A 110,047-nucleotide genomic window follows, 5' to 3' on the forward strand; every position below is an offset into this window, starting at 1 on the left:
TCCTTAGGTGAGGTTCGTTCAGAGCTCGAGCAGGTCGGCGGTCTCCTCGCCGAGCGCGGGGCCCAGCGTCATGCCGCGTCCGCCCGGACCGGTGATGACCCACACGCCGTCCGCGGCCTGCGCGCGGGTGACGATGGCGCCCGGATCGATGGACTGGCTGTACACGCCCGCCCAGCGCCGCACTATCGGCGGCAGCTTGCGGCCCAGCAGCTCCTCCATCACGCCGGTGAGGTGCTCGTAGGGAGCCTCGTCCACGTCGAAGGTGAACGGCTCGTCGTATTCGTGGGTGTCGCCGATGGTGAGCCCGCCGTGCAGGCGCTGCACGGCCAGTAGCTGCATCTTGTGCTGGGCGGCCGTGAACGGCTGCGCCTGTTCGCGATTGAGGCGATCCAGTTCCGGTCCGGCGAAGGCCGGGTAGTAGCGGAAGCTGTCGCCGTCGGCGATGGCGGTGGTGAGCGGTTCGCCCAGGGGAGCGGTCTGCATCATCTGCAGGCGCACCCGGCGCACCGGGAGGTCGCCGACCAGTTCGCGGGTCAGGCCGGTGTGCGCCGCGCCCGGGCAGACCAGGACCAGGTCGCCCTCGTGGCGGCGGCCGCGGTCGTCGATCACGGTGGTGCCGGTGACGGTGCGGGCCTCGGTGCCGGCGAAGAAGCTGTAGCGGCCACAGGCCTCCATATAGCGGCGCAGCGCGGGCAGCGCCTGCCGGGACTCGACGGCGGCATCGGTCGAACAGTGCAGGCCCGCGAGGAATTTGCCGCGCAGCGCGGGGTTGAGCGCGCGCACCCGCTCCGGGTCGAGCAGTTCGAAACCGCGTTCGGCGGCCGAGGGGTGCGCCACGGCGGCCTCGGCGACCGCGAGCTCGTTCTCGCCGCGGACCAGGGTGATGGAGCCCGCGGGCCGGAAGCCCACGCCCGGCACCTTGCCGCCGATCTCCTCCCACAGCTGCCGGGATCGCAGCGTGAGTTCCAGTTCGCTCGCGCTGCGCCCGGACACCCACACCAGACCGAAGTTGCGCACGGTCGCGCCGCGCGCCTCCACCTCGCGTTCGAGGTGGACTACGTGGTGGCCGCGCCCGATGGCGGCGAGAGCGTGGGCGGTACCGAGGATCCCTCCGCCGATGATGACCAATCGCATGGTTGTCATCGTGGGCAATGGTCTAGACCTACGGGTGTTTCGTGTGGAAACGGTAGGTTAATAATTGGTATAGACCAATCCTGTGTACGCTGGGGGCATGGAGACGAGGGAGGCCGCCGGGGTGGAAGACCAGGCGGGGCCGGGCCGTCCGGCGGCCGGAACAGCCGGCACGGGAACCGATTCCGCGTCCGCCGGGCGCATGCCCAAGTCGTACCGGGTGCGCGCCGAACTGGAGGCGCTGCTCGGTGAGCTCTCCGAGGGCGACCCGGTGCCGTCCGAGCGCGAACTCGCGCTGCGCTGTGGCGTCGCCCGCGAGACCGTGCGTCAGGCGGTGCGGGAACTGCTGGTGGAGGGGCGGATTCGCCGGCAGGGCCGCGGCACCGTGGTCTCGCGCCCGAAGATGGTGCAGCCCTTGTCCTTACGCTCCTACACCGAGGGCGCGATCAAGTTCGGCCGCAAACCGGGCCGTCTGCTCGTCGACTGGTCCGACGTCCCCGCCGACCCCGACACCGCCCACGATCTCGCCGTGAAACCGGGCACCCCGGTCATGCACCTGGAACGCATCCTGCTCGCCGACGGGGAACGCATCGGCCTGGAGAGCACCTGGATGCCGTTGCACCGCTTCGCCGTCCTGCGCGAGTTCTACGACCCGCAGACCTCGCTCTACGTCGCCACCCGCGGCATGGGCGTGGTGTACGCGGTCGCCACCGAACGCATCGAGACGGTGCTGGCCTCCCCGCGCGAGGCCGCGCTGCTGGAATGCACGACGGCCCTGCCCATGCTGCTGCTGCACCGCCGCAGCGTGGACGGGGAAGGCGTGCCGATCGAACGCGTGCGCTCGCTGTACCGCGGCGACCGGATCGCCTTCCAGGCCAAGCTCACCGACTACTGAGCCCGCGATCGGCCGGTGCCGAGCTCGCGGTCAGCCCAGCTGCGGAGCCACTTTCGCGCCCAGCAGCTCGATGCTGTGCAGCACCTTCTCGTGCGGCAGCGTGCCGACGCTGGTGTGCAGCATGAACCGGTCCAGCCCGAGGGTGTCGCGCACCTCGGCGATCTTCTCGGCGACGTAGTCGGGCGTGCCCACGAACAGCGACCCGCTCTGCGAGCGCAGCGCGTCGAACTGCTGACGGGTCATCGGACCCCAGCCGCGCTCACGTCCGATGCCGGTCATCGCCCGCGCGTACGAGCCGTAGAAGTCCTCCACCGCCTGCTTGTCGGTGTCGGCGATGTACCCGTGCGCGTGCACCGCCACCGGCTGCGGCTCGTGCCCGCCCTCGGCCAGCGCCCGGTGGTACAGGTCCACCAGCGGCTTGAACCGCGCCGGCTGCCCGCCGATGATGGCGATGGCCAGTGGCAGGCCCAGGAGTCCCGCGCGCACAACGGATTCGGGGCTGCCGCCGACGGCGATCCACACCGGCAGCGGCCGGTTCTCGGTGCGCGGATAGACGATGGCGTGGTCCAGCGGCGCGCGGAACTTGCCGGACCAGGTGACCGGTTCGTCCTCGCGGATCTTCAGCAGCAGCGCGAGCTTCTCCTCGAAGAGGTCGTCGTAGTCGGTGAGGTCGTAGCCGAACAGTGGGAACGATTCGATGAACGAGCCACGCCCGGCCATCAATTCGGCGCGGCCGTTCGACAGGCCGTCCAGGGTCGCGAAGTCCTGGTAGGCGCGGACCGGGTCGGCGGAGCTGAGCACGGTGACCGCGCTGGTGAGCTGGATGCGCTCGGTCCGCGAGGCGATGGCGGCCAGCACGACCGCGGGGGAGGAGGCGGCGAAGTCCTTGCGGTGATGCTCGCCGACGCCGTACACGTGCAGCCCGGCCCGCTCGGTGGCCACGGCCTCCTCGACCACCTGCCGCAGGCGTTCGCCTGCGGTCGGCACCGGCCCGTCGCCGCCGACAGGATGCGTTTCGGCGAATGTCGTCAGTCCCAGTTCCACGGCCGTTGCCCTTCTCGAGCCTTGTTGCCAAGTCAACCGACAGGATAAACGGACCGTGGTCCGGAAGAATTCCCGCGTGCCCCGGACCTGGGAATCCCACCATTCGGACCGGCAGATAGTCTGGTACCCATGTCTGTGCGCACCCGCAAGCCCCTCGCACCCGGCACGCAGTCGCCCATTCGCGAGGTCCCCAAGAACATCGAACGGCCGGAGTACGTCTGGAAGAAGACGGTCAACGAAGGTAGCGAGCCCTGGGTGCAGACCGCGGAGACCATCGACAAGATGCGGATCGCGGGCAAGATCGCCGCGCAGGCCCTGGAAGAGGCGGGCAAGGCCGTCGCGCCGGGCGTCACCACCGACGAGCTCGACCGGATCGCCCACGAGTACATGCTCGACCACGGCGCGTACCCGTCGACCCTGGGCTACAAGGGATTTCCCAAATCCTGCTGCACCTCGCTGAACGAGGTCATCTGCCACGGCATCCCCGACTCGACCGTGATCGAGGACGGCGACATCGTCAATATCGACGTCACCGCCTACATCCACGGCGTGCACGGCGACACCAACAAGACCTTCCTCGCCGGTGACGTGGACGAGGAGGTGCGCCTGCTGGTCGAGCGCACCGAGGAGGCCACCAAGCGGGCCATCAAGGCGGTCAAGCCGGGTCGCGCGCTCAATGTGATCGGCCGCGTCATCGAGGCGTACGCCAACCGCTTCGGCTACGGCGTGGTCCGCGACTTCACCGGCCACGGCGTCGGACCCACCTTCCACTCCGGCCTGGTCATCCTGCACTACGACCAGCCCGCCGTGGAGTCGGTCATCGAACCGGGCATGACCTTCACCATCGAGCCCATGATCAATCTGGGCGGTATCGACTACGAGATCTGGGACGACGGCTGGACCGTGGTCACCAAGGACCGCAAGTGGACCGCCCAGTTCGAGCACACTCTCGTCGTCACCGACGAGGGCGCAGAGATCCTGACGCTGCCGTGAAGATCGCCATGCCCCAGCGGGGCGTCACCACGCGCGGCATCGGCTCCCGCGGCCCCCGGCGCAAGCCCTCCCGTTTCCTTCCCCCGAACCCCCGGGACGAGGGTCAGGGGGCCCTGCGCGCCACCATGCGCCGCCACGTCGAACTCTCCGCCGGTCGGCCGGTGGACGACGCCGACAAGCAGGACGTCGTCGCCGACACCCGCGGCGATTACGACAATCGGGACGCCTACACCAGCAGCGGCCGCGACCACTATGTCTACCGCCCGCGGGCGGAGTACAGCACCCGGTGAGTCGACGCGAGTGAAGGGTGCGCTGCTGGTCGCCGGAACCACCTCCGACGCGGGCAAAAGCGTTGTGGTGGCGGGGCTTTGCCGGATGCTGGCGCGGCGCGGGGTGCGGGTCGCGCCGTTCAAGGCGCAGAACATGTCCAACAACTCCGTCGTCACCCTCGACGGCGGGGAGATCGGGCGGGCGCAGGCCTTGCAGGCGCGGGCCTGTGGGCTCGAACCCAGCGTGCGGTTCAATCCGATCCTGCTGAAGCCCGGCAGTGATCGACGGTCGCAGCTCGTGGTGCGGGGCAAGGCCGTCGACACCGTCGGGGCCAAGGACTATTTCCGGCATCGGCGAGAACTGCGAACCGTGGTCGCCGAGGAATTGGCTTCGCTGCGCGACGAATTCGATGTGGTGATCTGTGAAGGCGCGGGTTCACCAGCCGAGATCAATTTGCGGGCAACCGATCTCGCGAATATGGGATTGGCGCGCGCCGCCGGGCTTCCGGTGGTGGTGGTCGGCGACATCGATCGCGGCGGCGTGCTGGCCCACCTGTTCGGCACCGTCGCGATTCTGGAACCCGAAGACCAGCAACTGATCTCGGGCTTCATCATCAACAAGTTCCGTGGCGATGTGGACCTGCTGCGGCCCGGCCTGGATCAGCTCACCGCACTCACCGGCCGTCCCACGCTCGGCGTCATCCCCTTCGCCGAGGACCTGTGGATCGACGCCGAGGACTCCCTCGGCACCGTCGCCGACGCCCCCGTGGGCCGCTCCCGGCCGCCGCTGGGCCGCGACTGGCTGACCGTGGCCGCCATCCGCTTGCCGCGCATCTCCAACTCCACCGATGTCGAGGCCCTGGCCTGCGAGCCCGGCGTCTCGGTGCGCTGGGCCGGTGACCCGTCCCGCCTCGCCGGGGCCGATCTGGTGGTGATCCCCGGCAGCAAATCCACCGTCAGCGACCTGGAGTGGTTGCGCCGCACCGGAATCGCCGACGCCCTCACCGCCCGCGCGGCCGCGGGCGGCCCCATTCTCGGCATCTGCGGCGGCTATCAGATGCTGGCCCGCACCATCGTCGACCGCGTCGAGTCCGGCGCGGGGACCGTCGCGGGCCTGGGTCTGCTGGACCTGGACATCGAGTTCGCGGATCCGAAGGTGCTGCGCCGCTCCGGCGGCCGGGTCCTGGATCGCGCCGGTGACACCGATCTCCCCGTGCACGGCTATGAGATCCACCACGGCCGCGTCACCCGCACCGCCGACCGGCCCTGGTTCGAGCTCGGCGGCGCCCCGGAAGGCAGTGTGCGCGAATCGGTGTGGGGCACGCACCTGCACGGGGCCCTGGCGGCGGACGAGTTTCGCCGGACCTGGCTGCACCAGGTCGCCCAGCGCGCGGGTCGCACCGATTTCGTTGTCGCCGAGGACGTCTCGGTCGATGAGGTGCGCGCCTCCCAGCTCGACCTGCTCGCGGATCTGATGGAGAAGCACCTCGATCCGGACGCGCTCGAGCGTCTGATCGACGCGGGCGCACCCCTGGATCTCCCGACCCTGACCGTGGGAAAGTGACCCCGGTCACAGTTATCCGACCGACTGGCGGTCGGCCTCCACACCCCTGCTGTAGCGTGATCGACCATGGAATCTCGGCGGATCACGGTCGGTGACCGCGAGTGGGCGGTGCGAGTCGGCGGGCCCGACACCCGGCACCACGTCCTGCTGCTCCCCGATGCGGGTGATCCGGCCGATGTTTACGACCAGGTCTGCGAACGACTGCAGACCTCGGACCTGCACACCATCGCCTTCGAGTCGATCGACGGTCTCGACGCCGCGACGGTTGTCGACATCCTGGGCCGGCTGAAGGTCCCGTACGTCAACCTCGTCGGCATCGGTGCGGGCGCGGAACTGGCCTGGGAACTGGCCGCCCGCCACTTCAGCCATTTCATGAGCCTCATCGTGGCCGGTGGCGGCCACCCGGCGGTGCCCGGCGTGGACGGCACCGTCCGCGACGCCTCCTGCCCGCCGGTGGAGATCCCCACCACCCTGCTGGCCACCAAGCCCTTCCCGCGCGAGGTGGCCGAGGGCTCGGCCAGGTTCGTCTACGGCGAATTCCGGCTGGTCCCCATGGATGTCACCGCCGTGGCCGCCGAAGCGGGCCACGAACTGGCCACCGAGGTCGTGCTACGCACCAGCTTCTGGTGAGCCGGCGGCCGCGACGGGCCTGGACGCGGCAGCCTGCGTGACCACGGCAGGCGCCGCGGCCGCCGCCGGTGTTTCAGCCTGCCACTTCAGCCAGGAGTCCAGTTCCCGCAACGCCTCGGTGCGCGGCTTCTCCGACGACAGGAACACGTCGTGCCGCGCACCCTCGATCGGCACGATATTGGTGCGGGTGCCCAGGCAGCCCGACCAGCGCTGGATCTGCCGCACATCGAGCACCACGTCCGACACATCGGCGGCGGGTCCGTAGTTGCGCATGAACTTGGTGACCTTGGAGCGCAGGATCAGCGCGGGCACCCCGATGTCGAGCCCCTTGTGCAGCCGCAGGTGCCCGCGCCGGATGGCGCGTAGCCAGCCCGCGTGAACGGGGAAGCCGCTCAACGGTTTCCAGTCCAGGTTGTAGTCCCACTCACCGGCCTGGGTCTGGTGCAGGCTGTCGCCGTAGCTGGTGGACACGCCCAGCGGGATCCGGGCGAAAGCCCGCAACCGGCCCAGGCCCTCCAGCACCGGCGTACCCACCGAGCGGTAGTAGCCGGGCCCCTGCAGGTCGAACCATGGGCTGTTGAGCACCAGTCCGGTGATGCCCTGCGCGCGCACGCCGCCCGCGGCTTCGAGCCGGTTGAGCCACAGCGAGGTCACCAGACCGCCGGTGGAGTGGGCCATGATCAGTACCGGCAGCTCGGTCTCGGCGCGGATGACCTCGAGCGAGCGGTTGAGCTCCTCGTCGTAGAGGGCCAGGTCGCTGACATAGTGCGGGGTCTGCCCGGCCCGCGTGGAACGCCCGCATTTGCGCAGGTCCAGCGCGTAGAAGGCGTAGCCCTGGGCGGCCAGGTGCTGGGCCAGGTGTTCCTGGAAGAAGTAGTCGGTGAAGCCGTGCACGTACAGCACGGCTCCGGTCGCGGCGGGGGCGTCGGCGGGGGTGTAGCGGACCAGGGTGGCGACGGCGTCGCCCTGACCGTCGGGGTCGGGGCCCATCGACAGCGTCAGCTGCTGGTAGTCGGCGCCCAGGACGTCGGGCTGCCAGGCGGTGGTCGAAGACGTGGTGGAGGACGTTTCGCGGGTCACCAACTCAACATAGACCGCGGCGCGTAGATGTCTATTTGGGAGGGATCTCTCACATTCGGGGATTTCGAAGCGGGATTCGGGAATGGTCAGGGGCAGAATTGAGTCCAAGTGAACGACGGGTAACCTAACCCCCACCTGGTGACCCAAAAAAGACAAGGAAGTCGATCCCCGCCGTGTCGAACGCTGCCACGATTGAAAAGACCGATGTAGTACTCATCGGTGCCGGCATCATGAGTGCCACCCTCGGTGCCCTTCTTCGCCAGGTGCAGCCGGATTGGTCGATCACCATCTTCGAGCGCCTCGAGGCCGCGGCCGCCGAGAGCAGCGACCCGTGGAACAACGCGGGCACCGGCCACTCGGCCCTGTGCGAGCTGAACTACACGCCGCAGAACGCCGACGGCTCGGTGGAGATCGCCAAGGCCATCGACATCAACGAGCGCTTCCAGGTCTCGCGCCAGTTCTGGTCCTACTCGGTCGAGAACGGCGTGCTGGCCAACCCGTCGAACTTCATCAACCCCATCCCGCACGTGAGCTTCACTCACGGCGCGGACGGCGTCGAATACCTGCGCAAGCGTCACGAGGCGCTGTCGCGGCATCCGCTGTTCGAAGGCATGGAGTTCATCGACGACGCCGACGAGTTCGCGCGGCGACTACCGCTGATGTCCAAGGGCCGTGACTTCTCCGACCCGGTCGGCCTGAACTGGACCGACTACGGCACCGACATCGACTTCGGTGAGCTCACCAAGGAACTGCTGGCCTACCTGGGCGCGTCCGGCGCGGACATCGCGTTCGGCCACGAGGTGACCAACCTGACCAAGCAGTCCGACGGCTCCTGGCTGGTGAAGGTGCGCAACCTGCGCAGCAACAAGGTGCGCGTCATCAACGCCAAGTTCGTGTTCGTGGGCGCGGGCGGCGGCGCGCTGCCGCTGCTGCAGAAGTCGGGCATCAAGGAGATCCGCGGTTTCGGCGGCTTCCCGGTGTCGGGCCTGTTCCTGCGCTGCACCAACCCGGCGCTGGTGGCCCAGCACGAGGCCAAGGTGTACGGCCAGGCCTCGGTCGGCGCGCCGCCGATGTCGGTGCCGCACTTGGACACTCGCGTCATCAACGGTGAGAAGGGCCTGCTGTTCGGCCCGTACGCCGGCTGGACGCCGAAGTTCCTCAAGGACGGCAAGCTGACCGACCTGATCAAGTCGGTGAAGCCGAACAACCTGTTCTCCATGCTGGGTGTCGGCGTCACCGAGATGGGCCTGGTCAACTACCTCGTCGGTGAGCTGCTCAACTCGCAGAACGACCGGATCGGCTCGATGGAGGAGTTCATCCCGCGCGCCGACGGCGACGACTGGGAGCTGATCGTCGCCGGTCAGCGCGTGCAGGTCATCCGCCGCAAGGGCGCGGGCGGCGTGCTGGAGCTGGGCACCGCGGTCGTGGCGGCCGAGGACGGCACCATCGCCGGTCTGCTCGGCGCCTCGCCGGGCGCGTCCACCTGTGTGAGCGCCATGCTCGACGTGATGAAGAAGTGCTTCCCGCGCGAATTCTCCACGTGGGAGCCGAAACTCAAGGAAATGGTGCCGTCGCTGGGCGTGAAGCTCTCCGAGAACCAGGCCCTGTTCCGCGATGTGTGGGACTGGTCCACCAAGGCCCTGCAGCTGGACGCCGACAACACGCCGAAGCCCGCGGGTATCGCTTCTCACGCGTAGATGTGATAGCAAGACGCGATGATGTCAACGGTTGCTCTCAAACGGTCGTGGTCCCAAGACCTGGACACCGCGACGCTGTACAAGCTGTTGAAACTTCGCGTGGAGGTTTTCGTCGTCGAGCAGAAGTGCGCCTACCCGGAACTGGACGGGTTCGATCTATTGCCGGAGACCCGTCACTTCTGGCTCGACGACGAGGGTGAGACCATCTGCACCCTCCGTCTCATGGAGGAGCACGAGGACGGCGTCAAGTCCTTCCGGATCGGCCGCCTCTGCACCACCCCTGAGGCCCGCGGACACGGCTACACCACCCGCCTGCTGCAGGCCGCCCTGGCCGAAGCGGGTTCGGCGACGGTCCGCCTGAACGCCCAGACCTACCTGCTCGACATGTACACCAAGCACGGCTTCAAGGTCGACGGCCCGGAGTACATCGAAGACGGCATCCCGCACATCCCCATGCGCCGCGGCTGACCCCGCCCCCCGCAACGTCCCGCGCCCGCTGTGAAACCCACAGCGGGCGCGGCTGTTTCATGCGTATGCGGCGTGCGCGGTGCGCGGCGCCAGTCGGCGGTGCGGGGCCGTGCTCACGTACCACCCGGGGCAGCGCGCCCGATGTCGTGGCGGCCGCGACGGCCCGGGTCGGAGCGAGTGCTGGGTCGCGGGAGCGTGTGGTTCGACCGTACTGCGGGAGCGTGGGCTCGGCCGGAGTGATTGCGGGCCGGTGGGCGGCCGTTCGGGGGAGCGGGCGTCGAGCCGTGAGCGCGGGGGCGCGGTTCGGTCATGCATGACGCGGGGGCGGGCGCAGGTGCGGTGCCGAGGGGTAGCCGGGGTGGAGAAATGCGCCGCGCATAGAGTTGGCGGCGTGTCTGTTCCTTCTGTGGCGTACTCCGAGAGTGTTCGTGCGGCCGGTGACGAGGCCGGGTTTCCGTTCTCCGCGGTGGTGGGGCAGGAGCGGCTGCAGCTGGCGTTGATCCTGTGCGCGGTGCATCCCGGCATCGGCGGGGTGCTGGTGCGCGGGGAGAAGGGGACCGCCAAGTCGACCGTGGTGCGCGCGCTCGCGCAGCTGCTGCCCCCGGTCGTGGACGAGTCCGGCGCGCGGCCCGCGCGGCTGGTGGAGCTGCCGGTCGGCGCGACCGAGGACCGCGTGGTCGGGTCTTTGGACCTGGAGCGGGTGCTGCGGGACGGGGAGCAGGCGTTCAAGCCGGGTCTGCTGGCCGCCGCCCATCACGGCGTGCTCTACGTCGACGAAGTGAATCTGCTGCACGACCACCTGGTGGACGTCCTGCTCGACGCGGCCGCCATGGGCCGGGTGCACATCGAGCGTGACGGCGTCTCGCACACCCACCCGGCGCGATTCGTGTTGGTGGGCACCATGAATCCCGAGGAGGGCGAGCTGCGGCCGCAGCTGCTGGACCGCTTCGGCCTCACCGTGGACGTCGTCGCCTCCCGCGTCGTGGACACGCGCATGGCCGTGGTCCGCCGCCGCCTCGACTACGAGGCCGACCCCGCCGCCTTCGCCGACCGCTACGCGGCCGCGGATCGTGAGGTGGCCGAACGCATTCTGACCGCCCGCGACCACCTCGCCGAGGTCAGCCTCGACAATGTCGAGCTGCGCCGCATCGCCGCCCTGTGCGCCGCCTTCGACGTCGACGGCATGCGCGCCGACCTGGTGGTGGCCCGCACCGCCACCGCCCACGCCGCCTGGCGCGGCGCCACCGAGGTCACCGAGTCCGACGTCCGCGTCGCCGCCGAACTCGCGCTGCCGCACCGCCGCCGCCGCGACCCCTTCGACGAACCCGGCATCAGCGAGGAACAACTCGACGACGCCATGCGGCACGCCGCCGACGAAGCCGCCCGCGCCGAGCAGGATGGAGCTGACGGCCTGGGAAAAGGTGAAGCGGTCCCGCCGAACGGCGCGGGACCGCGGAATCCGGCGGAGGGCGAGGGGCGCGACGCCGATTCGCCTGACGCGGAACAGAACTCACCCGCGGGCCGGAATCCCGCCGACTCGGCCTCGGTGGACCGTCCCGACGGTCCGGACGTGCCTGATGATGGCCGGGACTCGCCTGGTGGTGGCCCGGACTCGCCGGACGGCGGCCCGGATTTCCCCGGCGGTGGCCCGAATCCCCCTGGGGGAGACCGGAATCCCTCCGACGACCGCGCCGAGCGCAACCCGTCCGCCGATCGCCCCGCCCGGGAGGGCAGCGTCGCCGCCCCTGCCGCCACCCTCCCCAAGCCACCGCGCTGGGAGGTGCCCGGCGTCGGTGAAGGCGCCCCCGGTCGCCGCTCCCGCGCCCACACCCGCCAGGGCCGCATCGTCCGCGCCACCGACGACACCTCCACGGGCCTGCACCTGCTGGGCACCATCTTCGCCGCGGCTCCTCGCCAGTTCGAGCGTGGGCGCCTGACCGGCCCTCTCGCCTTCGCCCCCGACGACCTGCGCGGCGCGTATCGCGAAGGCCGCGAGGGCAACCTGGTCGTCTTCGTCGTGGACACCTCCGGCTCGATGGCCGCCCGCGACCGCCTCTCGGCCGTCACCAACGCGGTCGTGGCCCTGCTCCGCGACGCCTACCAGCGTCGCGACAAGGTCGCCGTCATCACCATGCGCGGCCAGGAAGCCGACCTGGTCCTGCCCCCGACGTCCTCGGTCGACATCGCCGTCCGCCGCCTGGCCGACCTGCGCACCGGCGGCAAAACCCCACTCGCCCAAGGCTTGTTGCGGGCCCGCGACCTGATCCGCCGCGAGCGCACCCGCGACCCCCACCGCCGCCCCCTGCTGGTTCTGCTCACCGACGGCCGCGCCACCGGCGGCACCGACCCGGTCCCGCGCGCCCGCGCCGCCGCCCGCATGCTGGCCAACGATTCCGTCACCGCCATGGTCGTCGACTGCGAACGCGGCATGATCCGCCTCGGCCTGGCCCGCGACATCGCCGCCGAATTGCGCGGCGGCTACCTGCATTTGGGTGAACTCACCGGTGACGCCGTGGCGCACGTGGTGCGCGCGACCCGCGCCGCATAGGCCCGCCCCTGCGGCGACCGCCACATCCGGTTCCGGTAGTGGGCACAGCTCTGTCCGAATCGCACACCGCGATGCCGTGCCCAGGGTGCGATGACCGGCCGCCGGATCGCGAACACGGTGAGCGGCAGCAACGGGATCGGCCACCGGCTGTCGGCGAGCACCCCCGAATCCGAGCACCACGGCAGCGCGGCTGGAGCTCACCGCGATTCGAGGTCTGATACGTGGACTCGGTAGCGGCCTCGATTCTGTCCGCCCCGTGGCGACTCCGGCCGGGCCGCCGTGCGGGGCCGGGGCCGCCGTATGGCACGGTGAACGTCGACAGCGGTGTGCCTTGCCGCAGCGAAAGGAGCTTCCAGCGATGCCGAAGGGTGTTCCCCTCCCGGAATCCATTCCCGATGACGGTCTGACCACCCGGCAGCGGCGCAACCAGCCGGTGCTGGCGGTGCACACCGGACCCGGCAAGGGGAAGTCGACGGCCGCGTTCGGGATGGCGTTGCGGGCGTGGAACCAGGGCTTCGACATCGCGGTGTTCCAGTTCGTGAAGAGCGCGAAGTGGAAGGTGGGCGAGGAGGCGGCGTTCCGCACCCTCGGGCAGCTGCACGACGAGACCGGCGCGGGCGGCGCGGTGGAGTGGCACAAGATGGGCGAGGGCTGGTCCTGGACCCGCAAGCAGGGCTCAGACGACGACCACGCGGCCGCCGCCGCAGCGGGCTGGAAGGAGATCCGGCGACGCCTGGAGACCGAACAGCATCGCTTCTATGTGCTCGACGAATTCACCTACCCGCTCAAGTGGGGCTGGGTCGATGTCGACGAGGTCGTCGAGACGCTCCGCGAGCGGCCGGGCAATCAGCACGTGGTGATCACCGGCCGCGACGCCCCGCAGGCCCTGATCGACGCCGCCGACCTGGTCACCGAGATGACCAAGGTCAAGCATCCGATGGACGCCGGCCGCAAGGGCCAACGCGGCATCGAGTGGTGAGCGGGCCCGCCATGGTGAGCCCGGCGAGCACCCCCGCCGTCGTCATCGCCGCGCCCGCCTCGGGCAGCGGGAAGACCACGGTGGCCACCGGATTGATCGGCGCGCTGCGCCGTGCCGGGCACCGGGTCGCGCCGTTCAAGGTCGGCCCGGACTACATCGACCCCGGCTATCACGGCCTGGCCGCCGGTCGCCCGGGCCGCAATCTGGACCCGGTCCTGGTCGGCGCGGACCGCATCGCACCCCTGTACCTGCACGGCAGCCGCGACAGCGATCTCGCGGTGGTGGAGGGCGTCATGGGCCTGTTCGACGGCCGCATCGACGAACACCATACCGAACCTATCGCCGAGGGCTCGACCGCCCAGATCGCGGCCATGCTCGGCGCACCCGTGATCCTGGTGGTGGACGCGCGCGGCCACAGCCAGAGCCTGGCCGCCCTGCTGCACGGTTTCGCCACCTACGACAGCGGAATCCGGCTCGGCGGAGTGATTCTCAACCGCGTGGGCAGCGAACGCCACGAACAGGTCCTGCGCGCCGCCTGCGCCCGCGTGGGCCTGCCGGTGCTGGGCGCCCTGCCCCGGCTCGCCGAACTGGCCGTGCCCTCACGGCATCTCGGCCTGATCCCGGCGGTCGAACACGGCAATGCCGCCCAGGCGGCCGTGGACGCCATGACGGATCTCGTCGCGGCGCACATCGATCTGGCCGCGGTGGCCGCCCTGGCCGCCTCCGATGTGCGGGGCCGGGCGTGGGATCCGGCCGCGGAAGTGGCGGTCCAGGAATCCGGACCGGTGGTGGCCATCGCCGGGGGACCGGCCTTCACCTTCGGCTACGCCGAGCACCGCGAGCTGCTCGCGGCGGCCGGGGCCCAGGTCCGCGTCTTCGACCCGCTGCGCGACGAAATGCCCTCCGGCACAGCCGGATTGGTCATCCCCGGCGGCTTCCCCGAGGAACATGCCGCCGACCTCGCGGCCAACACCGGACTGCTGGCGGCCATCGCCGACCAGGCCCGCCGCGGCCTCCCGATCCACGCCGAGTGCGCCGGTCTGCTGTACCTGACCCGCACCCTCGACGGCCACCGCATGGCCGGTGTCCTCGACGCCGACGCCGAGTTCGGCCCGCGTCTCACCCTCGGCTACCGAGACGCGGTGGCGCTCACCGACTCTCCGCTCTGGAACGCGGGCGACCGCGTCCGCGGCCACGAATTCCACCGCACCCGGCTGACCTCCGCGGGGTCGTCGGAACCGGGCTGGGCCTGGCGCTCACCCGCCGGCGAGACGGTCCGCGAGGGCGCGGTGCTGCACCGTGTGCACGCGTCCTACCTGCACACGCACCCGGCCGGGAACCCGGCGGCCGTCGGACGGTTCGTCGCCGCGGCGGCCGACTTCGCCCGGACCGATGTCACGGTCTGACCTGGCGGTCGGCGTCGGGCTGCGCCCCGGGACGACAGCCGAGGTCATCGTGGCGGCGGTGCGGGAAGCCTTGGGGGACAGGGCGGTCGGCCGATTGGCGACCCTCGACCGGCGCGCCGGTGAACCAGGGTTTCTAGAGGCGGCGTTGCGGCTGCACGCGGTGGCCATGGGGTTCTCGGCTCTGGAATTGGCAGCCGTGGCCGTTCCCAATCCGTCAAGCCGGGTTTCGGAGGCTGTCGGCGCCACGAGCGTCGCGGAGGCCGCTGCCGTGCTGGCCGGTGGGGGTGGGGATTTGACGCTCCCCAAGACCGTTGTATCCGGAATTGTGGTTGCTGCTGTGGAATTCGATTTGTTGGGACCGCTAGACCTGGGTTCATGATGCCGCCCCTTCCGGGACTCGACTGAAACGGGAAGACGACTCAGCGCTTCGATTCCCAGCGATGGACTGAGCTTCGGAACTTCGACGAGAATTATGAAAATCGTTGCGATACTGGACATTTCGGGTTCTCTGGGTGATCATGCGGGCGTAAAATAGGGGCATGGATTCGAATGGGGTGACACTCGACGACTGCGGTATCGCTGAACTGGCGGCCGCGGTCTCGACCCTTTCGGAATCCTTGCAGGGTGGGAAGATGACCGACTTCTCTGATGAGGATGTCGTGTTGTTGATGCGGCAGCTCGAAACCTGCAAGCGTCAGCTCGCCGCACTCGATACCCGTTTGATCATCGAAGCCGGAGAACGGTCGCTGCATTCACGCAGTGGCGCGGGGAAGATGGTGCCGTTCCTGCGCCACACCCTCGGCTTGTCGCGGTATGACGCGTCGGTGCGGGTGAAGATCACTCACCACTGCGGCGAATTCGTGCAGCAGACCGGCCACGTCGCGCCGCCGGTGCTGCCGGTGACGGCCGAAGCGTTTGCGGCCGGGGACATTTCCCGCGATCACGTGCGCCACATCATGGACGTGATGAACCACCTGCCCGTCGATGTCCCTGCCGAGGCACGGGCCGAGGCTGAACAGATCCTCGTCGACTACTCGCGTCATGGGTGGCCCGATGATCTGTTGAAGATCGGCCGCGACATCCTCGCCAGCCTCGATCCCGACGGGAAAGTGGTGTCGGACGCTGATCGTCGTCGCCGTCGCGGGATCACCCTGTGCCGTCCCGGTGTGGACGGTATGACGCGCATCGAGGGGTGGATCACCCCCGAACTGCGTGCCTGCCTGGATGCGGTGTTCGCCAAGCTCGCTCGTCCCGGCATGTGCAACGTCGAGGACCCCGAAAGCCCTTCCGCTACAGGTGGGTTCATCGCGGACAGCATCCTCGATGCTGCCGCGCGTCGTGACCGTCGTGACGCGGGGCAGCGGACTCACGACGCGTTGCTGGCGTTGGTGCAGCCGGGTGTGAACATGCGGACCCTGGGCATGCACCGTGGGCTGCCGGTCGAGGTCGTGCTGACCATGAGTCTGACCGACCTGGAGAACGGGACCGGGGTTGCGACCACCGCGTCGGGCACCCAGATCTCGATCAACGAGGCCCTGAAGATGGCCGAGGGAACCCGCCCGGTGATCGCGGTCCTCGACGGCGACGGGATGCCGCTCTACCTGCGGCGCTCCCGCCGTACCGCGAACCGCGCCCAACGATTGGCGCTTCTGGCTCGGGACAAGGGTTGTACTCGCCCGGGTTGTGAACAACCCGCCAACATGTGCGCCGCCCACCACATCAATGATTGGGCCAAGGGCGGCCCCACCGACATCACCAACCTGACCCTGGCGTGCGATCACTGCCACGCGCTGATCAATGACGGCCAGGATGGTTGGAAAACCGTTGTGATGGGTAAAGATTCACCGTTCCCCGGCCGGACGGGGTGGATTGCACCGAAGAGTCTTGATCCCACCGGCACGCCGCGCGTGAACGATCGTCATCACGTGGGGCAGGCGATCGCCGCTGCCATCGATTCCAGTTGCCGAACGTGGCGCTCGCGGGCAGCGTGATTCCCGGCTGCTCGTGCCCTGCTGGCGTGCGCAAAGCGACGGGGAGCGTGGTCGCCTCGCCTGCCCTGCCGGACTGGGGCTGTCGCCGGGCTGAGATCCGCTTCCCGCCGATCCCAGCCCACGGACCGCACGCATCACCTGCTCGAGCCCGAACCCCAACCCCTCACCCCTTCTTGCTCCGGGATGCTGGACGGTCTTGCTCCGGGATGCTGCACGGCCGAGCCGTGCGGGGGCTGGTAGGCGAGGGGCCTCGCAAGCTCGGCCACCTCTCTTCCTTCTCCAGGCGTCTTTTGATCTTTGCCGCTTTCGGTCTTTGGCCTCAGACCTTTTCTTCTCTATCTTTTGCCATGTGGCCGACCCCACCCTGACCCTCACCCCGGACCGCTGGCGCACCTTCCTGACCTGGTGGCGCTTCTGGGGCATCCTGGGTTTCTGCGGCTCGGCCTTCCTGACGTTCTTGATCATCAGCGATCTGGACGGCGTCCCCGCCTACTGCGGCTGGCGGCACCCCTGCCCGCCGTGGATCACCCTGACCATCGGCGCGTTCCCGATGTACGTGTGGGCGGCGGGCGGAGCCGTCACCTGGCAGTTGGGGCGAATGGCCCGCAGACGCGGCTGGCGGCCGTCCCTGAGCATCCCGATCGGGGCGCTGATCTTCTTCCCCGGCCTGCTCCTGAGCCTCTACGTCGTCTACCACTACTGGTGGCCGAACGGCTGACACGCCGCAGCCCCCGCCGACTGGTTGGGTATCGGCGAGGGCTGCGACTTCACGCGATCAGGGCGCGACAGAACCCCAATCGGCGAATCCGGTCGGATCGTGCCGGCCCATGGTGCCGTGCTCGAACAAACCCCAGCCCTCGTCGTCGCCGCAGCGCGCCTTGCCGACGTGGTCGATGACGCCGAACGGAATCCGCCCGGCCACAGCGGGATCGGTCAGGTCGTAGAGCTTGCTCTCGGACCAGTCGCGGCCCTTCCACTGTCCGTGCAGCCAGTCGGGGTCGCCGCCGTAGCCGCAGCCGGCGTTGAGCGCGATGAAGGTTCCGGCCTCGACCTCGACTTCCAGGGGCTTGCCGTCGGGCGTGGAGAGTTCCAGGCGCAGCGCGGTCGGGATGCGGGTGCCGGACTTGTAGGTGAGATGCACACGCGGCCAGCCCAGCTGCTCGACGCGCCCGTCGTGCCAGACGCGGGTGGCGTCGTTGAGCGTGCGGAAGCCGTTGGGCTCCTCCTGCACGATGACGATGATCGAGTAGTCGTCGAACTTCAGCGGCACGTACAGCCACCAGAAGCCCTCGGACGGCTCGTCGGCGACCCGCCCGGCCGGATCGGCGTCACCGACGGGCCGGATGCCCCAGGAGCGGTCGCGGGTGCCGCACCACACGGCGGGATCGATGGCGAAGTCGTCACCGTCGACATTCAGTGTGCCCGACCAGGTTCCGACCTGGGCGAAACGCTGGGCGTCGATGATGGGCCGGTGCAGCTTGGTGATGATGGTGTGCGGCTGCTCGGCGACCGCGGGGTGCGCGCCCTCCCAGGTGAGGTCGAACGACAGGTCGTCGTGCTCGCAGATCACGCGCAGCTTCTGCAGCGGCTCGATCACCTCGATGCGGTAGCCGCCGACCGCGAGGTCCAGGCCGCGCTGTTCGAGCGCGTCGGAGAACCGCACCGCACGCTGGGTGTCGCCGCGGCGCACGGTCGCGAAGGCGTCGGTCACGCCCAGGTTCGGGTAGACGCCGAACCCGGTGATGAGCATGGTGTCGCCGCCGGTCTGGATGGCGTTGTAGTAGCTGCGGTCGTAGAAGTTCCGATCACTGCTCACCACCCGCGCCATCGGCAGCGGGGTCTGGTGGATGGGGTATTCGTCCAGCGGACCGATCATGTCCTCGTCTCTCAATCCCAGTTGTACGTGCCGTCGAGCAGTGTTTCGATCAGATCCGCGTGCATGACGAATTCGTCGCGGTTCTCGGGTTCGGTGGTCTCGCCGAAGTGGATCATCCGCCGCCAGATGCGGGCCATCACGACGCCGTGGCGCAGGGCGGCGTAGGTGAGGTACCAGTCCAGGTCCCGCAGGGTGTGGCCGGTGGCCTCGGTGTAGAGCTTCTCGACGTCGGAGCGCCGCATGTAGTCGGGCACGCCGGGCTGGCCGTACTTGGTGGCCATGTCCTGGAAGAAGCGGTGGATGAGCAGGGTCCAGGCGACGTCGAGCTCGCGCGGGCCGATGGCGGCCATCTCCCAGTCGAGCACGGCGTTGGGGGTGAGGCCCTCGAACATGATGTTGCCGGGGCGGGCGTCGCCCCAGCTGAGCACGTCGGCGCTCGGGTGCTCGGGGAAGTTGTCCTCGAGCCACTGGAAGGCGCGGTCCAGGATGGGAATGTTGTAGCCGTCGTCGGTGAGAGCCCAGGCATACCAGCGCTTCTGGGCGTCGAGATGGCGGCGCAGCGCGGGGCCGTCGCCGTCGAGGTGCGGGAACCGCTCGGCGGGCTTGTCGATGGCGTGGATGCGCGCGATCACGTCCACGGTGTTGCGGGTGATCTCCATGCGCTGTTCGGGGGTGGCGTCGAAGAGCCAGCCGGTGAACACATAGGGCGGGTTGTCGGCCGGCGCCTGGCCGCCGACGCGGCGCATCACCAGGAACGGCGAGCCGAGGATGCTCTCGTCGGCCTCGTACCAGCACAGCGGCGGGATCGGCAGGTCGGTGGCCTCGGTGACGCCCGCCATGGTGGCGAACTGGCCGCCGAGATCGTATTTCTCGAAGACCGGGAAGGAATCGGCCTCGGGGGCGAGCCGGGCGACGAAGGAGCCGCCCGCGGGCTGACCGTTCTCGGTCCATTCGGCGTCGAACAGCAGTGTGGCGCTGGACATGCCGCCGGCCTGGGGATGGGTCAGCGAGGTGACCCGCGGCGGGGTGTCCGATTCGACCTTGGTGGACAGCCATTGGGTCAATCTGGTCGCGAGCTCGTCGTCATCGCGGTCGGAGACCGTCAATTCCCATTTCTCATTGAGGTCGTCGGCGGACATTGCCGTCCCTTCTAGCGCACCAGCATCGGCGGCGGCCGTGTGGTCTGAGTAACACGTGCCCAAAATGTAACCGGTTCTAGTGGGGGGTGGGAAGCGCTCTCGGCGATTGGTGTAAGCAGTACCGCTGACCGGGATGACGGCTGGTCGGGGGTGTTGACTCGTGCTGTCCCGTAATCCCTTGGGAGGACTTCCGATTAGGCATATTCCGGGTCGGCTCAGGGTCTTCACGGAGGCGCCGGGCGGGGTCCGGAACCTAGCGTCGAAGGTCCGGATCGACGACGAGGGGATGTGGGATGAGCCTGCTGACGGCCGAGGACGGAACCGATCTGGCGGCGCGGCCGCCGGGGGAGCGCGCCGGCTGGAAACCGGCCACCCGGATTCTCTTCCGATTCGGCTTTCTCTATTTCGGACTGTTCTGCGTTTTCTATCCGCAGCCGATCTTCGCTTTTCTCGGCGTCATCGCGGAATGGCTGCCGGAGAATACCCAGATCACGATGGTGAACTGGTATCACGCGCCGATCGAATGGGTCGGGCGGACCGTATTCGGCGCCGAGGTCGCCCTGAATCCGCAATCGGGCAGCGGCGATCAAGGCTATTTGTGGGTGCTGGTCTTCTGTGTGCTGGTGGTCGCCGTCGCCGGCACCCTGGTCTGGACTGTGCTGGACCGCCGCCGCACCGAATACCGCCGCCTCGCGGGCTGGTTCCTGCTGTTCATCCGGCTCTGCCTGGCCGGGCAGATGCTGGGTTACGGCTTCGCCAAACTCGTTCCGACGCAAATGCCGGTGCCGCCGCTGGACGCGTTGGTCCAGCCGCTGGGCAACGTCACCCACTCGTCCATGCTGTGGCTGCAGGTCGGCACCTCGCCGGTCTACGAAATGCTGCTGGGCGGGGCCGAGGTGCTGGGCGGCGTCCTGTTGCTGCTGCCGCGCACCACGCTGGCGGGCGTGCTGCTGAGTCTGGTGAGCATGGCGCAGGTGTGGGTGCTGAACATGACGTTCGACATCCCGGTCAAGCTGCTGTCGTTCCATCTCGTGCTGCTGTGCCTGATGCTGCTGGTCCCGGAGGCGCGGCGCCTGACCGCGGTGCTCACCGGCCGGGCGGCGGGACCCGCGGACACCCCGGAGCCGGTATCGAGCGCCAGGGGCCGCCGGATCCTCGCGATCGGGCAGGTGGCGCTGCTCGCCTGGTTCCTGATCGCGCAGGTGGTGCAGCAGACCCGGGCCTACCACGAGTGGGGTCCGGGGCGGCCGCAGTCGGAGCTGTACGGCATCTGGACGGTCACCGAGTTCACTCGCGACGGCCAGACCGTGCCGCCGCTGGTGACCGACGAAACGCGGTGGCGGCGACTGGTGTTCGACAACCCCGAGGCGGCCTCCTATCAGTCGATGGACGACACGCTGACCACGGTCGGCGCGAAGATCGACGCGTCCGCGCACACGCTGGCGCTGCTCGCGCCCGGCGGCGCGGGCTCGGACGGGCCGCGGCCGCTGGCCACCTTCACTTTCGAGCGCCCGCAATTCGAGCGGCTGGTGCTGACCGGTGATGTGTCCGGGCATCCGGTGACGGTCACCCTGCAACGGGTCGACGAGAGCGATATCCGATTGCGGCAAGGCGGGATTCACTTGGTCCAGGACGTGCCGCGGTTCAGTTGACACCGACGGTGCTGCACTGGTTGTCCCACAGTGGATTCGGCGCGAGGAACTCGCCGCTGCCCCGTACGAAGGCCTGCTGGGCGTCGGTCCGGCCCAGCAGGTGGGCCGCCAGCCAGGCCGTCGGATACCCGAGGTACCCGTGCACCCCGATCGCGCACGGCCAGGCCGCGCGGGCGCAATCCGGTTGGCCTTGCACGTCATTGTGATTCGGGGTGACCAGGGTGCCCCACGCCTTCGGGATGCCGGCGGGCACCGCGTCGTAGTAGGCCCGCACGGACTCCAGCCCGATGGCCTGCGACGGCAGCATCTGGTCCGAGGGCGAGATGACGGTGTCGGCCGCGCCGTTGACGAAGAACACCGAGCCCGCCGTCAGCGCCCGGATATCGGGGCACGACACGCCGAAGACGCACAGCAGTTGGATCGGCAGTTCGATCGGCACCGCGGTCGTGATCCGGCCGCCGGAATGCGCCATGGCATTGAGGACTCCGGTCGCGCCCTGCGAATGTCCCACGGCCCCGACCGCATCCGGGTCGAGGTTGCCGTGGAACACGCTGCCCGGGTCGGCGGCCAGGCTCAGCAGCTTGTCCACCGCGCCCGCGATGTCCACGCCGGAGCCGGTGGCGGCGTTCTCGGTGGCGATCACCACGAACCCCCACGAGGCGAAATGCCGCAGCAGGTAGGCGTATTGGCCCGGGTGCGCGTCGGTGCCGTCGCCCCAGGTGATGATGGGATGCCGGAACCCCTTGGCCCCCAGGTCGGTCGGATACCAGATGTCGTAGGCCGCTCCGGTGGAATCGCAGCAGGTGAAGGCCGTGCGCTCGGTCACCTGCCAGGGGCCCGGTTGCGAATACGCGCTCTCCACAGGCGGATCCGCGTGGCCGGTGCCCGGGGTGAGGCCGAGCGCCAGGAGCGCGGCGAGCAGGAGACTGCGAACGACCACGACGACCCTGCGTGTCATAGCTATTCAGCATAAGAACTGTCGGGCCGGTTCCGTCGCAAGTTACGCGGACCGCCGCGTGCTGTCCGCGCGGATCGTGAACTTCCTATCGATTGCTGCACGGACGCCAGGCGATTGTCGTGCGCGGCCTCGCACGCCGTACCCTGAATCCTTGTGCAGAACCCCGCAGCCACCCCCGATGACCAGCCGGTTCCCGCGTCCCGGGCCGAGACCGGTGACCCGAACTACCTGGTCGGCCTCGATCTGAACGGCCGTCGCGTGGTCGTGGTCGGCGGCGGCACGGTCGCGCAGCGGCGGCTCGGACTGCTCATCGCCTCCGGCGCGGACGTGCACGTGATCAGCCGCGAGGTCACTCCGGCGGTCGAGGGCATGGGCACCATGGGGCAGCTGACCATCGAGCTGCGCGCCTACGCCGACGGCGACTTGGACGGCGCCTGGTACGCCATGGCCTGCACCGACGAACCGGACACCAATGCCGCCGTCGTCGCGGAGGCGACCCGCCGCCGCATCTTCTGCGTGCGCGCCGACACCGCCCGCCTGGGCACCGCGGTCACCCCGGCGACCGCCCGCTACGACGGCATGACCCTGGGTGTGCTGGCGGGCGGGCAGCACCGCCGTTCCGCCGCGGTCCGCAACGCGCTGCTCGAGGCCCTGCAATCCGGTGTGGTGACCGATGATTCGGCCCCCGTCACCCCGGGCGTGGCCCTGGTCGGCGGCGGCCCCGGCGACCCGGATCTGATCACCGTGCGCGGCCGCCGCCTGCTGGCCCGCGCGAATCTCGTTGTCGCCGACCGGCTCGCGCCGCCGGAGCTGCTGGCCGAGCTGGGCCCCGATGTCGAGGTCATCGACGCCGCCAAGATCCCCTACGGCCGGGCCATGGCGCAGGAGCACATCAATGCCGCGCTCATCGAGGGCGCGAAGGCGGGCAAGTTCGTGGTCCGGCTCAAGGGCGGCGACAACTATGTTTTCGGTCGCGGCTACGAGGAACTCGAGGCGTGCGTCGACGCGGGCATCCCGGTGACGGTGGTTCCCGGCGTCACCTCCGCCATCTCGGTTCCGGCGCTGGCCGGTATCCCGGTCACCCACCGCGGCGTCACCCACGAGTTCGTGGTGGTCAGCGGCCACGTCGCCCCCGACCACCCGGACTCCCTGGTCGACTGGCCCGCCCTGGCTCGGCTGCGCGGCACCATCGTGCTGCTCATGGCGGTCGAGCGGATCGAGAAGTTCGCCGACGCCCTGATCTCCGGCGGCCGCGCGACCGACACCCCGGTCACCGTCATCCAGGAGGGCAGCCTGCGCACCCAGCGCATCCTGCGCGCCGACCTGGCCACGGTCGCCGAACGGGTCCGGACCCAGGGCATTCGTCCGCCGGCCATCATCGTGATCGGCCCCACCGCGGGGTTCACCGCCGGAGCTCCGGACCTGGCCGACTCCTGACGCGCGTGATGAGGACGGTTGCCCCGGTCACTGCATCCTCTAGAGTGGGCCCGTGCTCGATAACCCCGCTGCGACGATGCAGTATCCGGTGACCAAGCGGGCGTTCGGGCTCGCGATTCTCGTCCTCAGCGGGCTGCAGCTGATGGTCGTGCTCGACGGCACGGTCATGATCCTGGCGCTGCCCCGACTACAGGAGCAGCTGGGTCTGTCCAACGCGGGCAGCGCGTGGACGGTGACCGCGTACGGTCTGCCCTTCGCCGGGCTCATGCTGCTGGGCGGGCGGCTCGGTGACTCGTTCGGGCGCAAGCGCATGCTCATCACGGGTGTCGCGCTGTTCACGGTGGCCTCGGCGCTGTGCGGCACCGCGCAGAACGAGGCGTGGCTGATCGCGGCTCGCGCGCTGCAGGGCACGGGTGCGGCCATCGCCGCGCCGACGGCGTTCGCGTTGGTGGCGAGCACCTACGCGCCCGGTCCGGCCCGCAACCAGGCGGTGGCCATCTTCGGTTCCATGGTCGGTGTCGGGTCGGTCGGCGGTCTGGTGATCGGCGGCGCGCTGACCCAGGTGGACTGGCGCTGGATCTTCTGGATCAATGTGCCGATCGGTCTGCTCATCGTGTGGGGCGCGGTCACCCAGCTGCGTGACACCGTGCACCAGCGCATGTCCATGGATGTGCGTGGCGCGGTGTTGGGCACGCTGGCGTGTGTGGCGATCGTGTTCGGCGCGACCGAGGGGCCCGAGCTGGGCTGGACCAGTCCGGTGATCCTGGGCTCGGTGATCGGCGGTCTGGTGCTGCTGGTGGTGTTCGTGCTGGCCGAGCGTGATGTCGAGAACCCGCTGCTGCCGTGGTCGCTGTTCGACAGCCGCGACCGCGTGATCACGTTCATCGCTATCTTCCTGACCTCCGGCGTGCTCGGCGCGACCACCTTCTTCGTGGCGCAGTTCCTGCAGAACGTGCTGCGCTACAGCCCGTTGCAGGCCGGTCTGGCCAGCATCCCGTTCACCCTGGGCGCGGGTATCGGCACCGCGGTGGCGTCGAAGGCGTGCATGTACGTGAAGGCGCGCTGGCTGCTGCTGGCGGCGGCCGTGGTGCTCTCGGGCGCGCTGTATTTCGGTTCCACCCTGGACAGTTCGGCCGACTACTTCCCGACACTGCTGGTCATGATGTCGATCGTCGGCTTCTGCATCGGTATCGGCATCGTGATCCTGCCGCTGTGTGTGCTGGTCGGGGTGGACATGGCCCACATCGGGCCGCTGTCGGCGGTGGGGCAGATGTTCATGAACATGGGCACGCCGTTCGCGGTCGGCATCCTGAGCCCGGTCGCCCTGTCCCGCACGCTGTCGCTGGACAAGGGCGCGACCGGCAAGGTGAGCGCGATGACCCACCATCAGATCGACGCGCTGGGCAGCGGCTACACCCTGGTGCTGCTGGTGTGCGCCATCGGCACCGCGGTCATGGGCCTGCTGGCGTTGACGCTGCGGTACACGCCCGCCCAGCTGGCGCAGGCGCAGCACGCGCAGGACGAGGCGCAGAAGAACTGAGCCGGGCGTCCGGGGCCGCTTGGGTGTCAACGCGTGTTGGCCTACACTTGTGGGCATGACTGTGGAGACGGGTCCCCGGCGCTCGGACGCCACCCGCGCGGCGATTCTCGAGGCGGCGCGCAAACGGTTCGCCGAGGACGGCTTCCGCAAGGCGACCATCCGGGCCATCGCCGCCGACGCGGGCATCGATCCGTCGATGGTGATGCGGTACTACGGCAACAAGGACGGATTGTTCGACGCCGCGCTCGATGTCGACCTGGCCCTGCCGGATCTCGGTGCGGCCGAGCCGGATTCGGTGGGCGGCCTGCTGGCGGCGCGCTTCCTGGAACTGTGGGAGCAGCCGCCGACCAGCGAGATCCTGCTGACCCTGCTGCGGTCCGCGCTCACCGATGAGGCGGTGGCCGAACGCACCCGGCGCATCTTCGCCCAGCAGTTGATGCCCGCGGTGCTGGGCTTCGGCGACCCGGCTGACGCACCGCACCGCGCGGGCCTGATCGCCGCGCAGATGCTGGGACTCGCGTTGTGCCGCTACATCTTGCGGCTGCCGCCGGTGGTGGCGCTCACCCAGGAGCAGATCGTGGCCGAGATCGGCCCCACCATCCAGCGCTACCTGTCCCCGACCTGACCCGCCGAGTGGTGAAAGCCACCGTTCTCGAGGGGTTTTCACCGGCCCGGGTTTTCGGCACACTGCCCGGATGGGGATGAGCCTGGACACGGAACTGCTGGACCGCTGGACGACATTGGCCGGGCCGCAGGCGCGGGCGGTGGGGGAGGACTTGGTCCGCCGCTATCGCGAGCCGCACCGCCGCTATCACACCGTCGAACACCTGGCCGCCATGCTCGCGGTCATCGACGACCTGGCCGCGGACGCCGACGACCTGGACGCTGTCCGCTACGCCGCGTTCTTCCACGACGCGGTGTACGCCATGGACGGCACCGACAACGAGGAGGCCAGCGCCCGTCTGGCCGAAACCACCCTGCCCGCACTGGGAGTCGCGCCCGGCCGGGTCGCCGAGGTCGCCCGCCTGGTCCGCCTCACCGGCGGCCACCACCCGGCCCCGGCGGACCGCAATGGCGCGGTCCTCTGCGACGCCGACCTGGCCATCCTCGCCGCCGACCCGGCCGGATACGCCGCCTACACCGCGGCCGTCCGCGCCGAATACGCCCACGTCCCCGATGATCTGTTCCGCCAGGGCCGCGCCGCGGTCCTGGCCGCTCTGGCGGAAGGCCCCGCCCTGTTCCGCACCCCGACCGCACTGCGGCGCTACGAGGCCGCGGCCCGCGCCAACCTCGCCGCCGAAATGGCCTCGCTCACAGTCGAATAGCGGCGTTCGCGGATCGGCCGCCCGAGCCGATGGGTGGACGGGCCGCGCCCGCGGGTCGCGGCGAGGCCCACGAGTCGGCCGGCCGGGTGCGTCCATCGGCTGTGCCAGGCGCGCAGATTCGGGTCGGCCGGCCATGCTGACGGCCCGGCTTGTCGGCAGTCGGGCTCAGCGGGTGCCCCACCTGTAGGTCTGTTTGCGGAGTTTCAGGTAGACCATGATCTCCGCGTGGCGGACGCCTGCCAGCGCGCGGATGCGGTGGGAGACCAGGTCGAGCAGTGCTTCGTCGTCGGAGCAGACGGCCTCGCAGAGGATGTCGTAGCGTCCGGCGCAGATCACCACGTAGTTGATCTCGTCGATCAGGGCGAGCGCGTCGGCGACCGGCTGTACCGACCCGTCGACGGTGATGGCGAGCATGGCCTGCCGGAACAGTCCGACCTGCAGCGGGTCGGTGACGGCCACGATCTGGATGACGCCGGCGTCGGCGAGCTTGGTCACCCGCTGCCGCACCGCCGCCTCGGACAGCCCGACCACCTTGCCGATGGTGGCGTAGGCCCGCCGCCCGTCCTCCTGCAGTTCGGTGATGATGCGTTTGGAGATGTCGTCGAGGTGCGGGGCGCCGCGTCCGGAGGTCTGGTCGGTCACGTGTGATCATCCTTCCCGAGAAACCCGGTACGTTGGAGAGCACGCCTTCTCCGGCGGCATTCGGTCCGACAAGGATGATCTCCCGTGAAGTACGTTCCCCGCGCGGTTCTGTTCCTCTGCGTACCCGCGCTGTTGTTCCTGCTCCCGTGGTGGCTGCTGGTCTACACCACCCTCTCCGGTGCGGCGTTCTGGCTCGGCACCGCGGTCTTCCTGCTCGGATACCTGGCGCTGCCCGCGGGCATGCTGCTCGGGCACGGGCCCCGGCAGTCGGATGCGGCGGCCCTGGTGGGCGACACCCTGCTGGGTGTGATGTGGGTGGTGTTCAGCTGGTCGGCGATCGGCGCGGTGGTGCGCGGCGGCCTGGCGGTGGCCGGGGTGGACGATCCGGCCCGCTCCCGGATCGTGGCCGCGGGCGTGCTCGCGGTCGCGGTGGTGCTGACCGCGTACGCGATCTACAGCGCCCGCAAGGTGCCGACGGTGCGGACCGTCGAGGTCGAGATTCCGCGCCTGGGAGCCGGATTGGACGGCTTCCGGCTGGCCGTGGTCACCGACACCCATTTCGCCGCGACGGACCGGCTGCGCTGGTCGGAGAAGGTGGTGGCCGAGGTCAACGCCCTGCGCCCCGACATCGCCTGCCACGCGGGCGATCTCGCGGACGGTTCGGTGGCCAAGCGTGGCGCGCAGGTGGATCCGCTGGGCAAGGTCGAGGCCGAGTACGGGCGCTTCTACATCACCGGCAATCACGAGTACTTCGGTGACGCTCCCGGCTGGATCGAGCACATGGCGGGCCTGGGCTGGCGGCCCATGCGCAATGAGCACGAGGTCATCACCCGCGATGGCGACAGCCTGGTGATCGCGGGCATCGACGACCCGACCGGCACCAGCCTGAGCGGCCACGGCCCCGATCTGCCCGCCGCCCTCGCCGGCGCGGACCCGAATCTGCCGGTGATCCTGCTGGCGCATCAGCCCCGCCAGGTCGCCGACGCGGTGGCTTCGGATGTGGCCCTCCAGATCTCGGGCCACACCCACGGCGGTCAGATCTGGCCGTTCCACTACCTGGTCCGCTTGGAGCAGCCGGTGGTGGCGGGCCTGAGCCGCCACGGCGAACGCACCCAGCTCTACACCAGCCGCGGCACCGGCTTCTGGGGTCCGCAGCTGCGCCTGTTCGCCCCGAGCGAGATCACCCTGCTGATCCTGCGCGCTCCGCGCTGAGCTACCGATCCGCCAGTCGCCGAACGGTTTCGGCGTAGGCGGCCGGGTGGGTCAGGTTGCCGTTGTGGCCGCCGGGGAATTCGGTGGCCTCGACGCCCATCAGTTCGGCCAGTTCGAACGCGCACAGGCGGTCGAAGACCTGCGCCGGGGTGCGGCGTCCGATGGCGGGCAGGATGCGGGTGCTGGTCCGCGCCAGCCGGTCGACATCGAGGCGGTCCTCGCGGATGGCCGTGAAGTCCTGCTCGATGAAATAGGTGAAGTTCGCGGCCCTTTCGGGCGTGATGGGCGGCAGCCGCACACCCTCCTCGATCTCCTGATCGGCGGGGTTGATGCCGAGTGTGCGGGCCATCGGGGCCAGCGCGGCCCGCCACCCCTCGGCGCGGCACACCTGCTGGCATTCCTCGAGTTCGCGCTGGTGGTGTGCGCGCTGGGTGGCCGCGAGCAGCCATGGCGAGACCGGTTCGTGCGCGATGAGGGTGTGCACCTGCTCGGGATGCGTTGCGGCCAGGTGCAATCCGAGGGACGCGCCCATGCTGCACCCGAGCATCAGTACGGGCTGGTCGGTAATGGCGGTCAGCAGCCGGTGCACGTCGTCGGCGTGGGCGGCGACGCTCGGCCGTGGGCTCGGCTCGTGAATCCGGCTGCGTGACAGCCCCCGTCGGTCGTAGGTGACGACGGTGAACTCGTTCTCCAGGTTCCGCACCAGGCCCTCGCTGCGGCGCGCGTCGCCTTCGCCGCTCTGGGAGATGAGCAGCATCGGCCCGGTGCCGCGGATTTCGTAGTACAGCTCGGCGCCGTCGACGGGGAGGGTGGCGGTCTCGATCGTGGTCATGCCATCACCATAATACATCTTTTTTGATGTATCAAGAGTGATGTATCGGAATTGATGTATCGTCGCCGTATGAATGGAGTCGAGCTGTTCCTGCTGGGTCGCGCCCTGATGAAGATGGGGGAGCAGGCCCTGCCCGGCGCGGGCGAGCGCACGGGAAACCGGGCGGTCCTGGTCGTCATCGGTGACGTGCTCGAACACCCGGGCACCACCATCAGCGAGGTGACCGCCCGCACCGGGCTCCCGCAGAGCGCGGTCTCGGGTGCGGTGGCCCGGCTGCGGGAGACGGGTTCACTGGTGGCCCGGACCGATCCGCACGACCGCCGCCGCTCGCTGCTCGAGCCCGCCCGCGAGTTGTCCGAGCGGGTGTCGCAGGTCCGGGCGACCAGCATCGACGACACCGTCGCCGCGGCCCTGGGCGACGCCGATCCGGCCGCCCTCGCCGACGTGCTCGCGGCCCTGGAACTGCTGTCGACTCGCCTGGGCATCCGCGCGGGCGCCACCGCCGGCTAACTGTCGAACCCCAGCCCCGTGTAGTCGAGGGTCTTCAGCCACAGATTGCGCCGCCCCTGCCGCGCGTCCGCGCGGGCCAGGGACCAGCGGGTGAGGTGAATTCCCGCGGAGCGCAACGGTTCCGGCGGCAGCGGCAACGGTCGCGAACGCACCATCCGCAGCCGGGTGCGTTCGGTGTCGAGGCCCCACAACTGATCGAGCATGACCTCCGCGCCGAAGCGGGTCGCGCCGACGCCGAGCCCGGTGTACCCGGCCGCGTACACCAACCGGCCCTTGTGGGCCGAGCCGAAGAAGGCGCAGAACCGGCCGCAGGTGTCGATGACCCCGCCCCAGCGATGGGTGAACCGCACCCGCTCGAGCTGCGGAAAGGTCTGGAAGAAGTGCCGGGCCAGCGTCTCGAAGGTGGCCTCGTTGTACTCCAGTCCGGGCGCGATGCGGTTGCCGAAGTGGTAGATCGCGTCGTAGCCGCCGAACAGGATGCGGTTGTCGCTGGTCAGCCGGTAGTAGTGGAAGCGGTAGGAGGCGTCGCCGACGCCGGTGCGGGTGCCCCAGCCGATGCTGTCGAGCTGGTCGGCGGTGAGCGGCTCGGTCATCAGCGCGTAGTCGTAGACCGGCACCACGTGCCGGGTCACCTTGGGCAGCGGTCCCGCGAATGCGCTGGTGCACAGGGCGACCCGTGGGGCGCGCACCTCGCCGTGCGGTGTGTGCAGGGTCAGTCCGCCGCATGACTTCGACAGGCGTTGCACGGGAGTGCCTTCGAAGATCCGCACCCCCGATTCCAGGCAGGCGCGCCGTAATCCCCACGCCAGCCGCGCGGGATCGAGCATGGCGACGCCGTCGCGGTCCCACCATCCGCCGAGATAGGTGGGGGAGTGCACCATGCCCCGGACCTGTCCGGCGTCGAGGAGCTGGGTGCGGTGGCCGAGCGCCTCGGTGGCGTCGTGGCTCTCGCGCAGCCATGCGAGTTCGTGTGGCGCGGTGGCGACTTCGAGTTCCCCGGTGCGTTCGAAGTCGCAGTCGATGCCGTACTGGACGAGGGCTTTCTCGATGTCGTCGAGGTTGGCGCGTCCCAGTCGTTCCAGCTGCCCGATCTCGTCGGGGAAGCGTTCGAGCCCGTTGGCCAGGCCGTGGGTGAGGCTGGCGGAGCAGAAGCCGCCGTTGCGCCCGGAGGCCGCGTGTCCGCACAGCCCCGACTCCACCAGCACCACATCGGTTTCCGGATCGCGTTCCTTGGCCAGCAGTGCCGTCCACAACCCGCTGTAGCCGCCGCCGATGACGGCCAGCCCCGCGTCGACGGCGGTGGTGAGGGGATCGGTGGGGGCCGGCCGTTCGGGCCGGTCGGTCCAGTACGGCGTCGGCGCCGCATCCGCCAGCGCCGACGCCCACGGTTTGCTCTCCTTGGCCGACATGGCCGATCAACTCCTTCTCTCCTACCGCGCGGCACGCATCGGGGTACGTGAAAGGCCACCGATGGTCCCGGACGGGACCAGTCGGCGGCTTGCGGGAGAGTCAGCTGGTGGCGGCGCGATCCTCGGAGCGGCGGGGCATGCGCAGGGTGGACCGCAACACCTGGGTCGGCATCATCGGCAGGTCCATTTCCGCCTCCTCTTGATGCCTCGAGGATAGCTCAGGAATGCGGAGAAAATCCTGATCGAAGCCTTTCCGCGACCTCGTGGAGAGTTATTCGGCCTGGAAGACCACGTCGTGCCAGGGTTTGCGGGCGGCCCCGGTGATATCGGACATGACGTGCTTGATATTCGTGTACTCCTCGAATGCGTAGGCGGACATGTCCTTTCCGAATCCGGAAGATTTGTACCCGCCGTGCGGCATTTCGCTGACGATCGGAATATGGTCGTTGATCCACACGCAGCCGACCCGGATTTCCCGACTCGCCCGCTGGGTGCGGAACACGTCGCGCGACCAGGCCGAGGCCGCCAGGCCGTAGTCGGTGTCATTGGCCAGCGCGATGGCCTCGTCATCGGTGTCGAACGGCAATACCACCAGGACCGGGCCGAAGATCTCCCGTTGCACGATCTCGGAATCCTGGGCCGCGCCGGTGATCAGGGTCGGCTCGTAATACGCGCCCCCGGCGGGCGTCCGCGCTGGGATTCGGCCGCCCCGAACGACTTTCGCGCCGGATTCGCGGGCCCGCTCGACCATGCCGTGCACTTTCTCGCGGTGTGCGCGGGAAATGAGCGGTCCCATATCGGTGCCGGGGTCCTCGACGGGACCGAGGGTGACGCGGTCCATGAGCTCGGCGACTCGGCCCACGAATTCCTCGAACAAGGGCCGCTGCACGTAGGCGCGGGTGGCGGCGGTGCAGTCCTGTCCAGCATTGATGAGCGCGCCCGCCACCGCGCCGCGCGCGGCGGCCTCGGGGTCGGCGTCGTCGAACACGACGAAGGGCGCCTTGCCGCCGAGTTCGAGATGCACCCGTTTGACCGCGCCCGCGGCGGCGGCCGCCACCCGCCGGCCGACGGCGGTGGAGCCGGTGAACGACACCATCGCCACCGCGGGATGCTCCACCAGCGGCTGCCCGGCCGCGCCGCCGGTGCCGGTGAGGACATTGATCACCCCGGGCGGCAGGCCCGCCGCCGTGCCCGCCTCCGCGAACAGCAAAGTCGACAGCGGGGTCAGCTCGGACGGCTTGAGCACCACCGTGTTCCCGGCGGCGACGGCGGGCAGGATCTTCCAGGCCGCCATCTGCAGCGGATAGTTCCACGGCGCGATGGACCCGATGACACCCAGCGGTTCGCGCCGGATCGAGGAGGTGTGATCGCCGGAGTACTCCGCGGCCGCCCTGCCCTCCAGCTGCCGGGCGGCCCCGGCGAAGAACGCGGTGTTGTCGATGGTGCCGGGCACGTCGAACTCGCTCGCCAGGCGAATCGGCTTGCCCGCGTTGACGCTTTCGACGGCGGCGAGTTCCCCGGCGCGTTCCCGCAGCACCCGCGCCCATTCGTGCATGAGATCCGATCGCGCGCCGGGCGTGCGAGCAGCCCAGTCCCCGAAGGCGTCCCGGGCCGCCGCCACCGCCGCCGCGGCGTCCGCGGCGTTCGCGCCCGCACCCGTCGCGATCACCGCGCCGGTGGCCGGCGCGGTGATCGACAGCGGCGCTCCGGACCCGGATCGCCGTGCGCCGCCGATGAATTGCAGGTCTTGCTGATTCACTGCGCTCCTGAAGAATCGAATCCGCGGATGGGGGTCACACAGTATGGCCGTCGGCGACGGTCAGTGCCTGGTCGAGAATCGCGAGTCCCTCCTTGGCCTCGGCCTCGCCGATGATGCAGGGCGGGACCACGTGCAGCCGGTTGAAGTTCACGAACAGCAGCAGTCCGGCGGCCCGGGCGGCGGCGACGGCCTCGGTCATGGCCGGGCTGGTGCCGCCGTAGGGTGCGAGGGGCTCGCGGGTGGCGCGATCGCGGACGAGTTCGACGGCCCAGAACACGCCCAGGCCGCGGACCTCGCCGACGCTCGGGTGCCGTTCGGCCAGTTCGCGCAGTCCCGGTCCGAGGACTCGCTCACCCATGTCGGCGGCGTTCTCCACGATGCGCTCCTCGGTCATCGCGGTGATGGTCGCGACGGCCGCGGCCGTGGCCAGCGGATGCCCGGAGTAGGTGAGCCCGCCTGGATACGGCCGGTCGTCGAAGGTGGCGGCGATATGCGGCGCGATGGCGACTCCGCCCAGCGGCACGTACCCGGAGTTGACGCCCTTGGCGAAGGTGATCAGGTCGGGCACCACGTCGAAATGGTCGATGGCGAACCAGCGTCCGGTGCGGCCGAAGCCCGCCATCACCTCGTCGGCGATGAACACGATGCCGTAGCGGTCGCACAGTTCCCGCACGCCCGCCAGGTAACCCGGCGGCGGAACCATGATTCCGGCGGTGCCGGGCACCGATTCGAGAATGACGGCCGCGATGGTGCCCGGCCCCTCGAGTTCGATGGTCTGCTCGAGATGCCGCAGCGCGCGTTCGCACTCCTCGGCCTCGGTGCCGGCGTGGAACTGTGAGCGGTACAGGAACGGCCCGAAGAAGTGCACGACGCCGGCGTTGCCGTGATCGTTGGGCCAGCGGCGCGGGTCCCCGGTGAGGTTGATCGCGGTCTCGGTGCCGCCGTGATAGGAGCGGTAGCGCGCGAGCACCTTGTACCGCCCGGTGTGCAGGCGCGCCATGCGCACCGCGTGTTCGACGGCGTCCGCGCCGCCGTTGGTGAAGAAGATCCGGTTCAGCTCCCCGGGGGTGCGTTCGGAGATGAGCCGCGCCGCCTCCGAGCGCGCGTCGTTGACGTAGGCCGGGCCGATGGTGCACAGCGTGGCCGCCTGTTCCTGGATGGCGGCCACCACCTTCGGATGCTGGTGTCCGATATTGGTGTTCACCATCTGTGAGGAGAAGTCGAGCAGCCGGTTGCCCTCGCCGTCCCACACGTAGCAGCCCTGGGCGGCGGTGATCACCATGGGGTTCAACGACTTCTGCGCGGACCAGGAGTGGAAGACGTGCTTGCGATCCAGTTCGTAGGCGCGGGCGGCCCGTTCGCGCGCCGCCTCGGGGGTCAGGCCATGGGGCAGGGTCATCGCAGGTCCTTCGATCGTGTCAGCCGTCAGTGGTTCTGGGGGAAGCCGAGATTCAGGCCGCCGTGGCTGGGGTCGAGCCAGCGGGTGGTGACGGCCTTGGTGCGGGTGAAGAAGTGCACGCCGTCGGCGCCGTGCGCGTGCGAATCGCCGAACAGGGAGTTCTTCCAGCCTCCGAAACTGTAGTAGGCCATGGGGACCGGGATGGGGACATTGATGCCGACCATGCCGACCTCGACCTCGTTGTGGAACCGGCGCGCCGCGCCGCCGTCATTGGTGAACAGGGCGGTGCCGTTGCCGTAGGGGTTGGCGTTGATCAGGGCCAGCGCCTCGTCGTAGCTGTCCACCCGGACCACCGACAGCACCGGTCCGAAGATCTCGTCGGTGTAGACGCTCATCTCGGGGGTGACGTGGTCGAGAATGGTGGGGCCCAGCCAGAATCCGTCGGCGCCGCCCTCCGGGGACACCGTGCGTCCGTCGAGAACCACTGTCGCGCCGGAGGATTCGCCCGCCGCGACGTAGGCCGCCACCTTGTCGCGGTGCGCGGCGGTGACCAGCGGGCCCATATCGGTGCCGCGGGTGCCGTCGCCGGTGCGAATGGTCTCGGCGCGCTTGGTGATTCGTGCCACCAGGTCGTCGGCGATATCGCCGACCGCGACCAGCGCGCTGATGGCCATGCACCGTTCCCCGGCCGACCCGAAGCCCGCGTTGACCGCCGCGTCGGCCGCCAGGTCCAGGTCGGCGTCGGGCAGCACCACCATGTGGTTCTTGGCGCCGCCGAGCGCCTGCACCCGTTTGCCCGCGGCGGTGCCGTGCTCGTAGACGTAGCGGGCGATGGGGGTGGAGCCGACGAACGACACCGCCTTGATCGCGGGGTTGGCCAGCAGTTCGTCGACGGCGACCTTGTCGCCCTGGACCACGTTGAACACCCCGTCGGGCAGCCCGGCCTCCTGCCAGAGTTCGGCCATCCACAACGAGGCCGAGGGATCCTTCTCGCTCGGCTTGAGCACCACGGTGTTCCCGGCCCCGATGGCGACCGGGAAGAACCACATGGGCACCATGGCCGGGAAATTGAACGGCGAGATGATCGCCACCGGGCCCAGCGGCTGGCGCACCGAGAAGATGTCGACCTTGGTGGAGGCGTTCTCGGTGTAGCCACCCTTGAGTAGATGCGGTATGCCGCAGGCGAATTCGACGATCTCCAGACCGCGCGACACCTCGCCGAGGGCGTCGGCGAGCACCTTGCCGTGTTCGGCGGTGATGATCGCGGCCAGCTCCTCCTTGCGCTCGTTGAGCAGTTCGCGGAACCGGAACAGCACCTGGGTGCGTTTGGCCAGCGAGGCGTCGCGCCAGGCGGGGAAGGCGGCGACGGCGGCGTCGATCACCGTGCCTACGTCGGCCGCGGACGCCAGGGCGACCCGTGCGGTCACCGCGCCGGTGGCGGGATTGGTGACGGGCGCGGTCCTCTCGGCGGAACCGGTGAAGGGCTTGCCGTCGAGCCAGTGTGCGATGGTCTGCATATCTCCTCGATTCCGTGATTCCACCGGTCGGGCCGGGGTTCGTCCGTCCCTACTCTGCGTCATTACCGGCTGGTTGATTCCCGACATTGTGTATCCATTTTCCGTCTTCGTATTACGATTCGTCGGTGCTCCTCTCCGTTGCTGACGTGCTGGCCATGCCGGTCGTGCGCGCCGGGCTGCCGGAGGTCGCCGGCGGCGGCCCGCTGGATCGGCCGGTGCGGTGGGTGCACGTCAGCGAGCTGGCCGATGTCGCGAAGCTGCTGGTCGGCCGGGAACTCATTCTCACCACCGGGCAGGCGCTGACCGGTAGCGACGCCGAGACCGTGGCCTATCTGGAATCCCTGGCCGCGGCGGGGGTGTCGGGGCTGGTGGTGGAATTGGGCACCTCGGTGCGGGAGTTCACGCCCGTGGTGGCGCGGACCGCGGACCGGCTGGGTCTGCCGGTGGTGGCGCTGCGCCGGGTGGTGCGGTTCGTGGAGATCACCGAGGCGGTGCACCGGGTGATCGTGGCCGACCAGTACGAGGAGCTGGAGTTCGCGCGCACCGTGCACGAGACCTTCACCGCGCTCAGCGTGCGGCGGGCGTCGCTGGCCGAGATCGTGAAGACCGCCGCCGGGATGCTGGACGCCTCGGTCGTGCTCGAGGATCTGGCGCACCGGGTGCTGGCGCTGACCGCGCGCCACACCGGTACCTCGGCGCTGCTCGACCGCTGGGAGGCCACCTCCCGGCTGCTGTCGGACATCGATCCGAATGTGGTTCCGGTGGGCCCGCATACGCAGCGCTGGGGCCGGCTCATCCTGCGTTCGAACCGCGTGACCAGCGCCCGTGCCCGCATGGTGCTCGAACGCGCGGCCCAGACCCTCACCCTGCACCGCATGATCGAGCGCGATCGTTTCGGTCTGCATCGGCAGGCGCAGACCGGGCTCATCGACGACATGGTCAACGGCCGCCTCACCGACGAACGCGACGCGGTCGCGCTGGCCGCCGCGCTGGGGCTGGCCCGCCGGGTCCGCTATGTGCCCCTGGCGTTGGAGGTCGCCGCCGCCGCCGAGTCGGATCCGGTCGCGCAGCAACGGCGTACGGCCGCCTTGCTGGACGCGGCGCTGCACGGGGTGGCGCTGGCCAAGGCGACCGCGCTGGCCGCGCCCGATCACGGCAACCGGGTCACCTTCGTGCTGGGCGTGCCGCGCGGCGGTGACGTCGATTCCGCGCTCACCGCGATCTGCGTGGCCATGCTCGCCGAGGTTCGCCGGGTGCCCGGCGTGGGACGCGCGGTGATCGGCGTCGGCGGTGAATCGGATTCGCTGCTCGACACCGCGCGCGAACTGGCCCAGGCCGCGCATGTCGCGGAAGTGGCGCTCTCCCTGGACGCTTCGACTCCGCGCCCGTTCTATCGCAGCGGCGACGTCCGGCTGCGCGGCCTGCTCTCGCTCATCCGGGACGAGCCCGGGGTTCAGCGGTTCGCCGAGACCGAACTGAGCGCCTTGCTGCGCCACGACATCCGCAATGCCACCGACCTGACCCGCACCCTGCGCCAGTTCCTGGACCTGGCGGGCAACAAGACCGAACTCGCGAAGCGGCTCAATATCAGCCGGCCCACCCTCTATGACCGGCTGTCGCGGATCGAGCGCATCCTCGACGTCGATCTGGACAATGGCGAGACCCGGACCTCCCTGCACGCCGCGCTGCTGATCCGCGACCTGGCCACCGCGGGCGATGCCCGGTGAGCCCGGCTCAGGCCGGGTCGGCGCCCATCGGATTCGGGTAGGGGATCTCGCCGCCGCGGGCCACGGCGCGGGCGGCGGGCGTCAGCACCGCGAGGGTCTCGACGATGCCGGGAACCTCGCGGTAGGCGGTCATGGCGAGGGCGTCGGTGCGGGGCCGGCCGTGCCGAACGGGGCCGAGCGGGCGGCGAAGTAGCCCATCCAGAAGCCGCGCAGGCCAACGGCTTTGTTGGCGGCGATGCAGTCCGCGGCGCAGTAGGTGACGGCGTGCAGCGGTTCCAGCACCCGCCACAGGTCGCGGGCGAGGGCGTTGTCCACGGGCTCACTGCGGTATCCGCCTGACGATTTGTAAAGGGCTGGACGGTCTTTCAATCCGACTGTAAGAGTAGTGATCTGAGTCACACCATTGGTCGGTTGTGGTAACTCCGTTTCATATCCGTGCAACATTCCCGTCCGCACAATTCCTCGCAGGTCATCGACCAGAGATAGAGGAGTTGCACCATGGAACCGAGTACACCGGTAGCGATTTCGGGAGAATCCGGCGAACCCGAACCCGCAGTGTCGCGGCTCAAACCCAATGTGGTGGGCCTGCTCGGCGTGGTGTTCATGGCCGTCGCGACCGCCGCGCCCATCACCGCCATGACCGGCAACGTGCCGTTCATGATGTCGTCGGGCAGCGGAATCGGCACGCCCGCGGCCTTTCTGATCGCCATGGCGGTGCTCGCGGTGTTCACCGTGGGATTCACCACCATGGCCAAGCACATCACCGCCACCGGCGCCTTCTACGGATTCATCTCCTTCGGGCTGGGGCGCAGCGCGGGGCTGGCGGCCGGGCTGCTGGCGGCCTTCGCCTACATGGTGTTCGAGCCGTCGCTGATCGGCATCTTCTCCAGCTTCGCCCACAACACGGTGCTCGATCAGCTCGGAAAAGACGTGCCCTGGTGGGTTTTCGCGATCCTCATGCTGGCGATCAACGCGGTGGGCACCTGGTTCGGCGTCGCGTTGGCCGAACGACTGCTGGTGGTCCTGCTGGCCACCGAGGTCACGGTGCTGTTCGTCATGGCCGTGTCGGTGCTGCTGCACGGCGGCGGCCCCGACGGCCTGTCACTGGCGCCCATCAACCCCGCCAACGCCTTCCACGGGCCGTCGGCGGGCCTGGGACTGTTCTTCGCGTTCTGGTCGTGGGTCGGATTCGAGTCGACCGCCATGTACGGCGAGGAATCCAAGGATCCGAAGCGAATCATCCCGCGCGCCACCATGATCGCGGTACTCGGCGTCGGCGTCTTCTACCTGTTCGTGTCCTGGATGGCCATCTCGGGCAGCGGCGGTGACAAGGCTCTGGAACTGGCCTCCTCCGACAATCCGATGAATGTGTTCTTCGGGCCCACCGAACGCTATGTCGGGCACTGGGCGGTCGAGGTCATGCAGTGGCTGATGGTCACCGGTTCGCTGGCCTGCGGCATGGCCTTCCACAACTGCGCCGCCCGCTACCTGTTCGCGCTCGGCCGCGAAGGCGTGGTGCCGGTGCTCCAGCGCACCATCGGCACGGCTCATCCCGGGCACGGTTCGCCGCATATCGCGGGCCTGGTGCAGACCGCCGTGGCGGCGCTGCTGGTGCTGGCGTTCGGGCTCGCGGGCAAGGATCCGTACGCGGGCCTGTACACCCTGCTCGCGGTGCTGGGCACGATGGCGATCCTGATCGTCCAGGCCACCTGCTCGTTCGCGGTGATCGCCTACTTCCGCGCCAACCATCCCGAGAGCCGCCACTGGTTCCGCACGCTGGTGGCCCCGCTGATCGGCGGCGTGGCCATGCTCGGCGTGGTGCTGCTGCTGGTCCTCAATATGGATACCGCCGCCGGAACCGAGGCCGGGTCGATGATTCTGAAGGCGACGCCGTACCTGGTCGCCGCCGTCGCCCTCGCGGGTCTCGGCTACGCCGCCCGTCTGCGCCGCACCGACCCGGCACGGTACGCGCTGCTGGGCCGGACGGTGCTCGAGGAATCGCACGAGCGCTGAGCGCGGATACCCGGCTTCGAGGCATGGGCGGTGGCAGCATGGTCGGCATGATCACTGCGCGGGATCTGCTGGCCACCGCCTACGAAGAGGCGCAACTCGGCCTGCGGGAGGGTGGAATCCCCATCGGGGCCGCCCTTTTCGACAGCACCGGGACGCTGCTCGGCCGCGGCCGCAACCGCCGCGTCCAGCACGATGACCCGAGCGTGCACGCCGAGACCGACGCCTTCCGCCGTGCCGGTCGTCGTCGCGACTACCGCGACACCATCATGGTCACCACGCTGTCCCCGTGCTGGTACTGCAGCGGCCTGGTCCGGCAGTTCGGCATCGGCGCGGTCATCGTGGGGGAGTCGCGGACCTTCACCGGCGGCCACGACTGGCTCGCCGAGCACGGGGTGGAGGTCACCGTGCTCGACGACCCGGCCTGCGTCGACATGATGACCCGGTTCATCGCCGAACGCCCCGAACTCTGGAACGAGGACATCGGGGTGCCGCGATGACCCCCATCGCGACCGTCGATCTGGACCGCTGGCGCGCGGGCGGCGAGTCCGCGGCGCGGGTGCTGCGCGAGGTGGACGCGGGCCTGCGCCGCGCCGGATTCCTGCTGGTGCGCGGACACGGTGTGCCGCAAGGACTTCCGGGCGACGTGCGCGCCGCCGCCCGCCGCTTCTTCGCACTGCCGCCGGCCGTGAAGCAGCGCTACGCGGTGTCGGTCGGCGGCCGCGGGTGGATCGGTCCGGGCCTCGAGGCCAATGGGTACTCCGAGGGCACCGCGACACCGCCGGATCTGAAGGAGACCTTCGCCGTCGGCGCGGACACCCGGACCGGCGACCCGCGCGTGGACCGGGTCTGGTTCCTCGACAATGTGTGGCCCGGTGAAGTGGGTGAACTGCGGGAGCCGCTGCTCGCCTACACCGCCGCCGTGCGCGTGCTCTCCGACGAGCTGCTGGCGCTGTTCGCGGCGGCACTCGGTCTGTCGCACAACCCCTTCGAGAGCCTGGCCGCTCGGCCTACCTGGACCTGCAACATCAATCACTACCCGCCGCTGACCGCGATCGGCCCGCCCGAACCCGGACAGTTCCGCATCGGGCCGCACACCGACTTCGGCACCGTCACCGTCCTGGACCGCGAACCCGGCGCGGGCGGCCTGCAGGTGTACACCGACGACGGCGGCTGGGCCGACGCGCCCTACGACCCCGAGGCCCTCACCGTGAACATCGGTGACCTGCTGGCGTATTGGAGCGGCCACCGCTGGCCCGCGGGGCGTCACCGCGTGCTGCCGCCCCAGGCCGCCGCGCCCGAGGAGGACCTGGTCTCACTGATCTACTTCTACGAACTCGACCACGACGCCCGGGTGACGCCCTTGGATCCGCCCATCGGCCGCGTCGCGGGCCTGGCGCCGGTGGTCTCGGCCGAGTTCCTGCGCACCCGATTGGACGCGATCATGCTGGGTTGACGCCTGCCGTCGACGGCGGAAACCGCCGGTGTGACAGCGGAACTCCGCGTCGGTCGGTGGTGTCAGCGCGACTCTTCGGCCGGAGCCCAGCGGTTGGCGGTGAGCGCGTAGCCCGGCAGCTCGGCGGTCGACATCTTGGACTCGTAGATGCGCTGGTAGCCGGTGCTGGCGATGCGCCACACGCCGTCCTCCCGACGGTAGGTGTCGTGGTAGTAGGCCGCGCCGCGGATCAGCAGGCCGTAGTCGGCGGCGATGACCGTGTCCTCCAGGCACCAGCTGCCCGAGGCGGTGTCGCCGTCCACGGTGATCTCCGGGTGGTTGGCGACGTGCACGGTGATGATGTTGCCGCTCAGCGCGCCCCGCATGTAGTCGACGATCTGGTCGCGGCTGGTGAACTGCGCGGGCAGCCCGCCCGAGGGCGAACCGTAGGAGCCGACGATGTCGGCGCACAGCGTGTCCGCGAACTCGTCCCACTGCTTGAGGTCGAGGGTGCGGAGGTAGCGGTACTTGAGTGCGCGAATCGATTCGAGTGCTGCGATATCCATACCGCAATGTAGCCGAATCGGACACCAACCTACCAAGCGTTTGCTACGTTTCGGACATGATTTCCACCCTGGTCTGGGGCACGGGCAATGTCGGCCGTGCGGCCATCCGGGCCGTCGCGGCGCATCCCGAACTGGAGCTGACCGGCGTTCTGGTCCACAATCCGGACAAAGTCGGCCGCGACGCCGGCACGCTCGCCGGATTGGACGTCGAACTGGGGGTCGCGGCCGTCGACGACATCGACGCCGCGCTGGCCGCGGGCCCGCGGGCCGTGGTGTACGCCGCCTCCGGTGATATCCGCCCCGACGACGCCGTCGCCGATATCGAACGCGCGCTGCGCGCCGGGGCCGTCGTGGTCACCCCCGCCCTGTACGCGCTCTACGACCACCGCAGCGCCCCCGCCGAACTGCGCGACCGGGTCAGCGCGGCCGCCGCGGAAGGCGGTGGCACGCTGTTCGTCTCGGGCATCGACCCGGGCTGGGGCAACGACATCCTGCCGCTGCTGATGAGCGGCCTGGGCAGCACCGTGGACGTGCTGCGCTGCCAGGAGATCTTCGACTACACCACCTACGACCAGCCCGATTCGGTGCGCTACCTGGTCGGCATGGGGCAGCCCATGGACTATCAGCCGCCGATGCTGGCCCCGACCATCCCGACCATGGTGTGGGGCGGGCAGATTCGGCTCATCGCGCGCGGACTCGGCGTGGCGCTCACCGACATTCGCGAGGTGGTGGAGCGCCGTCCCCTCGTGGACACCGTGGAGACCGAGCTGATGGGCAAGTTCGACGCCGGCACCCAGGGCGCGGTGCGCTTCGAGGTGCAGGGCATCGTCGACGGCAGCCCGCGCATCGTCATCGAGCACGTCACCCGCATCCACGCCAGTTGCGCCCCGGACTGGCCGCAGCCGCCCAGCGGCGCGGGCGCGCACCGCGTCATCATCGAGGGCCGTCCCCGCATCGAGATCACCGTGCAGGCCACCGATGAGGACGGCAATCACTCCGCGGGCGGAAACGCCACCGCGGTGGGCAGATTGGTCAACGCGCTCCCGTGGCTGGCCACCGCGGAACCCGGTTTGTACGACGCACTCGACGTGCCCCTGCCGTTCGGCACTCTCGGAAGACAGCAACTTTCAAAGGAGCCCGCATGATCATCGACATTCCCGAGGGCAAGGACCCCATCGGCTACGTCTGGGGCGAGATGGTCCCCGGCATCGGTGTGGCGGCCTCCAACTTCTCCCTCGCCGTGTACTCGCACAGCACCCTGGGCCTGCGCGAGTTCGAGGCCGCGCGGCTGCGCATCGCGCAGATCAACGGCTGCCTGTTCTGCCTGGACTGGCGCACCGATCGCGATGGCGAGAAGGTCGAGGAGTCCTTCGCCGACGACGTCACCAACTGGCGCACCACCGAGAACTTCGACGACCGCGTCCGCATGGCCGCCGAATACGCCGAGGTCTACACCCTCGACCACCACTCGCTCGACGACGAGTTCTTCGAGCGCATGAAGAAGCACTACACCGACGCCGAGATCGTGGAACTGTCCATGTGCCTGGGCTCCTGGCTGGCCTTCGGCCGCCTCAACCACGTGCTCGGCCTGGACGCGGTCTGCGTGCTGCCCGGTCACTCCGCGCAGTAGGTCACAGGCTCCACCCCGCCGTCGCGGCCAGTTTGCGCAGGATGTTCCACTGCTCGAAGTCGGCCGCGACGGGTCCGCAGGTGCCGGGCGTCACGGGCGGGACAGTCCATTGCGGGGCATCCGGATTCGGTGCCCCGGTGAAGTCGAGCACGAGGGCCCCGGCCCCCGCCGGCACGGTCCGCCGTTCGGCGGTCCCCCGAACGATTCCCATCACGAATTATGAATCGCCCGGACCGCCCCCAATGCGTAACCGCCGAACCATCATTGGACTCGATTCAGATCCGACCGCGCAATACGTCCACCCCGGGCCCGGCGAGATCGTCGCAATAGACCGACCGCCCCGCCATGGCCATGGTCAACGCGATCGTCGTCCCACCGACCACCGGACCGTCGCCCACGGCGAACGGCCCATCACTGGCCTCCAACCGCAGCCCCTCGATCGCGCTGCGCCCCGCGACGGTGAAGTCCCGGCTCGCGAAGAATCGAGCCACCTCGCTCACCGTCTCGATCGACGGTTCCCGCGTCAGCCCCAACGGCCGCCGAATGTCCTGCCCGTGGACGACCACCTCCCCGAGCCACGCCGCCGTGTGCCCCGACGGCGCGACCGTACTGTCCACGACCGCCTGAAACCGCTGCAGCGTCTCCTCCGGTGTGTTCCCGAGATGCCTGGCCAACTGCCGATCATTGTGCCGACCGAAGTCGAACCGATTCCGCACCACACTGACCATCCACCGCAATCGCCCCGTACTGGCCCCCGCCGTGAGGTGCGCGACAACCTCCTCGACCGTCCATTCCCCACACAGTGACCGCTCACCCCACTGCGCGGAACTCAACCGCGCGAGTTCCTCGGCCAGCGCTCCACGCTCGGCCCGCACCATCGCCCACAACGCGTCACGAGAAGACGTCTTCGACACTCGGAATACCTCCCAGCTCGGCTCACATTCCCCTCTGTGGACGCCACCACCCACCCGAATTCATCGGCGCTCCGCAGAACCCGGACATCCGGCTCGTCGCACACCCCCGTCGGCATCGGGCTCAACCGGCGTCGAGAGATGGGTTGGTGGATCTTGGCCGGGTGGATCCAGCTCAGCCGCTTCGTAGGTCCACGATTGTTTCGGTGATGCCAGCGGCGTTCTCATCACCGAAGGCCTTGCTCATCTCGTAGAAGAACGCGGCGAGCAGGGCCAGGAAGACGAGCAGGCCGATCAGCATGCCGAGTGCTACCGCCAGGACGTCACCGATCCTCGAGGGTGTATCGGCCGCGTCGTCGGCCTCGGGTGGTTCGGCGGATTGTTCGAAATCAGTTCTGCCGCTTCGTATCACCGGATCGATGTTATCGGCAGGGCATGCCGGGATCACCCCGTCGAAACTGTGGGGATGTGGTGTCGATCCGGTGGGCTCGGGGCGTCGAACTCAGGCGTCGAACAGCTTCAGGTATTTGGTCTGGCCGAACATTTCGGCGGCGTCGCGGGCGGACGGGCTGCCCGCGTCCGGGTCGGCTCCGGCGGCGAGGAGGGCGTTCACGATCTCGTCGGAGCCCTTGAAAACGGCTCCGGAGAGCGGGGTTTGGCCCTTGTCGTTGCCGAAGTTGGGGTCGGCTTCGCGGTCGAGGAGGGCGGTGACCGCGTCGGGGTGGGAGTAGTAGGCGGCGAGCATGAGCAGGGTGTCGCCATTGTCGTTGGTGAGGTTCACCGGGACGCCGGCGTCGAGGTAGGCGGCCAGGGTGGCGGCGTCGCCGGTGCGGGCGAGGTCGAAGATCTTGCTCGCGAGTTCGAGGACCTCGGGGGAGAGCTCGTTGGGTTCCACCCGGCCACTCTATCGAGGCCCGGATCAGTTGGTGATGATGAGCAGCTCGGTCGGGGACGCGATCTCGGTGCGCAGCCCGGCCTTCTCGGCGACCTTGGCCAGGGCGTCGATGGTGGACGGCTCGGTGCGGGTCAGCACCAGGGCGCGGGCCAGCAGGCCCTTGTGGTGTTTGTTGAAGTGGCTCACGACGGTTCGGGAGCCGTCGGGGCGTTCGGTGAGGACGGTCGCGGTGACCGCGCCGGGGATGCGGCCCAGGTTCTGGTAGGTGCCCGAGCGCAGGTCCACGACCAGCTGTCCGGCCGCCTCGGCGCGCAACGCCCCCGGCAGCACCGGCTTCCACAGCGATGGCAGCGTCGGCAGTCCCGGCAGTTTGGAGCCGCCCGAGAGCCGGTAGGCGGGGATCGGGTCGCCCGCCCGCACCACGCCGAACAGTGCCGAGCCGATGCCGAGGCGGGCTTCGGCCTTGGCGCGCTGCGCCTTCGTGAAGCCCGCGGCGTCCAGCGCGTCGTAGAGGACGCCGGTGTACCGGTCCAGGGCCGGGCGGGTGGCGGAGGTGCGCAGGGCGGCATTGCGGGCGATCTCCGCGTCAGCCCCCTTGCCGAGCCCGAGCGCGGCCCGGGAGGCGTCGGTGTCGGCGGCCAATCCGATCACCTCGGTGACCAGTTTGTCGCGCACCGCCGTGAGCTGCGGCATCGCGAGGGAATCCAGGTCCAGGGGACCGCCCGAACCACCGTCGGACTTGGTTTCTGAGGGAGGCAGCAGCACCAGCACGAGCCAACACGGTAATGCCTTGGGAACTGTTCGCTAGCAGCGGCTACTGTGTTCATCCGTGATCACCCGCCTCTCCCACCTGTTCCTGCGCACCCTGCGCGACGATCCCGCCGACGCCGAGGTGCCCAGCCACAAGCTGCTGGTGCGTGCCGGATACGTGCGTCGCATCGCGCCCGGCGTCTACTCGTGGCTGCCGCTCGGCCTGCGCACGCTGCGCAAGGTCGAGGACGTGGTCCGGGCGGAGATGAACGCCATCGGCGCGCAGGAGATCTCACTGCCGGCTCTGCTGCCGCGCGAGCCGTACGAGACCACCAACCGCTGGACCGAGTACGGCGACGGCCTGTTCCGGCTCAAGGACCGCAAGGGTCAGGACTACCTGCTCGGCCCCACCCACGAGGAGCTGTTCGCGCTCACCGTGAAGGGTGAGTACAACTCGTACAAGGATCTGCCGGTCACGCTGTACCAGATCCAGACCAAGTACCGCGACGAAGGCCGTCCGCGCGCGGGCATCCTGCGTGGCCGCGAGTTCGTCATGAAGGACTCGTACTCCTTCGACCTCGACGAGGACGGGCTGAAGAACAGCTATAACGCCCACCGCGAGGCCTACCAGAAGATCTTCGACCGCCTCGGCGTGAAGTACGTGATCGTGGCCGCCACCTCCGGCGCCATGGGCGGTTCGGCGTCGGAGGAGTTCCTGGCCGACAGCCCGGTCGGTGAGGACACCTACGTCATCTGCCGCGAGTCCGGGTACGCCGCGAACGTGGAGGCCGTGGTCACCGCCGCGCCGCCCGCGATCGCCATCGAGGGCCAGGCCGGCGCGGTCGTCCACGACACCCCCGACACCCCGACCATCGCCACCCTGGTGGACTGGGCCAACGGCGCGGGCATCGACAAGGTGCTGGGCCGCGAGGTCACCGCCGCCGACACCCTCAAGAACGTCATGGTCAAGCTGGTCTACCCCGACGGCAAGACCGAGCTGCTCGGCATCGGCGTCCCCGGTGACCGTGAGGTCGACGAGAAGCGTCTCGAGGCGTCGGTCGAGCCCGCCGCCGTCGAACTGCTCGACGAGGCCGACTTCAAGGCCAACCCCTTCCTGGTGAAGGGCTACATCGGCCCGAAGGCCCTGCTCGACAACGGCATCCGCTACCTGGTCGACCCCCGCGTGGTGGCAGGCACCAGCTGGATCACCGGCGCCGACGAGCCCGGCAAGCATTATGTCGGCCTGGTCGCCGGTCGTGACTTCATCGCCGACGGCACCATCGAGGCCGCCGAGGTTCGTGACGGCGACCCGTCGCCCGACGGCCGCGGCGTGCTCGAGGCCGCCCGTGGCATCGAGATCGGCCACATCTTCCAGCTGGGCCAGAAGTACACCGACGCCTTCCAGGTGGACGTCCTGGGCGAGAACGGCAAGCCGGTCCGCCTCACCATGGGCTCCTACGGTGTCGGCGTCTCCCGCATGGTCGCGGTGCTCGCCGAGCAGAAGCACGATGACAAGGGCCTGCGCTGGCCCCGCGAGGTCGCCCCGTTCGACGTCCACGTCGTCATCGCCAACAAGGACGACGCCGCCCGCGCGGGCGCCGAACAGGTTGCCGCCGAACTGGATTCCCTCGGCTTCGAGGTCCTCCTCGACGACCGCACCGCGTCTCCCGGCGTGAAGTTCAAGGACGCCGAGCTCCTCGGCATGCCCTACATCGTCGTGGTCGGCCGAGGCTGGGCCGAAGGCAAGATCGAACTCCGCGACCGCTTCGCCGGCACCGCCGAGGAACTCCCCGCCGACTCCGCCGTCGCGACGGTGGCGGCGAAGATCCGCGGCTGACCCAACCAACTCGAGTGGCGCATCACCTCCCGGTGATGCGCCACTTTTGTGTCACCCCTGCCCGCGCGTCGTGTCCCCGCGCAGTGCCGACACCGAGATGACCACCAGCATGGCGGGCAGCAGGAACAATTGGAGAATCACCAGGTAGGTCCCGGAGTGGTAGAAGAATGCGAGATACACTCCATATCCGGCGCACAGGCTGCCGCAGGCCGCGTTGGCCAGCCGCCACCACCAGTCCAGCCGCGGCGGGATCACCAGGATCCACAGGACGATCCCGCTCACCAGTAGTAGTACGACGTACCACGAAAACAGCGGGTGCACACCGAAATCCAGATTCACGAACGTCCTCCCCCGGTCGACAGTGGGCCCCATTGTCGACGCGAACCCCAAGGCGGGCAACGGAATAAGATCGCCACGAACGCCCGCCCCGCTCTACGCACTCCCGATAGCGTCAGGTTCGATCCCGAATCCCTGAAGGGGGCCCGATGCGGCGCAAACTCGGAGACGCGGCCTGGGTACTGCTGGGCGCGATCCTCGGCCTCCTGATCGCCCTGGTCGCCGCCATCCTGGTCCTGCGCGTCATGGCCGAGGGCTCAGCCGACATGAACGGCATGGCCCCACCGGATCAGAATCCGATGTCGTCCCAAGCGATGTGGATGGGGAATGGGTGGTCGAAGGCGATGACAGCCGACGCGCCGGAATTCCACTCGCCCGCGACGATGTAGTTGGCGGGCCGCGGCGAATAAACCCCTTCCGGCAGGCTCGCGTGCCCGGTCTCGAGGCCGTAGACGCGAATGGTGGAGATCCGCCGCGGGTCCCGGCCGAGTATGACTTCCCAGTACCAGGGGATGCCCGCTCCCGCGTATCGCGCCTTCTTCGCCTCGATGTCGCGTTCTGTGTTCGACGGTGACAGCACCTCACCGGCAATGAGCACGGCGGTCGCGCGGATGTCCTGGTAGTCCTGCTCGGGGCACCGATAGACGAGGAAATCCGGCGTGACGAAATCGGACTTCCCGGTCGCGCCGAAGAAGATGTTCGTCTCGGTCGAGGCCCGCCAGCAGTGCTGAGGCTGTGCCGCCATGGATTCCCGGGCGCATCGTCGCAGCGCATTGCGCAGTTCCACCGAATAGTCCTGATGCTCGGCCGGGCCCCTGCGGACCCACACCACGCGGCCCTCCCACAACTCGATCTGCCCGGCGATCTCATCGGGCAGCTTCTCGAGTTCCTCCCACGTCATGAACTGTGGAAGGTCGGGTCGCTCGACGGGCGGGGTCGGCATATCGGCCATGCTACCGAGGCCCGGCCCCGATCCAACGCGTCGCTCGCCGCTCGTCATGAACCCCCCTGATGGCCACTGTCATACGAGGATTCGGTGCTGTGCGGGTCGCCGGATGGCCGCGTTGGCGCGGGTCAGTGCGCCGAATTCGCCAGGGCGGCACGGGTGGTGAGCCAGGTGCGGTAGCGGCGGAGGGCTCGGCGTTGGAGGGCGGTTTCCTGGAGGAGGGCGAGGGTGGGGTTGAGGGTGGGGCGGGTGGGGCGGCCTGCGCCGAGGCGGCGGAGTTGCCGGCGGACACGGGCCATGGAGGCGGCGGAGGCTATGGCTTTGTTCTTCATGCGGACGGGGGTGAGTTCGACGGCGGCTTCGGGTTCGTGGCGCCAGGTGGTGGGGAGGTCGGGGTCGACGGCGAGGGCGGTGCCCATGCCGACCAGGTCGACGCCGCCCGCCAGGACTTCCTCGGCCACTCGTCGCCGGACGATGCCGCCGGTGAGCATGAGGGGGAGTGGGCTGGTGGTGGCGAGTTCGGCGGCGAGGGTGAGGAAGTAGGCCTCGCGGGCTCGGGTGCGGTCGTCGCCGGCCTGGCCGGTCATGGCGGGCGCCTCGTAGCTGCCGCCGGAGAGTTCGACGACGTCGACGCCGAGGGGAGCCAGCATGGCGATCACGGCGGCCGCGTCGTCGGCGTCGAAGCCGCCGCGCTGGAAGTCGGCGGAGTTGAGTTTGACGGCGACGGCGAACTCGGGAGCGACCGTGGCCCGGACCGCGCGCACGATGTCGAGGAGCAGCCGGGCCCGGTTCTGCAGGCTGCCGCCCCACTGATCGGTGCGCCGGTTGGCCAACGGCGAGAGGAACTGCGACAGCAGGTAGCCGTGCGCGGCATGGATTTCGACGCCGTCGAACCCGGCTTCGGCTGCGCGGCGGGCGGTTTCGGCGAATCGCCGCACCGTTTCCGCGATCTGCGCCGCGCTCATCGCGACCGGCTCGGCGAACATCTTGCTGGTCTTGCCGGTATCGACCCGGACCGCGGAAGGGGCCCACGCGACGCCGGGCATATCCGCCCGCACCTGCCGCCCCGGGTGATTGATCTGCATCCACACCCGCGCCCCGCCGCTCTTGGCCGCGGTGGCCCACTGCCGGAACGGTTCCAGCGGCGAATCCTGGTCGAGGACGACGCCGCCCGGCCCGGTGAGGGCGTCCGCGTGCACCATGACGTTGCCGGTGATGATCAGCCCGACGCCGCCGCGGCTCCAGCGCCGGTACAGCTCGAACAGGGCGTGGTCGGGCAGTTGCCCGGCGGCGGCCATGTTCTCTTCCATCGCGGCCTTGACCAGCCGGTTCGGCAGCGTGACGCCGTTGGGTAGCGTGAACGGATCGAAGACCGGTGTCATCAGCTTTCTCCTGAACGCGGTATGTTTACATTGCTAACATGAGGCTAGGAGGGAGTGTAAGCAGTGTCAACATCAGTGAAGAGTGGCTACCATCACGGCGACCTGCGTGCCTCGCTGCTGGCGGCGGCGATGCGCGGCCTCGAGGCCGGTGAACCGTTCTCGCTGCGGGCCCTGGCCCGCGAGCTGGGCGTCTCGCCGACCGCCCCCTACCGGCACTTCGCCGACCGCGAAACCCTGGAATCCGCGTTGGCCGCCCAAGGTCTGCGCGACCTGAAGGCCGACCTGACCCAGGGCCGCCAGCTCCCGGAATCACGCGCCGACCTCGCCGAACTCGCGGTCGTCTACGTCGAGTTCGCCCTGCGCCGCCCCGCCCTGTTCCGCCTGATGTTCGGCACCGCCTGCGACGCGGGCAGTGAGGAGCGGGTCGCGGCGGCGGAGGAGATCCACGATCTCCTGCGTCTCGCGATGGCCTGCGTCTTCCCGGACGGCGGCTCGGACGCGCTGTCCTCGGCGGGCTGGGCGCTGGCCCACGGGCTGGCGTTCCTGCACCTGGACGGCAAGCTCCCGGCGGAGTCGAGCCGAGAGGTGGCCGATCACGTGCGGGCCGCGTTCGCCGCCGTCCTCTCCCTGCCCGCCGTCGGGAGCCCCTCCCGTGTAACCGAATAGTCCACGACCAGAAGGAGTTTCGAGCATGTCCAAGCGCATCTTGAATGTCGTGACCAATGTCGGCCATTACGACGATCCGTCCCATCCGACCGGCCTGTGGCTGTCCGAACTCACTCACGCCTGGCACGTCTTCGAGCAGCACGGCTTCGATCAGACCCTGGTCAGCCCCGCGGGCGGGCCGTCCCCACTGGAACCGCGGTCGCTGAAGTTCCCCAACTACGACCGCACCGCGAAGGCGTGGCGCGCCGACCCGGCCCGGATGACCCTGCTGGAGAACACCGCCGCCCCCGGCGAGATCGATTCGGCCGACTACGACGCCATCTACTTCACCGGCGGCCACGCGGTCATGTACGACTTCCCCGACAGCGAAGGCCTGCAACGCATCACCCGCGAGATCTTCGAACGCGGCGGCATCGTCGCCTCGGTCTGCCACGGCTACTGCGGCCTGCTCAACACCCGGCTCTCCGACGGCTCCTACCTGGTGGCGGGTCGCAAACTCACCGGATTCGCCTGGCAGGAGGAGGTTCTCGCGCGCGTCGACGAGCTGGTGCCCTACAACGCGGAGGAGGAGATGAAGAAGCGGGGCGCCCGCTACGAGAAGGCCATGCTGCCGTTCGTCTCCTACGCCGTTGTCGACGGCAATCTGGTGACCGGCCAGAATCCCGGGTCGGCGAAGGCGACGGCGAAGAAGGTCGCCGCCCTGCTCTGACCGCCTCGGAGTCCTCGGGAAAACCCTTTGCACGACCCGGGCGACCATTGCTACGTTTCCGGGGACCGTGCCGGAGGACGAGGAGGTGATACCCGTGAACGCAGTATCGACATGGGTGCTCCCCTCCGGAGTCATGGTCGGGCGATAGGTCGTCCGGGAGCGCCGTTCTGTGCACTCCGAAAGGCACGACCATGCAGTTCATTTCCGAAAAGCGTCTCGACGACACCATCCTCGAGCGTGAATTCACTCTCGGCGATATCCCCGGCATCCTGTGGACGCCCACGACCGTCGCCGCCCCGACTCCGCTGATCCTGGTCGGCCATTCCGCCGCCGGGCTGCCGACGATGTACCCGCGATTGCTGGGCAGGGCCCGATCCGCCGTGGCGGCGGGCTACGCGGCGGCCGCCCTCGAACTCCCTGGCAGTGGTGTGCGGCCCCGTTCCGCCGGCGTCGATCAGGCTCGCGCCGATCTGCAGCGGGCGCTGCGGTCCGGTGAGCCGGTCACCGACGACATCGTCGATCGGCTGGTCCTCCCGCTGGTCGATCAGGCGGTCCCGGAATGGCAGGCCGCCCTGGACGCCCTGCTGGACCTGCCCGAGATCGGCGGCCCGGTCGGGTATTCGGGCGGGGTGATCTCGATCGGCACCCGCCTGGCGATGGTCGAGCCGCGCATCGCGGCCGCGGTCCTGTTCGCCGGGAGTTTCGTGCCCCGGGCCATCCTGGAGGAGGCTCGGCAGGTCACCATTCCGCTGCACGTCCTGCTGCAGTGGGACGACGAGGGGAACGACCGGCAGATGGCCTTGGACCTGTTCGACGCCTTCGGTTCGAAGGAGAAGACGTTGAACGCGAATATGGGCGGTCACACCGGTGTCCCGCAGCATGCGGGCGAAGCGGCGAACCGCTTCTTCGACCGGCATCTGAAGTAGAGGATGGTCGCCGGGCCGACACCAGCGGTCCGGCCCGGCGACGTCTCAGGCGTGCCCGGATGTCCAGGGCCGCAGCTTCTCCGGATTCCGGATCACCCAGATGCGGGTGATCCGCCCGTCGGCGATGTCGAAGGCGTAGACCGAGACGACGGCGCCGTCGAGCTCGGCGACCAGACCGGGCTGTCCGTTGACGGTCCGTTCGATCAGCGTCATCGGGAGCCCGCGTGCGGCGATCTCCATCCAGGCCTGGGCGATCCGTTCGCGCCCGATGATCGGCTCGAGGAACGCGAGCACGCGACCGCCGCCGTCCGCCGTGGCGGTCGCGCGCGGGTCGAGCAGCCCGATGAGCGCTTCGATATCCTGTGTCTCCCAAGCCCGTTTGAAGTCCCGGACCACGTCGGCGCGTTCGCTGCTGGACGGCGCGCGGGAGGTGTCGATGCGGCGTCGGGCACTGGAGGCGAGCTGGCGGCAGGCGGCGGGGGAGCGGCCGACGATATCGGCGACCTCGGCGAACGAGTACCGGAACACGTCGTGCAGTACGAAGGCGACCCGTTCGGCGGGCGTCATGGAGTCCAGGACGACGAGAAACGCCATGCTGATCGACTCGTCGAGCGTGACCCGGTCGGCGGGATCGGCGGGCGAGAGCCCGTCCAGCCAGTCGGTCCGGCCGGGCAGCGGCTCCGGAATCCATTCGCCGACATACCGTTCCCGCCGGGCGCGCGCCGACCCGAGCAGGTCGAGGCAGATCCGGCTGGCGACGGTGGTCATCCACGCCCCGGGCGTCTCGATCTGCTGCCGCTGGGGTTCGGTCAGCGCGTACCAGCGCGCGTAGGTCTCCTGCACCACGTCCTCCGCCTCGGCCAGCGACCCGAGCAGCCGGTAGGCGAGGTTGATCAGCTGACGGCGTTCGTTCATCACCGCGGGCAGCTGCGGGTCGGTCATGGTCGGCTCCTTCGGTCTGCGTGCCATTACCGATACCGACGATGCGGCGACAAAGAATGTGAGCGACGCGAAGCGTCTCGGTCAGGGGCGACGGGCGGGCGGGGCCTGACATTCCGCACGGCTGCTTCGTCGGTAAGGCAAGCAACGTTCAGTAGAGCAGGAGTTCGGTCATGACCAGAATCGGCATCATCCTCGGCAGTACCCGGCCCAACCGCAAAGGCTCGCAGATCGCCCGCTGGGTCCGGGACCAGGCCGCGACGCGCGGCGACGCCGACTACGACCTCATCGACCTGCGTGAGCACCCCCTCCCGCACTTCGACGAGCCCGTCCCGCCGATGTTCGGCCCTTCCGCGAACGAGCCCACCCGCGCATGGGCCGAACGCATCGCCGCCTGCGACGGGTTCGTGATCGTGACCCCCGAGTACAACGGCGGATACCCCGGGGTCGTGAAGAACGCCCTGGACCACCTGTTCGCGGAATGGAACAACAAGGCGGTCGGATTCGTCTCGTACGGCGTCAACGGCGGCGCCCGCGCCGTGGTGCAGCTGCGCGCCGTGTGCAGCACCCTCGGTATGGCGGATGTCGGCTACCAGGTGGGGATCTCGGTCCTCACCGACTTCGAGAACCACACCACCTTCGTCCCGTCCGCCGCCCATACCGCCGCCCTCGGCAAAACCCTCGACCAGCTCATCGCCTGGACCGGCGCCCTCGCATCCTTGCGGTCAACCGACCCCACCCTCGTCAACTCCTAGGAGCGAATCATGAACGCACCCACCAACGTTCAGTCCGACCACACCGCCTCCGAAGCAGCCGCGATCCGCGCGCAGATCGACGGCGTGATGAAGGCCCTGCACGCCAGGGACCTCGAATCCATCCGCCACGCCTACACCCCCGACGTCATCTCCTTCGACGTCGAACCCCCACTCCAGCACGTCGGCATCGAAGCCAAACTCGCGAACTGGTCAAAGGTCTTCCAGTTCTTCGACACCGTGAACTACGAACTCCGCGACCTGACCCTCACCATCGGCGCCGACGTCGCCTACGGCCACGCCTTCGCCCGCCTCTCCGGCACAACGAATTCCGGCGACCGAATCCCCGGCATGTGGGTCCGCGTCACCTACGGCCTCCGCAAACTCGGCAACACCTGGCTCATCGCCCACGACCAGGTCTCCGTCCCCTACGACGTCACCACCGGCACCAGCGCCATCGACCTCCAACCCGAGTGATTCCACCTGCTGTGTATCCCGGGCCATGGCCTCAGGTGCGATGATGGCCGGGATACGCAGCGCACCGATGAGTTTCGAGTGTCGAGGAGGTCTACTCAGCTATGAGGAAACTGAGCTATGGCATCAGCGTGTCCCTGGACGGGTACATCAACGATCGCGACGGCAATATCGACTGGACCGATCCGGATGAGGAACTCCATCAGTTCCACAACGATCGGTACCGCGAGATCGACATTTCCCTGCACGGTCGTCGCCTCTATGAATTGATGGCGGACTTCTGGCCCCACGTCCCCGCGGACGAAGGGCCGATCATGCGCGAGTTCGGGGAGCTCTGGACCGCCAAGCCCAAGTACGTGTTCTCCCGCACCCTCACCGAGGTCGAGTGGAACAGCACTTTGGTCAGTGAGAACGCGGTCGACGTGGTCCGCAGGCTCAAGTCCGAGGGCGACGGCGTCATGGAGGTCGGCGGCGCGAACCTGGCCGCCTCCCTCATCCCCCACGACCTCATCGACGAGTATCAACTCTTCGTAGCGCCCATCATCCTCGGCGGCGGCACCCCCATGTTCCCCGAGCTGGACAAACGCATCCCTCTCCGCCTGGTCGAGACCCGACCCTTCAACACCGTCCTGATGCAGCGCTACGTCGTCGACCGATAGGGAGTGCGATGCCGATCGATATCCGGGAGTTCATGCGCCGAAACCCGTACCCGGGGAGGGTGATCGGCTTCCGATCCGACGGGCGGGGGCGTCTGGAGGGGCTCGTCGTGCTGACCGGCCGCAGCCGGGCGTCCAAGGCTCGGGTGCTCGATCCCACCCGGGACGGCGATGTCGCGCTGCGGGCACGCTCCACCGAGGACGGCCCGCACGACGAGTTGCGGCATTACCCGGCGGTGATCGCCGACCACCACGGGATCGTCATCGCGAACGGCGACCATTCGGTCCCGCTGCACGGCGCGTTGTCAGCCGCCGAGCTCGACTCCCGAATCGCCGCAATCCGATACGAGCCCGACCCGCCGATCAACACACCCCGGATATCGGTCGCCCTCGAACTCCACACCCAGCGGATCGTCGCGTCGATCAACGCGGCGGCCACCACCGACCGTGATGCGCCGACGCTGAACGTTCGCCTCGATGTTCAGGCGGGGGACGTGAACGACTGGATCATGTTCTCCACCTACCGGTCCGACGGCGTCACCATCGAGCCGAACCACCACTTCACCCCGGTCGCGTTCACCACGCCCGATCCCCTCGTCGAGGCATGGGACGCCGTCGACCCGCGCTATCGGGTCGCCGCGGCGGGGATCACCTTCGACAACGGCGTCGCGGTCGCGAGGGAGGTCAGCGGCCGCGTCGGCTGAGGACGCCGGAGAGCCAGCCGACGCCGAAGGTCACCAGGAGGACCAGCCACATGGGGGAGCGAATGGTGAGCAGCAGGAATTCGATGTCGACGCGATGCCGGTTCTCGGCGATGAACACCAGGGCCAGGATGGCCAGAGCGATGGCGAACCATTGCTTCATCGAAATACGGGAGAGCATTGATGGCTTGGTGTTTTCGGCCATGACCGGCCTCCTGATGGGGTTGTCGCGCGTCCGGGCTCGCCCTCGCGTCAGTGGCCAATAGGTGACTTCGGTGCAACGCGGTGTGCAGCGGCGATCCTGCCGGGGCAGGGTCCAGGAAACTCTCGGCTATCTATTTGTCGGTTCAGCGTAGCCGCTCGCGGACTTTTTACGCATGTATTTCCCGGATCGATCCGGCGACTGACGGCCCGCACCCGCGGATGGAGGGGCCGCCGGGTCCGGCTGTGACATCTATCCCGTTGTGCCGAAAGGCACTTCATGGCTCGGCCCCATGTATTCGGCCCGGCCGACGCCGTGACCTGGGATATGGCAGAACGAATCCGACAGTTCGCGCCGAAGGACACCCGTTCGGCATTTCTCGTTTGCGAGAACTGGCATTTTATGGCTGTTGTGGCAGGCCAATAGCGTCGTATTCATGCAATGGAATCTTCGATCGGCGGAAGAACTCGCGGCCGCTTTGCGGGTCGGCGCGGTGACCTCGGTGGAACTGACCGACGAGGCGATCGCCGCCATCGAGCGTGACGACGAGGCGATCAACGCGATCTGTGTACCCGACTTCGATCGTGCGCGGGCCGCCGCACGCCACGCCGACGAGGCGCGCGCCCGCGGCGAGGATCGGCCGCTGCTCGGCATCCCGGTGACGGTCAAGGAGTCCTACGACATGGCGGGGCTGCCCACGACCTGGGGCATCCCGCAGCACGCGAACCATGTTCCGACCGAGGACGCGGTCCAGGTGTCGCGGTTGAAGGCCGCCGGCGCGGTCCTGCTCGGTAAGACGAATGTGCCGCTGATGCTGCGAGATATCCAGACTTTCAACGACATCTACGGCACCACCAACAATCCGTGGGATCACAGCCGCACGTCGGGTGGGTCGTCCGGCGGTTCGGCGGCGGCCCTGGCGTCCGGATTCGGCGCGCTGTCCATCGGCTCCGACCTCGCCGGTTCGCTGCGCACCCCCGCGCATTTCTGTGGCATCTACGCGCACAAGCCGTCGCTGGGACTGGCGCCGACCCGCGGCATGGTCGCGCCGCCCGCGCCGGCCCTGCCGATCGACCTCGACCTCGCTGTCGTCGGTCCGATGGCCCGTACCGCCCGCGACCTCACGCTCCTGCTCGACGTGATGGCCGGACCGGACCCGCTGACCCACGGCATCGCCTACGACCTCGCCCTGCCGCCGGCGCGTCACGAGCGGATGGCCGACTTCCGGGTCCTGATTCTCGAGGACCACCCGCTCATTCCCACCGGATCGGCGGTGCGGGCGGGCGTGAACCGGGTCGCCGAGGCGCTCGCCGACGCGGGCGCCCGCGTCGAACGGCACAGTCTGCTGCTGCCCGACCCGACCGAGGCGGCGACGGTCTACCTGCAGCTCATGTTGTCGAACGCCGCCGCGAATCTGCCCGTCGACGTGTACGAACAGCTGCGGACCCGTGCCGCCACCCTGGGCGCGGACGACCGGAGTCTCGATGCCGCGCGGGTGCGCGGCATGGTGCTCAGCCACCGCGAGTGGGTCGAGACGAACAACCGGCGCGAACTCCACCGCCACGCCTGGCGTCGATTCTTCGCCGAGTTCGATGCCGTGGTCTGCCCCATCACGCCGACTCCCGCCTTCCCGCACAACCACACCGGCGGTTTGGAGAACCGGCACATCGACATCGACGGCGTCGAGTACCCGTACTTCGACCAGCTCGTCTGGGCCGGTATGGCCACGATGCCCGGCCTGCCCGCCACCGCCATCCCGACGGGCCGGTCCCCCGAGGGCCTGCCGGTGGGAGTGCAGCTCATCGGCCCGACGTTCGAGGACCGCACCCCGCTACGACTGGCCGAACTGCTCGAGGAGAAGATCGGCGGCTTCCAGGCGCCGTACTGAGCGCACCGGATCAGCCTGCGGCCGGACCACCTGCTGCCATCGAACACGCTGTCGCCCAGCACGATTTGTGAGGAGCCTCCTTTGACCCGGGTAACCATCGAAGAGCACACGGTGGCCGACCGCGCGGCCGGACCGTACGCCATCACGACCGGACCGGACGGCGCATTATGGTTCACCCTGGTCCACGACGGCCGGATCGGCCGACTCGTCCCCGGCGAGCAGCCGACGACCCACCCGCTGGACCCCGGCTGTGGGCCGACCATCATCACGCCCGGACCTGACGGCGCATTGTGGTTCACCGAATACAAGGCAGACCGGATCGGGCGAATCACCACCGATGGCGTCATCGATGAGTTCGGCCTGCCCACACCAGGCTCCGGTCCCTTCGGCATAGCGGCGGGACCCGATGGCGCGCTGTGGTTCACCGAGACCGCCGCCGGCCGCATCGGCCGCATCACCGTCGACGGCCGAATCACCGAGTTCCAACTCCCCGTCACGGGAGCCTTCCCGTCCGCGATCACCGCCGGCGGCGACGGCGGAATGTGGTTCACCCTCAACCAGGCCGACGCCATCGGCCGGATCGGCATGGACGGGTCGATCACCCTGCACCGGTTGCCGACCGAGGCGGCCGCGCCGGTGGGGATCGCAGCGGGCCGCGACGGTGCGCTGTGGTTCGTCGAGATCGCCGCCGGTCAGATCGGACGGCTCACCCCCGACGGGCAGATCACCGAGTTTCCGCTCCCGGACCGCACCGCCCGGCCGCACGCGATCACCGTCGACGGTGACGGCACGGTCTGGTTCACGGAATGGGCAGGCAATCGCGTCGGCACGATCGCCCCCGACGGTCGCCTCACCGTCCACGATCTGCCCACTCCCCACTGCGAACCGCACGGCATCGCTCCCGGGCCGGACGGCGCCGTATGGACCGCGTTGGAAATCGGCGCACTCGCCCGCATCGCCCCTGTCGAGCGGCCGTGGTCGCCGTGAGTTCCGCACCGTGACAGCGGTCTACTGTCGGCGGCTGTCCTTATGGTTGGGCGTATGACCGACATCGGACCCCTAGCCGCCTCCACCCGGGCCACCTTCGGCGCGCCGGGTGTGCACGCGGTCGTCCGGCGGGGGCGCACCGTGCACGCCGTCAGTCTCGGCCAATGGGTCGCGGGCGAGGAGGTCCCGGAACTGTTGTGCCACACCGGTATCGCCGGATGGGACCCGACCGCGCTGGAACCGACCCGCGCGGATGTCACCTGCGCGAGGTGTCTGCGCCGCCTAGGCGGTCCCGCGCCGTCGCGGCAGATCCCGTTGTTCGGTGAGGGCTGATGGTGTGGTGTTTTCGGCCCGGTTGTCGACCGTATGGGCGGATCCGCCGTCGCCGAACCCAATATAAAACCATTTGGTCCGGTTCGGAGTGTGAGAACCTCCGCGGTCGGATGCGCGGGTGCGACTCGCGTGCACCCGCCGACCACTGGCATCCCGGATATCACGGCGGCGTACTGGTAAGCATGCATTGCCGTAGAGCCCACTCGATACAGAAAAGGACCCGGGATATGTCCGACGAACACGCTCACGTCGAGCCCCATACCCACTCGCACAGTCACGGCGCCCTCACCCATACCCACGCCCACAGCACGCACGACCATGACCACAGCGAACACGAACACACCCATACCCATGAGGATGGGACCGTGCATTCGCATCCCCATGTGCATCAGAGCGATCTCCTCGACGACCACTCGCACACCCACGACTGAGCCGAAGCGCAAGAAGCCGGAATTCCAAGAAGCCGGAATTCATAGCGTCACCACTTCGGGCGCGAAGCCTCCTCGCCCGCAGCTGAATCCGGGGCGATGAATTTCGGTGGGATACGACGTCGAATCCTGTGGGCATACCTACTGACAGGAGTTCGAGATGACGAGGCCGTTTCGATTCGGGGTTGTGGCGCCGCTCAGGAGTGATGTGGCGCGGTGGCGGGAGCAGGCGCGCCGGGTGGCGGGACACGGGTACTCGACGTTGCTGATGCCGGACTTTCCGCAGCTGCAGCCGGCGCCCGCGCCGATGCTGGCCACGGTCGCCGCGGAGACCGACTTGCGGGTCGGGACTTGGGTTTACGCGTCGCCGCTGCGGCCCGCGTGGTTGACGGCGTGGGAGGCGCATTCGCTGTCGATGGTGACCGAGGGGCGCTTCGAGATGGGGATCGGCGTGGGCAGGCCGGGCATCGTGGAGGAGTTGGCGGGGAAGGGCGTCGATGGGGTGCCGCCGCCCGGGCAGCGGCTGGGGGAGATGCGCGAGGCCGTGCGGATGCTGCGGGAATGGGATGGGCCCGAGCGGCATACGCCCGTGGCGATGGCTGTGTTCGGTCCGAAGGCTCGGGCATTGGCGGCGGAGATGGCGGATACCGTCACCTTGGCGCTGGGCGATCAGCCTCGGGCGGAGGTCGAGAAGCTGGCGCAGGAGTTTCGCACCAGCGACGGACCCGAGCTCGCGCTGGCCGTGCCGGTGGTCGGCGATACGGTCGCGCCGCATATGGCCCCGCCCACCACCGACATCGCCGCGCTGCGTGCGGCCGACGCGATGACCGTGCTACCGGACGACCCGGCGGCCGCGATCGACGAGATCCAGCGGCGACGAGAGGAGATCGGATTCTCCTACTTCGTCTTCGGCGCGCACGTAGCGGACCGGTTCGCACCGGTCGTCGCCGCGCTCGCGGGTCGTTGACCGATACGCCGCCATCCTCGGCCCGCATGCCGCGCTGAGCCTCACACCAGTCGGCCGCCGCCGTCCACGTGCAGGGTGGTGCCGGTGAGGAACGGGTTGGTGAGGGCGAGGAGCGCGGCGGAGGCGATGTCGGCGGGGGTGCCGACGCGGCGGGCCGGGTTGCGGTCGGCGATGGTTCGGAAGAAGGCTTCCTTGCCGGGCCCGTCCCATGCGCCCGAATCGATGATGCCGGGGGAGATCGCGTTGACGCGCAGCGGCGCCAGTTCGACGGCGAGTGCCTCGGCGAGGGTGGCGGCGGCCGCGTTCGTGGTGGCCATGACGGTGCGGCCGGGTGCCGGTCGCCAGGCGGCGACGCCGGAGAACAGCAGCATCGCGCCGCCTTCGCGGAAGCGGGGCGCGAAGTGCTTGGCCAGCAGGATCGGGCCTATCACCTTGGCGTCGAAGGCGCGGTGCACGGCGTCGCGGTCCAGGTCGGTGACCGGGCCGTTGGCGTGGTCGGCGGCCAAGGACACCAGGTAGTCCAGTTCGCCGACGCGCTCGGCCAGGGCGCGGATAGTGTCCTCGTCGGTCAGGTCCAGCTCCGGTCGACCGACCGAAATCACCTGGGCTCCTTGGTGTGTCGCATCCTCGGCGATCCGGCGGGCGATGCCCGAGCCCGCGCCGACGATGACCATCTTCGTGTTCTGCAGTGTTGTCATGCCCGGTTCAGCAGCGCGCCGGACCCGAATCATCCCTTCGCGATCTGAATCTTTTCGATTGCTGCCATAGAATTCTCGAATGCCTACGCTGCGCTCGCTGGAATGTCTGATCGCGGTCCTGGATGCCGGGTCGATCACCGATGCCGCAGCGGCACTGCACATGTCCCAGCCGGCGCTGTCGCATCAACTCGTGGCGCTCGAACGGGAGATCGGCGCCCCGGTCGTCGAGCGGCTGCCGCGTGGGGTGCGGGCCACGGCGATCGGGCGGGCCATCGAATCCGATGCTCGCGCGGCCTTGACGGCCGCCGCCCGGGTCGTCGACAGCGGTCGATCGGTGGCCAGGGGAGAGGCCGGCCGATTGCGGCTGGCCTGCGCCGAAAGTCTCACCGCGAGCCTGCTCGCTCCGGTCCTGCGCACCTGGATCCGCCGCCACCCCGCGGTGCGCATCCACCTCACCGAGGCCGCCAGCGCCGACGACCTCGTCCACCATCTCGAATCCGGCGCCGCCGACCTGGCGTTCGGCCCGCGGCCCACCCGCTGGAACGGCGCGGAGGAACTCATCGGCTCCGAGGAGGTCATCGCGGTCCTGCCCGCCGACCACCCCCTGTGCGAGCGTGATCGCCTCACCTTCAACGACTTACGCCATCAACCCCTGGTCCACTATCACCCCGACAACGGCCTGTCCGACTGGCTGGACGCCGAGGCCGCCCGCCACGGCGTCGCGCTCGCCCCCGTCGTCCGCGTCCGCCAAGCCGCCACCGCCGCCCACCTGGCCGCCTCCGGCCTCGGCATCGCCCTGGTCCCCACCACCGCTGTCGCCACGTCCGCGCCCGGCACCCTCAAACACCTGGACCCGACGCTGTCCCGCGACCTCCTCTGCCTCATCGCCACCCCCGCCGACCCGCTGCTCCGCCGCTTCACCGCCGACATCCTCGAGCGCGGAATCCCCATCACCGCTTCGGTCAGAATGAAACTCGCCTGAGGGCGGCGAGGCGGTGCCGAGATCGTCGGCCCGGCCCGGGTGGCGATCAGGCGGATTCGTCCAGCAGGTGAGCGTTCCACACGGCCGCGGCTTGCTCGTGCGAGTCCACGCCCGCGTAGAACGCCGCGCCCAAGGTCTCGTAGTCCGGGTCGGTAAAACCGCTGGTCTCCAGGAATTTCGGTCGGTACACCGCAAAGCCTTGCGCTGTGTTGTGCGGCCGGTACGGGACCGCGATCCGGATCGACCGGCGCCGCGGGGCATATTCGACAGCGTCGATGATCAGCGCATCGGTCCGCCCTCTCGGCAGGTGCAGGAAGGCATCGACGACGAACGCGGCGCGCACCCGGCCCGGCCGCCCCTCCCGCAACCTCTCGCCCCCGACCCGGACGGCATCGGCGACATCGTCGAAAGCGAACCGCTCCAGACCTTCGGTTCCGTCGTCCTCGACACAGCCGAGCACCGGCGTCAACCCCTCGGAATCGGACACGCTCCAGATCGCGTGCGCCCCATGGAAACCCGCCGTCTCGGCAATCTCGTACACGACGGCAGAGCGTATCGTCGCGTGCCGACACTTCTCTGTCGGTGCGGATGGGATCGTGATGGGCGAGTACAGTCTCGTCCTGCTCGGCCGCGGTGGCTGTGTATGAAGGTATGACGGGGGAAGTGTGCGGACGAAGTTGATCGGCGTGATCGTCGCTGGTCTCGCGGTCGGGGTGGTCGGTGGTTGTTCGAAAACGGAGAGTGCGCCGGCGGGGATGTTCGATCCGTGCAAGGAGATCCGGAAGAGCGCGATTCGCAGCGCCGGATACGACCCGGAATCCAAGAAGGACGTTCCGACCATCGGCGACTATTCGGTGAAGTGCAGGTTCACCTCGTACAGCGGCCATGAGAGCTTGTATCTTGAGCATCCCAGTGCCGCGGCTCCCATCCGGTCCTACGAGGGATACCTGGCCTCGGCCCAGTCCGCGGTCAACAGTCCGGGCGGGCAGGCGCCGACCGTCACCAAGATCAATGGTCGCGATGCGTATGTCGGGCCCCAGACCATCTTGGGGTGCACGGTCATCCTCCGCACCGCCACGGCCGTCATGAGCGTCGAGGTCTCCTACGCCGATGGGAACACCTGCGTCAGCGCGCAAAACGCCGCTACCGTCTTCGAACCGGCCATCGGCACCCGCTGACTTTGTCGCCGACGGCTGCCTACGCGGTCAGAGGAGTTCCTCGACCAGGCCGAGGATGATGTCGGCGGGGCCGCGGATGTAGCAGTAGCGGTAGATGTCTTCGTAGTGGGAGATCGTGCCGACCAGTTCGGCGCCGTGGGGGCGGAGGCGGGCGAGGACGTCGGCGACGCTGTCGACGACGAAGGTCAGGCGGGGGATGCCGGCGGTATTGACCGGGGCGTTCGGTGCCGGGCCGGTGGGTGGGGAGTGGAAGGTCGAGAGTTCGATGCGGCTGTGGCCGTCGGGGGTTCGGACGACGGCGATGTCGGCTTCGACGCCGGTCAAGCCGAGCAGCTCGTCGGCCCATCGGCCGCCGACACTGGCTTCGCCCTCCAATTCCAGGCCCAGCTCGACGAAGAACGCGATGGCGGCCTCGAGATCCTCGACCACGATGCCGACGTGATCCATGCGGTGAATCGTCATGATGTCCCCTCGGGTTCGTTGCGGCCCATTCTGGCCCGGGCCGGTCGGTTCACGCGCGCCCTGACGCACGGCGCGCTACCCAGATATTCCAGCCCGGGGATCGACCGCGAACCATGTCGCGGACGGCGGCCGCGTAGTGCTGTCGCGCGGCGCAGTCCTCGGCGCAGGGGCGGTGGCGGTCGAGACCGGCCTTCGCTTCGGTGAGAGTGGCGGGCGGTCGGTGCGGTGCGCGGTGGCGGTCAGTGGTCGCGCGGGGCATGGGGGTGGTCCGTTCGGTGGGTGGGGAACCGGATGACTTTCGCGGTGGAGTGCCGGCCGGGGGAGATACGGACGGTCTGGGTCGCCGCCAGCTTCCGTTCGCAGATCGCGGTGAGGCAGTCGCGGTGGAGGACAAGGGATTCCATCGCCTCGGTAGGCGTCATCGGCGGTTCGGCGTCTGGGACGTCGCAGCTTTCCAGACGGTCGTAGTCGTCCATGACGAATTCACCTCCCGGCGGATGAGGGGCGCGTTTCGCGGGCGGCGGTGGCGGCCGCGCGGCTTCTTTTCGTACCGACCGGAATTTCTCAAATCCTCGATGAGACAGATGATGAAGACTATCGCGCAGGTCACCGTCAAGAACATCAAAGCCCAAGCATCCCAAGGCATTGCGACTCCAAGTCTCTGAATGTCAACTCGCTGTGCGCATCTAGTCTTGCGCGTTTGGAACGCGCAGAATAGGCGCATCGCGAACACCGTTGGAAGCTCAATTTGTGCAGGCCCAAAAAGTGCCAACCCGAATAGCGAGGCTAACGAAATGAACGGATCTACGGTCTCCCGCAGGGCGTTCGGTAGATTTCTTCGCCAGATTCGTGAACAAGCAGGAAAGACCGCTCTGGCGGCGGGTTTGGAGATCGAGGTGTCGCGGCAGACGCTGCTACGGATGGAGGACGGCCTCGCAACCAAGATCGCGACATCCCAGCTCAGGGACCTACTGGCGTACTACGATGCGCCGGAAGAGATTAGAGTGCAGGCGCTCTCGCTCTGGGACGAGGTTCGGGAGCAGGCGAAGTCGGCACAGCAACAGGGCAATTCGAAAGGCTTCTGGCGACCTTATTCCGACCAGTATGAAGCCCACTTTCCGCACTATCTTCGACTCGAGACATCCGCCCGGCGGATCACGGTCCACCAAATGATCCTCGTGCCGGGTCTGCTGCAGACCGCCGACTACCGCAGAGGGGTGATCCGGATCGATGAACCGGACCTGTCGGCTGTCGATCTGGAACGCCGAATCGAGCTCACCGCCCGGCGGCAAGCCAGAATTGACGAAGATCGATTCCAGCTCGATGTCATTCTGTCGGAAGCGGTTCTGTGCTATCGGCCTGCAGGCCCGTCGGCCATGTCGGCACAACTGAGCTGGCTGGCGGAGGTGGGGAACCGCTCCAACGTCAGTATTCGGGTCGTCACCTTCGAGGTCGGCGCGCATCGAGGGTTGACCGCGCAGTCGTTCACGATGCTCGAATTTCCGAAGCTGCAGAACGGTTTTGTGGATCCGCCGGTCGTGTACGTCGAGGGTGCTCACGGCTTGGGCGGCGTTTATCACGAGCGGGAGGACGTGGTTCGCAAATATGGGCGGACCATCGTGGCCCTCCGCGAGGTAGCGTTGACTGAGCAGAAGACCAGGGACCTGGTAATGCGGTACGCGAAGGAGTATGCGGCGTGACGGGACCGGCAGTCGGCGCGTGGTACAAGTCGAGCAGATCCGAGCACGGGTCGGCGTGTGTAGAGGTCCGTCACGATCCGGACGCCACTCTCGTCCGCGATACGAAGGACAATGGTCGGGGACCGGTTCTGTCCTTCCCTGCCCCGATGTGGTCGAGCTTTATCGACAGCGGGATCTGGCGGCACTGACTACGAACTTCGAAAACGTCGAAGCCCCCGTCCGGAACTCTCCGGGCGGGGGCTTCGTGGTGTCGAAATCAGTTGTAGGACTTGGCGACCCCGTCGAGGAGGTGTTCGAGGGTGTCGTAGTCGGGAGGGCTGACCTGGTTCACCAGATTCGGGTCGACCGGGACCTGGTGGGCGGCGGTGGCTTTCGTGAACAGGTTCACGTCGGTCGGGCGGAAGCCGTGATCGGCGGCCAGGCGCTGCAGGTCGGGGTCGGTGGTGAGGAGTTTGCCGAGGCGGTCGCCCTTGTCGTTGAACGGGACGACGGTGTGCTGGGACATCACCGTGGGCTTGGGGTACATCAGCACCATGTCGGGCTTGAGCTGGTCGTGCACCGCGGCGTCGACGTACTGGGCCTCGTAGATCCAGGCCATCGGGACGGTGCCCATGCCATTGGCCAGGTAGTCCTTGAAGGGGCCGTCACTGGAGGACTCGGTGTATCCCTGGCGGGTGAACAGGCGCGAAACCCGTGACACCGCATAGTCTTCGGCCTTCGCGCCGCGCACGATGGTGTTGTCATTGGCCACGTAGGCGGTCACCGCCAGATACATGGCGGCCGAGTTGGAGGTGCGCGGGTCGGTGGTGGAGACCAGCACGTTCTTGGGCACCGAGTAGGTGGTGTTGCCGTCCAGCTGTGCCCACTGCACCCCCTTCTCGGCCAGTGACAGGTACTTTTCGACGTCGAAAGTCGTTGTCGCGCCAGGCTGTACGATCCCGGCCTGGTTCAGCAGGTCCGCGATCGGCTTGAAGGTGGCGATGGCCATGGGGGAGGAGAACGGCACGTACTTGCCGCTCACCCCGCGCTGCCGCTGGATCCGCTCGGCCGCTGCCGAGCTCGACGGGAACGCGAAGTCGTATTTCGCCAGATCCACCGACGTCGCGATCTGCCGCGACCCCGCGGGCTCGACGTCCACCGCGAGCCCGTGCCTGCGCAAGACGTCGACCACCTTCGGATCGTCGAAGAACGCCGACTTCTCCGACCCGACGATCCCGCGCACCGTGGTCGGCGCGGGCGCGGCGGTGCCGCCGTCGGACGGCGAATCCGATTGCTGCACAGCCAGAATCACGCCCAGCGCGGTGACCGCCGCCACGCCCGCCGCCGCGACCCCCAGCACCCGCTTGTTCTCGACCAGCCGGGCCGGAACGAACCGGCCGGCGACGGCCGCGAACACACTCGTGGTGTCCGCCGCATGGCCGTCGGGCGAAGTGCTCTCGCCATTCTCCGCGACCGGCTCGGACTTGCTCAGCTCGACCTGGCCCGCGCTGTTCTTGGAACGTTTGGGATCCAGCTCCCGACGCGCAATCCGTTCGACGAGAATCGGAACGAAATCCCGCACCGCATGCCCCTCGAACCGCTTGCGCACCGCACCCACCACGGCCTCGACCCGCTCCGGCGGATGCGCCTCGCCATAGTCGTCGACCAGGCGATTCGTCATCTCGCGTAGCGCCTTCTCCTCCCGCGCAGCCTTCTCTTCCCGCGCAGTGCCGACCGCCACGGTATCTCCCTCCAACCTCGCACCGAATGTCGTTGCACGGCAGGAAAAATGCGAAAAGAGCCGCGCCGCACAGACCCTATCGATCCAGGGTTGTGCCCGGTGATCGAGAACGGAAACGGAAGGTGCGGACGCGGCGAATTCCCGGTAACCCCGTGGACCGGTTTCCCGGTATCCGATCAGGCCTTACCGGGGAAGGGCACGGTCGCCGGGCTCGCACCCAGGATGGACTGCCAAGTGGCAAGGCGCACAGCGCATTCGGTGAGCGCCTCGATCCCGGTGCGGCGCACGCCGGGATCGGTGGCGCGTTCGACCACCGCCCGCCAGGAGGCCGCGGCGTCGGATTCCACGGTCATCGCCAGCTTCGCCGCCGGGATCGGATCGTTCACCGGGAACGGCGCGGTATAGGCGGCGGCCGGTTCGGGAACCGTCGCGCCGTCGGCGTTCAGCGCGTCGATGGTGGCGTCACGCCGGGCCCGGTGCGCCGCGGTGTACTCCGCCACCAGCTTGTCCCGGTCGTGGTTGGCGTAGGCGGCGATCACGCCGTAGGCGTAGACCGCCGCGTACTCGGCGCTCAGGGCATCGATGAGCGCCTGCTGATCGAGGGTGGTCATGCGAGAAGGACTCCTGCGTGGGTGCCGCAGCAGGCGCTGATCGAGGCCAGCAGCCCGGCGCGGTATCCGGAGAGGGAGGTGGACAGGTCGGCGGCCGAACGCTGCGAGGCGCTCAGCTGGGTGCGCAGCGCCGCCACCGAGGACGGGGTGTTGACGGCGATCGCGGTGGGCGGCGGGGTGCGGCGGCTGGGGGTGGTTCCGTCGCCGTAAACGCCGATGGCGCGGTCGATCTCGGTGCGCAGCGCCTGCGCGTGCGCGGTGCGCTGATCGGTGATGGTCTGGAGCGCGCCCGCGCGATCGGGGGTGGTCGCGATGGCCGCCTTGGCGGCGGCGGCGTCGGTGAGCGCCGCGGTCTCCTGCGCCAGCAGCGGATCCGGCGCGGCGGGCGGCTCGTTCTTCGTACACGCGGCCGACGCGCCCGCGGCGGCCGCCACCAGCAGGCCGCCCCCGGCCAGCCGCAGCGCGGAGCGCCGATTCACCGCGGCATCGGACCGGGGCGACGAGATCGGGGTGGGGGTGGAGCCGGTTCGGTCCGGCGGGACCGTGAGACCGACGACATCGGCCACGAGGCCGCTCTGACTGCTGGGCACGGATACATGGTGCCAGCCGTCGCGGACAGCTTGCTGCGCGAGGGCGGTCGGATAGGCTGTGATCAGCGACGACGGGCAACCGTCTTGGGCGCGTCGCTCTCGACGCGCCATCGGTACCGCACGGCCGACCATGCCGAACTCGGGCGGGTCGGCTGGTCCTTTACACTCTTTCCGCGCGTTACGCTAGACCTTCGGCCCGGTATTTCGCCGAAACAGACAACTCAACCCGTGACAACTGAACCAGGAGCCGCCCCATATGCCGATGCCGACCGAGGAAAGGGTGAGCCAGCTAGTTGCTGAGCTCGTCGAACGCCGAGGATTCGACCTCGAAGGCGTCGCGATCTCGGCTGCCGGTCCAGCGAGCAAGGTCAAGGTGACCGTCGACAGCGACGGATCCCCGGACCTGGACGCGGTCGCGGAACTGAGCTCGGAGATCTCGCAGACCCTCGACGACGCCGGTGACTTCGGCGAGACCCCGTATCTGCTGGAGATCACCACCCCCGGCATCGACCGGCCCCTCACCACCCCGCGGCACTGGCAGCGCGCGCAGGGGCGCAAGGTCAAGATCACCCTGGCTCCCGGCGCCGAATCGCCGGAGGAGAAGGGTAAATCCACGTTCGAGGCCAGGGTCGGCGTCCTCTCCGGCGCCGACATCGCCCTGGTCCTCGGCGGCAAGCGGAAGCCACACCGGGTGACGGTGCCGCTCGCCGACATCCGATCGGCCGTCGTGCAGGTGGAGTTCAATCCGCCCGGCGTGGCCGAGTTGGAGCTCGCGGGGGGAGTATCGCCGGGCCGTCCTCAACCGGGCGCCCGGGAGGACAACGAAACCGAAACAACAGAATCCGATTCACTGACCGAAGGGATCGTGGAATGAACATCGAAATCGAAGCCCTGCGCGCGATTGTCGCCGACAAGGGGATCTCGATGGAGACGGTGATCTCCGCGATCGAGTCCGCGCTGCTCACCGCCTATCGGCATACCGAGGGCCACCAGCCCAACGCCCGCATCGACATCAACCAGAAGACCGGTGTCGTGCGCGTGATGGCCCGCGAGATCGACGCCGACGGCAACGTCATCTCCGAATGGGACGACACCCCCGAGGGCTTCGGCCGCATCGCCGCCACCACCGCCCGCCAGGTGGTGTTGCAGCGGCTGCGCGACGCCGAGAACGAGAAATCCTTCGGTGAGTTCTCCACCCACGAGGGCGACATCGTCGGCGGCGTGGTGCAGCGCGACGCGCGCATGAACGCCCGCGGCACCGTCGTGGTCCGCATCGGCTCGGAGGCCCACGGGGCCGAGGGCGTCATCCCGCCCGCGGAGCAGGTGCCGGGCGAGACCTACGAGCACGGCGACCGCATCAAGTGCTACGTGGTCGGCGTCTCCCGCGGTCCGCGCGGCCCCCAGATCACCCTCTCGCGCACCCACCCGAACCTGGTGCGTCGCCTGTTCGCCCTCGAGGTCCCCGAGATCGCCGACGGCTCGGTCGAGATCGTGGCCGTGGCCCGCGAGGCCGGGCACCGCTCCAAGATCGCGGTCCGCTCGACCGTCCCTGGCGTCAACGCCAAGGGCGCGTGCATCGGCCCGATGGGTCAGCGTGTGCGCAATGTCATGAGCGAGCTGGCGGGCGAGAAGATCGACATCATCGACTACGCCGAGGACCCGGCCGCCTTCGTCGGGAATGCGCTGTCCCCGTCCAAGGTTGTGTCGGTGACGATCGTGGACCCCGACGCCCGCGCCGCGCGCGTGGTGGTCCCGGACTTCCAGCTCTCCCTCGCCATCGGCAAGGAGGGCCAGAACGCCCGCCTGGCGGCCCGGCTCACCGGCTGGCGGATCGACATCCGCTCGGACGCGGCGGCCGACCCGCAGGGCGGCGCGCGTCCCGCGGCGGCGACCGGCGGCTCCGACACGCACCGGAACTGAGGGTCGTGCGGCCGGGATCGAGGCGCCACGGTAGCTCGGTCGCGGCCGCACGGCACCGCGCTGATCTTGCTCGATGAGTCCGGCCCGGTCGGAAATGGATTTGTGAAACAGACCCCTGGGATGACAGCTTGGTAACTTCCAAGGGGTACGGATGCGGAGATCGGGACGTGAGAGCGGTAGAGTGGACGCAGGCTCAGCGCGAGTCTTCGACTTCTCCGCGCGCCGAGCGGGTGCCGGCAAGATCAGCACCCGTCCGGACCTGCATCGGATGTCGCAGACGCGAGCTGGCTGCCGATCTGATGCGGGTCGTGGCGCAAGGGTCTGCCGAGAGTGGGCAAACCCTTGTGGTCGTTCCGGATCCGCGGCGCAGACTTCCCGGAAGGGGTGCTTGGTTGCACCCCTCTTCGGTTTGTCTGAGTCAAGCAGTTCGGCGCCGAGCAATCGGCAGAGCACTACGAGTGTCCGGACATCTGGATATCTCAGCCCTGGAGCATTACGTAGAGAACAGGCACGAGCACTCATGAGCACACCGTGAAGTCCCAGAAATGATCGGCCTTCGAAATTAGTCGAGGTCGTGCGGACGCCCCGTTGTAAGCGGGCTGTCACGCTCGGCCTCTGAGTGAGGAGAGCAGTGGCAGGCAAGGCCCGCGTGCACGAGTTGGCAAAAGAACTCGGTGTCACGAGCAAAGAACTACTCGCGCGGCTCAAGGAGCAGGGCGAGTTCGTGAAGTCGGCGAGCTCGACGGTGGAAGCACCTGTCGCGCGCCGGCTGCGGGAGTCGCTCGCACCCAAGAGCGCCCCCTCCGGTGCCGCCAAGCCGGCGGCGCCCAAGCCCAGTGGTGACAGCACCCCGCGTCCGGCCGCCAAGCCGGCCACCCCGGGTGCCGGTCCCCGTCCCGGCCCGCGTCCGACCCCGGCGGCTCCGGCCCCCGCGGCTCCGGCTCCGGCCCCCGCCGCACCGGTGGCTCCGGCCGCCCGTGCCGAATCGCCCGCGACCCCGGCCGCTCCCGCAGCGCGTCCGGCTCCGGGCCGGCCCGGAGAGGCGCCGGCCGTGAAGCCCGCGGCTCGCGAAAACGCTGCTCCGGCAGCCGCTTCCGCGTCTCCGGCGCCGTCCGCTCCGGCTCCGCAGGCCCCGCGTACCGACGCTCCGCGTCCGGGCGCTCCGGCCCCGCGTCCGGCGCAGCAGGGCGGCGCCCCCGCCCCGCAGTCCGGTCCGCGTCCGGGTGGCCCGAAGCCGGGTCCGAAGCCGCCGCGTGTCGGTAACAACCCCTTCTCTTCCGCGCCCGAGCGTCCCGCGCCGCGACCGGCCCCTCGTCCGGGCCAGCAGCAGGGTGGTCCGCGTCCGGGTCAGGGCCAGGGTGGCCCGCGTCCGGGTCAGCCGCAGGGTGGTCCGCGTCCGGGTCCGGGTCAGGGCGGTCCCCGTCCGGGTCCCGGCCAGGGCGGTCCGCGCCCCGGTCCCGGTCAGGGCGGTCCCCGTCCGGCTGCTGCCGGTCAGGGCGGTCCCCGTCCCGGCGGTCCGCGTCCCAGCCCCGGTTCGATGCCCCCGCGGCCGAACCCGGGTGCCATGCCCGCTCGCGCTCAGCGTCCGGCCGGTCCGGGTGGCGCAGGCCGTCCGGCGCGTCCGGGTGGTCCGGGTGCCGGCGGCGGCCGTCCCGGTGGCGGTGGCGGCGGTTACCGCGGTGGCGGCGCTCCCGGTGCGGGTGGCGCTGGTGCCGGTGCCGGTGCCGGTGGTGGCACGGGTGCTCCCGGTGGTTTCCGGGGTCGTCCCGGTGGTGGCGGCGGTGGCCGTCCGGGTTCCGGTGGCGGTCGCGGCGGTGCCGCGGGTGCGTTCGGACGTCCGGGTGGAGCTCCGCGTCGCGGCCGTAAGTCGAAGCGGGCGAAGCGCGCCGAGTACGAGAACCAGCAGGCGCCCATCGCCGGTGGCGTGCGGCTGCCGCGCGGCAACGGTGAGATCGTGCGTCTCGCCCGTGGCGCGTCGCTGTCGGACTTCGCCGAGAAGATCGGCGCCAACCCGGCCTCGCTGGTCCAGGCGCTGTTCAACCTCGGTGAGATGGTGACCGCGACCCAGTCGGTGAACGAGGAGACCCTCGAGCTGCTGGGTTCGGAGATGAACTACGTCGTGCACGTGGTCTCCCCGGAGGACGAGGACCGCGAGCTGCTCGCCAACTTCGACCTCACCTACGGCGAGGACGACGGCGACGAGGATGACCTGCAGGTCCGCCCGCCGGTCGTGACCGTCATGGGTCACGTCGACCACGGTAAGACCCGACTGCTGGACACCATCCGTAAGGCCAACGTCCGTGAGGGCGAGGCCGGCGGTATCACCCAGCACATCGGCGCCTACCAGGTCGAGGCCGAGGTCAACGGCGAAGAGCGCACCATCACCTTCATCGATACCCCCGGTCACGAGGCGTTCACCGCCATGCGTGCCCGTGGTGCGAAGGCCACCGACATCGCGATCCTCGTGGTCGCGGCCGACGACGGCGTCATGCCGCAGACGGTGGAGGCCATCAACCACGCGCAGGCCGCGGACGTGCCGATCGTGGTGGCGGTCAACAAGATCGACAAGGAAGGCGCGAACCCGCAGAAGATTCGCCAGCAGCTGACCGAATACGGTCTGGTCGCCGAGGAATACGGTGGCGAGACCATGTTCGTGGACATCTCGGCGAAGCAGGGCACCAACATCGAGTCGCTGCTCGAGGCCGTGGTCCTGACCGCGGACGCCGCCCTGGATCTGCGCGCCAACCCGAACATGGACGCGCAGGGTGTGGCCATCGAAGCCCACCTCGACCGCGGCCGTGGCCCGGTGGCGACCGTGCTCATCCAGCGCGGCACCCTGCGGGTCGGCGACTCGATCGTGGCGGGCGACGCCTACGGTCGCGTGCGCCGCATGGTCGACGAGCACGGCGACGACGTCGAGGCGGCCCTGCCGTCGCGGCCCGTCCAGGTCATCGGTTTCACCTCGGTGCCGGGCGCGGGTGACAACCTGCTCGTGGTCGAGGAAGACCGCATCGCGCGTCAGATCGCCGATCGCCGCAACGCTCGCAAGCGCAACGCCCTGGCCGCGCGCAGCCGCAAGCGGATCTCCCTGGAAGATCTGGATGCCGCTCTGAAGGAGACCTCGGAGCTGAACCTGATCCTCAAGGGCGACAACTCCGGTACCGTCGAGGCCCTCGAAGAGGCGCTGCTCGGTATCGATGTCGGCGACGAGGTGCGTCTGCGCGTCATCGACCGCGGTGTCGGTGGCGTCACCGAGACCAACGTCAACCTGGCGTCGGCGTCGAACGCGATCATCATCGGGTTCAACGTCCGTGCCGAGGGCAAGGCGACCGAGCTGGCGAACCGCGAAGGCGTGGATATCCGCTACTACTCGGTCATCTACCAGGCGATCGACGAGATCGAGAAGGCCCTCAAGGGTCTGCTCAAGCCGATCTACGAGGAGCACGAGCTGGGCCGGGCGGAGATCCGCCAGATCTTCCGCTCCTCCAAGTTCGGCAACATCGCGGGTTGCTGGGTGCTCTCGGGTTCGGTCAAGCGCAACGCCAAGGCGCGCCTGATCCGCGACAACGTCGTGGTCGCCGAGACCACCATCCAGTCGCTGCGCCGTGAGAAGGATGACGTGACCGAGGTCCGCGAAGGCTACGAATGTGGTCTGACCGTCGGGTACAACGACATCAAGGAAGGCGACATCGTCGAGGCCTACGAGCTGCGGGAGAAGCCGCGCGACTAGGCGAAGCAGTACACGCGATCCCGCCGGGCCCCAGGGTCCGGCGGGGTTGTGCCCCTTACCTTTCCGGGTAACTGTGCGCGCATTCCCCGGGGCGCGTTCATATGACTGAAAAGATGTTCTTCGGAGCGCTCGAGTTCGATATCTTGCTCGGTGATGTGCATTCACTGAAAGAGAAGCGCTCTGTCATCCGCCCCATCCTCGCGGACCTGAAACGGTTCGATGTGAGTGTCACCGAGGGCGGAGATCATGACCGTTATCGACGGTCATTGCTCGGTGTGGCAATGGTCAGCTACGGCATGAATCACCTGATCGAGGTGCTGGACAAGTGTGAACGGCACGTCGCCAATCGTCCGGAGTTAGAGTTGCTGTCGGTACGCCGCCGCATCTTCGGACCCGAAGACTGAAGAAGTGAGGAGCGCTCTCATGGCTGACCAAGCCCGAGCACGCCGACTCGCGAAGCGCATCTCGTCCATCGTCGCCACGGCGATCGAGTACGAGATCAAGGATCCGCGACTGCGGTTCGTCACCGTCACCGATTCCAAGGTGACGGGGGATCTACGCGAGGCGACCATTTTCTACACCGTCATGGGTGAAACCATCGACGCCGAACCCGATTACGCGGAAGCCGCCGCCGGTCTGAAGGCCGCCGCCGGCATTCTGCGGTCCAAGGTGGGTGCGGGCACCGGTGTGAAGTTCACACCCACCCTCGCGTTCAAGCTCGACACCGTGCCCGACGCGGCGCGCGAGATGGAAGAGCTGCTGGCCAAGGCCCGCGCCAGCGACGCCCGGGTCGCGCAGGTCGCCGTCGGCGCGACCTACGCCGGTGACGAGGACCCGTACAAGAGCGAAGAGGACGAAGAAGACGACGAAGCCTGACCACCGGTGACCCCCGTCGACGTCACCCCGGCGGTCGAGATTCTCGACGCCGCGAAGTCGGTGACCATCCTGTGCCATATCCAGCCCGATGCCGATACCGTCGGCAGCGGGCTGGCGTTGGCGCAGGTCCTGCGTCGGCGCGGGGTCCCGGTCGTCGTCTGCTTCGCCGAACCGGATCGGTTGCCGGTGTCCATGCGGTCGCTGCCCGGCACCGACCTGCTGGTCGGGCCCGATCAGGTCCCCGTCGAGACGGATGTTCTGGTCACGGTGGACTGCGGCAGCGCGGATCGTCTCGGTGTGCTGTGGGACCGATTGGCCGGTGCCGCAACAACTCTGGTGATCGATCATCACCGCTCCAACACCCGCTTCGGCGCCGTGAACATCGTCGACGAGGCCGCCGAGTCGACCGCGGGTGTCATCGCCCGCATCCTGGACGCCTGGTCCGAGCCGCTGGACGCGAATATCGCGCACTGCCTCTACGCCGGACTGGTCACCGACACCGGCTCGTTCAAATGGGTGCGGCCGGGCTCGCACGCCCTGGCCGAACGGCTGCTGGCCACCGGCATCGACGGCGCGGCCATCACTCGCACCCTCATGGACACCCATCCTTTCGCGTGGCTGCCGATGCTGTCGCGGGTGCTGGGGTCGGCGCGGTTGTTGCCCGACGTGGCCGGGGGAGCGGGCCTGGTCTACGCGGTGGTCCGCCGCGAGGACTCCGAGGCGGTTCGGTCCGAGGAGGTGGAGAGCGTCATCGACCTCATTCGCACCGCGGCCGAGGCGCAGGTCGCGGCCGTGTTCAAGGAATCGCGGACCGAGCCGGACCGGTGGACGGTGTCGCTGCGCTCGCATGCCAATGCCGACGGCACTCCCGGCGTCGATGTGGCGCGGGTGGCGGTGTCGCTGGGTGGCGGCGGGCATCGCTATGCCGCCGGGTACAGCGCGACCGGATCGCACGACGACATTGTCGAGACGCTGAAAATCCGTTTGAGTGACTGAGGCCGTCGTCCGGTCGGGTCGTGAATCGTCGCGCCGGGCGGTCGTTCCGATTTCGATGGCCTCGGTGCCGCCGATCTCATCTTATTTCCGGCTCGCCACACGCGATTAAGCCTGTGTGATTACAGTGGATGCGACAACCATCCTCCGCCGACGGCTTGCCGGGGGAACAGTCCGGGGCTTCCGCGCGAATACGCTTGATGACAAGGACGTTTCAGCATTCTCGAAGTGGGCGAAGGCATGCGCGGCCGCGTTCGCGGAACTCCCGATACCGGTGAGGAATTCCCATGGCGTCCACAGTTCTGCCCCGCGTCGCCCGCCGTCTCGGCACCCAGCGCTGGGTCATGCACGCATCCGGCACGATTCTCGCGTCCGACCGCGCGGTCCGGCGAATCACGCGGGGCCGCAACGGCGTCCTCGACATCGCGGGCCTGCCCTCCCTCGAACTGACCGTGATCGGCCGCAAGACCGGTGTCCCGCGCATCACCTCACTGCTCTACGTCCCCAATGGCGACAGCATCCTGCTCATCGGATCCAACTGGGGCAGCCCCGAACACCCGTCCTGGTCGGCGAACCTGCGTGCCGCGACCGTCGCCACCGTCCACGTCGGCGGCCAGCGTTTCCCGGTCACCGTCACCCAGATCACCGGCGTGGAACGAAAACGCGCTTGGGACACCGCCGTCGAATTCTGGCCCGGCTACGAAATGGAGCATGAGCTCTCCGGCGGCCGCACCTTCCGCGTCTTCGAACTCCGCCCCGTCACCGCGACCCCGCAACGCATGGCCGCCATCCGCGACGCCACATCGCCCCGCCCTCGATCCCCGTACACCCGCCCGGCGCTCGCGGCCGCCGCTGTCACCGTCGCGGCATTGTGGTGGGCCTCCCGCCGCGAATGAAACCGCCTGCCTCCGGCCCTGTTCCGGGGGAGCGGCCGCGGTCATCGCGAGGCGAGTCCCGCTTCCGGACGGTAGGTCGAGGCTGACGCCGGGCAGCACGCAAGTCGCGATCGTGCGCGATATCTTCACGGTGCCAGCAGATTCGGGTAGTTGCAGACCTGGACCTCGATCAGGTGGCGGACCAAGATGTGGATGCCGGGGCGGGCATCCACATCGGTGGCTACGTCAGTCGGCCACCGCGAACGTCACGTTCGAGCCCTCCGGGCGGCGCTGGGATGGCTGTCATCGATCGTCTGCGACCGGCCCGCATGCGCAAATGCGGACATGCGCATCTAACTTTGCTTTCCGGCGCGCCGGACGATCGCCGTGCGAGCCTGATCCAAGAGCCAGCCCCGAGCTGGGCCCGAGCGCGCGGGGGATCGAGTCCGCCAGCGCCTGGTGAGGGCGTGCGTCGTCGAGAGCGGTCGGCCTGCTCGCCGGAGCCGCCGGCAACCCGCGCCGACGCCGGGTCGCTCGCCTCGGGGTACCCGTCGCCGATCAAGGCCGCGGCTTCCATTGCGAGCCGTAGCAACCTCGTCGGCGTGCGCCGTGCAGCGCCGACAGCTCGGGAGTGGACCGGCAGTCGACGGGTGCCCGTAGCCGCACCATATATTTGCCCGCTCACGGCCCTCGGCGGGCGGTTCGGCCCGCGCCCGTATGGGAGGGTGGGCGGATGAGCGGTGCGGAGATCGTGGCGGACGGCGGGGAGGACCCGGGATCCCCGGCAGGGGCCGGAACCGGCCGAGCTGCGGCGAACTCGGCCGGGGGTGAGCGGGCGGCCGGCGATGATCCGCGGCTCCCCGGCGGAGCAGAGCAGGCGGCCAGGAGCGAGCGGGTGGCGGCGCGGGGTGCGGAGGCGGCGGCCGCGGGGCCGCGGCGGATTCTCGGGATCGCGGTGCCGACCCTCGGTGTGCTGGTCGCCGAGCCGATCTATCTGCTGTTCGACATGGCCGTGGTGGGGCGGCTCGGGGCTTTGGCGCTGGCGGGGCTGGCGGTCGGGGGTTTGATTCTGGCGCAGGTCAGTTCGCAGCTGACGTTCCTGAGTTATGGGACGACGGCGCGCGCGGCGCGGCGGCACGGGGCCGGTGATGAGCCCGGGGCGGTCGTCGAGGGCGTGCAGGCCAGTTGGATCGCCGTGGCGGCGGGGTTGGCGATCGTGCTGGTGGTGCAGGTGTTCGCGGGACCGATCACGCGGGCCATCGCCGGTGGATCCGATATCGCCGATGCGGCGGAGTCGTGGGTGCGGATCGCCTTGTTCGGGGTGCCGTTGATCCTGTTGTCGATGGCGGGGAACGGGTGGATGCGCGGGGTGCAGCAGACTCGGCGGCCGCTGATGTATGTGGTTGCGGGGCTGATGGTTTCGGGGGTGTTGTGCCCGACGCTGGTGCACGGTCTGCTGGGCGCGCCGCGGCTGGGGCTGGAGGGGTCGGCGGTCGCGAATCTGGCCGGGCAGGCGGTGTCCGGCGCGTTGTTCGTGCGCGCGTTGTGGCAGGCGCATGTGCCGATCGCGCCGCACCTGGAGATCATGAAGGCGCAGCTGGTGCTGGGCCGCGACCTGATCGTGCGCAGTCTCGCCTTCCAGGCGTCGTTCGTGTCGGCGGCGGCGGTGGCTTCACGGTTCGGCGCCGCGTCGGTGGCGGCGCATCAGCTGGTGTTGCAGCTGTGGAACTTCATCGCACTGACGCTGGATTCGCTGGCCATCGCGGCGCAGACGCTGGTCGGTGCGGCGCTCGGGGCCGGAAACGCGCGTGGGGCACAGGGTTTGGCCCGGCGGGTCACGGCCTGGTCGACCGTGTTCGCGACGGTGCTGGCGATGTTCTTCGCCGCGGGGTACTCGCTGATTCCGCGCCTGTTCACCGATGACCCCGCGGTGCTGGACCGCACCAATGTGGTCTGGTGGTTCTTCGTCGCGATCATCCCGATCGGCGGTGTGGTGTTCGCCCTCGACGGCGTCCTGCTCGGCGCGGGTGACGCCGCCTTCCTGCGCAACGCCACCCTCGGTTCGGCGCTGCTCGGATTCCTTCCGATGATCTGGCTGTCGCTCGAATTCGACTGGGGCATCGGCGGAATCTGGACCGGTCTGGTCGCCTTCCTGGTCCTGCGCCTGATCACGGTGTCGTGGCGGGCGTTGTCGGGCCGCTGGGCCCGCGTCGGTGCGGAGGTGCCGGGACGGATGTCGTGATCCGTCCCGGTGGAGTCGCTAGTCGCCGGCGCCGTTCGCCCGGGCGGCCGCTTGCTTCTCGAGGTTCTGCGCCACCTCGGCCTGCCAGTTCTCGTTGGCGTGGGTGGTGTCGACCTCGTATTCGAACCGGGCCGTCATTTCCGGCGTGATATCGGCGACATCGACGTAGAACTGCTCGTACCAGCGGCGATGCTGGTAGACGGGTCCGTCTTCCTGGGTGAGCAGCGGATTGTCGATGCGGGTCTTGTGTTTCCAGATCTCGACGTCCTGGAGGAAGCCGACGCCGAAGCTCTTGCCGAAGGACTTGGCGAGTTTCTCGGACTTCTCCGGCGGCAGGCCCTCGATGCGCTGCACGCTCACGCCCCACTGCAGCATGAAGGAGTTGTGGGTGACGGGGTAGTGGCAGTTGATGAGCGCCACCTCGACGGTGTTGTCACCGAAGTCGTTGTGCAGGTAGTTGATCATGTACGACGGCCCGAAATAAGAGGCCTCCGAACGCAGCAACGACATTTCCTGCGAGTAGTTGGACTTGGCGTGAATGTCCTGACGGCCCTTGGAGTGCAGGAACTGGGTCGCCACATGCCCTTCGAACACATTTTTGAAGTACACGGGGTACGCGAAGTGAATATAGAAGAAGTGCGCCATGTCGACGTTGTTGTCGATGATCTCGCGGCAGTGCGAGCCCTCGATGAGGACCGAATTCCAGTCCCAGTCGCTCCACCGGTCGGTTTCGATGCCCTCGATGTGCGGAATCGCGACCTCGGGCGGCGGGGGATTGCCCTCGGGGTCGTTCCAGACGAAGAACTGCCCGTTCTCCTCGCAGGTGATCCAGGACCTGGTGCGCGCCAACGGCGGAACGCGCCGCGCATAGGGGATGGCGGCGCATTTGCCGTCGCCGCGCCACCGCCAATCGTGGAAGGGGCAGGCGATATTGTCGTCCTTGACGCTGCCGTAGGCGAGGTCCGCGCCCATATGCCGGCAGTAGCCGTCGAGCGCGTGCAATTCGCCCTTGCTGTCGGACCAGATCACCAGTTTGGTGCCGAAGGCGTTGACCGAATGTGGCTGTCCGTCCCGGAAGCTCTCGGCGAGCCCGAGACAATGCCACCCCCGGGCGAACCGCGTCATCGGTTCGCCGACATCGATGCTGCGATAGTGCTGACTCATCTGCGTCCTCCGCGATCGATCAGTCCATGCACCCGCAGCCTACTAGAACACGTGTCAGTTTTGGTCCGGAATCAGGCTCCTCGATACCGCCGCACAACGACTTTCGCGGGCCGGATGGAGCGATCCCCTATGGTCAGGCCCGGCTGGATGACCGACTCCACGGTCTTGTCGGCCTCCGGATCGTCGGTGCCCGCGACCTCGGCGGCCTCCATGGTCTCCGGATCGAACGCCGTGCCCCGGAACGGCGTCACCAGCTCGCCGCCGCGCTCGGCCAGCATGCGCTCGACCCGGCGATTGATGGCCTCGAAGCCCTGACGGTCCGGTTCCGAATTCGAGGTGGAGACGAAGGTTTGCGCCAGCCCGTGCAGGGCGAACAGATCACGGAGCAGGGGCGCGTCGGCCTCGGCGCGCTCGTCGCGGATCTTCAGTTTGGCGGCGTCGGCTAGTCGCTCGATGGTGGCGGCCTGCCGGGCGATGACCCGGGCGAGGTCGTCGATGCGTTCGGTGATGCGGTCGAGAGTCGGGGCGGACTCCTCCGCGGTCGGTGCGGGCGCCTGGGGAATCGTGGCCGCCGGGGCTGGATCGGTCATGCACGAACGATAGACCCCGCTGTCGTCGACGACTGCTACCATCGCCGCCATGGGGGTCTATGGAATCGATCTGGGCACAACGAATTCGGCAATTGCGGCAATTGACGCAGATGGCCGGCCGCAGGTGCTGGTCGGATTGAAGGGGGAACCGACCGTTCCCTCCGTTGTGCTGTTCGCCTCCGCGACCGACCATGTGGTCGGCGAGGGGGCGCGCCGGCAGGCCCGGCTCGACCCCGACAATGTGTGCACCCTGGTGAAACGCCGCATGGGCGACGCCGAATGGCGGTTCGGCGCGCACGGGCAGCTGTGGTCCGCGCCTGCGGTGTCGGCGCTCATCCTGAAAAGCCTTGCCGCCGATGCCGAGTTCTCCGGTGGCGAACCGGTGCGGCGCGCGGTCATCACGGTGCCCGCCTACTTCGGTGACGAGGAGCGCCGCGCCACCATCCAGGCGGGAACCTACGCCGGATTCGATGTGGCGGGCGTGCTCTCGGAGCCGATCGCGGCCGCGCTGTCCTACGGTTTCGGGCGCCTGGACGGCGGCATCGAACTCGGCAAGGAACCCGCGCGCGAGACGGTGCTGGTCTACGACCTCGGCGGCGGCACCTTCGACGCCACCGTCATCGAACTGGCCGACCGCCGCATCTCGGTGCTCGCCGTGGAGGGCGACCATCAGCTCGGCGGCGCGGACTGGGACGAACGACTGGCGCTGTATCTCTCGCAGCAGTTCTGTACGGCCAACCCGGATGCCGAAGACCCCCTGGATGATTCGGTCGGCTCCCAGCTGCTGGTGCTTGCCGCCGAACAGGCCAAACAGGAGCTCACCGCCGCCGAGGACACCGAGGTGGTGATCGCGCACGACGGCGCGCGGGCGGTGATCCCGCTGACCCGCTCCGATCTGGAATCGCTGACCGCCTCGCTCATGCGGCGCACCCTGGACCTGACCAAGGCCGTGCTGGCCGCCGCCGAGAAGCGCGGAGTGCGGCAGGTGGACCGGCTGCTGCTGGTCGGCGGCTCCTCGCGCATGCCGATGGTGGCCGAGCAGCTGCAGAAGGAATTCGGGCTCACCGGCGAGCTCCGCGACCCCGACCTGTTGGTGGCGCGCGGCGCCGCGCTGTACGGCGAGAAGCTGGAGATGGAGCGGCTGGTGGCCGCGGACCTGGTGACCCGCGGGCGGCTCCGCGACGGCGCCCCGCTCGGTGACGCCGATCCCGGCGACCTGGAGGGCTCGCTGGTGCGGGTGGCCGCGTCCTTCGGCCAGCCGGTGACCCTGGTGCGCCGCATGATCGAGATCCAGGTGGATACCGTGGTGTCGCGCGGGTTCGGGGTGCTGGCGCTGGATCCGTTCAACGGGCTGGCGGCGAGCTGGCTGGTGCATCGCAATCAGACGTTGCCGATCAAGGTGCGGCGCTCCTACGGCACGGTGCGCGCGAACCAGGAGCAGATCGAGCTGACCATCGTCGAGCAGCAGGGACAGGCGGCCTCGACCCGGCCCGAGGACACGAAGGTGCTGGTGGAGGGCAGGATTCGCGATATTCCGCCGGGATATCCGGAGGGTAGTGAAGTCCGGGTGACCTTCGAGATGGGATTCGACGGTGTGCTGCACGTGACGGCCTACCATGTGGACGCCGATCTGCCGCTGACCTTGTCGGTGCAGACCGGGGCCACCTTGTCGCAGGCGGATGTGGAGCGCGAGCTGGATCAGCTGCAGCGCACCCGCCGCCGCAATTCCTGACCGGTATACGCTGTCCGACGAAAAGCCATGCACGCCTTCGATCCCAATGACTATCGCAAACGCGTCCTCGCCGCCGTCGAACGCCGCGGCGGCCTCGCGGAGTCGGATGCCTTCGAGCTGTACGACATTCCGCTCGCCGACGCGCCCCGGCTGAGCGACGCCGACGTCGCCGCGCGGGTCGAGCAGGTGTGGGCGCTGTGGCAGAAGCTGCGCGACCACCCCAAGTTCCGGGTGCTGGCCGGGCTGCTGGTCGAGGCGCATCAGGAACTGTCCGAGCCGCTGCTGCACACCGGTTCCCGGCTGCTCGAGGCCGACCGGGTCAAGCAGCTGCGCGACCGTCGCGACGCCGAACGCTACGAGATGCTCGATGCCGCCATCGAGCGACTGATCCAGCGGCACAACGGCATTCCCGCGGGGAAGATCGCGGGCCTCGAGGACATCGGCCGCCTGGGCGGCCTGACGGTCGCCGAGGTCGCCGCCCGGGTGCGCCGCCACCGCATCATCGACGAGGCCCCGGCCGCGCCGCCGCCCCCGGCCGCGCCCGCGCTGAGTACCGAGCGCCGCCGCCAGATCCGGTCGCTGCTGGCCGAATACGAGCGGCTCATCGCCGGTGACCCGGTGCCCACCCTGCTGTCGCTGCTCGACATGGACTTCTCGGCCGCGCACCGCAGCAACGAGATCCGCCTGCGCGCCGAGGCCCTGCGCGCCCGTACCCGCGAACTCCCGCCCGGCCGCCTGCGTGTGGTCCTCGACGAGCTCCTCATCCACATCGGCGATCTCCTCGAGCCCGGCGGCCCGCTGGTCGACGCCTACCTGCTGACCATCACCGAATCGGTCACCGACCAGCTGCGCCCCCAGGTCCGCGCGGCCGTACTCGTCGAAGACCTCCTGGTGGCACCGGATTTCGACTACCTGCTCGGCGTGGCCATCGCCGGCGGTCTCGACCGCGCCAACGCCGAACGCGTCCTGATCGCCCTCGCCGATGAACTCGGCACGACTGTCGAGGGCCACGAACACCGGGCCGCCCGGCACCGGCCGACCGGCTCGACGCACACGGGCTCCGCCACACCATCGTCGAACCACACGACCGGCGCGGCACGAACCCCGGCGGACGGTGCTGGTGCCGCGCGAACCGGTGGTCGCGCCGCCGGAACTCCGGCCGGTACCGGAACCGCTGGTGGCGCGGCCGGAACCGGTGGCGGACAGCGGTCTTCGGAAGGCGCGGCGCCACCGCAGGGCGGGGCGGATGCGCCCGGTGCGCCCGAGCCGGAGCAGTGGCAGCGGACGCCCTATGACGGCACGACCCAGTCGGGGCGGCCGTGGGAGGCCGCGTTGCGGGCGGCGCGGGCATCACTGCGGGCCGGAAAGCCCAAGGAGGCGGCGGCTTTCATCGCCGACGCCCGGCGGCTGGTCGGCGATGACGCGGCGGCGGCGCGCTCGGTGCGCGCGGTGGGGGAGGACGTCGAGCGAGTGCTCGCCGAGGCGGTCGTGCACTGGCGCGCCGCCGTGTCCTGCTGTGCGGGGCGGCGATTCGTGGAGGCTCTGGCCGAGCACCTGGACTTCCTGGATCGACGAGCCGCCGATGTCGCGAATCCGGACCCGCGTGGGGCGAGCCGGGAACTGCTGATCGGGCGTGCGCGGGCCGCCGTGATCGAGGCGGGCCGCTTGTTCGAGGCCCTCCCCGCCGATCCCGGCCTGCGCATGCAGGCGGTGCGCGAAGTCCTCGAGGTCTGTGCCGACCACGCCGAGGCCCGAGCGGCCCTGGCCGAACTCCGTGTCGCCGCGCCCGAGCACGTCACCGTCAGCCGGAAACCGGACGGCACGGTGGTGATCACCTGGACCCCGTCCAGCACCGACCAGGCCGAGTACCGAATCACCCGACTGCTCGCGGACGGTTCCTGGCGCGTGGTCGGCCGCACCCGCGGCGTGGCGATGGAGGACGGCGGCGCACCCGCCGGACCGGTGCCGGTGTACGGCGTGGTCGCCTCGATCTCGGGCCGCGCCTCGGACATGACCCGCTCGGACCGGACTGCCGCCGGCACCGGACCCTCGGCGTCCGACGGCCGGCCAGGCGGTCCCGCGGCTCCCGAACCCGAGCCCAGCGGCCTGCCGACGGTGCGCGGCCTCGCCGAGCGCAATGGCCTGCTCGTCTTCCAATGGCCGACCGGCATCACCGAGGTCATGGTGGTGGCCCGTGCCGACGCCCCGCCGATCGACCCCGATGACCCTCGGGCGCAGCGCTGGAAGGTCACCAATATGCGCTACGAGATCGAGGGCGGCGTCCGCATCCCCGCCGAGATCCCGCGCCCCTGCCATGTGGCGGTGGCGTCGTGTCGCCGCGAGCCGTCCGGAACCCTCACCGTTGCGGCCGGATTCGGCGCCGCGGCTCGCCTTCGCTGGGTGCGGTGACGCCGGTTTCTCCCTCGCATGGGAATCTGGTGGAGGCCGGGATGGTTGCTGCCAGGACGGTCGTGAACAGGAAGGCGGAACCGGGTGATTCCGAAGTTGATGGCGGTGAGCGACATCCATGTCGGTCATCAGGGCAACAAGCCGGTGGTGGAGGCGATCCACGCGGATTCCCCCGAGGACTGGCTGATCCTGGCCGGTGACGTCGGCGAGAAGACCGATGACATCCGCTGGGCCCTGCAGACGCTGCGCGGCCGCTTCGCCAAGGTCATCTGGGTGCCCGGCAATCACGAATTGTGGACCACCGCAAAGGATCCCGTGCAGATGCACGGCGCGGCCCGCTACGACTACCTGGTGTCGCTGTGCCGCGATCTGGACGTCGTCACGCCGGAGGACCCGTTCCCGGTGTGGGAGGGCGCGGGCGCGGAGGAGTTCGGCGGCGCGGTCACCCTGGCCCCGCTGTTCATGCTCTACGACTACTCGTGGCTGCCGGAGGGCGCGAAGACCAAGGCCGAGGGGCTGGCCATCGCCCGTGACCGCAATGTGGTGGCGACCGACGAGTTCCTGCTGTCGGCCGAGCCGTACCTGACTCGCGACGCCTGGTGTCACGCCCGCGTCCAGTACACCCAGCGCCGCCTCGACGCGCTGCCCGCCGACACTCCGCTGGTCCTGATCAACCACTTCCCGTTGCTGCGCAAGCCGGTCGACATGATGTGGTACCCGGAGTTCTCCCTGTGGTGCGGCACCGACCTGACCGCGGACTGGCACACCAGCTACAACGTGGTCTGCGCCGTCTACGGCCACCTCCACATTCCGCGCACCACCTGGTACGACGGCGTCCGCTTCGAGGAGGTGTCGCTCGGCTACCCGCGGGAGTGGCAGCGCCGCGGCCTGCCGGACAAGCTGCTGCGCCAGATCCTGCCGGTCCCCGACTACGGCGACACCCTCAACGAGTGGGGCGGCCACTTCAAGATCACCCCGGAGATGCAGGCGGCCGCCGTGAAGATGAAGGAGCAGGCCGAACGCCGTCGCGGCCTGGTCTGATCCGTCGCGGCAAGGCCGGGCCGGGCCGCGCACGTCCGCGCGAAGCGGTCCGTGACCGGCCTGCCCGGTAGGCTCGATTCGGCAGTTGGTGGAAGCGAGCAGGAGGCGGGTCATCGAGGAGCGGGCAGTCGCGGCGACGGAGTCGGCGCGCATACTCGGCAGAATTCTCCCGAGCGGGGTCGCGGCGGCCGAGCTGACGGCCTACCCGGAGGATCTGAAACCGCATCCCGGCGAGGAGCATCTGATCGCCCGCGCGGTCGAGAAGCGCCGCCGTGATTTCATCGGCGCCCGCTACTGCGCCCGGCAGGCCCTGACCCAGCTGGGGGAGCCCTCGGTCGCCATCGGCAAGGGCGGCACCGGCGAACCGGTGTTCCCGCGCGGCATCGTCGGCAGCCTCACCCATTGCGACGGTTATCGCGCCGCGGCCCTGGGCCACAAGCTCCGCTTCCGCTCGATCGGCATCGACGCCGAACCGCACGGTCAACTCCCGGACGGAGTCCTGGAGTCGGTCAGCCTCGAGCCCGAACGCGCGTGGCTCTCCGCGGTGCTCCCCGGCACCGGCCTGCACCTGGACCGGCTCCTGTTCTGCGCCAAGGAGGCCACCTACAAAGCGTGGTTCCCCCTCACCGGCCTGTGGCTCGGGTTCGAGGACGCCCACATCACCTTCACCGTGGACGAGGAGTCCGCGGACTGCGGCGCGGGTACCTTCCACAGCGACCTCCTGATCCCCGGCCCCGTCACCGACGGCGGTACTCCGCTGACGTCCTTCGACGGCCGTTGGGTCGTCAGCGACGGGCTCATCCTCACCGCGATCGTGACGGCCTGATGGGCGAGGAATCGATCGCGGGAGACGCCGCGGCACCGACGGAATCCGGGTCGGCGGCAGCGGCATCCGGCGTGGCAGGTGGCGAGGTCTCCTCGGGGGCGGCGAAAACCGACATGGCCGCCCCAGCAGCCGGCTCGGCGGACACCGAGCGCGGCGCCGGGCGCGGCGGTGCGAAGCGTCGCGGCCAGGCCGGTCCCAAGCGGGAGAAGCTGCCGCCCCTGGTGGACGCCTTCGGCGGCCTGCTGATCGTCGACAAGGAGGGCGGCTGGACCAGCCACGACGTGGTCGCCAAGAGCCGAAGGCTGTTGCGCACCAAGAAGGTCGGCCACGCGGGCACCCTCGACCCGATGGCCACCGGCGTGCTGGTGCTGGGCGTGGAGCGTGCCACCAAGCTGCTCGGTCAGCTCATCCTGACCACGAAGTCGTACACGGCCACCATCCGCCTGGGACAGGCCACCATCACCGACGACGCCGAGGGCGAGGTCACCGCCACCACGTCGGCCGGGCACCTCACCGACGCCGAGATCGCCGCGCGTGTAGCCGAATTGACCGGCGACATCCAGCAGGTCCCCGCCACCGTCAGCGCCATCAAGGTCAACGGTGAGCGCGCCTACGCCCGCGCCCGCGCCGGGGAGGACGTGGAACTGGCGGCCCGCCCCGTCACCGTCAGCCGCTTCGACATCCTGGCCCGCCGCGACATCGACACCGGCGACACCCATTTCGTCGACCTCGATGTCGCCGTGGACTGCTCCTCGGGCACCTACATTCGCGCCCTGGCCCGCGATCTCGGCGAAAAGCTCGGCGTCGGAGGCCATCTCACGGCCCTGCGTCGCACCGCGGTCGGCCCCTTCACGCTCGATCATGCTCGCAGCCTGGCCCAGGTCGAGGCCGCCGCCGAGGCGGGTGAACCGGTCCTGAACCTGGACATCGACACCGCGGTCCGCACCGCCTTCCCGGTTCGCGACATCACCGACGCCCAGGCGAACGACCTCCGCAACGGCCGCTGGCTCGAACCGGTCGGTATCCCAGGCGTTTACGCGGCCCTGGACCCCGCCGGCCACGCCATCGCCCTCCTTCAGGAGTCCGGCAAACGCGCCTCGTCCGTGATGGTCGTCCGACCGGCCAACCTCTGACACTGCCCAACCTCTGACCTGTTGCCGCCCAATCGCTTACCCGCGTGAGCGATCGGGCGGCACCATGGAATGGTCGTCCGGCCGTGCAGAGGAGGCGAACATGCCCACCGACCTCTCCCTCGATTCCATGAAACAGTTCGTGGCGGACCATTTCGAGGAATTCGTCAACCGGCGCAATGCCGCCGTCATCCACCGCAACATGACCCCCGATTTCCTCGATCACGACGGCCCCGGTGGGAAACCGACCGACCTGATCGGCGACGAGAAGATGATGCTCGGCATGTACGAGGCGTTGCCAGGTCTGCATGTCACCGTGGTGGAGATGCTGGCCGAGGGGGACAAGGTCATGTGCCGCAATATCTGGCGCTGGACCGACCGGAAGACCGGTCAACCCATGACCTTTCAGGGCTTCGTGCTCTGGCGCTTCCAAGGTCGCCGCATCGCCGAGCGGTGGGCCACCGTCACCCAGCCCGCGCCGCATCCGGGCTGGGCGTAGTCGGCGGGCTGTCCAGTCCGCCCCCACGCCGGTCGCGATATCGCGAACCCGTGCCCCTGCGCGGTCCCGTGAGCGGTGTGGACGCCTACAGTTCAATGGTGGAATTGCGGCAGTTGCGGTACTTCGTGGCGGTGGCCGAGGAGCTGCATTTTCGGCGGGCGGCCGAGCGCTTGTTCATCTCGACGCCGACATTGAGCCAGCAGATCCGGGCCATCGAGCGGGAGGTGGGCGGCCCGCTGCTGATCCGTGGGAATCACGGGGTGGAGTTGACCGCGGCGGGGGAGGTGTTGCTGAAGACGGCGCGAAATGTGCTGGAGGCGGCCGAGATCGCGGTGCGGGAGACGCGGGCGGTGGCACAGCCGGGCAACGCGGTATTCCGGCTCGGCATCGTGAACGGCGCGCCGCCCTGGCTGCCCGGCCGGATCGAGGCGCTGGTGAAAGCTCGCCAGCCCGGCGTCCGGGTCGCCCTGACCACCGGCACCAGCGGCGATCAGGCGCGGCTGCTCGATCGAAACGAGGTGGATCTCGCGGTTCTGCGGCTGCCGGTCCGCCTGGCCGACCATCTCACCTGCACGCCCGTCGCCGACGAGGAGCTCGGCATCGTCATGTCCCGGGAAAACCCGCTCGCCGCGGCGGTTTCGGTGGAACCGGCGTGCATCGGGGAGCAGGAGCTCATCATGTTCGCGCGTGACGCCGCCCCGGAAGTCCACGATTCGGTGCTGGCCCAGCTGCGTGAGCGGGGCGCGTCGGTGGTGTTGAGCGACAGCGCCATGAGTCACGCCCAGATGCTGCAATTGCTGCCCCTGCGGCCGCAGTCGATCGGGGTCGGCTCATCCCGCACGGCCTCGGTCCCCGGCCTGGTGTGGCGTCCCCTCCACCCGCGCCCCTTGGTCATCACCTACGCCGCCGCCTGGCGCACCGCCACCCGGAGCCCCCTGCTGCACACCATGGCGGACGCCCTCTCCGGCGGCCTCCGCCTCACCTCGGCGCGCTCGGAGGGCTGCGCGCCGGACTGAGTCCGGCCGATCTCGATACCGCGCCGGCCGCCGATCATGTCGTCCGGCTATTGACTTCTGCCATGACCCGGCTCACACTCCTAACTGTGTTAGGTGAAACTACGCGCGATAGGAAAGCCGAACGTCGTGAGGCGACTCGGCGGGAGATTCTCGATGTCGCGTGGTCGGTGGCCCGCGAGCACGGGCTGGCGCAGCTCACGCTGCGAGCCGTGGCCGATCGGGTCGGGATGCGCGCGCCCTCGCTGTATACGCATTTCGCCTCCAAGAACGCCATCTACGACGCCATGTTCGGTTCGGCCTGGCTGGAGTACGAGGAGGTGTCCGGGCGGGAGCTGCGGAACCTGCCGGACTCCCCGCGGGGCCGGGTCCGGGTCATGGCGCGATCGTTCTTCGAGTTCTCGGTGGCGGACCTGGCCCGCTACCAGCTGATGAATCAGCGCACGATCCCCGGCTTCGTTCCGTCCGAGGAGGCGTTCGCGGCCTCGGTGCGGACCGTCCAGCAGGCGATCGACCTGCTGGGCTCGGCCGGGGTCGCGGACCGCGACGACGTGGAGATCCTCTTCGCCATCATCGGTGGCCTGGTGGATCAGCAGCTGGCCAATGATCCCGGCGGCGACACCCGCCGCCGCCTGCTGGATCGGGCCGTGGAGATGTGGGCCGACGGCGTGGGCCTGCCGCCGGACTCCGAAACATCGGGGCCCGAACCGCATTAGGGGAAGCCATGCGTGACAACCAGACCACAGTGCGCGGCGCCATCGCGACGCCGCTCCAGCCCGGAATCGCCCGCCCGGACGCCATGCGCCTCGCGGCCGACGAATACACCCGCGTCGCCGACGCGGTCGCCGCCCTCGCCCCGGGCGACTGGGAACGACCCACCGAATGCACGGAATGGACGGTGCACCAACTCGTCTCGCACGTGGTGGGCATGGCCACGATGGCCTCATCACCCTTCGAGAGCCGCCGCCAGATGCGCATCGCGGAAAAACGGCTCGGAGGGGAAGCCGAGATGGTCGACGCGCTCACCGCCCTCCAGGTCCGCGAATTCGGCAGGCACACACCGGCCGAACTGGTCGCCGACCTCTACCGGATCGGCCCGAAGGCCGCCAAGGGCCGCCGCCGCACCCCCGGATTCCTGCGCCGCCGCCCGATGGCGGGCTCGGAATTGGTCAACGGCGAGCGTGAACATTGGACCCTCGGCTACCTCATCGACGTCGTCCTCACCCGCGACCCGTGGATGCACCGCATCGACCTCAGCCGCGCCACCGGCCGCCCCCTCGCCCTGACCGCCGACCACGACGGCCGCATCATCGACGACGTGGTCCGCGAATGGGCGGCCCGCCACGACAAGCCCTACCGCCTCACCCTCACCGGCCCCGCCGGCGGCGCCTGGACCTCCCCGGACCCCGACGGCGAAGCCTTCGAACTCGACGCCATCGAATTCTGCCGAGCCCTCTCCGGCCGAGGAACCACCCCCGCCCCGCTCGGCACCCAGGTCCCGTTCTGACCCTCCGGCAGCGGGATTCGGCCCGGCCTGACCGCCGCGTCGTCGGCGACGCGGCGGTGTCAGCGGCCGCGTCAGTCCGTCATCAGCACCCTGTCAGCGGTCCCGGACAAAGTACTCCCATCGAGCAAGACGGCCCCGACCCACCGACCGGCTCAGGGCCACAACACCTTCCGAAGGAGCACTCCATGTCCGCCGCCACCGCCACCCTCGCCCTGACCGACCAGTCGAAGGCCACCCTCCGCACCGCCGCTTACGGCGCGGTCTCCCTGCTCGCCGCCGCCTCCGACAAGCCCGGCGAGGCCGCCACCGCCGGCACCACCGCCCTGCTGTCGGCGACCGGCGAGATCGGCCACGTCCTGAATGCCAAGTCCAAGGACATCCGTCTGACCGGCAAGACCGTCGCCGCCCTGGCCGACCAGGTCCTCCCCGCCCTCACCGCCGCCGCGACCCTCGTCGACACCCAGAACCCCGCCGAGGCCACCAACTTCCGCACCACCGTCCTGATCGCCGTCGAAGCCGCCGCCGCGACGAGCCGCCCCGGTCAGCCGGTCGTCGCCGACATGACCCGCAAGATCGCCGCCGCCCTGCGCACCGGCAATTGACAACGGCCATTGATGAATTGCGCCCAAATAGCTGTTTCCCTTCCGCCCACCCGATCTCTACCGTTTTCCATGCGAGTGACCCCCCAACTCCCGCTCGCATCGCCTCACCCCGAATGAGGCACCCGGGCGCCGCCGACCAACGGGCCCGACCCCCACGGTCGGCGGCACCCACCCGAATACCCCCACTGCCGCATGCTGATTGAGCTCGGCGCGCGGACAGCGGCAGTGAGGTAACCGGATCGGCCAGTATTCACCCCGGGCACTGGCCGATCCCCACCTCCGCCTCCACCCGCGACCCGGCCGAACCTCCCCTGGTCCGAACTGTGATCCCCTGACGGGGCGCACCGGAATCGGCAGAATAGTGCTATTGCTGCCGGAGTTCGGTCGCTCGCCGGTGTGCGCGGCGGTCGCGACCGGCGCGATCTTGGTCGTCGGTTCGGGTATCCATCCCGATCGGGGGATGTACTCTGACGGCGTTTAGGGGGTCCGCGGGAGTCGGTCCCCTCCAGGGAGGGGATTCCGAATGATGGGCAGTGTCGTATCAGCCTGTGGTGCACCGGGTTCAGTGGTGAAGCGTGGTCAGCTGCGCTCGGTTGTGATCGCAGTTTCGGCCGTGTTGTGCTGTGCCGGTACTTCCATGGCGGTCGGCAGTGCGGATCCGCTGCCGACTCCGCAGAACGACCCGTTCGGCGCGTTGGGCTACCGCCCAGCGTGGGGTGTCGACTCATCCATCGTCGTTTGCCATTCCTGCGCCCACTGCGTCAGCGGTGTGAGCCGCTCGACGAGTGCACGCCCGGCGCTGGTCAGTCGGTAGCCCGCCTCGTGTTCGACGAGCCGCGCTTCGACGAGCTCGGCCAGTCGGCGGGTCAGCACGCTCGAGGAGAGGTCGCCGCAGGCGGTGCGCAACTCGCGGAAGGTGAGGGGGTTTGGGGCTCGATCGAGTTCCCAGATCACCCGTAGCGCCCAGCGCCGTCCGATCAGGTCGAACAGGGCCATGATCGGGCGTCCGGTGGTCGACCCGCGCACCGGGCTTCCCGGGCGTGGCGTTCCGGCCGCCACGATCACATCTCCTGCGGCGCGGGTGAATTCTCGAGTCGCCGCGCCATTTCCGCGATGGCCGCGCGCAGGGCCCGATACGGGCGGAGGAACAACGTCACGTGGGTCAGATAGCCGTCCTCGGCGAGTTCTTCCCGCAGCACTCCCTGGAGTTCCTGGTCGGCGAATCGTGCGGTGAAAGCGAACATCCCCTCCCGCCCGTCGGTCCACTGCCGGGTCTGGTGCACCGAGTCGAGCACCGTCGCGATCGTGGCGAGCAGGTGCGCCGCGCGGGCCCGGCCGTGGTAATCGGCGACCGGACTCGAGAACGTCGCCTCCTCGGCGAGCAGGTCCGGCAGCCGCGTGGGGTTTTTCGATTGCCACACCGGCAGTATGAGACTTTCGGTCATGCCTCTATTTTAGAGGCAAGGCCCGGACCGATCGGCCGGATCAGGCGTGGATGCGGCTCGCCCGCAGTAGCCGGACCGGGCGCAGTGCCTGGGGTGGTTCGCCCTCGAATTCCGTGGATCCATCGAGGTATCCGGCGATGAGGTCCGTGGCGGAGTGGTCTTCGACGTCGGTGAAGCCCATCGCGCGCAACTGTGCGGCGAGGTCGTCGGGAGTGAAATAGCTGCGCCAGGGTTCGCCGACAGCTGCCGCTCGATGTTCGCGCGCCCGCAGCTGCGCGCGATCCTCCTCGGTGTCCGCGGCCTGCAGGTAGTCGAAGATCACCTCGACCGGCTCCGATTGGCCGACGATGTATTCGAGGGTGGTGCGGGCGGCATCGGGAGTCAGATAGAAGACGACACCGAGCCACACGAACACGGCCGGATCGGTCCGGACGAATCCGGCGGTTTCCAATCGTGTTGCCAGTGAGTCGGTTTCGAAGTCGACCGGCACGAAAGTCAACGGCTCGGGCAGGTCGATGCCGGAGGCCGCGAGGCGTTGGCGTTTCCAGGCTTGGGTAGCGGGATGGTCGACTTCGAAGACACGCAAACGGGGGTGTGGGTTGCGGTAGGCGAAGGTGTCGAGTCCCGCGCCGAGGATCACGACCTGTCGCACCCCGGCAGCGACGGCCTCGGCCACACGATCCTCGGCGAAACGGGAACGAGCGGCAAAGAACAAGCGGCGCGGCCGATCACTGACCCCCAGCCGCAGAATTCCCGAGTCCGCTTCAGCCCCGGGGTGATCCGGCGCGGGTTGCCCGAATTCGGTCAGTTCGTCCACGCTGACACCCACCAGCCGTGCCGCCAGTGGATCGGTGAGAATCCTTGGCCGGTCAGCAATTTGATGATAGGCGCGTGCGTAAGCAGTCACGAGCGCCGTCCGGCTGGGTCCCTCGTTGTCCATACCCGAGAAACTACTCACGAACACTGCGTGAGCACCCGCGAACTCGCCCATATCAGCCACACCGGGCCGATTGAGTCCTGGCATCGCGGTGGTAGTGCGTTATTGGTGGGGGAGTCGCGGACCGCGCCGCCGACTCCTCGGCAAGGCTCTCCAGGCCGACATCACCCTGCCGCAGTCAACGCCCTCCACGCCTTTCTGGAACGTGAGCGGACCTGCGGTGCGGCGTATTCGATCCGCCTCCGCGCCTCGGAGGCGCTGATCCGCAGCAGATCACTCAGTAGCTCCGCGGTGTCGCGGTAGCCGGTATCGGCGGCGAGGCCACGGCGCTCGGCCTCGGCGACGGCCGCGACCATGGCCGCACCCAGTCGACGCCGGTGGCGTTCGGTCTCGACGAGGGTGCGCAGCAAGTCGACATCGGCCAGTTCCGACCATCCCCGCGCCGGAGCACCCTGGGCCAGTGCAGTCGAAGGTGTCTTCACGCGAAGCAGAGTATCTCACTGTCGAACATATGTTCTAGTTCTCGTTGGGTTCGGGTACATCGTGTCCGGGCAGCGCTACGACAGAGTGCTGGTGATGCCTGTGCCGAAATGTCTCGCCCAGCAGACCGGGGGATCGAGCGTCCGAGTCCAGGCTGTCGCGTTTATCCAAGACCGCGACTCGGCCGGCCTGGTTGCCTTGTCCGGTGCGCTCGACCGCCTGCAAATGCTCGATTCTCACGGGGCGAGCTCGCCAACCGGTCGAATCCCGACACAGGAGACCCCTTGCCACCCAACCTGGCCTTGAAGGCAATGAACATCGCGCACCGCGGCTTGCTCCGAGCGAGCGGCGGGAAGTTGGGCAACTCCTTCAGTGGCATGCCGTCACTGGAATTGACCACGGTCGGACGGAAGTCGGGACGATTGCACACGGTGATGCTCACCGCCCCGCTGGTCGACGGCGACACGATCGTCGTGGTGGCGTCCCGCGGTGGTGGCCCGGCCCATCCGGCGTGGTATCTGAATCTGCGGGACCAGCCCGAGGTCGACGTGTCGTTCCGCAGCGGCCCCCGTCGACGTATGACCGCCCGGACGGCGACCGCGGAGGAACGGGCCGAGCTCTGGCCGAAGGTGATCGCGAGATATGACGGCTACGCCGCCTATCAGCAGCACACCACTCGCGAAATTCCGCTGGTCCTGCTGACCCCGCGCGACTGAACATCGCGACATATCTCGCTCCGCGAACCCTTGCTGCCTCCCGAATGGAGCGAGAGCTCGCGTGATCGCGGCTTCCACCTCATCGAGCGCATCTGGCGGCAGGCGGATCGTCACCCGGCGTCGTGCCGAAGGCCGCGCTACGAGATTACGGACCCATCTCCTCCCGTGTAGCAGCCAGGAGAAGGCGGGAGGATGCACGCGAGGAGATTGCTGAGGAACTGCAGGGCCGAGACCATCCCTGCCGAGCCGGTGGATGAGCCGGTCGCTGCGACCGGGGTGGCCGGAGTGTCGAGGCCGGGGAGTGGCGCGGCCACCGCCTGTCCGGCTCCGACGGTCAATGCCGTGGCAATGCCAACCGCCGCAATGAGAGTGCGCATCCAGGAAACCCTTCGATCGAGCGCGCGGCCGAACCGCTCGGCCCAGCGCCCCAGAGAGTTAATCAGTTCCATTTCAAAGTAGTTCGGGAAATCTGTGCACCCGAGTGCCCCGAATTCCATGGGCTCAGCCGATCCCGGGTTGGCCAAATCCCGATGTCCGAGCAGGTCCAGTTGCGGAAGATCGCTGCCCTGAGGGTTAATTGATGTTGAAGCATTCCGGTTCCGCCGAGTCGACGTGTCCAGTGGTCCGAGCGCAATCGAGCGTGCTGGGCGAGGTCGCCCGATGCTACGACAGCGAGGTTGTCATGACCGAGAAATCGAGTGCGCTGGCAACAGCCCTGGCGATTGCCTGCATCACCACCGCCGGTGCGGGCGCGGCCACAGCCGACCCGGCGCCTGCCCTCGGAACGGAGCAACGGACCGAAGCCATGGCCGGCTTCTCCGCCCTACCCTGCCTACCCTGGATCCTCCCGCCCGCCGTCAACGTCAGAGAGTTCCTGATCTGCCTCGCGTAAATCGCCCCCCGCTCCGACGACAAGCCGACCATCACACGACATCAGAGCGTGCCGGGCACCTCGAAGACCTGTTCCTGGGGCGGTCCGGCCAACAACTCGGTGCCCGCCGCAAAGGCTTGCTGCAGGTGCGGGCTGCTCAGATGTGACTCGAAAGCCGCACGGCTGTCCCAGGTTTCGATCACGACCCAGCTCCCAGGTCGCGTCGGGTGCTGGTAGGGCTGGTAACCCAAGCATCCGGGTTCGGCCAACGACGGTTCGATCAACGACAACGCCTGCGCCCGCACCAGATCTTCCTTACCGGGTCGAGCTTGCAGGGTGGATATCGCGGTGACAGTCATGGGCGTGGTCAACCCCGCACGATGGGAATCTCTTCCCACCGCTACGACGCCACGGTTTCCACCACCGCCCAACCGTTCTCGGTAGGCCGAGCGCGCCAGCTTCTACCAACGTATTGGTTCGCTCCACCGGATAAGCTCGCCCCGGTGATCGTCCGTCCCGTCGAAGGTATTCCCGATGGCTTGACCTCGCGAGCCCGATCGTATGTCAGCACACACGGCGTCAAAGTCGAGGTCCGGCCGGTGGAAGACCATCGGCAATGGTGGCTCGAGGGAGGCATTCCCGCAGATGTGATCGACCGGATGACGGCCTACCAGAAGAAGTGGGGTGGGCTGCATTTGCCACCTGCGCCGCAGTACGACGGCGGCCCGCGCTATTTCTATCCGGATTCGCCCGAATCAGACACTGCGGGATGGTGGTTCGAAGCCGGCCCGCAGCGAACCGCGGTGCCCTTCGCGTTTATGATCAGCCCGTCCGGCGAGTTCGGAATCCAAGCTGACAGGGCGGGGTGGGTGCCTTTGCACTCGACCGTCGAGGGCTGGGTGGAATCGCTCGCTTTGGCCGACCACGCATCGATGTGGGCGCGGCAGATCACCAGGCTCGTCGGCGATGAGCTCGACGGTATCGACTTGGACGACTACGAACCGGTGCGCGAGGTGATGGGCCTCGCGGACACCTGGTGGAGAGGCTCGGACTCACTGGTGGCGCTGTACACCGGGGAGGCCGAGGGCATGGATTTCCCCAGAGCACGTGTTGCGCTGATCTACTCGGGTCTCGATAAGTGGGGGCTGCACGGCGGCGTCAGAGCCGAGTAGCCGAGATCATTCGGGATGTGCCCGGTCGGTGCTCCCGATCGGCTGCACCCGCACGTGTGACCTCCAACGCGGCAAACCGCGGCAACTCGCGGGCGAAGTGTGCGATATTCAGCGGCGGGAAAGGAAGTCAGGAAGGGGCTGAGGCTGGATATCAGGCGAGATTGAATCGAGCGCGAAGGCGACAACTTCATGACGATCTCCACCGCAGTATCTGGATCACGGCGGAGCAGAACGCCCGCGACCGGTCAGCAGCACGAGGAGGCGGCGGTCGGTCACGCCGACACACCACCCGCTACCGGCGCGGATGGTGGGCGGCTGCGTGAGTGCGCGGAGTTCTTCGCTCACCCTGAACTGGCGCACCTGCCCTCCGACCGCGTGACGACCGCATTGCGCGAGTTCCGGAGTACCGGCACCTACCGGCACACTGTCGACGAACTCGGCGTCGGCGCCCGGCTGGCCTGGCGCAACCACGATCGATGCGTCGGCCGAAAGCATTGGCGCGCACTGGAAGTCCTCGATGCGCGTAGCGCGCGCACCGCGGCCGACATCGCGCAGGCATGCTGGCAGCATCTGCGCCGCGCCACCAATGGCGGCGCGGTCCGCTGTTTCATCACCATCGGACCGCCCGCCGATCCCGAAGGACGGGCGTTCCGAATTCTCAACGCCCAGCTCATCCGCTATGCGGGGTATCGAGTTCCCGGCGGCCTGCTCGGTGATCCCGCGAATGTCGAACTCACCGATCTCGCTATGGCCAAGGGATGGCGGCCTCGCAGCAAGGGCCGTTTCGATGTGCTCCCGCTGCTCATCCAGTCGCCCGATGGGCAAGTGCACTTGTTCCCGGTGCCCGCGGATCTCATCCTCGAGGTTCCGCTGACTCATCCCGACCACGCCTGGTTCGGTGACCTCGGCTTGAAATGGCATGCGGTGCCCGCGGTGTCGAACATGGACCTGGAGATCGGGGGCATCAGCTATCCGTGTGCGCCGTTCAACGGCTGGTACGTCTCCTCGGAGATCGGCCGCAACCTCGGCGATTCCGACCGCTACGACATGCTTCCGAGGATCGCCGAGCACGCGCGAATGGACTGCTCGAGCGAGCGGACACTCTGGCGCGACCGCGCGCTGGTCGAGCTCAGTCGTGCAATCCTGCACAGCTACAAGCAGTCTCGCGTCCATCTGGTCGACCACCACACGGTCGCCAAGCAGTTCATCGACCACGTCGAGCGCGAGGCGGATGCGGGCCGAGCATGCCCGGCCGATTGGAGCTGGATCAATCCGCCGCTGTCGGCGAGTCTGACCCCGACCTTCCACCGGTACTACGATCCGCCGGACCCCGGGCTGCGGCCGGCCTTCGTGCGGCGAGCGCCGCTGGACGCGAATGCCCCGGCAGCAGGGTCCGGGTGCCCCTTCGCATCGGCCGAATCCGCAGCGACGGACGAGCGTTCGGATGAGGATCCGAAACGTTCGTGGGTGCGGAAGCTGGTGTCATTACGGCCCTGACGTCGGAGACGTACCTCCCGCTGTGGTGATCACCCGGAACGGTGACTCTCGCGCGGGAGAGTGGCTGGTCGTCTCGACTGGTGTCCGACCCGCGCTGGCCGGTTCGGTCAGCGCGGTATGCGCCATGCCCGGATGATCTCGAAGCCGAGACGAAGAATGCGGGCTGAGGTGCAGCCGTATTCCGTGCGACCGGACTGCGTACACCATTCGTTTCCTCGGATTCATCCGCCCACCGTCAGGCGAGGAGCTCCGCCTTCAGGTCCGGCTGGTCCCGCTCCTCCGCGAATTCCAGTGCGCGCCCGTACAATAGGTCGACGAAATACGCATACGGCGCATCGTCGGCTTCTACGGCCATCATGAACAGCGGCACCAGAAGATCGTTCGCGGATTCTTGCGACCACCTGTAGCCGATCGCCGGGCCGAACCCGTCGAGGATCGGCACCCCGTTCCCCGGCGAGTTGAACCAAACCCCCTCGATCCGCCGCACCATCCACTCACCGACATAGGTGATGAATTGCTCAGCGAGATAGCCGTTTTCGACTCCGTAACGCCCATCCTCGTCCAGCACAGCGACTTCGATCAGTGAAACGACCCAGTCGAACGCAGCGGCGCTGAACCGGTCGTCCAGGGCCGGACGACCATCGGTGCCCCGCACCGCTTCCAATCTCGGCAACGTCTCGCCGAACAACGACTCGAGCCGGCCATCGATCGCGGCCTGGTCGCTCCACGCGAGCCACTCCGCGGACTGCTGCGCGTCATCGTCGAAGAATCCTGGATCCAAATCCCCGTCGGCCGGAGTAGCCCGCCTCGCCTCGCTCACCACGTTCCCTCGCATGCATGCTGTTGATGGTGAGTCGGACAATAGCCGATCTTGTTCTGCCGCAACGACCGAGCGGCTGCGGGTTTGGTCATGCGAGCTTGCGAAGGCCGACGTCCGATGGTGAGCCCGGGACGACGCTGTAGGTGAAAAGTAGTTCACCGAGATTCCGATCAAGGATCTGCCGCTCTACAACCACGACTACTCGTTCACACTCAAGCCGTCCGCCGTCATCGGCGCCTCTCGGTGTATGAGCCCCGTGTCACGCCCCAAGCATCTATACGGAACCGTATATCACGGTCTAAGCTCAGCGTTATACGCTACCGTATAACGTCTGGAGGGGTCGCAATGGAGCAGGCCAGTGCACATCGGATGATCGAATGGGCGGGCCGCGTTCTCGCGGTCGTGGGTGGCGGGCACCTCACCGTCGGGCTGTTGATCAGTTCGGCCCATTTCGGGGACTGGTTTACGTTGCGGCTTTGGGGGCACTGGTGGGAGGACACCGGGCCGGCAAACGCCTTCTGGGCGAACCCAGCCGGTTTCGGCCTGCCGTTGTTGCTCGTCGGCTTACTCGTGGTGTGGATGGCCCGGCACGCCATAGTGCCGCCGATCTTCTTGGCCTGGACGGTGCTGGCCTGGGGCGCCCTGTGCGCTGTCATCGTCGAGCCGACCCCGGGCCCGGTGGTGGTGATCACGGCCGTCCTGCTCCTGCGCGGCATCCGCCGCGCAACCGAGCGTGTCGAACCACACCGGATCGTGCCGGTGTGAGGGGGCCGGATTCGCCAGCACGCATGACGCCAGCGACCGGTCGCCGCCACCTCGTCAGGCACCCTCACCGTTCGTAAAACGATCGGTTGGTTTCCGTCCGAATGGTCTCTCCCGCGCAGATTGGCCGAGTTGGTGTTCCTGATGGTGTGCGCGGCCGCTCGCGGTCGTCGTCCTCACCGCCATCGCCGCGGCGTGCGCGGTGGAGGCTGAGGCATGGCTGTACCGCATGCAGGAGGTGGGGCTGTGACAGTTCTCGGCGACCCCTCCAGTGCCGACGGGTCTGCGCCATCGTGAAGAGGGCCGACTTGCCTCGAGGTAGGCGTTCAAGGTCAACGGCAGGCCACAGCCAACTACGCGGCGAACCACCGCCCCCTTGCCGCCTCGGCGTAAGGTGGCATCCGCGAGTAGGTCACGCGAACCCGGTGACGTCGTTCGGAAGACGATGACGGTGACCGGCTGGATCACGTGGTGCCCGCGTGTCCTGGTGAAATTCCCCGGTACCCGCAGCTCAGCCGCTATAGCGTCGTCGTGTGCCTGGAGAGTGGAAGACGGTGACCGCGTCGGCCAACGCAGACCTGCACCCGAGTCCTGGCTTCGATCGTGATTCGATGCGGGGCCGAAAGCGCTGGCTCGGCGTCGGGGCCCGCAAGATCGGCGTAAGCGGGTGGGCACGGACTGCTACGAACCCCACTATCGAGAGGCCGCGATGACTTTCGACACCCCCAACGGCACCACCGGCGCCCGCCAGCCCACGGCCGGACCCCTGATGCGATGGCTGAACCGCTTCGCCGCCAAACGAATCCGCAAGGGCGGCACCTTTTTCGGCGGCATGAACGCTCTCGTGCTGACCACCGTCGGCCGCAAAACCGGCACCGAACGCCGCACCCCCGTGGGCTGGTTTCCCGGCGAGGACGGCAGCTGGCTCATCGTCGCCTCCGCCGCAGGCGCACCGAAGAACCCTGCCTGGTATTACAACATCGCCGCCAACCCTGACAAGATCCGCATCGAACTGGCCGGGCGCACCCACGACGTCACCGCCGAACAGCTCCACGGCACGGACCATGACCGCGCGTGGCAGCAGATCACCACCGCCGCACCACGATTCGCTGAATACCAGCGCAAAACTGACCGGCAACTGCCCGTCATCCGTCTCACACCCCGGCACTGACACGCCAGGACCGGCGCACCCGCGATCCACATCCTCGAGGAGTGATCCCGCCATGGTTTTTACCGACGCCGAACTGCACTACCTGGCCAGCCAGCCCCTCGGACGGCTGGCCACCTCCCAACCCGACGGCACCTTGCAGGTCAGCCCTGTCGGATTCCACTACAACTCCCGCACCGGCACCATCGACATCGCTGGACACAGCATGGCCACCAGCCGCAAATTCCGCAACGTAGCCGACAACGGGCGCGTCGCCTTCGTCGTCGACGACCTGGCCTCGGTCACCCCCTGGCGGCCCCGGATGCTCGAAATCCGCGGCCACGCCGAAGCCCTCACTACCCCGACCGACTCCGTCTACGTCGACCCCAGCAGCGGCTTCGACGGCGCGATCATCCGCATCCACCCGCACCGGGTCCTCAGCTTCGCTGTCAACGACCCCACCGGTGACGTTCAAAGCCTGAAAATCCACACCCGCGACGTCGGCTGACCCTGATCCGAATGTGACCCGGTAGTGGGTGTCCACGCCCCGCACGTGTGGTGACCAGATGGCCCCAGGACGACTGAGCTACACCGAGCGTGCTCCCCGCACGCGATCGGAGCTGTGGGTAGCGGCCCGGCCCGGTCGGGCGGCGGCGGTAACCCCTGCCTGTTATTCACCGCGGAGAATGCCGCCGCACGCCGTACTCCCATGAGCTGCAGTACGACCCCGAGGGCCGACACGATCGGGCCCGTTGCCCGCCCGAATTTCGGCCGCTGCTGCGGCGACCCCGATCGTGGCGGAGTTGACCGGCAGGGATGAACACAGTGGTTCCAGCCGCGGCGGTCAGCCCGCCCCATGCGCATAGCTCACACACCACCGGATACTGCCACTGCTCCAGACCCATCAGGGCCTGCGCGAAGGTTCACCCTGACGAGCCGAAGTCAGGTAGTCAATCGTGATGGTTCGGGAGTGGTGTGGCCGGCGGGGAGGTTCCCGGTGAACATGAACTCCTCCAGGGCTGTCACGAGCGCGGTCCGGCTCCTGGTGGTCCAGGTGCCGAGAGGGGTGGGCTCGCGGGTGCTCCGTCCCTTTCGTCCGAATCCGGCGAGCCGGAGGAAGTCGACGCCGTAGGACCCCTCGGGATCGCCCTCCGGCTCCCAGCGCGCGTCGAAGCAGAGCCCGTCGTGCACCCGGTGGCCGCTCACCAGCGCGGAGCCGTAGAACCACTCGATGGTCTCCGGTGAAGGGTCCACGGCGTAGAGGCTGTTGATGTCGATCCGCCAGCCGGGTGCCACGCGCAGGGGCTGCAGCCCTCGCCAGACCTCGCTCATGCCGTCCGCCGTCCGTTCGCCCGTCCGGCGGCGCGTTCGCGGGCGTCCGCCGTGATCGTCCCGTCCACGGGGACCACCCTCGCATAGTAGGACGACTTCGGGCTCACTCACCCGCAGTCGTCGCGCGACCTCCGGTGCCATGACTCCCCGCTCGAACAGCTCGGCCGCCTGCGCACGCACCGCCGAACATGACGGACCTCCACCAGTCGGGGTTCCGGACTGGCAGGCACCGGAATGGGTCGACCTGAACCCTTACTCCGCTTCCGGAAAACGATGGCCTGCGCCTGCAGAGGACGCCACGTTCAACCGCATCACCGTCCGATTCGGGCCCGAGCTGAGCAGCGGGGTTCCCTCCTTAGCCGGTCGCACAGCTGAAAGCTTGGCGAGTGTGTGTTGGAACAGGATGAGCGGCAGTATGACCCCGGGGGCAGACACGATCGGCCACGTTCAGGTGACCGCTGTGCTCGATACAGTGATCGAATGCTCAACTCCGCTAACGTGATCGACGTCCTGGACCCGATGTCGGGTCTCGTTCTTGCTGGCGAGGCTGGCGGGCGTCCGACGTTCGCGCTGTGGCGAGACGGTGCAGTGCGCCTTCTCGACGACAGACTCGCCGAGAACTCGCGGCGAGAGCTCCCTCTGGACGATGACGTTCGCGTCCTTGCGGCGTCCGGCCTCGATCTGCTCATCCTCGCTTCCGCCGGCGGGCTCGTCATCGCCGGAGAAGAAGTGGTCACGGTGCCAGGACTATCCGCCGACGCGGCTGCGCTCCTGGGCGGTCTACTTGTCGTCGCCGTCCCGGACGGCGAGAGGCACCGGCTGCTCGCACTCGATTCCGCGACCGGGGCGATCCTCGACGACCAGGCGGTCGACGCCGATGCCGCTCGCGCCTTCCTGCATCGGCATCCTGCCGGAGACACGGCGATTCTCGAGCTCGCCATGGGGCAGGACGGCGTCCTCGCCTTCCGCGTCGATGTCGAGGGATCGCGCCTACATCTGACCGAGATACTCGCAGGAGATGATCCCGTGATCGCGGGCTTCAGTCCGTCGGGCGCGAGGCTGCTCGTCACCCCGTATCCGAGCGATCCGGAGACCGTACGGATGCTGTCGTGGCCGGATCTGCGGGAGATCTCACGGCTCGACGCGAGCGACGTCGACGCCGAGTACGGTTTCGGGCTCGCCGGATGCTGGATCGACGACGACCGGGTCGCCGTGCACGCGACCGAGGACGCATTGATCGTCACCGACGAGAACTTCGACTCGTCCGAACGCGTCGCACTGCCGATCGATCTCGGCGACGAGGGAGATATCGAGACCCTCACCCATCTGGGTTCGGGGAGCGTCGCCGTCGGTGCGTGGACGCCAGCCGGGCGGGTCACCCTCGTCGTGCGCCTTATCGAAGGAAAGGGCTGCGACTGACAACGCCTTTGTCCACGCGACGACGGCGTTGAGGACGACCGCGGTGTGGCGACCGATTCGGCTGTTCGGAAAACGATGGCCAGCGGCTAGGAGATCGAGCCCGGCTCGGGCGGTAGGACGCGGTTGTGGGCGGTGAGCAGGATGTTGTCGAACGCGTTCACAGTGGCGGGCTCGGGTTGGGCGCGGCCGAGTTCGAGCAGGATCTGCTCGGCCAGGGCGCGCAGTTTGACGTTGGTGTCCTGCGAGCGCCAGGCCAATACCTTGAACGCCTGCTCGGCACTGATGCGGTACACGTACATCAGCACCCCTTTGACCTGCTCGATCGCGGCGCGCTCTTCGACCATCTCGGGCATCCGCTCCTCGACCATGTGCTGTTCGGCCTCGGCCAGCCGGTCGGACAGATCGATGTAGAACCCGGACGTGCCGACGGGGTGGCCGGTCGCGTCGAAGATCCGGTCGGCGACCACCATGACCGCGTGCTCGCCACCGGAGGTGTCGAGGAAACGGTGACGGCTCGAGAACGGCTCACCGTGGCGGATCGAGCGGGTGATCGCCTCGGCGACGTGGTTGCGATCGTCGGGATGGTTGTGCTCGAGCACCAGCTCGGTGGTCGGTTCGACCTGGCCGGGGGTGTAGCCGTGCATGACGTACACCTCCGGCGACCATTCCCACCGGCCGGTGGTGAACCAGAACCGGATGCTCCCGACCATCGGCCGGACCCCGGGGACCTGTACCCACTCCGGAACGTAGCCGTTGTTGTCCGGATCCCGTGATTCGCTCACGATCCGATTATTTCGCACGCCACCCAGACCGCGCCGCATCGATCTGATACACGTACCGCACCCCTGACCAGGCATTGAACCGGATCCGCCACGTGCTCCTGCCGCCATCCGGCGGGATGGACAAGGGTCTCGCCCCCAACGTCCTATAGGTACATGTGGGGCGAGACCCTCGTATCGGCTCAGCGGTCAGGGTTTGTGTGCTGCGCCGACACTTCAGCGCATACCAAGGGGTCGGTCTTCTGAACCGGTCGGTGCGCGATCGTGGCCGACAGATGATGGGGTCGTTACCGAAGCCGGTGGCTGACCATGTGGCACACGCCGTCGGAAATCCATGCTAGGCAGCGGATTCCGTCGTACTTCCATTCGTAGGCGTACCGGGTGTCGTCGTCGGCGGGTACGGGGCCCGGGCGTGGCGAACATCGGCGCCGGAAGGCGCACCATGACCAGCAGCGTACCCACTGAACAAACCGACAGGTCTCAATTGGTTGCCGTCCGGGGGGCCCACCGCCAGACGCCCGGACCACCCGAATCCGGGGCGGCGCGCCGGCGGTGCTACACGTTGCCGCCGTCCGTGTTGGCGGTGCAACCGGTAGGCGTGAATATGCACAGCAGGAAGGCGAGGCCGGTGTTGAGGAGACCGCCGACCGACCCGCTGGAGGAACCGGTCTCCGCGACCGGGGCTGGCGCGTCGGCGAAGGCCGGCGGCGCGGCCACCGCCTGCCCGGCTCCGACGGTCAGTGCGGTGGCAATGCCGACTGCCGCAAGGAAAGTGCGCATGCAGGAGAACCCTTCGATCGAGCGCGGGCCCGAACCGCTCGGCCCCGTCGGCGAAGAGTTAATCATTTCCATTTCAAAACATCCGGCGGATTCGGTGCGCCGAGAGCCCCGAATTCCATGGGGTTGGGCGGCGATTTGTGGAGGTACCCGCGCCCCTTCCGATGGCGGTCGGGCTGTTCGGAAAACGATGGTCTTGGGCGATTCAGTTGGTCTCGGGGATGGTGATGTCCTCGGGTGCGCGGTCGAATCGCAGTCCGCGCCAGGATGGATGGCGCAGGCCGGTGGCGGTGCGTTCGCGGTAGGCGATATCGCCGACCAGCCGCGACGTGACCCAGTGCGCGGTGACCGCGATCGACGACGGCACCGTGCCGGCGACCGGCGGCGTCGCGGTGGACAGTGCCAGCAGCTCGAGGAGCAGGGAGCGGCGGGCGGCGTCGGTGAACCCGGTCCCGACCGCGCCGAGGAGCACCAGCTGCCCGTCTTGGTCGTGGGCGGCGATGAGCAGGGATCCGAACACCTCGCCGCTGGCGTGGCGGGGCAGCCAGCCGACGACGACCGCTTCGGTCGCGCGCCGCAGCGGGAGTTTCCGCCAGGCCTGAGACCTTCCGGCCCGGTATGTGGAGACGCGTACACCGCCTACTGCCGCGCCAAGCTGGCGATGATCATGGCAACCATCGACTATGCCGAGGAACTCGACGGAACCGGTGTCACCGTGAATGCCCTGCACCCCGCAACCCTCATGCCGACGACCATGGTGCGCGAAGCCGGTGTCACACCGATCAGCACCGTCGCCGAAGGCGCAAACGCCACTCTCCGCCTGATCTGCGATCCAAGCCTGGCTCAAACAACAGGCAGGTATTTCAACGGCACCCAACAAAGCCATCCGCACACACAGGCAAACAATCCAGCAACACGCCGACGGCTACGCGAAATCAGCGACACAGCAATCGGTTTGGTCGTGACATGAGCACCTGGTGGGCCGGGAGGTCGCGCACCCCTCCCGGCCCACCATCATGCTGAAGGGTGCGTCGGATACCTCAGAGCCGGGCATCGCACCCCGAATCAGGAGCCGGACTTGGACTGGCCCGCGGTGCCGTTGATCAGACTGAGGATGTTGATGATGGCGTGGCTGCCGTTGTCGAGTGCCGAGCTGCCGGAGTCGAGCATGGCGGAACCGGAGGACGAGCCGGCGGAACCGGAGGACGAGCCTGCCGAACCCGAGGACGAGCCGGCGTCAGCCGAACCGGAGGACGAGCCTGCCGTACCCGCGCCGGTGGCGGGAGAGCCGGCAGCGGAGGCCGCCGCGACCGGGCCGAGGAACAGGGCGGCGGCCGAGAGGGTCGCGGCGGCAACAATCTTGCGAGAGAACATGTAGGGAGCTTCCTTTCACAGTCCAGATAACGACGCCATCACGACGCACACCAAAATGTTATGAAGAAGAAACCCGCAAAACCACTCCTGATTCTGTGTGAATAATCATCGTTAACAATGGGCAAACAGCGGACTTTGCCGAGGTAAAGCTATTTGATCTTCATTCCGCCCCCGAATTCGATGATCGAATTCGATTGCTTTTTCTACGGCTCCGCGTATCGGGCTGCGGCGGAGGAGATTTCGTATCGGACCTCCGATCCCGGCCCGGCGCGACCTCGAGCTGAACGACCCGCTCGGGGACCCGTTGATATGGCGGCGATCCGCCGTTCCCGAGTGAACGCGAGGGCGCGACATACTCAGAGGACGATGCCGTCCTCGACATCTCTCCCATCCTGTGCTACTCGGGGCCAGCGGCTCGGCGCAGCGCGTACCGCGCGCCGCCGCACCCCTGGCTCGGTGCGGTGAGGCCGACCCCGCCGGCGACGTCGAGGGCAGGCCCGCGGCAAGCCGGGCTGGGCTTACCGCTTGCTGTGCGCGGGGCCATGCCTGGCAGGATCGATCCGTGTCACAGGGTCGGGTCGCCATATGGCTGGAGGGTGCCACAAGTCCTACCCCATGTCCCCCTTCTACGACGCGCCTGCGCGGCACGTAGCCCGGACCGTTCTACCGGGACCCCAATTCGGCGTCACCTGATCGCGAAGTGATCAGCTGAAGTGGCCGATACCGTCGGCGGTGAGTTTGCGGAGCACGCGCTCGACGCTGGCGGGGTCGCGTCCGGTGAGTACAGCGAGTTCGTCGACGTTCCACGGGCCGTCGCCGTGCAGGCGCAGTGTGTCGAGCACAGCCCGCATCGTGAGTAGGTCGCGGGTGCCGTCGGATATCTGCTCCAGCTCAGGCACCGACGCTGAGGCCACCGCCGGGACCGGGTGAGCAGTCGCGCCACCGCGTTCGGAAAAGATCATCGGGTGATCCTTGGCCAGCGTTCGTGCGCAGATTGGCGGGACTCCGGGGCCGAACGCTGTCCGGGCGAGGACAGCTTGTGCCGGTCTGGTGGGGCCGATCAGAGCATGGTCCGCCCGCGCTATTTGCAGACCTGGTTGTGGGAGAACGCGAATTCAACGGTGGCGGCCGCCTGTGCCGGGGCGAATCCGTTGTTGTGCGGTATGCCGGGGGTGAAGGCGAAGACCGAGACGTGTTCGTTCTGGCGATCCAGCCACCAGCCCGCGGTGCGGCAGGCGCGCCACCGGGTACCGCTCCAGTCGACGAGCCTTTCCTCGACCGCAGGACCGAATGTCCAGCCGCCGGAATCACCCAGATGAGCGAGCAAGCGGCCAGCCACCTGATCATCGGGCGTGCCGTCGGTGGCGGCGATGGCGAAGGTGCGATCGCAGAAGCCCCCCGCGTCGGAGTCCGCGCAGCTGGTCATGTCGTTCACGACCGTCAGACCACCGGGCAGGGGTACCAGCAGTTTGGCTTCAGGGGTTGCGAGGGCCTTGCCTCCGTAGGACGGGGCGCTCGCAAAGACGCCGAGGTCGCCCAGCACGAACAGCTGCAGCACAAACAAGGCCAGTACGCCGTACAGCCCGCCGAGCACCCGGGCGATCCGCTGTCGCACCCTGCCACCGTCGGTATCGGCCCTGTCCCAGATCAGTCCCGCCAGCAGCACCATGACACCGGCGGCGATCATCAGCACCTCGAGACTGTGCTGATAGTGGCGCACTCGCCAGCCTCCGAACGCCACACCCAGCTCGGCCACGGTCAGCACCGCCAATATCGCACCCACGAGCCACCGGGTACGGGGTGTTCGGGCCGCGAACAGCCAGCAGGCCAACGGCACCAACAAGATCAGCCAAAACACGGCGTCAGTCTAAAGAGGCTGTGCCGGTCACCATGCCGCCGAAACCGGGCCGGCGGAGTCGCAAGCTCGGTGCCATATTGCTGGTGTCCGCGACGGGACAGCCTGCCCAGGCGTTCGGAAAACGCCGTCCAGAGCGCGAACGTCGGGTGCCGGTGTTCTTCGGGTTCCTGGTGCCACCCGTTCAACCGCCTGCCGAATCCCCTCTACTCGTTGGCGTTCGGGCGTGTGGCGGGGTGTGAGGTCCAGACTCGATCCCTTGCGCCGAAGGTCTTACAGGCGGAATTTGGTCCGTGGTCTTCGCCTCCGGACGTCACCCAGCTGCACACCGGCCAAGGTTCTTGGCACCAAAGGGACTTTGGACCCTAGACTTGGGCTGTCGACCAGTATCCGGTCGGGGAGAGGGGTGCTGCCGTCATGTCAGGTTCGACAGTCGAACTCACCGTGACCGACGATCTGGTGATCGTCGTCGAGGACGACGGATGCGGCCTGCCCGACGGGCTGACCTCCAGCGGCCTGACCAACCTCACCCACCGCGCCGAAACTGCCAGTGGGCACTGCGAACTCGGTCCCGCCACCGTTGCACAGAAGGGGTGAGTGTTGCCCAGTCCGTTCGCAC

121 protein-coding genes (1 of these 121 cut by a window edge) are annotated in these 110,047 nt (G+C 68.6%); 73 read left to right on the forward strand and 48 right to left on the reverse strand.

The window, feature by feature from the left end; genetic code table 11:
- Positions 1-18: 18 nt before the first annotated feature.
- Positions 19-1,134 carry a TIGR03364 family FAD-dependent oxidoreductase gene (locus tag ACFYTS_RS06260; RefSeq protein ID WP_387302086.1) on the reverse strand — a complete coding sequence of 372 codons (1,116 nt, stop codon included), beginning with the start codon at positions 1,132-1,134 and terminating at the stop codon, positions 19-21.
- Positions 1,135-1,333: 199 nt separating this feature from the next.
- Between ACFYTS_RS06260 and ACFYTS_RS06265 the strand changes: the two genes are divergently transcribed.
- Positions 1,334-2,026 (forward strand): GntR family transcriptional regulator, encoded by a 693-nt coding sequence (locus ACFYTS_RS06265; protein WP_357281649.1) that lies wholly within the window; start codon positions 1,334-1,336, stop codon positions 2,024-2,026.
- Between the two features lie 30 nt (positions 2,027-2,056).
- Here the strand turns inward: ACFYTS_RS06265 and ACFYTS_RS06270 are convergent, their stop codons facing one another.
- Complete coding sequence (locus ACFYTS_RS06270; RefSeq protein WP_357281465.1) at positions 2,057-3,070, reverse strand: LLM class flavin-dependent oxidoreductase; 1,014 nt, start codon at positions 3,068-3,070, stop codon at positions 2,057-2,059.
- A gap of 129 nt (positions 3,071-3,199) precedes the next feature.
- Between ACFYTS_RS06270 and map the strand changes: the two genes are divergently transcribed.
- From map to ACFYTS_RS06290, 4 genes are all read left to right on the forward strand, one after another.
- Positions 3,200-4,063: a type I methionyl aminopeptidase gene (gene map, locus ACFYTS_RS06275; RefSeq protein ID WP_357281463.1), complete on the forward strand. Its 864-nt coding sequence runs from the start codon at positions 3,200-3,202 to the stop codon at positions 4,061-4,063.
- Positions 4,060-4,353: a hypothetical protein gene (locus tag ACFYTS_RS06280; RefSeq protein ID WP_357281461.1), complete on the forward strand. Its 294-nt coding sequence runs from the start codon at positions 4,060-4,062 to the stop codon at positions 4,351-4,353. The genes map and ACFYTS_RS06280 overlap by 4 nt, the downstream gene beginning before the upstream one ends.
- On the forward strand, positions 4,316-5,896 hold the full coding sequence (locus ACFYTS_RS06285; RefSeq protein WP_357281459.1) for a cobyric acid synthase: 1,581 nt from the start codon (positions 4,316-4,318) through the stop codon (positions 5,894-5,896). The genes ACFYTS_RS06280 and ACFYTS_RS06285 overlap by 38 nt, the downstream gene beginning before the upstream one ends.
- Before the next feature lie 66 nt (positions 5,897-5,962).
- Positions 5,963-6,526 carry an alpha/beta fold hydrolase gene (locus tag ACFYTS_RS06290; protein WP_379101990.1) on the forward strand — a complete coding sequence of 188 codons (564 nt, stop codon included), beginning with the start codon at positions 5,963-5,965 and terminating at the stop codon, positions 6,524-6,526.
- Here the strand turns inward: ACFYTS_RS06290 and ACFYTS_RS06295 are convergent.
- Complete coding sequence (locus tag ACFYTS_RS06295) at positions 6,506-7,516, reverse strand: alpha/beta hydrolase (protein ID WP_357281647.1); 1,011 nt, start codon at positions 7,514-7,516, stop codon at positions 6,506-6,508. The genes ACFYTS_RS06290 and ACFYTS_RS06295 overlap by 21 nt on opposite strands.
- A gap of 263 nt (positions 7,517-7,779) precedes the next feature.
- Here ACFYTS_RS06295 and mqo point away from each other — a divergent pair, with 263 nt between their 5' ends.
- The 8 genes from mqo to ACFYTS_RS06335 all read left to right on the forward strand — a co-directional run bounded on the left by mqo (position 7,780) and on the right by ACFYTS_RS06335 (position 17,413).
- The gene (gene mqo, locus ACFYTS_RS06300; RefSeq protein WP_387301730.1) at positions 7,780-9,303 is read left to right on the forward strand and encodes a malate dehydrogenase (quinone); all 1,524 of its coding nucleotides are present in this window, start codon (positions 7,780-7,782) and stop codon (positions 9,301-9,303) included.
- A gap of 18 nt (positions 9,304-9,321) precedes the next feature.
- Positions 9,322-9,771 (forward strand): GNAT family N-acetyltransferase, encoded by a 450-nt coding sequence (locus ACFYTS_RS06305; RefSeq protein WP_357281453.1) that lies wholly within the window; start codon positions 9,322-9,324, stop codon positions 9,769-9,771.
- Between the two features lie 391 nt (positions 9,772-10,162).
- Positions 10,163-12,319 (forward strand): VWA domain-containing protein, encoded by a 2,157-nt coding sequence (locus ACFYTS_RS06310; protein WP_387301732.1) that lies wholly within the window; start codon positions 10,163-10,165, stop codon positions 12,317-12,319.
- Positions 12,320-12,677: 358 nt separating this feature from the next.
- The gene (gene cobO, locus ACFYTS_RS06315; RefSeq protein WP_357281449.1) at positions 12,678-13,298 is read left to right on the forward strand and encodes a cob(I)yrinic acid a,c-diamide adenosyltransferase; all 621 of its coding nucleotides are present in this window, start codon (positions 12,678-12,680) and stop codon (positions 13,296-13,298) included.
- An 11-nt stretch (positions 13,299-13,309) separates the two neighbouring features.
- Positions 13,310-14,704 carry a cobyrinate a,c-diamide synthase gene (locus tag ACFYTS_RS06320; protein ID WP_387302088.1) on the forward strand — a complete coding sequence of 465 codons (1,395 nt, stop codon included), beginning with the start codon at positions 13,310-13,312 and terminating at the stop codon, positions 14,702-14,704.
- Positions 14,691-15,083 (forward strand): cobalamin biosynthesis protein, encoded by a 393-nt coding sequence (locus ACFYTS_RS06325; RefSeq protein WP_387301734.1) that lies wholly within the window; start codon positions 14,691-14,693, stop codon positions 15,081-15,083. Before ACFYTS_RS06320 ends, ACFYTS_RS06325 begins: the two co-directional genes overlap by 14 nt.
- 160 nt (positions 15,084-15,243) lie before the next feature.
- Positions 15,244-16,695 (forward strand): DUF222 domain-containing protein, encoded by a 1,452-nt coding sequence (locus ACFYTS_RS06330; RefSeq protein ID WP_387301736.1) that lies wholly within the window; start codon positions 15,244-15,246, stop codon positions 16,693-16,695.
- Positions 16,696-17,044: 349 nt separating this feature from the next.
- Entirely contained in the window at positions 17,045-17,413 is a 369-nt protein-coding gene (locus tag ACFYTS_RS06335; RefSeq protein WP_387301738.1) for a hypothetical protein, read from the forward strand.
- Positions 17,414-17,470: 57 nt separating this feature from the next.
- Here ACFYTS_RS06335 and ACFYTS_RS06340 read toward each other — a convergent pair whose 3' ends face one another.
- Together ACFYTS_RS06340 and ACFYTS_RS06345 are read right to left on the reverse strand one after the other, a co-directional pair.
- Entirely contained in the window at positions 17,471-18,571 is a 1,101-nt protein-coding gene (locus ACFYTS_RS06340) for a hypothetical protein (protein ID WP_357281439.1), read from the reverse strand.
- An 11-nt stretch (positions 18,572-18,582) separates the two neighbouring features.
- The gene (locus ACFYTS_RS06345; RefSeq protein WP_357281437.1) at positions 18,583-19,710 is read right to left on the reverse strand and encodes a phosphotransferase family protein; all 1,128 of its coding nucleotides are present in this window, start codon (positions 19,708-19,710) and stop codon (positions 18,583-18,585) included.
- A gap of 293 nt (positions 19,711-20,003) precedes the next feature.
- Here ACFYTS_RS06345 and ACFYTS_RS06350 point away from each other — a divergent pair, with 293 nt between their 5' ends.
- Positions 20,004-21,362, forward strand: coding sequence for a DoxX family protein (locus tag ACFYTS_RS06350; protein WP_387301740.1), 1,359 nt, complete (start codon positions 20,004-20,006; stop codon positions 21,360-21,362).
- Here the strand turns inward: ACFYTS_RS06350 and ACFYTS_RS06355 are convergent.
- Positions 21,355-22,320, reverse strand: coding sequence for a hypothetical protein (locus ACFYTS_RS06355; RefSeq protein WP_387301742.1), 966 nt, complete (start codon positions 22,318-22,320; stop codon positions 21,355-21,357). The two genes, ACFYTS_RS06350 and ACFYTS_RS06355, sit on opposite strands and share 8 nt — an antisense overlap.
- Before the next feature lie 228 nt (positions 22,321-22,548).
- Between ACFYTS_RS06355 and cobA the strand changes: the two genes are divergently transcribed.
- The 4 genes from cobA to ACFYTS_RS06375 all read left to right on the forward strand — a co-directional run bounded on the left by cobA (position 22,549) and on the right by ACFYTS_RS06375 (position 26,622).
- On the forward strand, positions 22,549-23,757 hold the full coding sequence (gene cobA, locus ACFYTS_RS06360; protein ID WP_387302090.1) for a uroporphyrinogen-III C-methyltransferase: 1,209 nt from the start codon (positions 22,549-22,551) through the stop codon (positions 23,755-23,757).
- Positions 23,758-23,833: 76 nt separating this feature from the next.
- Positions 23,834-25,297: an MFS transporter gene (locus ACFYTS_RS06365; protein ID WP_357281643.1), complete on the forward strand. Its 1,464-nt coding sequence runs from the start codon at positions 23,834-23,836 to the stop codon at positions 25,295-25,297.
- A 55-nt stretch (positions 25,298-25,352) separates the two neighbouring features.
- The gene (locus tag ACFYTS_RS06370) at positions 25,353-25,922 is read left to right on the forward strand and encodes a TetR family transcriptional regulator (protein WP_357281429.1); all 570 of its coding nucleotides are present in this window, start codon (positions 25,353-25,355) and stop codon (positions 25,920-25,922) included.
- 70 nt (positions 25,923-25,992) lie between these two features.
- On the forward strand, positions 25,993-26,622 hold the full coding sequence (locus ACFYTS_RS06375) for a metal-dependent phosphohydrolase (RefSeq protein ID WP_387301744.1): 630 nt from the start codon (positions 25,993-25,995) through the stop codon (positions 26,620-26,622).
- 165 nt (positions 26,623-26,787) lie between these two features.
- Here the strand turns inward: ACFYTS_RS06375 and ACFYTS_RS06380 are convergent, their stop codons facing one another.
- Positions 26,788-27,264 carry an Lrp/AsnC family transcriptional regulator gene (locus ACFYTS_RS06380; RefSeq protein WP_357281424.1) on the reverse strand — a complete coding sequence of 159 codons (477 nt, stop codon included), beginning with the start codon at positions 27,262-27,264 and terminating at the stop codon, positions 26,788-26,790.
- A gap of 84 nt (positions 27,265-27,348) precedes the next feature.
- On the opposite strand from ACFYTS_RS06380, the gene ACFYTS_RS06385 reads away from it, so the two are divergent.
- Positions 27,349-28,476, forward strand: coding sequence for a metallophosphoesterase (locus ACFYTS_RS06385; RefSeq protein ID WP_357281421.1), 1,128 nt, complete (start codon positions 27,349-27,351; stop codon positions 28,474-28,476).
- Position 28,477: 1 nt separating this feature from the next.
- On the opposite strand, the gene ACFYTS_RS06390 is transcribed toward ACFYTS_RS06385, so the two are convergent.
- Positions 28,478-29,308: an alpha/beta hydrolase gene (locus ACFYTS_RS06390; RefSeq protein WP_357281418.1), complete on the reverse strand. Its 831-nt coding sequence runs from the start codon at positions 29,306-29,308 to the stop codon at positions 28,478-28,480.
- 69 nt (positions 29,309-29,377) lie between these two features.
- Between ACFYTS_RS06390 and ACFYTS_RS06395 the strand changes: the two genes are divergently transcribed.
- Positions 29,378-29,818, forward strand: a complete 441-nt coding sequence (locus tag ACFYTS_RS06395) for a MarR family transcriptional regulator (RefSeq protein WP_387301747.1) — start codon at positions 29,378-29,380, stop codon at positions 29,816-29,818.
- On the opposite strand, the gene ACFYTS_RS06400 is transcribed toward ACFYTS_RS06395, so the two are convergent.
- The 4 genes from ACFYTS_RS06400 to ACFYTS_RS06415 form a co-directional block, all read right to left on the reverse strand.
- Entirely contained in the window at positions 29,815-31,227 is a 1,413-nt protein-coding gene (locus ACFYTS_RS06400) for an NAD(P)/FAD-dependent oxidoreductase (RefSeq protein WP_387301748.1), read from the reverse strand. The two genes, ACFYTS_RS06395 and ACFYTS_RS06400, sit on opposite strands and share 4 nt — an antisense overlap.
- Positions 31,228-31,498: 271 nt before the next feature.
- Entirely contained in the window at positions 31,499-32,986 is a 1,488-nt protein-coding gene (locus tag ACFYTS_RS06405) for a gamma-aminobutyraldehyde dehydrogenase (RefSeq protein WP_387301750.1), read from the reverse strand.
- Positions 32,987-33,020: 34 nt separating this feature from the next.
- Positions 33,021-34,385 carry an aspartate aminotransferase family protein gene (locus ACFYTS_RS06410; protein WP_387301752.1) on the reverse strand — a complete coding sequence of 455 codons (1,365 nt, stop codon included), beginning with the start codon at positions 34,383-34,385 and terminating at the stop codon, positions 33,021-33,023.
- Positions 34,386-34,411: 26 nt separating this feature from the next.
- On the reverse strand, positions 34,412-35,902 hold the full coding sequence (locus ACFYTS_RS06415; protein ID WP_387301754.1) for a CoA-acylating methylmalonate-semialdehyde dehydrogenase: 1,491 nt from the start codon (positions 35,900-35,902) through the stop codon (positions 34,412-34,414).
- Between the two features lie 155 nt (positions 35,903-36,057).
- Here ACFYTS_RS06415 and ACFYTS_RS06420 point away from each other — a divergent pair, with 155 nt between their 5' ends.
- Complete coding sequence (locus ACFYTS_RS06420; RefSeq protein ID WP_387302092.1) at positions 36,058-37,629, forward strand: PucR family transcriptional regulator; 1,572 nt, start codon at positions 36,058-36,060, stop codon at positions 37,627-37,629.
- Between the two features lie 7 nt (positions 37,630-37,636).
- Here ACFYTS_RS06420 and ACFYTS_RS06425 read toward each other — a convergent pair whose 3' ends face one another.
- Positions 37,637-37,762 (reverse strand): hypothetical protein, encoded by a 126-nt coding sequence (locus ACFYTS_RS06425; protein ID WP_387301756.1) that lies wholly within the window; start codon positions 37,760-37,762, stop codon positions 37,637-37,639.
- Complete coding sequence (locus ACFYTS_RS06430; RefSeq protein WP_387301758.1) at positions 37,759-37,944, reverse strand: hypothetical protein; 186 nt, start codon at positions 37,942-37,944, stop codon at positions 37,759-37,761. Before ACFYTS_RS06430 ends, ACFYTS_RS06425 begins: the two co-directional genes overlap by 4 nt.
- Positions 37,945-38,127: 183 nt before the next feature.
- Between ACFYTS_RS06430 and ACFYTS_RS06435 the strand changes: the two genes are divergently transcribed.
- From ACFYTS_RS06435 to ACFYTS_RS06445, 3 genes are read left to right on the forward strand one after another with little or no spacing between them, the layout of a single operon-like run.
- Complete coding sequence (locus ACFYTS_RS06435) at positions 38,128-39,642, forward strand: APC family permease (RefSeq protein ID WP_357281401.1); 1,515 nt, start codon at positions 38,128-38,130, stop codon at positions 39,640-39,642.
- Positions 39,643-39,689: 47 nt separating this feature from the next.
- Positions 39,690-40,139: a nucleoside deaminase gene (locus tag ACFYTS_RS06440; protein ID WP_387301760.1), complete on the forward strand. Its 450-nt coding sequence runs from the start codon at positions 39,690-39,692 to the stop codon at positions 40,137-40,139.
- Positions 40,136-41,095 carry an isopenicillin N synthase family dioxygenase gene (locus ACFYTS_RS06445; RefSeq protein ID WP_387301762.1) on the forward strand — a complete coding sequence of 320 codons (960 nt, stop codon included), beginning with the start codon at positions 40,136-40,138 and terminating at the stop codon, positions 41,093-41,095. Before ACFYTS_RS06440 ends, ACFYTS_RS06445 begins: the two co-directional genes overlap by 4 nt.
- A 62-nt stretch (positions 41,096-41,157) precedes the next feature.
- On the opposite strand, the gene ACFYTS_RS06450 is transcribed toward ACFYTS_RS06445, so the two are convergent.
- The gene (locus tag ACFYTS_RS06450; protein WP_357281396.1) at positions 41,158-41,640 is read right to left on the reverse strand and encodes a nuclear transport factor 2 family protein; all 483 of its coding nucleotides are present in this window, start codon (positions 41,638-41,640) and stop codon (positions 41,158-41,160) included.
- Between the two features lie 56 nt (positions 41,641-41,696).
- Between ACFYTS_RS06450 and ACFYTS_RS06455 the strand changes: the two genes are divergently transcribed.
- Both ACFYTS_RS06455 and ACFYTS_RS06460 read left to right on the forward strand, forming a co-directional pair.
- Entirely contained in the window at positions 41,697-42,785 is a 1,089-nt protein-coding gene (locus ACFYTS_RS06455) for a dihydrodipicolinate reductase (RefSeq protein ID WP_387301764.1), read from the forward strand.
- Positions 42,782-43,270, forward strand: coding sequence for a carboxymuconolactone decarboxylase family protein (locus ACFYTS_RS06460; RefSeq protein WP_357281392.1), 489 nt, complete (start codon positions 42,782-42,784; stop codon positions 43,268-43,270). Before ACFYTS_RS06455 ends, ACFYTS_RS06460 begins: the two co-directional genes overlap by 4 nt.
- Before the next feature lies 1 nt (position 43,271).
- On the opposite strand, the gene ACFYTS_RS06465 is transcribed toward ACFYTS_RS06460, so the two are convergent.
- The 5 genes from ACFYTS_RS06465 to yaaA all read right to left on the reverse strand — a co-directional run bounded on the left by ACFYTS_RS06465 (position 43,272) and on the right by yaaA (position 45,847).
- Entirely contained in the window at positions 43,272-43,481 is a 210-nt protein-coding gene (locus tag ACFYTS_RS06465; protein ID WP_387301766.1) for a hypothetical protein, read from the reverse strand.
- Between the two features lie 64 nt (positions 43,482-43,545).
- On the reverse strand, positions 43,546-44,184 hold the full coding sequence (locus ACFYTS_RS06470; RefSeq protein ID WP_387301768.1) for a maleylpyruvate isomerase family mycothiol-dependent enzyme: 639 nt from the start codon (positions 44,182-44,184) through the stop codon (positions 43,546-43,548).
- Positions 44,185-44,356: 172 nt separating this feature from the next.
- Positions 44,357-44,629, reverse strand: coding sequence for a hypothetical protein (locus ACFYTS_RS06475; protein WP_387301770.1), 273 nt, complete (start codon positions 44,627-44,629; stop codon positions 44,357-44,359).
- A gap of 54 nt (positions 44,630-44,683) precedes the next feature.
- Complete coding sequence (locus ACFYTS_RS06480; protein ID WP_357281385.1) at positions 44,684-45,076, reverse strand: ankyrin repeat domain-containing protein; 393 nt, start codon at positions 45,074-45,076, stop codon at positions 44,684-44,686.
- Between the two features lie 24 nt (positions 45,077-45,100).
- Complete coding sequence (gene yaaA, locus ACFYTS_RS06485) at positions 45,101-45,847, reverse strand: peroxide stress protein YaaA (protein WP_387301772.1); 747 nt, start codon at positions 45,845-45,847, stop codon at positions 45,101-45,103.
- A 58-nt stretch (positions 45,848-45,905) separates the two neighbouring features.
- On the opposite strand from yaaA, the gene ACFYTS_RS06490 reads away from it, so the two are divergent.
- Positions 45,906-47,663 carry a proline--tRNA ligase gene (locus tag ACFYTS_RS06490; RefSeq protein ID WP_387301774.1) on the forward strand — a complete coding sequence of 586 codons (1,758 nt, stop codon included), beginning with the start codon at positions 45,906-45,908 and terminating at the stop codon, positions 47,661-47,663.
- Positions 47,664-47,714: 51 nt separating this feature from the next.
- Here ACFYTS_RS06490 and ACFYTS_RS06495 read toward each other — a convergent pair whose 3' ends face one another.
- From ACFYTS_RS06495 to ACFYTS_RS06505, 3 genes are all read right to left on the reverse strand, one after another.
- A complete protein-coding gene (locus tag ACFYTS_RS06495) occupies positions 47,715-48,002 on the reverse strand; it encodes a hypothetical protein (RefSeq protein WP_357281377.1) in 288 nt (95 codons plus the stop codon).
- Between the two features lie 286 nt (positions 48,003-48,288).
- Positions 48,289-48,942: a Uma2 family endonuclease gene (locus ACFYTS_RS06500; protein WP_387301776.1), complete on the reverse strand. Its 654-nt coding sequence runs from the start codon at positions 48,940-48,942 to the stop codon at positions 48,289-48,291.
- Between the two features lie 131 nt (positions 48,943-49,073).
- Positions 49,074-50,327, reverse strand: a complete 1,254-nt coding sequence (locus ACFYTS_RS06505) for an NADH:flavin oxidoreductase/NADH oxidase family protein (protein ID WP_387301778.1) — start codon at positions 50,325-50,327, stop codon at positions 49,074-49,076.
- A gap of 63 nt (positions 50,328-50,390) precedes the next feature.
- Between ACFYTS_RS06505 and ACFYTS_RS06510 the strand changes: the two genes are divergently transcribed.
- From ACFYTS_RS06510 to ACFYTS_RS06520, 3 genes are all read left to right on the forward strand, one after another.
- The gene (locus tag ACFYTS_RS06510) at positions 50,391-50,993 is read left to right on the forward strand and encodes a TetR/AcrR family transcriptional regulator (protein ID WP_387301780.1); all 603 of its coding nucleotides are present in this window, start codon (positions 50,391-50,393) and stop codon (positions 50,991-50,993) included.
- 25 nt (positions 50,994-51,018) lie between these two features.
- The gene (locus ACFYTS_RS06515) at positions 51,019-51,702 is read left to right on the forward strand and encodes a type 1 glutamine amidotransferase domain-containing protein (RefSeq protein ID WP_387301782.1); all 684 of its coding nucleotides are present in this window, start codon (positions 51,019-51,021) and stop codon (positions 51,700-51,702) included.
- A gap of 191 nt (positions 51,703-51,893) precedes the next feature.
- Positions 51,894-52,628 (forward strand): alpha/beta hydrolase, encoded by a 735-nt coding sequence (locus ACFYTS_RS06520; RefSeq protein ID WP_387301784.1) that lies wholly within the window; start codon positions 51,894-51,896, stop codon positions 52,626-52,628.
- Between the two features lie 45 nt (positions 52,629-52,673).
- Here the strand turns inward: ACFYTS_RS06520 and sigJ are convergent, their stop codons facing one another.
- The gene (gene sigJ / locus ACFYTS_RS06525; RefSeq protein WP_357281361.1) at positions 52,674-53,570 is read right to left on the reverse strand and encodes an RNA polymerase sigma factor SigJ; all 897 of its coding nucleotides are present in this window, start codon (positions 53,568-53,570) and stop codon (positions 52,674-52,676) included.
- 170 nt (positions 53,571-53,740) lie between these two features.
- Between sigJ and ACFYTS_RS06530 the strand changes: the two genes are divergently transcribed.
- The 4 genes from ACFYTS_RS06530 to ACFYTS_RS06545 all read left to right on the forward strand — a co-directional run bounded on the left by ACFYTS_RS06530 (position 53,741) and on the right by ACFYTS_RS06545 (position 56,153).
- On the forward strand, positions 53,741-54,322 hold the full coding sequence (locus tag ACFYTS_RS06530) for an NADPH-dependent FMN reductase (protein WP_387301786.1): 582 nt from the start codon (positions 53,741-53,743) through the stop codon (positions 54,320-54,322).
- 9 nt (positions 54,323-54,331) lie between these two features.
- Entirely contained in the window at positions 54,332-54,796 is a 465-nt protein-coding gene (locus tag ACFYTS_RS06535) for a YybH family protein (protein WP_387301788.1), read from the forward strand.
- A gap of 101 nt (positions 54,797-54,897) precedes the next feature.
- Positions 54,898-55,452: a dihydrofolate reductase family protein gene (locus ACFYTS_RS06540; RefSeq protein WP_387301790.1), complete on the forward strand. Its 555-nt coding sequence runs from the start codon at positions 54,898-54,900 to the stop codon at positions 55,450-55,452.
- Positions 55,453-55,460: 8 nt separating this feature from the next.
- Positions 55,461-56,153: an IMP cyclohydrolase gene (locus ACFYTS_RS06545; RefSeq protein WP_387301792.1), complete on the forward strand. Its 693-nt coding sequence runs from the start codon at positions 55,461-55,463 to the stop codon at positions 56,151-56,153.
- Here the strand turns inward: ACFYTS_RS06545 and ACFYTS_RS06550 are convergent.
- Positions 56,134-56,313: a hypothetical protein gene (locus ACFYTS_RS06550; RefSeq protein ID WP_357281349.1), complete on the reverse strand. Its 180-nt coding sequence runs from the start codon at positions 56,311-56,313 to the stop codon at positions 56,134-56,136. The two genes, ACFYTS_RS06545 and ACFYTS_RS06550, sit on opposite strands and share 20 nt — an antisense overlap.
- Positions 56,314-56,788: 475 nt before the next feature.
- On the opposite strand from ACFYTS_RS06550, the gene ACFYTS_RS06555 reads away from it, so the two are divergent.
- The 5 genes from ACFYTS_RS06555 (at position 56,789) to ACFYTS_RS06575 (ending at position 60,955) form a co-directional block, all read left to right on the forward strand.
- A complete protein-coding gene (locus ACFYTS_RS06555) occupies positions 56,789-58,240 on the forward strand; it encodes an amidase (protein ID WP_387301794.1) in 1,452 nt (483 codons plus the stop codon).
- Positions 58,241-58,321: 81 nt separating this feature from the next.
- Positions 58,322-59,227, forward strand: a complete 906-nt coding sequence (locus ACFYTS_RS06560) for a virginiamycin B lyase (protein WP_387301796.1) — start codon at positions 58,322-58,324, stop codon at positions 59,225-59,227.
- 54 nt (positions 59,228-59,281) lie between these two features.
- Positions 59,282-59,560 carry a hypothetical protein gene (locus ACFYTS_RS06565; RefSeq protein WP_387301798.1) on the forward strand — a complete coding sequence of 93 codons (279 nt, stop codon included), beginning with the start codon at positions 59,282-59,284 and terminating at the stop codon, positions 59,558-59,560.
- Between the two features lie 227 nt (positions 59,561-59,787).
- Complete coding sequence (locus ACFYTS_RS06570; protein WP_387301800.1) at positions 59,788-59,991, forward strand: zinc transporter Slc39a7; 204 nt, start codon at positions 59,788-59,790, stop codon at positions 59,989-59,991.
- Between the two features lie 157 nt (positions 59,992-60,148).
- Positions 60,149-60,955: an LLM class flavin-dependent oxidoreductase gene (locus ACFYTS_RS06575; RefSeq protein WP_357281336.1), complete on the forward strand. Its 807-nt coding sequence runs from the start codon at positions 60,149-60,151 to the stop codon at positions 60,953-60,955.
- 41 nt (positions 60,956-60,996) lie between these two features.
- Here ACFYTS_RS06575 and ACFYTS_RS06580 read toward each other — a convergent pair whose 3' ends face one another.
- Positions 60,997-61,653 (reverse strand): SDR family oxidoreductase, encoded by a 657-nt coding sequence (locus ACFYTS_RS06580; RefSeq protein ID WP_387301802.1) that lies wholly within the window; start codon positions 61,651-61,653, stop codon positions 60,997-60,999.
- A gap of 79 nt (positions 61,654-61,732) precedes the next feature.
- Between ACFYTS_RS06580 and ACFYTS_RS06585 the strand changes: the two genes are divergently transcribed.
- The gene (locus ACFYTS_RS06585; protein ID WP_387301804.1) at positions 61,733-62,635 is read left to right on the forward strand and encodes a LysR family transcriptional regulator; all 903 of its coding nucleotides are present in this window, start codon (positions 61,733-61,735) and stop codon (positions 62,633-62,635) included.
- A gap of 46 nt (positions 62,636-62,681) precedes the next feature.
- Here ACFYTS_RS06585 and ACFYTS_RS06590 read toward each other — a convergent pair whose 3' ends face one another.
- Positions 62,682-63,176 (reverse strand): hypothetical protein, encoded by a 495-nt coding sequence (locus tag ACFYTS_RS06590; protein WP_387301806.1) that lies wholly within the window; start codon positions 63,174-63,176, stop codon positions 62,682-62,684.
- 124 nt (positions 63,177-63,300) lie between these two features.
- Between ACFYTS_RS06590 and ACFYTS_RS06595 the strand changes: the two genes are divergently transcribed.
- A complete protein-coding gene (locus ACFYTS_RS06595) occupies positions 63,301-63,813 on the forward strand; it encodes a hypothetical protein (RefSeq protein ID WP_387301808.1) in 513 nt (170 codons plus the stop codon).
- 27 nt (positions 63,814-63,840) lie between these two features.
- Here ACFYTS_RS06595 and ACFYTS_RS06600 read toward each other — a convergent pair whose 3' ends face one another.
- Both ACFYTS_RS06600 and ACFYTS_RS06605 read right to left on the reverse strand, forming a co-directional pair.
- Positions 63,841-64,275, reverse strand: coding sequence for a VOC family protein (locus ACFYTS_RS06600; protein ID WP_357281323.1), 435 nt, complete (start codon positions 64,273-64,275; stop codon positions 63,841-63,843).
- 239 nt (positions 64,276-64,514) lie between these two features.
- Entirely contained in the window at positions 64,515-64,751 is a 237-nt protein-coding gene (locus ACFYTS_RS06605) for a hypothetical protein (protein ID WP_387301810.1), read from the reverse strand.
- Positions 64,752-65,069: 318 nt separating this feature from the next.
- On the opposite strand from ACFYTS_RS06605, the gene ACFYTS_RS06610 reads away from it, so the two are divergent.
- Both ACFYTS_RS06610 and ACFYTS_RS06615 read left to right on the forward strand, forming a co-directional pair.
- The gene (locus ACFYTS_RS06610; protein ID WP_387301812.1) at positions 65,070-65,975 is read left to right on the forward strand and encodes a helix-turn-helix domain-containing protein; all 906 of its coding nucleotides are present in this window, start codon (positions 65,070-65,072) and stop codon (positions 65,973-65,975) included.
- A complete protein-coding gene (locus ACFYTS_RS06615; protein ID WP_357281317.1) occupies positions 65,972-66,163 on the forward strand; it encodes a DUF397 domain-containing protein in 192 nt (63 codons plus the stop codon). The genes ACFYTS_RS06610 and ACFYTS_RS06615 overlap by 4 nt, the downstream gene beginning before the upstream one ends.
- A gap of 68 nt (positions 66,164-66,231) precedes the next feature.
- Here the strand turns inward: ACFYTS_RS06615 and ACFYTS_RS06620 are convergent, their stop codons facing one another.
- From ACFYTS_RS06620 to ACFYTS_RS06630, 3 genes are all read right to left on the reverse strand, one after another.
- Positions 66,232-67,695, reverse strand: coding sequence for a three-helix bundle dimerization domain-containing protein (locus ACFYTS_RS06620; RefSeq protein WP_357281314.1), 1,464 nt, complete (start codon positions 67,693-67,695; stop codon positions 66,232-66,234).
- 176 nt (positions 67,696-67,871) lie between these two features.
- Positions 67,872-68,306 carry a ferritin-like domain-containing protein gene (locus ACFYTS_RS06625; protein ID WP_387301815.1) on the reverse strand — a complete coding sequence of 145 codons (435 nt, stop codon included), beginning with the start codon at positions 68,304-68,306 and terminating at the stop codon, positions 67,872-67,874.
- Complete coding sequence (locus ACFYTS_RS06630; RefSeq protein WP_357281309.1) at positions 68,303-68,896, reverse strand: hypothetical protein; 594 nt, start codon at positions 68,894-68,896, stop codon at positions 68,303-68,305. The genes ACFYTS_RS06625 and ACFYTS_RS06630 overlap by 4 nt, the downstream gene beginning before the upstream one ends.
- Before the next feature lie 256 nt (positions 68,897-69,152).
- On the opposite strand from ACFYTS_RS06630, the gene rimP reads away from it, so the two are divergent.
- The 9 genes from rimP (at position 69,153) to ACFYTS_RS06675 (ending at position 79,532) form a co-directional block, all read left to right on the forward strand.
- Positions 69,153-69,770 (forward strand): ribosome maturation factor RimP, encoded by a 618-nt coding sequence (gene rimP / locus ACFYTS_RS06635; protein WP_387301817.1) that lies wholly within the window; start codon positions 69,153-69,155, stop codon positions 69,768-69,770.
- Positions 69,767-70,816 carry a transcription termination factor NusA gene (gene nusA / locus ACFYTS_RS06640; protein ID WP_357281304.1) on the forward strand — a complete coding sequence of 350 codons (1,050 nt, stop codon included), beginning with the start codon at positions 69,767-69,769 and terminating at the stop codon, positions 70,814-70,816. Before rimP ends, nusA begins: the two co-directional genes overlap by 4 nt.
- Positions 70,817-71,046: 230 nt before the next feature.
- A complete protein-coding gene (locus tag ACFYTS_RS06645; protein ID WP_357281637.1) occupies positions 71,047-71,340 on the forward strand; it encodes a YlxR family protein in 294 nt (97 codons plus the stop codon).
- A gap of 107 nt (positions 71,341-71,447) precedes the next feature.
- Positions 71,448-74,546 (forward strand): translation initiation factor IF-2, encoded by a 3,099-nt coding sequence (gene infB / locus ACFYTS_RS06650; protein WP_387301819.1) that lies wholly within the window; start codon positions 71,448-71,450, stop codon positions 74,544-74,546.
- Positions 74,547-74,659: 113 nt separating this feature from the next.
- On the forward strand, positions 74,660-74,950 hold the full coding sequence (locus ACFYTS_RS06655) for a DUF503 domain-containing protein (protein WP_357281636.1): 291 nt from the start codon (positions 74,660-74,662) through the stop codon (positions 74,948-74,950).
- A 19-nt stretch (positions 74,951-74,969) separates the two neighbouring features.
- Positions 74,970-75,422: a 30S ribosome-binding factor RbfA gene (rbfA, locus tag ACFYTS_RS06660; RefSeq protein ID WP_357281298.1), complete on the forward strand. Its 453-nt coding sequence runs from the start codon at positions 74,970-74,972 to the stop codon at positions 75,420-75,422.
- A gap of 6 nt (positions 75,423-75,428) precedes the next feature.
- On the forward strand, positions 75,429-76,418 hold the full coding sequence (locus tag ACFYTS_RS06665) for a bifunctional oligoribonuclease/PAP phosphatase NrnA (RefSeq protein ID WP_387301821.1): 990 nt from the start codon (positions 75,429-75,431) through the stop codon (positions 76,416-76,418).
- 284 nt (positions 76,419-76,702) lie between these two features.
- Positions 76,703-77,311: a nitroreductase family deazaflavin-dependent oxidoreductase gene (locus tag ACFYTS_RS06670; RefSeq protein ID WP_387301823.1), complete on the forward strand. Its 609-nt coding sequence runs from the start codon at positions 76,703-76,705 to the stop codon at positions 77,309-77,311.
- 712 nt (positions 77,312-78,023) lie between these two features.
- Positions 78,024-79,532, forward strand: coding sequence for an MATE family efflux transporter (locus tag ACFYTS_RS06675; RefSeq protein WP_387301825.1), 1,509 nt, complete (start codon positions 78,024-78,026; stop codon positions 79,530-79,532).
- An 18-nt stretch (positions 79,533-79,550) separates the two neighbouring features.
- Here ACFYTS_RS06675 and ACFYTS_RS06680 read toward each other — a convergent pair whose 3' ends face one another.
- Positions 79,551-80,696: a Rieske 2Fe-2S domain-containing protein gene (locus tag ACFYTS_RS06680; protein ID WP_387301827.1), complete on the reverse strand. Its 1,146-nt coding sequence runs from the start codon at positions 80,694-80,696 to the stop codon at positions 79,551-79,553.
- A gap of 71 nt (positions 80,697-80,767) precedes the next feature.
- Complete coding sequence (locus ACFYTS_RS06685; protein ID WP_357281285.1) at positions 80,768-81,286, reverse strand: nucleotide exchange factor GrpE; 519 nt, start codon at positions 81,284-81,286, stop codon at positions 80,768-80,770.
- Positions 81,287-81,335: 49 nt separating this feature from the next.
- On the opposite strand from ACFYTS_RS06685, the gene ACFYTS_RS06690 reads away from it, so the two are divergent.
- The 10 genes from ACFYTS_RS06690 (at position 81,336) to ACFYTS_RS06735 (ending at position 92,045) form a co-directional block, all read left to right on the forward strand.
- The gene (locus tag ACFYTS_RS06690) at positions 81,336-83,018 is read left to right on the forward strand and encodes an Hsp70 family protein (RefSeq protein ID WP_387301830.1); all 1,683 of its coding nucleotides are present in this window, start codon (positions 81,336-81,338) and stop codon (positions 83,016-83,018) included.
- Positions 83,019-83,045: 27 nt separating this feature from the next.
- Positions 83,046-85,427, forward strand: a complete 2,382-nt coding sequence (locus tag ACFYTS_RS06695) for an Ig-like domain repeat protein (RefSeq protein WP_387301832.1) — start codon at positions 83,046-83,048, stop codon at positions 85,425-85,427.
- Between the two features lie 99 nt (positions 85,428-85,526).
- The gene (locus tag ACFYTS_RS06700) at positions 85,527-86,468 is read left to right on the forward strand and encodes a metallophosphoesterase family protein (RefSeq protein WP_387302095.1); all 942 of its coding nucleotides are present in this window, start codon (positions 85,527-85,529) and stop codon (positions 86,466-86,468) included.
- A gap of 151 nt (positions 86,469-86,619) precedes the next feature.
- Complete coding sequence (gene npt / locus ACFYTS_RS06705) at positions 86,620-87,294, forward strand: 4'-phosphopantetheinyl transferase Npt (RefSeq protein ID WP_387302097.1); 675 nt, start codon at positions 86,620-86,622, stop codon at positions 87,292-87,294.
- Positions 87,294-88,427, forward strand: a complete 1,134-nt coding sequence (truB, locus tag ACFYTS_RS06710) for a tRNA pseudouridine(55) synthase TruB (RefSeq protein ID WP_387301834.1) — start codon at positions 87,294-87,296, stop codon at positions 88,425-88,427. The genes npt and truB overlap by 1 nt, the downstream gene beginning before the upstream one ends.
- Before the next feature lie 100 nt (positions 88,428-88,527).
- The gene (locus ACFYTS_RS06715; RefSeq protein WP_357281272.1) at positions 88,528-88,923 is read left to right on the forward strand and encodes an ester cyclase; all 396 of its coding nucleotides are present in this window, start codon (positions 88,528-88,530) and stop codon (positions 88,921-88,923) included.
- A gap of 98 nt (positions 88,924-89,021) precedes the next feature.
- On the forward strand, positions 89,022-89,939 hold the full coding sequence (locus tag ACFYTS_RS06720; protein ID WP_357281269.1) for a LysR family transcriptional regulator: 918 nt from the start codon (positions 89,022-89,024) through the stop codon (positions 89,937-89,939).
- A gap of 86 nt (positions 89,940-90,025) precedes the next feature.
- On the forward strand, positions 90,026-90,652 hold the full coding sequence (locus ACFYTS_RS06725; protein ID WP_357281267.1) for a TetR/AcrR family transcriptional regulator: 627 nt from the start codon (positions 90,026-90,028) through the stop codon (positions 90,650-90,652).
- An 8-nt stretch (positions 90,653-90,660) separates the two neighbouring features.
- Positions 90,661-91,443 (forward strand): maleylpyruvate isomerase family mycothiol-dependent enzyme, encoded by a 783-nt coding sequence (locus tag ACFYTS_RS06730; RefSeq protein ID WP_357281264.1) that lies wholly within the window; start codon positions 90,661-90,663, stop codon positions 91,441-91,443.
- 185 nt (positions 91,444-91,628) lie between these two features.
- Positions 91,629-92,045: a hypothetical protein gene (locus tag ACFYTS_RS06735; protein WP_387301837.1), complete on the forward strand. Its 417-nt coding sequence runs from the start codon at positions 91,629-91,631 to the stop codon at positions 92,043-92,045.
- 699 nt (positions 92,046-92,744) lie between these two features.
- Here the strand turns inward: ACFYTS_RS06735 and ACFYTS_RS06740 are convergent.
- The 4 genes from ACFYTS_RS06740 to ACFYTS_RS06755 form a co-directional block, all read right to left on the reverse strand.
- Positions 92,745-93,110, reverse strand: coding sequence for a winged helix-turn-helix transcriptional regulator (locus ACFYTS_RS06740; protein WP_387301839.1), 366 nt, complete (start codon positions 93,108-93,110; stop codon positions 92,745-92,747).
- Positions 93,107-93,490, reverse strand: coding sequence for a hypothetical protein (locus ACFYTS_RS06745; RefSeq protein WP_387301840.1), 384 nt, complete (start codon positions 93,488-93,490; stop codon positions 93,107-93,109). The genes ACFYTS_RS06740 and ACFYTS_RS06745 overlap by 4 nt, the downstream gene beginning before the upstream one ends.
- A 40-nt stretch (positions 93,491-93,530) precedes the next feature.
- The gene (locus ACFYTS_RS06750; protein WP_387301842.1) at positions 93,531-94,430 is read right to left on the reverse strand and encodes a class I SAM-dependent methyltransferase; all 900 of its coding nucleotides are present in this window, start codon (positions 94,428-94,430) and stop codon (positions 93,531-93,533) included.
- A 161-nt stretch (positions 94,431-94,591) separates the two neighbouring features.
- Entirely contained in the window at positions 94,592-94,909 is a 318-nt protein-coding gene (locus ACFYTS_RS06755) for a DUF222 domain-containing protein (protein ID WP_357281251.1), read from the reverse strand.
- 282 nt (positions 94,910-95,191) lie between these two features.
- On the opposite strand from ACFYTS_RS06755, the gene ACFYTS_RS06760 reads away from it, so the two are divergent.
- Positions 95,192-95,623 carry a nitroreductase/quinone reductase family protein gene (locus tag ACFYTS_RS06760; RefSeq protein WP_387301844.1) on the forward strand — a complete coding sequence of 144 codons (432 nt, stop codon included), beginning with the start codon at positions 95,192-95,194 and terminating at the stop codon, positions 95,621-95,623.
- 137 nt (positions 95,624-95,760) lie between these two features.
- Here ACFYTS_RS06760 and ACFYTS_RS06765 read toward each other — a convergent pair whose 3' ends face one another.
- Positions 95,761-96,120, reverse strand: coding sequence for a hypothetical protein (locus tag ACFYTS_RS06765; protein ID WP_387301846.1), 360 nt, complete (start codon positions 96,118-96,120; stop codon positions 95,761-95,763).
- Positions 96,121-96,203: 83 nt separating this feature from the next.
- On the opposite strand from ACFYTS_RS06765, the gene ACFYTS_RS06770 reads away from it, so the two are divergent.
- A complete protein-coding gene (locus ACFYTS_RS06770) occupies positions 96,204-96,515 on the forward strand; it encodes a hypothetical protein (RefSeq protein WP_387301848.1) in 312 nt (103 codons plus the stop codon).
- Positions 96,516-96,556: 41 nt separating this feature from the next.
- Here the strand turns inward: ACFYTS_RS06770 and ACFYTS_RS06775 are convergent, their stop codons facing one another.
- Entirely contained in the window at positions 96,557-96,865 is a 309-nt protein-coding gene (locus ACFYTS_RS06775) for a putative quinol monooxygenase (protein WP_387301850.1), read from the reverse strand.
- A gap of 132 nt (positions 96,866-96,997) precedes the next feature.
- On the opposite strand from ACFYTS_RS06775, the gene ACFYTS_RS06780 reads away from it, so the two are divergent.
- The gene (locus tag ACFYTS_RS06780; RefSeq protein WP_387301852.1) at positions 96,998-97,666 is read left to right on the forward strand and encodes a hypothetical protein; all 669 of its coding nucleotides are present in this window, start codon (positions 96,998-97,000) and stop codon (positions 97,664-97,666) included.
- Positions 97,667-97,855: 189 nt separating this feature from the next.
- Entirely contained in the window at positions 97,856-99,163 is a 1,308-nt protein-coding gene (locus ACFYTS_RS06785; protein WP_387301854.1) for a nitric oxide synthase oxygenase, read from the forward strand.
- A 235-nt stretch (positions 99,164-99,398) separates the two neighbouring features.
- Here ACFYTS_RS06785 and ACFYTS_RS06790 read toward each other — a convergent pair whose 3' ends face one another.
- Positions 99,399-99,983, reverse strand: a complete 585-nt coding sequence (locus tag ACFYTS_RS06790; protein ID WP_387301856.1) for a hypothetical protein — start codon at positions 99,981-99,983, stop codon at positions 99,399-99,401.
- 345 nt (positions 99,984-100,328) lie between these two features.
- Between ACFYTS_RS06790 and ACFYTS_RS06795 the strand changes: the two genes are divergently transcribed.
- The 3 genes from ACFYTS_RS06795 to ACFYTS_RS06805 all read left to right on the forward strand — a co-directional run bounded on the left by ACFYTS_RS06795 (position 100,329) and on the right by ACFYTS_RS06805 (position 102,400).
- Positions 100,329-100,748 (forward strand): DUF6463 family protein, encoded by a 420-nt coding sequence (locus ACFYTS_RS06795; protein WP_357281233.1) that lies wholly within the window; start codon positions 100,329-100,331, stop codon positions 100,746-100,748.
- Positions 100,749-101,454: 706 nt separating this feature from the next.
- The gene (locus tag ACFYTS_RS06800) at positions 101,455-101,916 is read left to right on the forward strand and encodes a nitroreductase/quinone reductase family protein (protein ID WP_357281231.1); all 462 of its coding nucleotides are present in this window, start codon (positions 101,455-101,457) and stop codon (positions 101,914-101,916) included.
- 52 nt (positions 101,917-101,968) lie between these two features.
- On the forward strand, positions 101,969-102,400 hold the full coding sequence (locus ACFYTS_RS06805; protein WP_387301859.1) for a PPOX class F420-dependent oxidoreductase: 432 nt from the start codon (positions 101,969-101,971) through the stop codon (positions 102,398-102,400).
- 434 nt (positions 102,401-102,834) lie between these two features.
- Here the strand turns inward: ACFYTS_RS06805 and ACFYTS_RS06810 are convergent, their stop codons facing one another.
- A complete protein-coding gene (locus ACFYTS_RS06810) occupies positions 102,835-103,224 on the reverse strand; it encodes a hypothetical protein (protein ID WP_387301861.1) in 390 nt (129 codons plus the stop codon).
- 480 nt (positions 103,225-103,704) lie between these two features.
- Between ACFYTS_RS06810 and ACFYTS_RS06815 the strand changes: the two genes are divergently transcribed.
- Positions 103,705-104,643 carry a hypothetical protein gene (locus ACFYTS_RS06815; protein ID WP_387301863.1) on the forward strand — a complete coding sequence of 313 codons (939 nt, stop codon included), beginning with the start codon at positions 103,705-103,707 and terminating at the stop codon, positions 104,641-104,643.
- Between the two features lie 86 nt (positions 104,644-104,729).
- On the opposite strand, the gene ACFYTS_RS06820 is transcribed toward ACFYTS_RS06815, so the two are convergent.
- The 3 genes from ACFYTS_RS06820 to ACFYTS_RS06830 all read right to left on the reverse strand — a co-directional run bounded on the left by ACFYTS_RS06820 (position 104,730) and on the right by ACFYTS_RS06830 (position 106,719).
- A complete protein-coding gene (locus ACFYTS_RS06820; protein ID WP_387301865.1) occupies positions 104,730-105,425 on the reverse strand; it encodes a PAS and ANTAR domain-containing protein in 696 nt (231 codons plus the stop codon).
- Between the two features lie 552 nt (positions 105,426-105,977).
- Positions 105,978-106,202, reverse strand: coding sequence for a hypothetical protein (locus ACFYTS_RS06825; protein ID WP_387301866.1), 225 nt, complete (start codon positions 106,200-106,202; stop codon positions 105,978-105,980).
- Positions 106,203-106,404: 202 nt separating this feature from the next.
- Positions 106,405-106,719, reverse strand: coding sequence for a hypothetical protein (locus tag ACFYTS_RS06830; protein WP_387301868.1), 315 nt, complete (start codon positions 106,717-106,719; stop codon positions 106,405-106,407).
- Between the two features lie 147 nt (positions 106,720-106,866).
- Here ACFYTS_RS06830 and ACFYTS_RS06835 point away from each other — a divergent pair, with 147 nt between their 5' ends.
- Positions 106,867-107,169, forward strand: coding sequence for a hypothetical protein (locus ACFYTS_RS06835; protein WP_387301870.1), 303 nt, complete (start codon positions 106,867-106,869; stop codon positions 107,167-107,169).
- A 95-nt stretch (positions 107,170-107,264) separates the two neighbouring features.
- On the opposite strand, the gene ACFYTS_RS06840 is transcribed toward ACFYTS_RS06835, so the two are convergent.
- From ACFYTS_RS06840 to ACFYTS_RS06850, 3 genes are all read right to left on the reverse strand, one after another.
- Positions 107,265-107,573: a hypothetical protein gene (locus ACFYTS_RS06840; protein WP_357281198.1), complete on the reverse strand. Its 309-nt coding sequence runs from the start codon at positions 107,571-107,573 to the stop codon at positions 107,265-107,267.
- 704 nt (positions 107,574-108,277) lie between these two features.
- Positions 108,278-108,535 carry a hypothetical protein gene (locus tag ACFYTS_RS06845; RefSeq protein ID WP_387301872.1) on the reverse strand — a complete coding sequence of 86 codons (258 nt, stop codon included), beginning with the start codon at positions 108,533-108,535 and terminating at the stop codon, positions 108,278-108,280.
- Between the two features lie 119 nt (positions 108,536-108,654).
- The gene (locus ACFYTS_RS06850; protein WP_387301874.1) at positions 108,655-109,344 is read right to left on the reverse strand and encodes a hypothetical protein; all 690 of its coding nucleotides are present in this window, start codon (positions 109,342-109,344) and stop codon (positions 108,655-108,657) included.
- 501 nt (positions 109,345-109,845) lie between these two features.
- Between ACFYTS_RS06850 and ACFYTS_RS06855 the strand changes: the two genes are divergently transcribed.
- Entirely contained in the window at positions 109,846-110,025 is a 180-nt protein-coding gene (locus ACFYTS_RS06855) for a hypothetical protein (RefSeq protein WP_387301876.1), read from the forward strand.
- Between the two features lie 3 nt (positions 110,026-110,028).
- Positions 110,029-110,047 carry the 5' end (the start) of a transcriptional regulator gene (locus tag ACFYTS_RS06860; protein ID WP_387301878.1) on the forward strand. It continues 398 nt past the right edge of the window, so the window shows 19 of its 417 coding nt (coding positions 1-19); its start codon is at positions 110,029-110,031; its stop codon lies off the right edge, out of view.

The organism is Nocardia sp. NPDC004151 (genome assembly GCF_042874235.1).
Taxonomy (GTDB): Bacteria; Actinomycetota; Actinomycetes; order Mycobacteriales; family Mycobacteriaceae; genus Nocardia.

Excerpts from the sequence above, each read along its gene's own strand:
- ACFYTS_RS06435 (WP_357281401.1), top strand. The coding sequence starts at position 38,128 with ATGGAACCGAGTACACCGGTAGCGATTTCGGGAGAATCCGGCGAACCC.
- ACFYTS_RS06290 (WP_379101990.1), top strand. The coding sequence starts at position 5,963 with ATGGAATCTCGGCGGATCACGGTCGGTGACCGCGAGTGGGCGGTGCGA.
- ACFYTS_RS06285 (WP_357281459.1), top strand. The coding sequence starts at position 4,316 with ATGTCTACCGCCCGCGGGCGGAGTACAGCACCCGGTGAGTCGACGCGA.
- ACFYTS_RS06695 (WP_387301832.1), top strand. The coding sequence starts at position 83,046 with ATGCACGCCTTCGATCCCAATGACTATCGCAAACGCGTCCTCGCCGCC.
- ACFYTS_RS06810 (WP_387301861.1), bottom strand. The coding sequence starts at position 103,224 with ATGAGCGAGGTCTGGCGAGGGCTGCAGCCCCTGCGCGTGGCACCCGGC.
- rbfA (WP_357281298.1), top strand. The coding sequence starts at position 74,970 with ATGGCTGACCAAGCCCGAGCACGCCGACTCGCGAAGCGCATCTCGTCC.
- ACFYTS_RS06515 (WP_387301782.1), top strand. The coding sequence starts at position 51,019 with ATGTCCAAGCGCATCTTGAATGTCGTGACCAATGTCGGCCATTACGAC.
- ACFYTS_RS06370 (WP_357281429.1), top strand. The coding sequence starts at position 25,353 with ATGACTGTGGAGACGGGTCCCCGGCGCTCGGACGCCACCCGCGCGGCG.
- ACFYTS_RS06610 (WP_387301812.1), top strand. The coding sequence starts at position 65,070 with ATGAACGGATCTACGGTCTCCCGCAGGGCGTTCGGTAGATTTCTTCGC.
- ACFYTS_RS06715 (WP_357281272.1), top strand. The coding sequence starts at position 88,528 with ATGCCCACCGACCTCTCCCTCGATTCCATGAAACAGTTCGTGGCGGAC.
- ACFYTS_RS06690 (WP_387301830.1), top strand. The coding sequence starts at position 81,336 with ATGGGGGTCTATGGAATCGATCTGGGCACAACGAATTCGGCAATTGCG.
- truB (WP_387301834.1), top strand. The coding sequence starts at position 87,294 with ATGGGCGAGGAATCGATCGCGGGAGACGCCGCGGCACCGACGGAATCC.
- ACFYTS_RS06260 (WP_387302086.1), bottom strand. The coding sequence starts at position 1,134 with ATGCGATTGGTCATCATCGGCGGAGGGATCCTCGGTACCGCCCACGCT.
- ACFYTS_RS06550 (WP_357281349.1), bottom strand. The coding sequence starts at position 56,313 with ATGAAGCAATGGTTCGCCATCGCTCTGGCCATCCTGGCCCTGGTGTTC.
- ACFYTS_RS06735 (WP_387301837.1), top strand. The coding sequence starts at position 91,629 with ATGTCCGCCGCCACCGCCACCCTCGCCCTGACCGACCAGTCGAAGGCC.
- ACFYTS_RS06500 (WP_387301776.1), bottom strand. The coding sequence starts at position 48,942 with ATGCCGACCCCGCCCGTCGAGCGACCCGACCTTCCACAGTTCATGACG.
- ACFYTS_RS06410 (WP_387301752.1), bottom strand. The coding sequence starts at position 34,385 with ATGACCCTGCCCCATGGCCTGACCCCCGAGGCGGCGCGCGAACGGGCC.
- ACFYTS_RS06425 (WP_387301756.1), bottom strand. The coding sequence starts at position 37,762 with ATGACCGCCTACCGCGAGGTTCCCGGCATCGTCGAGACCCTCGCGGTG.
- ACFYTS_RS06765 (WP_387301846.1), bottom strand. The coding sequence starts at position 96,120 with ATGGAATTCGGGGCACTCGGGTGCACAGATTTCCCGAACTACTTTGAA.
- ACFYTS_RS06520 (WP_387301784.1), top strand. The coding sequence starts at position 51,894 with ATGCAGTTCATTTCCGAAAAGCGTCTCGACGACACCATCCTCGAGCGT.
- ACFYTS_RS06395 (WP_387301747.1), top strand. The coding sequence starts at position 29,378 with ATGAATGGAGTCGAGCTGTTCCTGCTGGGTCGCGCCCTGATGAAGATG.
- rimP (WP_387301817.1), top strand. The coding sequence starts at position 69,153 with ATGCCGATGCCGACCGAGGAAAGGGTGAGCCAGCTAGTTGCTGAGCTC.
- ACFYTS_RS06685 (WP_357281285.1), bottom strand. The coding sequence starts at position 81,286 with ATGACCGATCCAGCCCCGGCGGCCACGATTCCCCAGGCGCCCGCACCG.
- ACFYTS_RS06375 (WP_387301744.1), top strand. The coding sequence starts at position 25,993 with ATGGGGATGAGCCTGGACACGGAACTGCTGGACCGCTGGACGACATTG.
- ACFYTS_RS06700 (WP_387302095.1), top strand. The coding sequence starts at position 85,527 with ATGGCGGTGAGCGACATCCATGTCGGTCATCAGGGCAACAAGCCGGTG.
- ACFYTS_RS06750 (WP_387301842.1), bottom strand. The coding sequence starts at position 94,430 with ATGGACAACGAGGGACCCAGCCGGACGGCGCTCGTGACTGCTTACGCA.
- ACFYTS_RS06465 (WP_387301766.1), bottom strand. The coding sequence starts at position 43,481 with ATGGGAATCGTTCGGGGGACCGCCGAACGGCGGACCGTGCCGGCGGGG.
- ACFYTS_RS06785 (WP_387301854.1), top strand. The coding sequence starts at position 97,856 with ATGACGATCTCCACCGCAGTATCTGGATCACGGCGGAGCAGAACGCCC.
- ACFYTS_RS06320 (WP_387302088.1), top strand. The coding sequence starts at position 13,310 with ATGGTGAGCCCGGCGAGCACCCCCGCCGTCGTCATCGCCGCGCCCGCC.
- ACFYTS_RS06505 (WP_387301778.1), bottom strand. The coding sequence starts at position 50,327 with ATGACACCGGTCTTCGATCCGTTCACGCTACCCAACGGCGTCACGCTG.
- ACFYTS_RS06805 (WP_387301859.1), top strand. The coding sequence starts at position 101,969 with ATGGTTTTTACCGACGCCGAACTGCACTACCTGGCCAGCCAGCCCCTC.
- ACFYTS_RS06670 (WP_387301823.1), top strand. The coding sequence starts at position 76,703 with ATGGCGTCCACAGTTCTGCCCCGCGTCGCCCGCCGTCTCGGCACCCAG.
- ACFYTS_RS06295 (WP_357281647.1), bottom strand. The coding sequence starts at position 7,516 with ATGGGCCCCGACCCCGACGGTCAGGGCGACGCCGTCGCCACCCTGGTC.
- ACFYTS_RS06600 (WP_357281323.1), bottom strand. The coding sequence starts at position 64,275 with ATGACGATTCACCGCATGGATCACGTCGGCATCGTGGTCGAGGATCTC.
- ACFYTS_RS06265 (WP_357281649.1), top strand. The coding sequence starts at position 1,334 with ATGCCCAAGTCGTACCGGGTGCGCGCCGAACTGGAGGCGCTGCTCGGT.
- ACFYTS_RS06415 (WP_387301754.1), bottom strand. The coding sequence starts at position 35,902 with ATGCAGACCATCGCACACTGGCTCGACGGCAAGCCCTTCACCGGTTCC.
- ACFYTS_RS06535 (WP_387301788.1), top strand. The coding sequence starts at position 54,332 with ATGAACGCACCCACCAACGTTCAGTCCGACCACACCGCCTCCGAAGCA.
- map (WP_357281463.1), top strand. The coding sequence starts at position 3,200 with ATGTCTGTGCGCACCCGCAAGCCCCTCGCACCCGGCACGCAGTCGCCC.
- ACFYTS_RS06800 (WP_357281231.1), top strand. The coding sequence starts at position 101,455 with ATGACTTTCGACACCCCCAACGGCACCACCGGCGCCCGCCAGCCCACG.
- ACFYTS_RS06530 (WP_387301786.1), top strand. The coding sequence starts at position 53,741 with ATGACCAGAATCGGCATCATCCTCGGCAGTACCCGGCCCAACCGCAAA.
- ACFYTS_RS06345 (WP_357281437.1), bottom strand. The coding sequence starts at position 19,710 with ATGTCCGCCGACGACCTCAATGAGAAATGGGAATTGACGGTCTCCGAC.
- ACFYTS_RS06460 (WP_357281392.1), top strand. The coding sequence starts at position 42,782 with ATGATCATCGACATTCCCGAGGGCAAGGACCCCATCGGCTACGTCTGG.
- ACFYTS_RS06350 (WP_387301740.1), top strand. The coding sequence starts at position 20,004 with ATGAGCCTGCTGACGGCCGAGGACGGAACCGATCTGGCGGCGCGGCCG.
- ACFYTS_RS06585 (WP_387301804.1), top strand. The coding sequence starts at position 61,733 with ATGCCTACGCTGCGCTCGCTGGAATGTCTGATCGCGGTCCTGGATGCC.
- ACFYTS_RS06730 (WP_357281264.1), top strand. The coding sequence starts at position 90,661 with ATGCGTGACAACCAGACCACAGTGCGCGGCGCCATCGCGACGCCGCTC.
- ACFYTS_RS06355 (WP_387301742.1), bottom strand. The coding sequence starts at position 22,320 with ATGACACGCAGGGTCGTCGTGGTCGTTCGCAGTCTCCTGCTCGCCGCG.
- ACFYTS_RS06835 (WP_387301870.1), top strand. The coding sequence starts at position 106,867 with ATGGCAACCATCGACTATGCCGAGGAACTCGACGGAACCGGTGTCACC.
- ACFYTS_RS06570 (WP_387301800.1), top strand. The coding sequence starts at position 59,788 with ATGTCCGACGAACACGCTCACGTCGAGCCCCATACCCACTCGCACAGT.
- ACFYTS_RS06680 (WP_387301827.1), bottom strand. The coding sequence starts at position 80,696 with ATGAGTCAGCACTATCGCAGCATCGATGTCGGCGAACCGATGACGCGG.
- ACFYTS_RS06400 (WP_387301748.1), bottom strand. The coding sequence starts at position 31,227 with ATGTCGGCCAAGGAGAGCAAACCGTGGGCGTCGGCGCTGGCGGATGCG.
- ACFYTS_RS06420 (WP_387302092.1), top strand. The coding sequence starts at position 36,058 with ATGCCGGTCGTGCGCGCCGGGCTGCCGGAGGTCGCCGGCGGCGGCCCG.
- ACFYTS_RS06840 (WP_357281198.1), bottom strand. The coding sequence starts at position 107,573 with ATGTTCTCTCGCAAGATTGTTGCCGCCGCGACCCTCTCGGCCGCCGCC.
- ACFYTS_RS06365 (WP_357281643.1), top strand. The coding sequence starts at position 23,834 with ATGCAGTATCCGGTGACCAAGCGGGCGTTCGGGCTCGCGATTCTCGTC.
- ACFYTS_RS06825 (WP_387301866.1), bottom strand. The coding sequence starts at position 106,202 with ATGCGCACTTTCCTTGCGGCAGTCGGCATTGCCACCGCACTGACCGTC.
- ACFYTS_RS06555 (WP_387301794.1), top strand. The coding sequence starts at position 56,789 with ATGCAATGGAATCTTCGATCGGCGGAAGAACTCGCGGCCGCTTTGCGG.
- ACFYTS_RS06770 (WP_387301848.1), top strand. The coding sequence starts at position 96,204 with ATGTTGAAGCATTCCGGTTCCGCCGAGTCGACGTGTCCAGTGGTCCGA.
- ACFYTS_RS06580 (WP_387301802.1), bottom strand. The coding sequence starts at position 61,653 with ATGACAACACTGCAGAACACGAAGATGGTCATCGTCGGCGCGGGCTCG.
- ACFYTS_RS06675 (WP_387301825.1), top strand. The coding sequence starts at position 78,024 with ATGAGCGGTGCGGAGATCGTGGCGGACGGCGGGGAGGACCCGGGATCC.
- ACFYTS_RS06390 (WP_357281418.1), bottom strand. The coding sequence starts at position 29,308 with ATGACCACGATCGAGACCGCCACCCTCCCCGTCGACGGCGCCGAGCTG.
- ACFYTS_RS06445 (WP_387301762.1), top strand. The coding sequence starts at position 40,136 with ATGACCCCCATCGCGACCGTCGATCTGGACCGCTGGCGCGCGGGCGGC.
- ACFYTS_RS06340 (WP_357281439.1), bottom strand. The coding sequence starts at position 18,571 with ATGATCGGTCCGCTGGACGAATACCCCATCCACCAGACCCCGCTGCCG.
- ACFYTS_RS06545 (WP_387301792.1), top strand. The coding sequence starts at position 55,461 with ATGCCGATCGATATCCGGGAGTTCATGCGCCGAAACCCGTACCCGGGG.
- ACFYTS_RS06575 (WP_357281336.1), top strand. The coding sequence starts at position 60,149 with ATGACGAGGCCGTTTCGATTCGGGGTTGTGGCGCCGCTCAGGAGTGAT.
- cobO (WP_357281449.1), top strand. The coding sequence starts at position 12,678 with ATGCCGAAGGGTGTTCCCCTCCCGGAATCCATTCCCGATGACGGTCTG.
- ACFYTS_RS06325 (WP_387301734.1), top strand. The coding sequence starts at position 14,691 with ATGTCACGGTCTGACCTGGCGGTCGGCGTCGGGCTGCGCCCCGGGACG.
- ACFYTS_RS06455 (WP_387301764.1), top strand. The coding sequence starts at position 41,697 with ATGATTTCCACCCTGGTCTGGGGCACGGGCAATGTCGGCCGTGCGGCC.
- ACFYTS_RS06330 (WP_387301736.1), top strand. The coding sequence starts at position 15,244 with ATGGATTCGAATGGGGTGACACTCGACGACTGCGGTATCGCTGAACTG.
- ACFYTS_RS06625 (WP_387301815.1), bottom strand. The coding sequence starts at position 68,306 with ATGACCACCCTCGATCAGCAGGCGCTCATCGATGCCCTGAGCGCCGAG.
- ACFYTS_RS06305 (WP_357281453.1), top strand. The coding sequence starts at position 9,322 with ATGATGTCAACGGTTGCTCTCAAACGGTCGTGGTCCCAAGACCTGGAC.
- ACFYTS_RS06450 (WP_357281396.1), bottom strand. The coding sequence starts at position 41,640 with ATGGATATCGCAGCACTCGAATCGATTCGCGCACTCAAGTACCGCTAC.
- ACFYTS_RS06795 (WP_357281233.1), top strand. The coding sequence starts at position 100,329 with ATGGAGCAGGCCAGTGCACATCGGATGATCGAATGGGCGGGCCGCGTT.
- nusA (WP_357281304.1), top strand. The coding sequence starts at position 69,767 with ATGAACATCGAAATCGAAGCCCTGCGCGCGATTGTCGCCGACAAGGGG.
- ACFYTS_RS06745 (WP_387301840.1), bottom strand. The coding sequence starts at position 93,490 with ATGACCGAAAGTCTCATACTGCCGGTGTGGCAATCGAAAAACCCCACG.
- sigJ (WP_357281361.1), bottom strand. The coding sequence starts at position 53,570 with ATGACCGACCCGCAGCTGCCCGCGGTGATGAACGAACGCCGTCAGCTG.
- ACFYTS_RS06605 (WP_387301810.1), bottom strand. The coding sequence starts at position 64,751 with ATGGACGACTACGACCGTCTGGAAAGCTGCGACGTCCCAGACGCCGAA.
- ACFYTS_RS06845 (WP_387301872.1), bottom strand. The coding sequence starts at position 108,535 with ATGATCTTTTCCGAACGCGGTGGCGCGACTGCTCACCCGGTCCCGGCG.
- ACFYTS_RS06655 (WP_357281636.1), top strand. The coding sequence starts at position 74,660 with ATGTTCTTCGGAGCGCTCGAGTTCGATATCTTGCTCGGTGATGTGCAT.
- ACFYTS_RS06565 (WP_387301798.1), top strand. The coding sequence starts at position 59,282 with ATGACCGACATCGGACCCCTAGCCGCCTCCACCCGGGCCACCTTCGGC.
- ACFYTS_RS06815 (WP_387301863.1), top strand. The coding sequence starts at position 103,705 with ATGCTCAACTCCGCTAACGTGATCGACGTCCTGGACCCGATGTCGGGT.
- ACFYTS_RS06540 (WP_387301790.1), top strand. The coding sequence starts at position 54,898 with ATGAGGAAACTGAGCTATGGCATCAGCGTGTCCCTGGACGGGTACATC.
- ACFYTS_RS06855 (WP_387301876.1), top strand. The coding sequence starts at position 109,846 with ATGTCAGGTTCGACAGTCGAACTCACCGTGACCGACGATCTGGTGATC.
- ACFYTS_RS06440 (WP_387301760.1), top strand. The coding sequence starts at position 39,690 with ATGATCACTGCGCGGGATCTGCTGGCCACCGCCTACGAAGAGGCGCAA.